A 106,886-nucleotide genomic window follows, 5' to 3' on the forward strand; every position below is an offset into this window, starting at 1 on the left:
GGTGGATCATCAGTTCAACACCACGGATGTGGCGGTTCTGGTGAAGAGCGAACTTATGGCCGACAAATATTACAGGCATTACGAGCGCCGCCTGCGCGACGCGCTCGACTGAGAGCGTGTTTCGGGGAGATGAGGCCCTTTTGGGCGGCGCATCGGGTGGTGGCGCTCCGCCCCGCATGGGCGTGCTGCGTCGGACCGCGCGTGGTTTGCGCCGGTTGCTCCGACCTTTGATGGCCGGAGGAGTGGCGGCATTCGCTTTTCCACCGCTGCATCTGGTGTTTCTGCTCCCCTTTGCGTTCGCTGTGCTCATGCGCGGCATCGACCGTGCGTCCGATTGGCGTCGTGCGGCGGCGCAAGGTTTCGCCTTCGGTTTCGGGCTGCATGCGGTCGGGCTGTACTGGCTGATTAACGCCATTCTGATTCGCGCGAGCGACTTCTGGTGGTTCGTGCCATTTCCCTCCCTCGGCTGTGCTTTCATTCTTGCGCCGTTTGCTGCCGTGCCCGCGGGTGTGTGTCGTCTGGCTCCCGCAGGCTGGCGGCGCGGCGTACTGTTCGCGGTTCTGTGGACCGTCTGCGATATGGGACGGCTGTTTCTTTTCAGCGGCTTCACATGGAATCCAATCGGCAGCGATTGGGCGTTCCACGGTTTGGCGGGAGATGTGATGATTCAGCCCGCCGCGTGGATCGGTGTGGACGGATTGACGCTGTTGACCGTACTTCTGGCCGTTCTGATGCCGCTTGGACGACGGTTCATCGTTGCTGGCGGGATGGTCCTGCTCGTATGGGCCGGGTTGGGGGCGTGGCGGTTTTACGCCTTGGCCGAGGCGGCGGCTCCTACGGCGTCTTCACCGGTTGTGGTGCTGGTGCAGGGGAATGTGCCGGAACAGGAGAAAATCACTCGCTCCGATGTTCGGGCTATTTTCGAGCGTTATCTCCGGTTGACGCGTGAAGGCGTGGCACAGGGGCTGAAAATGGCTGGGCAGCCACAGGGAGCGGCGCGGCCGGTGGTTTATGTCTGGCCCGAGACGGCGTTTCCGGGCGTGCTGGAAGAGGATGATGTTGCGCGGTCGATGATTGCACGGGCCGCTGAAGGGGCGACGGCGGGTGTTATCGGAACCCTGCGGGTCGGACCTGATGAGCACTGGCGCAATTCCATCGTGGCTCTCAATGAAGCGGGACGTGTGGAAGGCGTGTACGATAAGGCGCGTCTGGTACCGTTCGGTGAGTATCAGCCACGTTTTATTCCGCTGCAGGTTGTGCCGGGCGGTGGAATGACGCCGGGACCGGGACCGCTAAGTTGGCATCTTCCCGATCTTCCGCCTGTGGGTCCATTGGTTTGCTACGAGGTGATCTTCTCGGGGCATGTGGTGGATCGGCATGATCGTCCGCAGTGGTTGGTAAACGTCACTAACGACGCTTGGTATGGTAACAGCGCTGGGCCACGCCAGCATCTGGCTGCGGTGCGGCTGCGTGCTGTGGAAGAAGGGTTGCCTGTGGTGCGGGCTGCCAATACCGGCGTGTCGATTGTCTATGACGCACGCGGGCACGATATGGGGCGATTGGAGTGGGGTAAGGAAAGCGTGCTGGTGCGGGCGCTGCCGTCGGCGCTGCCGCCGACGGTGTTTGCATGGTGGAGATAATAGGTTCCAGGGTAATTATATACTTAACATTGGAACATATGTAACTTTTATTAGAGAATTTTCCATTTTCTTTTGGAATACATAATAAGAAAACAATTTTTCTGAATAATATCCTAATTCTCGAGGGTAAACATTAAGAGATTTTTGTAAGTTTTTCATTACTTCATGCCAAAAATGCATGTATTCATCAAATAAATCTTTTTTCATAATAAATGAACACCTATAATTTGTAGTTGTATGATTGAAATCAATCAACATTGGTTTATTGTGGAAATATGAGCATGACACAATGCAGTGTTCGAGTAAAGTATCATCACAAAACTCACTTTTTGTGCTTATATTTTGTGATCTGATGCAAATTATATCATAAGATGATACTTTTTCTTTTAGTGGTTCAATTATGTGGAAATTCTTTTCTTTTCGAATCTCTAGTGCGTTATTAAATGAAATTTTATCATGAAATATTTCTTGTTGTTGGTTCTTTTCAATCAGTTTTCGTAAAAATAGAAGGCGTGGATATTTATTCATAATAAATTTTAACGGGAAAGGATCTAAATATAGTATTCTTCTATAATGCTCAAATCCGATATAATCATAGTCAGACATAAGATTTTTCCATACGTAATAATGTGCTCTCATTTCGGAGTGTGTTTCTTGATTTGATATATTATCTTCACAATCTAAATCGCCAATAAAGGAATTTTCTTTGGATTTTTTTCCTATTATAAAATCAGAAAATACATCATTTGATATGTAATCTGTATTTTCGTCAAAAAAATGCGAAATTCGAAAAATTTTCATTTTCACTTTTTATCTCCATTTGGTTATTGTTGGTGTGAAGGTTTTTCTAAAGTATTTCTAAAATCAGTTTGTTATAATAAAGTTAATTTTATATATATAATTATTATTTTTTCATTGTCTTATATTTTGGATAATATGGATGTTTTTTATTCTTGGTGTGAGATTTTTTTGGCGCTATAATGAAAAGCCTTTTTATAATACACACATAGAGTATGTTAAATGAAAAATGTTTTTGTATGTATTCCATTCGCTGTTGGAGAGAATCATTTTCAGTATTTATTTGATGTGTTTAGTGGATTTTTCAATATAAAAAATATTTTTGTGGAGATTGTTGTTGTTGCAAAAGGTGTTGATGAAAAATTTAATTGTGAATTTAATAGGTGTTTTGGGAAATTTTGCAATGAAAGAATGAAAGTTACATTAAATTCAGTATCGGAGGAAAATTTTTCATGGTGCCATATCGAATTAATGAAAGAGAAGTTTTCTTATTCTGAAATATTATATACTCATTTTGTTTATATTGAGAGCGATATTTTCTTTAGTTCTGTTAATTTTGAATATTTTTTGGAATATCGGGCCTATCTTTCAAATTTTGGCTTGATTCCGGGTTTTTTGCGCATCGAGTTTAATAGACGCCAAAATGATGTTTTTGTATGTGATCAGGCTGGGCAGTTTGATCAAGCAGGTAAATTTTTTGTCCATGTGAATGGAATGGATTTTGTCGAAGTGGGGTCTTGTGCTGTTGGATTGTTTGTTCTCGATAGAGAGGGTTTTTCTGAATATATAAATACTCGATCTTCCGATGAGATTGAAAGTAATAATGTTGTGCAATGGGGTGTTGCACAAAGAGCTGGAATGGGTTTGATGTGGGAAAATATCCCGCCAGGTTTTCAGGCGCGGATGGTTGTTCCTTTGTGTGCAGATAAAAGTGGTCCTGATCCGATGTGTTGGGTGCGGCATGTATCGGATAGTTTTACAAACGATTACAATGATACTCCAAATTTCATACTTGGAAAAACTAGACTAGATCAAATGTTTAAAGAAAAATTTTATGGCGGAAAAAATATAATCTTATCATCGGCTAGAAGTTTTAACACAAAAAAACACAATGGAATAAAGTTTTTAACTGAAGTTTTTGAATGTTGTTGTTATGATAGAAGTAAACTTATTGCATTTGGTGATAAGTCTTTTTTAGATAACTTAAGTTTTTACAATTTTCCATTGGAGAATTCTCCTGCCGTAATGCAAAATGTGATTTTAGTAAAATTTGATGATATTTACGTGGTTGGAGGTATAATATACCCATTTTTAGATAAAGAAATAACTGTTTTATACGAAATATTTCGCCCAAATGACCGACCTGCGCTTCCTGTACCGGATGTGAATTTTTCTCGTGGTATAGAATACAATTATCAGAATGATAATGTGAATTTTATTTGTACATCAGCAGGATCAGCATCTAATTATGGGCACTGGCTTGTGGATGATCTTCCAAGATTCAAGGCTTTAGATGGATTTAAAGGTAAAAAAATAAATATTATACTGCAGTCTGGATCAGAATTATTGAATTATGTGAGGCAAGAGTCGATTTGTATGGCTTTTCCGGAGTATGAATTTGAGTTCATTTTCTATGATGGACGTTATCCAATACGATTAAAAGATGCTTATTATGTGACCCCGACGACATATCATCCGATTGTAAAATCATCCCCAGCATTAAAGTACCTTTCTTGTTTGGGGCAAAAAATGAGACGAAGTAATAGTTCTAAGCGTATTTTCCTTCTGCGTCGTCCACCCGAACGGCGGGCGCTTGTAAATTACAATGAAGTAATGGCATCTCTTTCGAAATATAATTTTGATCTCATAGATATTTCTGGATGGAGTGTTAAACGGCAAGCAGAGATTTTTTCTGGGGCTGAAATTGTTGCTGGTTGTATGGGGGCTGCAATGACTAATGTTGTCTTTTCTGCGCTGGGATTGGAGACTATTCTGTTCGCGCCAGAGGGTTGGGTGGAACCTTTTTATTGGGATTTAGCAATGGCACGAGGCGACTCGTATGTTGTTTTTTATGGAAAAACTTTAAATACTGACGTTGCGCCTAATGATAGTGATTACGAAATTGATATTTCTTCATTGGAGTTGTATTTAGAAAGACGATTTGGTTATCGTTAGAGTTTATTATATTTTGTAATTTGGTATTGCATACTTCAAAAAGAAAAAAGTTTCCCATTCTGATAAGTTTTCTCGAGTAACATTTATTTTTTCTTCATTAGTAATGTCATAGCATAAAAATTTTCTATCGAGATGAAGTCCAAATCCGGATTTTTTTGTATATGAAATGGAGAATATAGTTGCTTTTTGTGGATTTTTGGTGTGAAGGATAACCTCATTTTTTTTAAATATTAGGAAATGTTTTGAATGGTCAATTTTTACAGTAAGTGTCATTCCCTCTTCAAGTATTTGTAATTGTACCTCGGTCATATCTGGATAAATTCTTTTTCCGCGTAAGGTTTGATATTCAGGGGAATAGTATATTTTTTCCCCGTTGAAAGTGGAAATTTCCCATTCTAATTGTTGGGGGGGAGGTGGCTGCGTAGAACGAGTTTGTTCTTGTATACAAAACATTTCATAACGTAAAAAGGCGGCTTCTTCGTCCCCTCGCCATGCATGGCGATAGATTTCTTCTTTTGCTAATTTTTTGTAAATTGGCGAGTTGAAAGAAATGCCTTCATAATCAGGGCCTTTATCAAGACCGCGTACTTCTAAATTTGAATGAATCAAATAAGGAAGAAGTCTCTCTTCGCCTTCTTTTTCTTGTATCCCACCGTATCCAGCTCGAATGAAACGATTTGTATGATCAACATGCTCAAAACCATAACGCCGAAAACGTGTATCCATAAATCCGACATCGGCTAAAGCCCGCCGACTAAAAGCAGAGCATTGACCAGTTAAATATATTGAAATAAATGGATTATCTACAGTTCCTTCGCCTTGCAGGTATTCATTTGGCCAATGCAAAGGAGCTAAGTTTACGTGTCCATATTTCTGGACGGCGTCTATCCAGACTTTTTCCCATCCCATAGTAGTAGGTCGCGTATCATCTTCTAAAAGAATAATAATGTCACATTCGCGGTATTTTAATAGATAATATAGTACTCGATTTTTGTTCCAAGCAATTCCCCGATTAGAAACTGATAGATAATCAACATTGAACGTTTTTATTATGTCTAAAGTATCGTCACTAGAGCCATCATCAGAAACAAAAATATAACTCTCTGTTTCTGTAAATTTTTTTATCGCTTCAATAGTTTCTTTTAATATAGAAGATCTGTTGAATGTGGTTATGCCAATTCCAATTTTTAGGTCAGTCGCTTTCTGTGGAAAGTTCTTTGATAGATTTAGTGGCATTTTTATACTCATTTGGTGTGAATTTTATTATTATATCACATAACAAAATAATTTCTTCTGCGTTAATTATGGTAACAATTAACGTAGAAAAGCCGTGATGAGTTCTCTATAAATGAATAACTTGCAGGATTTTATCCCCGTAGCCCCAACTCACTCGTTAGGAAATCCCGGAACACCGCGACCCGCTTGGAACTCCGGAGTTCTTCCGGATATACGAAGAACGCCTCAACCTGAGGCGCTGGCACGTCCGCCAGAACCCGCACCAGCGTCGGATACTCCGTCACGGCATAACCCGGCACGGAACCGATCCCCAGACCGGAAGAAATGGCGTCAGCCATCGCCACCATGCTGTTGACTTCCAGACGGGCAGGACGACGCTGACCTTCCGGCATTCCGGCTTCCAGCAGCCAGTTCACATGCGGGACGGGAGGATGATAACCCCCGAAGGCAACGAGCTGATGCGTGGCCAGATCGTCCAGAGAGGCGGGTTGTCCGAACTGCTCCAGATAACGCGGGGACGCGTACACATGCAGGGGAAAATCTGCCAGGTGACGCTGGATCAGATCCGGTTGGCGGGGAGCGTGCATGCGCACGGCAACATCGGCCTCCCGCATCCCAAGATCGAGATCGTTGTCTTCAAGGATAAGGGAAATGGAGATGTCCGGGTTCTGCTCCATGAACTTGTGCAGACGCGGCATCAGCCAGCAGCTTCCGAAACCTGTCGTCGTGGTGACACGAAGACGACCGGCAGCCTTTTCCTTGCTCTCGGTCAGGAGTGTCTGGGTCATCTCGAGTTTGGAGAAGACCTCGCGCACCGTCTGATTGAGCGTCTCACCCTGCTCGGTCAGGATGAGGCCTCGGGCATGGCGATGGAAGAGTGGAACCTGAAGAACATCCTCCAGGGCAGAAATCTGACGTGAAACCGCAGACTGGCTCAGATTCAGCACGTCACCTGCGTGCGTGAAGGAACCGGCTTCGGCAACAGCGTGGAAGATTCTGAGTTTGTCCCAGTCCACACCACTCTCCCTTACATAACTTTGAGCATGCGCCATCCGGGCTGCGGCGCATCCAATGGGTTTTCGTGACGGAAATATGAGGTCAGGTCAAGTATTCTGCCTCATTCAGGCAACAATTCCGGCAAGGTGACGTTCCGCGTCGAGGGCCGCCATGCAGCCTGTGCCGGCTGCCGTCACAGCCTGTCGATAAATCTTGTCCTGAACGTCCCCTGCGGCAAAGACGCCGGGCACGGATGTGCGGGTGGTGCCGCGTTCAGTGACGATATAGCCCTCTGTGTCGAGCATGAGCTGGTCATGGAAAAGGCCGGTATTGGGGGAGTGCCCGATGGCGATGAACACCCCATCGACCGGCAATGTGCTCATCGTCTCGTTGAGTACATTGAGCAGTTTTACACCCGTGACGGTCGGCGGTGTGCCCGAAGCAAGAATGTCAGCCACGACCGAGTTCCACACGACCGAGACTTTGGGATTGGCCAGTAGCCGGTCCTGAAGGATCTTTTCGGCACGCAGGGAATCGCGACGGTGGATCAGGGTCACATGGTCGGCATGATGGGTCAGATAAAGAGCTTCTTCGACCGCTGTGTTGCCGCCACCCACGACCGCGACCCTCTTGCCCCGGAAGAAGAAGCCATCGCAGGTGGCGCAGGCCGACACGCCAGCCCCCTGAAGGGCTTTTTCATTGGGAAGGCCGAGCCATTTCGCCTGTGCGCCCGTGGCGATGATAACGCTGCGCGCCAGATAGACATCCCCACCATCGAGTGTCACGCGAAATGGCGAACCGTTACGAAAGTCCACCTTCGTGACAAGATCATGAACGATCCGGGTGCCGACATGCTCGGCCTGCGCAGCCATCTGCTCCATCAGCCACGGCCCCTGAATGGCGGTGGCGAAACCGGGATAATTTTCCACATCCGTGGTGATCATCAACTGGCCGCCCGGCTGCATGCCCGCCACCAGAACAGGCGCCAGATTGGCGCGCGCGGCGTAGATCGCGGCGGTGTAGCCAGCCGGGCCCGCGCCGATGATGAGAAGGTCGGTGGAGGTCGTCGTACTCATGGCGTCCTTCGCTCTGTCCGTGACGGTAATGCGAAATCCAAAGTGCTGCGGATATGAGCCTGCGGACGCTCAAGGGCAACCCGCGGCTTGTGTTTTCCGTTACGCAGGGGCTTTGGACAGGGGCTGGTACCTCCTGTATGCAGCGCGCAGAAGGGTGTGGAGAGACAAAGGCGTGACGGTAGCGGAACTCGATGCGGTGGATCGGCGGATCATTGCCGAGTTGCAGGTGGACGGCCGCATGACCAACGTGGAGCTTGCGCGGCGCGTCGGCATTTCAGCACCGCCCTGCCTGCGTCGTGTGCGCCGGCTGGAAGAACTGGGCGTTATCTCGGGCTATCACGCCGATGTGGATGCCGGTGCCTTGGGGTGGCCCATCTCGTTTTACGCCGTGATCGGTCTGGACAGCCAGAAAGAGGCGGTTCTCTCCCAGTTCGAGGCGCTGGTCGCGACATGGCCGGAAGCGCTCGAATGCCACATGATTCGCGGGGGTGACGATTTTCTCGTGCGATTGGCGGCACGGGACACGACGCATGAAAACCAGCTCACCCGCCGCCTGACAGAAGCGCCGCATGTCATGCGTGTGCAGACGCTTCAGACCATCCGAACCACGCTTTCGCGTCCTCTTGTGGCCGTGGCGGGAGGAGAAGGTGAAACATGAGTGTCGTTGCGTCTCGTCCGACTGTCCGGACGCCGGTGCAGGCTTCGGTCACGCGGATCGGAACGCCGGATATCACGGTGGTTGTTCCCTGTTACCGGGAGGCGGCAAATGTACGGCCGCTTGTGGAAGCGCTGACGCAGGCGCTCACCGGGCGGGACTGGGAAGTCGTTTTCGTCGATGACAACTCGCCCGATGGAACGATCGAAGTGGTGCGCCAGTTGGCGCAGACCAACTGGCGTGTGCGTGGCATTTCCCGCATCGGTCGGCGGGGCCTGTCCACGGCCGTGATCGAAGGCGCGCTGTCGTCCTCCGCTCCTTACATCGCGGTCATGGATGGCGATCTTCAGCATGACGAGTCCCGTCTGGGAACGATGATCGACAAGCTGGCGGCTGGAGAATGCGATATAGTAGTGGGCAGCCGCCACGTCGAAGGGGGCGATAACAGCGGACTTGCCAATGCGTGGCGGCACGCCCTTTCGGATGGCGGCATCCGTCTTGCGCAGATGATGATGCCGGTGAAGCTGAGCGATCCGATGAGCGGCTTTTTCGCACTGCGGCGGGATCTGTTCGTGAAAACCGCTCCGCGTCTTTCGGGTGCGGGCTTCAAGATCCTGATGGACCTGATTCTTTCCGCCCCGGGGCCTGTACGCGTCGAGGAGGTGCCGTGTGTGTTCCGGCCGCGCCTTGCGGGTGAGAGCAAGCTCGATTTTCTGGTGTTGCTCCAGTTCCTCGCCCTGATCCTCGACAAGCTGTTTCGTGGCTGGCTGCCCATCCGCTTCATCGCGTTTGCGCTGGTGGGCGCGGTTGGGGTGGTGGTGAACATTCTGGTCATGGAGGCGCTGCGACTGGGGGGAGTGGGTTTTGGAGGGGCGCAGTCGGTCGGCACGATTGTCGCCATGCTGACCAATTTCTGGCTCGATAACACCTTCACCTATCGGGATCGCCGGTTGAAAGGTGCCCGGATGTGGGGTGGGCTGATCGTGTTCCTTCTCGTGTGTTCCATCGGCGCGTGGGCCAATATCGGCGTGGCCACGCTCTTTCTCGGAACAGGGGAGGACTGGAGCAGCGCTAGCGCGGCGGGTGCGGTGATCGGCGTGGTGTGGAATTACGCCGTGTCGTCCACTCTGATCTGGCGCTCGAAATGAATGAAACACCTCGCGGATCGTGAATCGGCAGCAGTGGACACTGGCGCTCGCGCTTCTGGTCGCGGTCACGGCCCTGCGCGTCGTTGTAGCGGCCCTCCTGCCGATCACGCCCGATGAGGCTTATTACTGGACATGGTCGCGGGCGCTTCAGCCCGGTTATCTCGACCATCCCTTCATGGTGGCCGTATGGATCCGGTTGGGCACCTTCCTGCTGGGCGATGGCGCTCTGGGGATCCGGCTGACCGGTCCGTTTGCGGCGGGCGTAGGAACGCTTTTCGTCATGATGACGATGCGCGATCTGCTTGTTCTGCGTGATCGGTCGTCCTCTCCTTCATGTGCATCCACGTCTCCCTTTATCGCTGGCGTGCTGTTGAACGCGACATTGGCGGTGGGTCTGGGCGCGATCGTGATGACGCCCGACACTCCCCTTCTGTTCTTTCAGTCGATTTTCCTATGGGCGGTCGTCCGTTTGCTTGTGAGCGGTGACAACCGCTGGTGGCTGGTGCTTGGACTGATGGCGGGCGCTGGTTTCGACAGCAAATACACCATGATCCTGTCCGTTCTCGCACTGGGCGTGTGGGTGGGTTGGGACGTGCAGGCACGCGTCATGTTGCGCACGGTCTGGCCGTGGGCGGGCCTGATTCTGGCGGTGATCGGAGCGTCTCCCGTGATCGGGTGGAACGCAGCGCATGGATGGGCCAGTTTCATCAAACAGGGTGGGCGAACCGGGGACTGGAACCCGGCACGGGCGGCGCAATTTCTGGGAGAGTTGGTGAGCGGCCAGATCGGGTTGCTCACGCCGGGAATATTTCTGCTGGGCGGTCTGGCGCTATGGCATGCTGTGCGGGCGCGAGACCGTGTGGACCGGCTTCTGCTCTGCCTTATCGGCGTGCCCGCGCTGGTCTTTTTTCAGCACGCGGCGGGGGATCGGGTGCAGCCCAACTGGCCCGTCCTGCTGTATCCGGCCATTGTCCTTCTGGTGACATGGCAGGGTGCGCGGGGCTGGAAGGCGGCCTCGGCACTCGGGTTTCTGCTCAGTGGTCTGGTGCTGACGCAAGCGTTGACGGGTGCTTTGCCGTTGGGGCGGCATCTGGACGTCACGTTGCGGCAGGCTGGCGGTTGGTCTCAGTTGATGGATGAGGTGGCAGCCCGCTCACAGGGAGCGGCGTTTGTCGCATCCGACGATTACGGCCTGGCATCCGAACTGGCGTTGTGGTTGCCTGACCGGGTGGTGGGAGGTGTCGATCCCCGCTGGGCTTTTGCTGGACGTCCGGAACTGACATGCCAGACGGGATGGGGGGTGTTGGTACGGAATGCGCGGCGTTCGTTTCCGACGGATCATCCGTGGCAGAAGGAATCGCAGCCTCTCGGGGAGGTGGTGCGTGCCCGAAAAGGACGGGAGGCCGAACGCTATGCGCTGTTTCGGGTCCGCTGTCCTCTGTCGGCACAGGCCGAGTCGATTCTTTATCGGCTTCCCACCAGTCAGGGGCGGGACCGTCATTCTCGATGATGAGTCGTTCCCGGATGGCAAGGGATTAAGCGTGTTTTAAGCCCCTTCAACCAGCATGCACCGCAAGTTGGAGAGGTGTATGGCGCGCAACGGGGACAACAAACCGAAGATCGTCGTGATTCGACGCGGTGGCGGTGGTGGCGATGGCCACCACGGTGGCGCGTGGAAAATCGCGTACGCGGACTTCGTGACGGCCATGATGGCGTTCTTCCTCGTGATGTGGCTCATCAACGCCACGACCGAGCAGCGTCGGCGCGGCATCGCCAACTTCTTCAATCCCATGGCGTCAACATCTGCGCCCGCCAGCCAGACTATGTCCGATCCGGGACTGACCCCGCCTACAGCACAGGACGACACGCAGCAGGCGACCCACAAGACCGGCAATCTGGATATGTCGGAAAAGCCCGATAACGGCGCGGCCCATAAACCGGGTCCAACCCCACACGAAAGCAAGGGCGCCATTGCGAAGGCTGGTGGATTTGGGCCGGACGTTGCGGTCGTGGTGGGGCGCGATATTGCGGGAAGTGGTTCCGATACGCGTCAGCGGGGCATGTTGCGTACGCCCGATCCGTCTTTTCCCGACCGAAGTATCGGCCGCATTGTGTCGGTTCCACCCTCACTGGCGAAGATCGTGCCGATTGGAGGCAGCAAAACCGGCTCTACGACCGATGTGGGCGAGAGTGGACAGGTTGATGCGGCAGCTCAGGAACAAAAAGACCTGGAGCATGATGCGCAGCAGATTCATGCTGCCATGGACAAGGACCCGGCGGCCAGTCAGTTGGCGCCTCAGGTAAAAGTGGAACTGGTGCCGGAAGGTTTGCGGATCCAGTTGTCCGAAAGCGACCGCAAGCCGATGTTCGACACGGGTTCGGCGCAGCTGAATGCCAACGCTACGCATCTGATGCAATTGATCGCGCCCTACCTCACGGCAATGCCCCAGAACCTTTCAATCTATGGCTATACCGATGCGGCAACGTATCGGCGCAAAGGTGAGTCCAACTGGGGACTGTCGGCCGCACGGGCGGATTCGGCGCGGGAGATTCTCGAGCAGGCCGGTTTTCCGGAACAGAGGCTGCTGGAAGTGTCGGGGCGTGCGGATCGTCAACTGGCGGACCCGGCGGATCCTGCTTCGGCCGCCAATCGCCGCGTCGTGCTCCTGCTGCATCGCGAACATGATGTTCCGCTGCCGGACGCAGCCGCCACACCACAGAACAACGCACCCACTGCACCCGCAGGCGCGGTGCTGCCTGCCGGAGAGATATCCGGTCAGAAGATAAGGACAGACTGAATGTTGGTAATTGGCGGCCTGGTTTTTATGCTGCTTTGCGTGTTCGGCTCCTTTGCGGCCTCAGGCGGTGCCATCGTGCCGCTGGTCAAGTCGATGCCGTTCGAACTGCTCACCATCATGGGAGCGGGCATCGGCACGTTTGTCATGGCAAGCTCCATTGGGGATCTCAAACATGTGCCGGGTGCGCTGGGTAAGGCCGTCAAGGGACCGAAATTCGGACGGCAGGACTACCTTGAGCTTCTATGCCTGCTGTTTTCGTTCACGCGCCTTGCTCAGAGCCACGGTGTGATGGCGCTGGAGCAGCATATCGAGACCCCCATGGAAAGCACGATTTTCGGAAAATATCCGAAAATCCGCGACAACCAGCGGGTCCGGCGTCTGATTTGCGACTATCTGCGCATGATCAGCATGAATATGGACGATCCGTTTCAACTCGATGAGGTGATGTCGCGCGAACTTGCAAAAAATCTCAAGGAAGACTGCCACGTCGCGCACAGTCTGCAGACATTGGCGGATGCACTGCCGGCACTCGGAATCGTCGCCGCCGTGCTGGGCGTCATCAAGACCATGGGATCGATCAGCAAGCCGCCGGAAGTTCTTGGCGAGATGATCGCGGGCGCGCTGGTCGGCACGTTCCTGGGTGTTCTGCTGGCCTACGGTATTGTAGGCCCGCTTTCCTCCCGTATCCGCAGCGTTGTGGAAGAGGACGCGCACTATTATGACCTCATCCGTGCGGTCTTCGTCGCGTTCCTGCAGGGCAATGCGCCTCAGGTCAGTGTGGAGATCGGACGCAAGGATATTCCCGGCGAACTGATGCCGAGTTTCGAGGAGGTCGATACCGCACTCAACGAACTCGCCGTTGGCTAAGCCGCCAAGTGGAGTGCGGTTGAGATATGACAGGAGAAGTGAGCGGCAGCGAGGACCTGCGGCGTTACATCACGCCAGCGGGTCTGCGGGTCATGCGCGCGGAACTGTCGCAACTGGTCCGTGAGGAGCGGCCGTCTGTGGTGGAGGTTGTCTCATGGGCGGCGGGAAACGGAGATCGCTCTGAAAATGGCGATTACATCTACGGAAAAAAGCGCCTGCGCGAGATCGACCGGCGCATCCGGTTTCTGACCAAGCGTGTGGAAACGGCCATTTCCGTCGAGCCTGCCGAGCAGACGCGCCGCGACCGTGTGTTCTTTGGCGCGACCGTTACTTATGCGGACGAAAGCGATCGAGAGACGACGGTGACGATTGTGGGTGTGGACGAGGCTGTAACCGAGCGGGGCGAAATCAGTCTGGTGTCGCCGGTTGCCCGTGCTCTTCTTGGGCGCGGCGTGGGAGACGAAATCACGCTTCATACACCGCGTGGGCCTGAGTTGATCGAACTGCTTGCCATCTCCTATCCACTTCCAGCCTGACCTTCTCCTTTTGCTTGGGATGTGAATTGCCCTAAAGGAGTCGACAGCAGGAAAACGGAGCTTGTCATGACTTCAGGGCTTGATGTCGCGGTGCAGATGGATCCTCTGGAGGGGATCGACATCAATGGTGATTCGACCTTCGCCATGATGCTGGAAGCGCAGGCACGCGGACACCGCCTGTTTGTCTATGAAGTCAACAGCATGGCTCTTCTGGAAGGCGGTCATGGCACCTCCACGCAACTGACGGCGCGGGTGCGTCCAGTCCAGGTCCGGCGTGAAAAGGGCAATCACGCGACTTTCGGAGAGGCGGTGCGGAGCAACCTTGGCGACATGGACGTGATCCTGATGCGTCAGGATCCGCCCTTCGACATGGCCTACATTACCGCTACTCACCTTCTTGAGCATGTGCACGGCGTTGGGCCGGGACGTGCGTTAGTGGTGAACGATCCGCGTTCGGTGCGCGATGCCCCGGAAAAGCTGCTGGTCACCCATTATCCGGAACTGATGCCGCCGACTCTGGTGACATGGGACACAGATGAAATCCGCGCGTTCCGCCATCGCTGGAAAGACATCATCGTCAAGCCGCTCTTCGGGAATGGCGGCAGCGGCGTGTTCCGTATTCGTGAGGACGACCAGAACCTTAACGCTCTTCTGGAGATGCACTTTGCCCGCTCACGCGAGCCGTTGATGATCCAACGCTATGAAGCCGCCGTTCGGCAGGGGGACAAACGCATCATTCTGGCGGACGGTGTGCCCATCGGGGCGATCAATCGCGTGCCTGCGGAGGGCGAGGCGCGGTCGAACATGCATGTGGGCGGCGTGGCGACACCGGTGAAACTGACGCCGCGCGATCAGGAAATCTGTGAGGCCATCGGTCCGATGCTGCGTGATCGGGGGCTGATCTTCGTGGGAATCGATGTGATCGGGAACTGGTTGACGGAAATCAATGTGACGTCCCCCACGGGCCTTCAGGAACTCGCGCGTTTCGACGGCACCAATCCGGCGGCCACGTTGTGGGATTGCATCGAAGCGCGTCTGACGACCTGACGAATGGATCAGCCTGCGGGCGGCTCCTCGGCAGAGGGTTTGATGCAGCAGGTCTTTTCCTCTTTTTTGCGGTGAAATCTCTGTAAATCCAGCTTGTTATCCAGCCATTTGTAGAGTGGCTCTCTCCAATAGAAACCAAACATGGAGGCCCAGATCACGATGCAGAGAAGAATAAGGATTATCTGCACGGTGTGACTCCTCTCGTGCGTGGATGGCGGCATCGTCTTCGTGGCGTGATGCCGGAGTGCATTTCCTGAGTGTAGGAGAATGATCCGCGTGAAAGAAGAGCGAGACGGTGGAAGAGCGATGCAGGGTTGGTGGTTGTGCGCGGCTGTGGCAATGTGCGCGCCGAACTCTGAGCACGGCCGTCCTTTGCGGAATGCCCCGGTCTGTGTTTGCGGGTTTGAACTTGGGGCAAATGGGGCGTGATGAACGAAGTCTTGCAGAGGGTCCGCAGCGAGTCGGCGGAAGACGTGTCTCGTCAGGGAGAGGCGCACGGGCCGAAGGTTGCTCTGGACGCCGATGCCGTAAAGGCCGCGTACCGACGCTGGGCCGGTGTGTATGACACCGTCTTTGGCGGTATTTCCGCATTCGGGCGCAAGCGCGCCGTGGCAGCCGTCAATCGCCTGCCGGGCAGTCGTGTTCTGGAAGTGGGCGTGGGAACGGGGCTTGCGCTGCCGCATTACACTGCGGCCAAGCGGGTCACGGGAATCGATCTTTCGGGCGATATGCTGGCGCGCGCGCGTGAGCGCGTGCGTCGCGATCATCTGACGAATGTCGATGCGTTGCTGGAAATGGACGCTGAGGACACGCGCTTTGCGGATAATTCATTCGACATCGCGGTGGCCATGTTCGTGGCGTCTGTCGTGCCGCATCCGCGCCGCCTGCTGACCGAACTCAAGCGCGTTGTGAAACCCGACGGTTATATCCTGTTCGTCAATCATTTCCTGACGCCCCATGGTGTGCGCGGAGCGATTGAGCGTGGCATGGCGCGGGCGTCCCATTCTCTGGGATGGCACCCCGACTTTGCGATGGAAGCGCTTCTGCCTCCGGAAGATATCGCGCGGGCGCGTATCGAGCCTGTGCCCCCTGCCGGATTGTTCACCCTCGTCACGCTTCGGCAGGAAGACCTTTCTGCTGCGCAGGAAAAAGTCGCCTGATCCCCGCATTCCGGGTTTGCCTGCGCGTCACGGACAGGGCTGGCTTGTGGCGGCATGAGGGGATGACGCTTTCTGGTTGCATGAATTTTCGGTAGGGTGGGATGTTTTCCACCCACCTGCCGGAGGCGTGCCGCGCCCTGTCAGGTGGAAGACGTGTTCCCGACTTGATGAAAGATGCGCGTGACCATGGCTGTTTCGACGTCCTCCGCCGAGCGAACCTTCAGCCGTAACGGGGGTGTTCCTTCGCCCGTTGTGGCCGGGTATCTGCTGCTTGCTGCGGGGGTGAGCGGGCTGGCGGGTCTGTCGATGCTGTTGCAGCAGATCGGTCTTCTGCCCGATGATCTGGCGCAAGCGATTGCCCGGTTTCACCCTGCGGCCATGTTGCTGCTTGTCGGTGTGCCCGCTTTTCTCGGTGGTTTTGGGCGCCTGTTCCTGAGGCAGGATCTGATAGGGGCCTCATCCAGCGCGAATCGTCTCGTAAAACCGTTCGATGTCGTCGCATTAGGGTTGATCGCTCTTTCCTTACCCATTTTTCTTGCGGCGTCCGGGACTGTCGCGCCGCTCGGTGTGGTGGTCTGGTGTGCAGGTGCAGCACTTCTCGCGGCGACCACGCTGGGCGTTGTTCTGGATTCGCATGCGGGCCCGGGCGTGGTGGCGCCTCGTGGTGACGATCATCCCGTCGTTCTGGCGCCCTTTTCCATTTTTGTCTGGACGCAGCTTCTGGCCGCCTGCGGCCTGCTCTTCGTCGCACCGGTTCTGGCGGCGTCCGCCACGCGAGCACTCATCAACGGGGGGCAGGCCATCGTTTCGTTTGCACCGCCGTTGACGCTGATCGTGCTGGTGGCGGCCTTCGGTATGGCCGCACGTCTGTTCGAGGCACTTGCACCGACGACGGATCGTGCGCGCCATCTGGCGGTGGCGGTCTCCGCCATTGCTGGCTTGGGTGGTCCTGTGCTGTGGGCGCAAGCAAATCTTGCCCATGTCTCGCAGGCGGTCACTGTCACGGAGAGCAATGTTCTGGCCGCGATGGCCTCGATTGTGTTCACCTTTATCTGGGTGTCGGCTTTGTGGCGTCGGAAGGTGGCGCTGGGAGCGCAGTCCGGTGTGCCCGTGCTCTGGGCTTCCGGCTTTTTCGTGCTGCTTGCGGCAGGCTGGGCAGGGCAGGGCGTGCATATGGCCGTTCTGAACGGTGCGGCTTTCGTTCTGTTCGGCGCGCTGTATGGCTGGATCGATGCGCGGACTGAAGGCCGTTATCCGGCCCGTCTGGCGCAGATTCAGTTCGCTCTCATGTTCTTTGGCGTGGTGTTGGCGGGCGGTAATGACGTCATGAAAACGCTTGGTGGCGGTCTGATGGTGGCTTCGCTCATCATGTTGGCCGCCGTTCTTCTGGGAACGATGCGCAACGCTGTGTCGGCCCGGGTGACTTCCCAGGAGATCGGCCGGTGAGCGGCGCTGTTGCAGAGGGGCGTCCCGCACGGCCTCGTTTCGAGACGGCGCGCGTCGGCACAAAGGCGCATGACTGGGTGCAGCTTCTCAAGCCCCGTGTGATTTCGCTGGTGGTGTTCACAGGGGCGGCGGGTCTGTTCATGGCGCCGGGTCACATGAATCCGGTGATTGCGGCTGTCAGCATCCTGTGCATCTGTCTGGCATCAGGTGCGGCTGGTGCCATCAATATGTGGTACGACCGCGACATCGACATCGTCATGCAGCGCACCGCCACGCGCCCCATTCCGGGCGGACGTATTCCCGCGGATGGAACGCTGGCCTATGGGCTGGGTCTGTCGGTGTTCTCTGTGGCGCTGATGTGGCTGGCGACGAACGCTCTGGCGGCCGGTATTCTGGCGTTCTCGATCTTTTTCTATGCCGTGATCTACACGATGTGGCTCAAGCGCTCGACGCCGCAGAACATCGTGATCGGCGGTGCGGCCGGGGCATTCCCGCCCATGATCGGTTGGGCGGCAGCGACCGGCTCCATGAGCGTGATGCCCATCGTCATGTTCGCCATTGTCTTTCTGTGGACGCCCCCCCATTTCTGGTCGCTCTCGCTGTATGCCTGCAAGGATTATGGGCGCGCCGGTATTCCGATGTTGCCGGTGGTCAAGGGAGCGCGTCATACACGCTGGCAGATCCTGATTTACACGGTGCTGCTTCTGGCTGTGTCGCTCGTACCGTCTTTTCTGCGTCTGAGCGGACCTCTTTATACAGTGACGGCGCTGGCGCTCGGGCTTGGCTTCATTGCCTGCGCCGTGCGCGTACTGCGTGAAAAGCAGGATGCGGGCGGTGTCAGTCTGAACGGGGACAAGGCGGCGCGCGTGTCGTTCCGCTTTTCGCTGGCCTATCTGTTCCTGCTGTTTTGCGGCCTGCTCGCCGATCACGCCCTGATGGGATGGCTTTCATGACAACGACATCCATGGATCTGACCGCCGCTGAGCAGGCTGAACTGACACGTCGTCAGAAAGGTCGTCTTTTCGGCCTGATTGGTTTCGTGCTCGCCATGGTTGTGATCGTCTACGTTCTGGCGCTGATCCGTCTCTGACGGACCAGCGTAACAACCGGCAGGACTCAGCGCGTCCGTACGAGTTCGTATAATCCGATGGCCGCAGCGACGGAGACGTTGAGGCTCTCCATCGTGCCCGGCATGTAAAGTCCCGCGATCTCATCGCAGTTCTCGCGGGTGAGTCGGCGCAGACCATCGCCTTCTGAGCCGAGCACGAGCACGGTGCGGCGTCCCTGGAGGGATGCGCCATCCAGACGGTTACCACCGGCATCCAGACCGATCGTCCAGAAATCGCATTGACGAAGGGTCTCAAGGCAACGCGAGAGATTGACCACGCGCACCAGCGGCACAATCTCCAGTCCGCCCGAGGCGGCTTTGGCCAGCGCGGAGCCTTCTTCCGGCGCGTGGCGGTCCTGCACCACAACGCAGGCCGCTCCGAAGGCGGCGGCCGAGCGCAGGATGGCGCCGACATTGCGTGGGTCCGTCACCTGATCGAGCACCAGCACGGGGCCGGGGCGCTCAATGGCGTCTTCCAGCGCGATGCCCTCAAGCGGTTCGACAAGGGCCGCAACCCCCTGATGCACCGCATCCGCGCCCAGAAGGGCGGTAAAACGGCTCTTGTCGGCGCGTTCGATATGCGGTGGGAGCGGAACAGACAGACGCGCGACGAAATCGGCTTCCGCTTCGGGGGAAAGGAGGACGCGCTGGATCGTGCGGTGAGGGTTCTCTAGAGCGGCCTGTGTCGCGTGGATACCGGAGATCCAGTAGGGACCGCCCGACTTGCCGTGTCCGCGTCCATGGCGGCGTGCAGGCTTACGGGAGGAGGATGCCGCGTCGGGACGGGCGTGTGGGGGAGGTGTGCGCATGATCGGGTGCTATACGCTGGTCTGGGCGGCCCGTCATCACGTTCCGCAGCAGGGAAAACGTCAAAGCACATTGACAGACGCCCTGAAGCCCCTTAATCCGTCGCCCCAACGGAAGAGTGCCCGAGTGGCTAAAGGGGGCGGACTGTAAATCCGCTGGCGTACGCCTACGTTGGTTCGAATCCAACCTCTTCCACCATTTCCTCCGCAAAAATATATCGTATTCACTGTTCGCTGCGCGCATCCTTATGGATTTGCCGTCGCAATGTTTGCGTCTGGTTGGGCCGCCAGTGTCTGTGACTGACTTTAATCCCCTGTGCATTCCCATGCTGAGGCGTTCGATTATCCGCATAACGCATGGACCATTGCGGCCGTCATTTTGTTATGACGGGACGGAAATGGTCTCATGCTGTGTCGCTGGGGCGGCCTGTGGAGCCGCCCTCAAACCCCGCCGATTGGCGCTGAGCTTTTCGTCATCACTCAGAAATAGTGGCGCAGATAGACCTTGGGCACGCCCTCGGTGTTGAAGCACGAGAACACGAACACCGCGATCCAGAGCACGCAACTGGCAATGCAGAACACGCCTGACCATGAGGGAAGGACGGAGCGTTCGCTGGTCACGATCGGGCGGAAAATGGCGCGATGACCGAGACGCGCCGAGAGCAGGGCGAGTGCGATGGCTAGCAGTTTGGGCGTGAGATAGGCCCGGCTGCCCACGCGCACGGGGTCGTAGAAGAACAGCAGCACGCCGGTGGCCATCACGACTGCAAAGCTCCAATGCAGTGGACGCATCATGAAACGTGAGATGGATGTCAGTACATGGCGATCGAGATTCTGTGCCACCGCCAGCACGAATAGAAGCTCGATTCCGAAAAACGCTGCTGACGACAGGATGTGCAGCATTCGGATGATGTAGTGAACCGGCTGTAGCCAGAAATGGTACATCCGGCTGTCGAGTGCGGTGAGCAGCGGATAGGGGAGCCGCATGAAGGCCAACGGATGGGTGGAAGACATGATGACGCTGGGTGCTCCCCGAACTGTACGTTGACTTTGATAATTATTCTTAATAGCGATGCACATCAAGACGACCGGAGACCCGCTTATGCGCCTCAGCCATCTGTTGCCTTTCTGCCTGATCTTCCTGTCCTGCACGGCGAATGCGCAGACCGTGGTGCAACTCACGCTCAAGGACCATCACTTCACGCCTGATCATGTTGAAGTACCGGCGGGCGAGAGGTTTTTCATCGAACTTGAAAATCAGGATGACACGACTGACGAGTTCGAGAGCTACGACATGAAATTTGAGAAAATCATTGTGTCGGGCGGGAAAATTCGGGTCCACGCAGGTCCTCTTCATCCGGGCACCTACACCTTCTTCGACGACTATCACCCTGATCAGGCGCGCGGCACCGTAACGGCGGTGGGGAAATAAGTCATGCTCGGAAGTCTGATAATCGTTTTTCGTGAAGTGATGGAAGCCGGTCTGATTGTGGGGATCGTGCTGGCAGCCACGCGCGGCATTCCCGGACGCGGCTGGTGGGTGGCGGGCGGCATCGGCGCGGGCGTGGCGGGAGCGGCTCTGCTGGCCTGTTTTGCCGGTGCGCTCTCGCAGGCTTTTTCGGGCAACGGACAGGACATTTTCTCGGCGTTCGTTCTGTGTCTCGCGGTGGCCATGCTGTCGTGGCACATCATCTGGATGTCCCGGCACGGACGCGAGATGGCACAGAATGCGAAGAGCTTCGGTGCTGAGGTGTCTTCGGGCAGCAAATCCCTCTTCGCCATGGCGACGGTCGTGGCCGTGGCGGTACTGCGCGAGGGCATGGAAATCGTGCTGTTTCTCTATGGAATCGCGGTGTCGGCGCATGAGAGTGCGGCCAGCATGATTCTGGGCGGACTACTGGGTGTGGCCTGTGGTGCGGCCCTCTCATGGGCGTTGTATCGCGGGCTTGTCATTATCCCGCTCAAGCATCTGTTCAGTGTGACGAATACATTGGTGGCGTTGCTGGCGGCCGGGATGGCCAGTCAGGCCGCCGCCCTTCTTGCCAATGACGACCTGATCCCTGCTCTGGGTTTCGACCTATGGGATTCCTCGTGGCTGCTGTCGGACGGCAGCATGATCGGACGGGCGGCCAAGGCGCTGTTTGGCTACTCCGATCGCCCGATGGGGATTCAGGTTCTCGTGTGGGTGCTGACGCTGCTTGCCCTTCTCGTGGCCGAGCGCGTCGTACGTCGCCAGCTTCCCAAAGCCCCGATGCGGCGGCAATCCGTCGCAGGCTGAAGCGGTTCTTCTGTCTTCATTTTGAAAAGAGGTCGGTCATGAAAAAAGCTGTTCCCGTCCTGTCCGCGGCGGGGCTTGCCGCTGCGCTGCTCGCATCTCCAGCACTGGCCCGCGAATATCCAGTGGGCGGTCCGGTCCAGACCCACGATATGGAGATCGCCTCAAGCTATCTCGTGGGCATCGAGATGGCGCCCATGCCGGCGGACATGCCGATGGGTGACGATGTGATCCATCTGGAGACGGATGTGCATGCTACAGCCGACAACCAGTGGGGTTTCCCCGAGGGGGCGTGGGTTCCGTACCTCAAGATCGATTACACGCTGACCAAGAAGGGTTCGTCTTTCAAGGCGGCGGGCACCATGCGTTCCATGACCGCCAAGGACGGCCCGCACTACGCCAACAACGTGAAGATGGATGGCCCCGGCGATTACACCGTGGTGCTGACCTACAGTTCTCCCGAGGTGAATGGTTTCCTGCATCATGTTGACAAGGAGACGGGCACGCCGGGATTCTGGCAGCCGTTTACCGAGACCTTCACCTTCAAATATCCGCAGAAGTAACAGCGGAATCTTGGAAAACAGGACGGAAAGGGGAGAGCAGCGCTCTCCCTTTTTTATTGGAGATTCAGCGACCGGTCACAGCACGCGCCCGGTAGAGAAACCAGCTCAGAAGACAGTGGGCGTTGGTCGTGTGACGGGGCATGTCGTCCAATGGCACGACCAGAACGGCTGTGTGCTCGTGCTCGTTCGCCAGTCCTTCCTTGCGGCCCATCATCTGGTTCATTTCAGCTCGTGTGAGCGTGATGTCCACGGCGTAGAGCGTCATTTCTTCATTGCTGCCGCCGGGAGAAATGAGAACCGGTTCCTCGCGCAGCCGGTAAGGACGATGGCTTGTGCGGGTGAGGTCGATGCCCGTTTCTTCGTGCAATTCCTGCAACGCCGCCACATCCACCGTATCATTATCGACCATCCCGGCAGGAAGTGCCGCGACCATGCGGCCTGCCGGGAGGCGCGCCTCATTAACGAGTACGACGTGCTTTTCCGTTGGAGCATCTTCGATGGTGATGACGGGCATGATGGAAACGGTCGGGCCGCGCAGAATGGCGTAGCAGGGCATCTTCGCCCCGTCGTGCCGGGCGTCGGCTTCCACCACGATGAATCCCACCCGTGAGCCGAACATCAGCATGTCGCGCACGAGAACGGCGCGAAGCTCAAAGTCGGTGGATGTCTTTTCCAGCCACATGCGGAAATGACGGGCCTCCAGTGTGCGCTGATGAAGTACGGGTGGAACGGAGGTGGCGAACGTAATGGAGGGCGTGGTCATGAGATCGTTCCTGCAAATATTGTGGATTTTGCAATGAAAAATATCACCATAGCGCCGGAGGGCATGGGGAAGTGCGGGGTGTTCTGGCGGCTTTATCTTCCTGCTTGCGCCGGTCTTTTTTCGAAACGAAAGGCTGCTCGTTCGAAGAGATCGAGAAGAGGTTCAGCATGAACGTGCCTTCGCCAGTTGCGTTGCCACAGTAAGTAATGATGGTGCTTTGGGAAAACCCATGGAGAGATCTGCGTTGAGAGCGGACGGACATATCGCGCAGCAGTCACGGTAGTCCGAAACAGGCAGGAGCGATCGCATGGTGTGGAAACGGTGGGGCATGGTCGCGGGTGGCGCGATGGTTGTTGTGGTGCTGGCCGTGGTGATGACGGGAGACCGGCTGCTCTATGCGGAGGAAGCCACGCTGCATGTCGACGAAGGCGTCGGCCCGCATCCTATCCTGCCTGCGCCCAATCAGACCGTGTTGCCCACCATCAGCATCGCAACACCCATAGGGTGGAAGAACACCGAACGCCCGGTGGCGGCAAACGGCCTGAATGTACAGGCTTTCGCGCGGGGGCTGGATCATCCGCGCTGGCTCTATCGCCTGCCCAACGGCGACATTCTCGTGGCGGAAAGCACTTCACCCGACACAGATGTCAAATCGATCAAGAGCCGCATCGCAGGGGTGGTGATGGGAAAGGTCGGCGCGGGCGGTCCCAGCCCTGACCGCATCATTCTTCTGCGCGACACCAAGGGCACCGGCACGGCGGATGTGCGCGAGGTGTTTCTTGAGCATCTGCACTCGCCCTTTGGGATGGCGCTGGTGGGGGACACGCTCTACATCGCGAACGCGGATGCGATCGTGAGCGTGCCGTATCACGAAGGGGACACGCGCATTACCGGCACCCCGCGCAAGGTGGTGGACCTGCCTTCGGGCTATAATCATCACTGGACGAAGAACATCCTCGCCAGTCCCGATGGACACTCCCTGTTCGTGACAATCGGGTCCAACAGTAACGTGGCCGATAACGGGTTGGCGGCGGAAGAGGGGCGCGCGCGGATCGACCGGCTGGATCTCGCGACCGGGCAACTCTCCCCCTATGCGACCGGCCTGCGCAACCCCAACGGTCTGGCGTGGGAGCCACAGACAGGGGCGTTGTGGGTGGCCGTGAACGAGCGCGACGAGATCGGCAGCGATCTGGTGCCGGATTACATCACAGCGGTGAAGGAGGGGGCGTTCTATGGCTGGCCGTGGAGCTATTACGGTCAGCATGTGGACACTCGCGTGAAGCCGGAAAACCCTGACGCCGTCGCAAAAGCCCTTGTTCCGGATTATGCGCTTGGACCGCACACCGCGTCATTGGGCATCGCGTTTGGCATGGAGGCGACGGCCTTGCCGTCGGAATGGCGCGAGGGCCTGTTCGTGGCCCAGCATGGTTCGTGGAACCGCCGGCCCAAGAGCGGGTATCGCGTGGTGTTCGTGCCGTTTGTGAATGGCCGTCCCGAAGGGTTGCCGAAGGAAGTGCTGACCGGCTTTCTCACGCCGGACGAGACGCACACGCATGGTCGCCCCGTGGGGCTGACGGTGGACCGTAGCGGTGCGTTGCTGGTGGCCGATGACACGGGGGGCGTGATCTGGCGTGTGACGGGAACCACCTCTCCCACACTGTGAAAACAGTGGCAGTGCGGTGTCTGATCGACGCGGTTTCCAGAGCAGGCTAGAGCCTTGGGCATGACATCTGTATCGCCCGTACTCCTCTGGTTTCGTGAGGATTTCCGCCTGACCGACAATGCCGCTTTGTGGGCGGCAGCGCAGGAGGAGCGTCCTCTCCTGTGCATCTTTGTGCTGGAGGAGGCAGCGCTTCCCGGCGGAGCCGCGCGGTGGTGGCTCGATGGAGCGATTCGCGTGCTCGATTCCGCGCTACGAAAGCGGGGTGGCGCGCTTCATGTGCTGAGTGGTGCGGCGAGGGAGGTGATTCCTCACCTTGCGCGAGTGGCCGCCGTGCAGGCGGTGCACTGGAACCGTCGCTACGATCCGGTGGGGCGGGAGGTCGATACCGCCCTCAAGACGGCTCTGAAGGAAGAGGGAATCGTTGCCCGTAGTTTTGCGGGCGCGTTGCTGAACGAGCCATGGACCGTCCGAACGAAAGGCGGCGCGCCGTTTCAGGTGTTCACACCGTACTGGCGTGCTGTACGGGCCGCTGAACCGCCGCGTGTGCCGGTTGCTGAACCGCCCTCTCTTTCCTTTGTGGAGTTGCCGGAGGAGATGAAGCCTCATCTTGTCCCGCTTGACCGTCTGGGTCTGACGCCGACGTCGCCCGACTGGGCAGGTGGCCTGCGCGACGCGTGGATTCCCGGTGAAGAGGAAGCGCGCGCGCATCTGACAGCGTTCCTCGATACGGACGTGGAAGCGTATGCGGAAGAACGCGACCGCCCCGCACAGGACGCCACGTCTCGGCTTTCACCCTATCTGCGCTTCGGGCACATCACGCCCGCACAGATATGGCAGGCGGTCGAACGATCTGGAAAGGCAGCCGACAAGTTCCTTGCCGAACTGGGCTGGCGCGAGTTTGCGTGGTCGCTGCTGTTCGACCGCCCAGATCTGGCGATGCGCAATCTACGCCCGGAGTTCGACGCGCTGCCGTGGCGCACGGACAGCAAGGGGCTGGCGGCGTGGCAGCAGGGTCGCACAGGTTATCCGCTGGTGGACGCCGGGATGCGCGAATTGTGGCGCACCGGCTGGATGCACAACCGCGTGCGGATGGTGGTGGCGTCGTTTCTCGTGAAACATCTGCTGATCGACTGGCGAGAAGGGGAGCGTTGGTTCGCTGACACGCTGGTGGATCACGATCCGGCCAGCAATCCGGTGAACTGGCAGTGGAACGCGGGCACAGGCGTGGATGCGGCCCCTTTCTTCCGCATCATGAATCCCATCCTGCAATCCCGGAAATTCGACCCGGAGGGCGAGTATATCCGCCGCTGGGTGCCGGAACTGGCACGGGTGCCGGCCTCTCTGATCCATGCTCCGTGGGAAGCGGATGCTGACACATTGCGGGCCTATGGCGTTGTGCTTGGACGGGACTATCCGGGTCCGATTGTGGATCACAAGGGCGCACGGGCGCGCGCACTCGATGCATGGGGCGAATTCCGCAAGGGGATCGGCTGACCTCTTGCCGGGACAGACGGGGCGCGATACCGGCAGAACCGTCTGGTGTGTCGAGAGAAAGTGCCTCATGCGTCGTTTCCGTTTCTTTCCGCTTGCTGCGGCCCTTTCCGTTCTTGCGCCCTGTGCGGCTCACGCCGCGCCGCAGGTCGAGTTCCAGCGGCTGACATGGACGGAAATCCGCGATGCGCTTCACGCGGGTTACGACACGATCATCGTGCCGGTTGGCGGCACGGAGCAGAGCGGTCCCTATATTGCGGTGGGCAAGCACAACGTGCGGGCGCAGGCTCTGGGCGACCTGATCGCGCAGGAACTGGGTAATGCGCTCGTGGCCCCGGTGATTGCCTATGTGCCGGAGGGCAGCACGTCGCCGCGCACGTCCCACATGCGGTTCCCCGGCACCATTTCCATTCCGGCTTCCGTTTTTACAGGGTTGCTCAAAGGGGCGGCGGAGAGTTTCCGTGTGCAGGGGTTCCGGCTGGTGGTCTTTATCGGAGACCATGGCGGCTACCGGCGTGACATGTGCCGGACGGCCGCGGAGTTGGACAAAGCATGGGCGGCCAGTGGTGCCCATGCTGCCTGCAGCGACGGCTATTACACCGTGGTGGGTGGCGCTTACGCGCAGGCGCTGCGGGCGAAGGGTCTGGGTGCGGATATCGGCACCCATGCGGATCTGAGCGACACGTCCCTGATGCTGGCGGTCGATCCCTCGATGGTGCGCAGCACTGCTCTGAGGGCAGCCGTCAAACCGGGTGTGTCGGAGGGCGTGTATGGAGGCGATCCGCGCCCTGCAACGGCGGAACTGGGTCGGATCGGCATCGACATGCAGGTGAAGGCGGCGGTGGCCGACATCCGCGCACTTCAGGCGCGTGGGAGATAGGCGCTTCGGCTCAGACCTTGAACGGTTTGGAAGCGTCGAGGAACACCGCGTTCGCGTCCAGTTCGTGTGAGACGACGATCAGATAGGCAATGGCGCGGGTGAGTTCGATGCGGGTGGAGATGTTCTCCTCACGGGCCTCGATCTGGCGCAGGATGGCGGTGGCGCGGCGGGCGACGCCGGAGGCGCGGTCATACTGGCCGGTAAAGCGACTCATGCGGTTCATCGTGGCCTGAAGCGCCAGCCGGGCCTGAGCCGGGATCTGGTTGCGGGCCAGCACGTTGCGCAGGCGAATGATGTTCAGTCCGATGGTCATGGCCGCCAGTGTGCCCTGCAGATAGCCTTCGATGGTGGGGGATGGCGTGGGGCCAGCGTGACGGATGACGCGGGCGAACCGGTCGATGTTGCGACCGGTCCAGTCCTGCGCAAGCGGAATGGGGCGGGCGATGGCGAGCGCGCGCAGATCCTGCAGCATGGTCCGGCGCATGCGCCAGCGCTCGGCGGCGGCGTCGAACGGCAGCACGAGTTTGAAGATCGCCACGGCGAACGCCACGCCCATCACGACCGCGCCGGTGGAATTGAACCACTGGATTTCTTCCCAGCGCCCCTGATTCCATGTGTGGACGAAGTTGGGGAGCAGCAGCGTGTAGGCGGCGGCGTGAAGAGCGGTGGCGGAATTACGTGCGGCAAGGCCGCCTGCGATCATGGGCAGTGAGAGGGCCGCCACGAGAGTTTCGTATTCCGACAGGCGTGGAATGACGAGGAAGACGAGGAAGAACGAGACAAAGGCGGCCCAGAGCGCACCCTTGAGGAAGTTGGAGGTCGCCAGCACCGGATTCTCACGGGTGGCGAACAGGCCGCAGATCAGGGCGACAAAGGTGATGAAGCCCAGTCCGGTCGGCCAGGCCGTGACTTCCCAGATCAGCCCGGCGACGATGACGGCGATGCCCGCGCGGATGCCGTTATAGGCGGCTTCGCGCAGGTCACGGTGCGACTGGAGGCGGAAACGGAAATGGTCGCCGCGGATGACCTGATGGCTGGCCTCGAACTCCGAAATGGCGATTTCCAGTTCGCCCAGAAGCTCGTCGAGCGCATTGTGCAGGATGCGCTGATCGAGCAGCGGGGGAATACGGGGATCCTGCCCAGAACGATCGCCGATCGCGATTTCTTCTGTCAGCGCATCAACGATGCGCTGCCGGCATTCTGCACGCAAAAGGGCGAGGTCATGACGGAGCGTTTCCACATCCTCGTCACGGTCGAGGCGTGTGGGCACGCTTTCGAAAAAGGTCCGGGTGAGGATGGCCGTCTTCTGGAAGACCGGCTGCGCCTGATCAAGCGACTGGAGGCGCACGGCCATGCCCAGCCCGCGTGAGAGAAGGACCGATACGGCTGCCAGAGCCGCGCGTGCGTGATCGCCCTCATGCGCGTGCGGCCCCATTTCCACTTCGCTGAACTCGATCTGGTCGTTGATCGTGAGCAGGGGGCCGAACAAGGCGCGGGAACGCACAAGGGCGGCCTGATTGCCTTCGAGCAGTCCGGACAGCGCATCCGAGACGCTGACGAGCGCGCTGCGAAGCTTCTGGCGAATGTTACGTCGCGCCGTTTCAGCCAGATTATGGGCAAAAATCCCGGCCAGAAGCGCCTCGCAGGTGATGCCGAGCACGATGTAGGTCGCGCGCGACATCGCCACCATGAACACGTTGTCGGGATTGGGCACGGCGCCGAGCGCGATGATGGCGGTGGTGTAGCCCGCCAGAACGAGAGCGTAGGAGCGGAAATTATGGACAAGCGTGGCCAGCATGCAGCACAGGCCCAGCCATATCCCCAGTGCCGGAAAGAACAGCCACGACGCCTGTGGAAAGGCCGAGATGAGCGTGATCGACATGATCACGCCGATGGCCGTGCCCACCAGTCGCCATTTCGATTTTGACAGACTCTCGCCGCGCGAACCCTGCGCCACGATCCACACCGTCATGCCCGCCCATTGTGGATCGTCCAGTTCCATCCACATGGCGATGACCATGGCCATGAGGCAGGCGGCTGTAGTGCGTACGGCGAAGCCAAGCGCTGCCGGTGTGGGGGCATAAAGCCACCGAAAAGCGGTATTTCGTGATTCGCCCGGCCTGCTTATTGGCCGCAGATGGCTGAGGAACGAGAGGCGCTTGATCAGAAAAAGCGGAATTCCGGGAAGCGCTGGCACAAGGTCTGCCTGATCATGAGGGCATGGAACGGATGACTATGGATACCTCGGTTGAGCAACGTGTCTTGTGGTCAAGACCGCATGACTGCCATTTCCATACCGAAGCCCGACAGTTCCAAGTGCCAGCGTATCGCGTGTGCGGCCTGTCGCCAATCCCTTGCGGATGCGCTACGAACACGCTGGAACAGCCCGCATGACGGGTATGGGCTCAGGGAATGTGAGGGAGGACGGCAGTGGGACTTTTCACCGATATCGTGGACCGTGTGGGCAACGCGATGGGTATGGATCTGCACGCGAAGCTGAACGATCAGCTTCAGTCGTTGCTCCAGCCGGCCACCATTCAGGCTCTGGTGGCCAAGGCCGATGACGCCGGACTGGGCGACAAGGTGCGCTCCTGGGTCGGTAACGGCGAAAACCTGCCCATCACGCCCGATGAACTGCGTCAGGTGCTAGGCAATTCCGAAGTGCAGGCGCTGGTCGCAAAGACGGGCCTCCCCGCCGATTCGCTTCTGCCGGCTCTTGCGCACTTTCTTCCGAGCGCCGTCGATACCAAGACGCCTCAGGGCGAAGCCTGAGCGGAGCGCGGCATGACGGCGGGCGAGGGAATATCGAAGGTCGATCTGTGGATTCTCGATCGGGTCTTCCAGCCTCTCGCTGACCGTCTGCCCGAGCGCCTGCCCGCGTTCGAGTTGGGCATGAGTCTGCTGTTCGGCTCGCTCATGCTGTCAGCGGCCGCGACCGTGGCGATGGTCGTCTTCTTTCACATGGGCATGATGGACATCCTGTTCGACGGCCTCATCTGGTTCATGTGGGTGTCGTTCTATATCGGCGTGAACCGGCTGCGCGCGCTCATTCGGCCGGGATTCGTGAATCCCTTGCGGACCATGTTTCTCGGGCTGCGTCCGATCTCGCTGGTGTTTCTGGCCTATGTCGCGTGGCAGGGAACAGGTGTGCCGGGGCTGTATGCGTTGGCGCCGTGGTTCAACACGCTGGCCAATTTCACGTTCGTGCTCGGGGTCTATCTGGTCTCGTGCAACACCAATCCGCCCGAACGCAAGGCAACGGTCTGGCAAAAGGACTTCGCGGGCGCGCCGGACTGACGCGGCTCCGCTACAGCCTCAGACCGAGAGTTCCGCTTCCAGCAGCACGCGGGCTTCCTGCGCGTCGCGGGCGATCTGTTCCTTCAGCGCGTCCAGCCCGTCGAACTTGCGCTCGGGGCGGAGCAGGGCGTGCAGGGCGACCGAGAGGGTGGTGCCGTAGAGATCGCCCTCGAAATCGAACAGATTGACCTCCAGCCGACTTTCCTGCCCGTCATTGATGGTCGGGCGTCGTCCGATATTGGCGACCCCGAACCGGGCCCGCCCATCCGGCAGTCGGACGGTTACGGCATAAACACCGCGTGCGGGTTCAAGGTGCCGTCCAAGGGGGATATTGGCGGTGGGAAAACCCAGAAGCCGCCCGCGCTTGTCCCCATGATGCACCTCACCACGAATGGACCACGGCCGCCCGAGTTCCTGCGCGGCCCGTTCCGGATAGCCATCCTGCAGCAGGCGGCGGATGCGGGTGGAGGAATAGGGACCGTTAGCGTCGGTCAGGGCTGGAACCTGCGTAAAGCCCATGCCCAGTTCGGTGGCGCGTTCGGCCAGAAAATCCGTGTTGCCGCCGCGTCTGTGACCGAAGGCGAAATCGTGCCCGCAGGCGACGTGACGCAACCCGAGTGCATCATGCAAAACGTCGGAGACGAAGCGCTCGGCGGGCATCTGGGAGAAGGCTTCGTCGAAGCGGATCTGGAACACGTGTTTTACGCCCAACGCGGCCAGAGCGGCAAATCGCTCCTCACTCAGCGTCAGGCGGAAAGGTGGGTCCTGTGGACGAAACAGTTCACGCGGATGCGGCTCGAACGTGACGACGGCCAGCGGCTCGTCCGGTCGTGCCATGTGGAGTGTGTGGACCAGATGGGCATGGCCCAGATGGACCCCATCGAAATTGCCAAGTGCCGCAACCGCACCTCGCGCTTCCTCGGGGATGGCGCGCCAGTCGGTGTGAAGATGCGCCCTCATGTCCGGGCGGCCGGGTCCGGCAGATGAAAGAGTCGCGCCACGTCATCGAGAGAATGGGCGACGGGATGATGGTCTCCTGCGACGGTGCCGTCTTCGGGGCGTACCATCTGGCAGGTGCGCAGCCCGGCCTCGCGGGCGGCATCGAGTTCCGCCACCACGTCGGAGACGAACAGGACATCCGCAGCCTGCCATCCTTCATGGGTGAGGATGGCGCGATAGCTGGCGTTTTCCTTCTTGCCGCCCATCTCCAGATCGAGAAAGGCATCGAACAGGGGGGTGAGATCGCCATCGGTGGTGTGGCCGTAGATCAGCCTCTGCGCCGGGGCTGAGCCAGAGGAATAGACGGCCAGTGTCAGACCCGCGTTTTTCCATGTTCGCAGCGCGGCAGGAACGTCGGCAAACAGCGTCGCCACCAGTTCGCCGGAAGCATAACCTTCGGCCCAGGCGAGACCTTGCAGGGCCTTGAGTGGGGCCACCTTGGCGTCCGCGTCCATCCAAGCCGTCAGTTGCTCCATCGGGTCACGTCCGGGAGCGGCGGCGCGGGTTTCCTCAAGCGCCTGTGCGACGACCGGGTTGTCGGCCTGTGTGCGGATCAGGTCCGGCAGCGTGCGACGGGCGTAGGGGAACAGCACCTTGTGAACGAAGGCGACGGGCAGGGTGGTGCCCTCGATATCGAGAAGGACAACCGAAGGAGAAGAAGGTTGTGTGCTCATGCGACCGCGGCGGGAAAGCGGAGGGCGATGTCGTCGCCCGTATACTCCGCAATCCATCCGTCCTTGTGAGTGAAGATGCGCAGCGCCACGACATCGGGCATCTCGCCCGCGTCGAACCAGTGCGGCGTGCCGGTGGGCACGGAGATGAGATCGCCCTGTGTGCAGCCGATATCGTACACGCGACCGTCCACATGCAGCACGAAATGGCCGCTGCCATGCACGAAGAACCGCACCTCATCCTCAGAATGTATGTGCTCGGAGAGGAACTTCTCACGCAGCACTTCGCGGCCCGGTGTGTTCACATCGATGCGGATCACATCCGCTGACCCCGCCCCGGTTTCTCCCATCAGCCGGTCCAGCCATGGGGCGTAGCATGCCAGCACCGTTTCCGAATCCGCATCGCGCGGCGGTGGTTCCACATCGGTCCACCGCTCGAAGCGCACGTTGAGGGGGGCGAGTTCGGCGGCGATAACAGCGGGATCGTGTGTGTTGACGACGGGTTCGCCGGGCTTCGTGTCGTTGAAGATGAGAAGGCTGCTCATGATGCGCCTCCCTTGAGCTTGCATCGTTCCAGTTCGCAGGCGAGCAGGAACTCCAGCCCTTCCAGACGGGCAAGAGCCGTGTCCATGTCCGGTCCCCAGACATACACGCCATGGCCCCGGATGATGTAGCCCGCCTTCATGTCGGCCAGATGCGGCTCCACCTCACGCGCAAGACGGGCGATGTCCTGATCGTTGGCGAAGAGTGGCACGGGCAGCCGGGTGTCGTGTGTGGTCTGCCCCTCGAACACCTTCAGCACCTCGTAATCGGCGAGATGCAATGAGGATTCGCGCGTGAGCATCGACAGCACGGTGCTGGCGACCGAATGACCGTGCAGAACAGCGCCGAGGCCGGGAAACCGGCGATAGATCTGGCAATGCAGCAGCGTCTCGGCGCTTGGCCGATCGCCCTCATGCAGAGCGCGCCCTTCCACGTCCACCTCGATCACACCCTGCGGCGTGAGGAAGCCTTTGTGGCCGCCCGAGCGTGTGACGGCGAGCCGCCCATCCGCGAGACGAACGCTCAGATTGCCGGCTGTGGCCGGAACCCATCCGCGCTGGTCCATGCGCTGGCCGGCACGAATGATCTGCGCGACCGCTTCATTCCATGCGGCATCCTGAGGGCCGGTTCCGGCTGTCCGGTCGGCCGCTATGGCAACGGAGGCCATGTCACGGAGTCCTTACGACAACAGGGTATTTAGTGCGTGCTGCTGGAAACCGGCTTCGAGTCGCGCTGCTCGCTCGTGAAGCTGGCCGGTCCCGGCTGCGGTGCGCCGATACGGTCGTCGGGCTTCGTTGCGCCGTGTTCCATGGACTCGTCGTCCTCGAGATTTCTCTTGAAGGATTTGATGCCCTTGGCGAAATCGCCCATCAGCGTGCTGATCTTGCCGCTGCCGCCGAACACGATCAGCACAACGGCCAGAACGATCAGCCAGTGCCAGATACTGAAACTACCCATTGCCTCGACTCCTCGCGCTGTCCGTCGCGCGGTGCGGAACGCGGACGGGGGCGGCGGTCATTACGGATTGACTGTCAATGGCGGGCAAAACCGCCAGAGAGGCGGGATTCACGCGCCCTCTCATTGCATCATTACACGTCTGGCGCGCTGAAAGCCAATGACTCCCGATTCACGAAATCCATCCATTGGGCGGCAGGGGGAGAATGAAACCGTAGGTGGGATAGACGCTGCGCCCCATCGTGCCGGTGGGAGACCACCACACACGCACGCGCGTCCAGTCATTGCGCGGCGACACATCCACAATAGGTACGGCGTGATCCACCCGCCCGGGATTCCAGTTTGCCTGATCCACCAGAATGGCCCGGGCATTGCGGACCTCCCGCACGACGGACACATGCCCGTCGGGCAGGCGGGAGGTGGAGCGGAACACCAACACCGATCCGGGGCGTGGCTGGGGTGAGCGGGCGTAGCGTCCCTGCGCCTGCGCCCACCATGAGGCTGCGGACCCGCGCAGGGCGACGGCGGAATGTTCACGAGCCCATGGCGCGCATTGGAGGCTGCCGTGCCAGCTTCGTCCTGTCCCGCCGCCACCGCATGCCGTGAGAACAAGGAGGGAGAGCAGGCAGGCGAGGGAGGAGAAGCGTCCGGGCATGTGACTTCAGAGAGCTGTTTTCAGGGCAATGATGCGGTCTTCCGCTTCTTCCCGGTCCATGGAAAGGGCTGTTCGGACCGTGTCATGAGAGAAGCCGGCGCGGGCGAAGATTCCGGCGATGCGCGCCATATTTTCCGGGCGGGGCGCGTCGCTGGAAAAAGGGCCGACGCGGCGTTTGCGGGCAAGAACGAGGGCCGCGCCCAGTTCGGTTTCGCGCGCCTGCTCGTCATCGCCCAGAGTCGTGCTCACGGCCTGTTCGATCGACTCGGGCGCGAGGCCCTTGGTGGCGAGACGCGCCTGCACGGCCCTGCGGGACAGGCCGCTGCGCGCAAGACGCGCTGTGCGGGCTTTTGCGAAGGCCGCGTCATCGACGGCCCCGAGACGCACCATTTCGGCGGCAATCGTGGCGGCGAGAGGAAGGCGGTCCCGAACGGCGGCTTCCACTTCAGAAATGTCCTGCCCGTCATCCGCGGCGCGGCGGCCCCAGCGCGTAATCCGGCGTTCGAGCACCTGAGCAAGACCCCGCTCGGTGCTGGCAAAGCGCGCCACATGCGCGAGGGCGGCAGCGCGAAGGGATGCGGCATCGGGGGGCGGCCCGACAGGGCGGGGCGTGCGGGATGGGGGGCGGGACATGACGGCTGGCAGAGTAACATGAAACGGCGGTTTTGTGTCATGTCCCAGGGCCGTAGGGGAGGGGCGAACGCTTGACTCTGTGCAAATCCCGGCGTATGGGCCGCCCTCTTACGGAACGCGGGAGAGTCGTCCGTGCGCCTTCGGGCGTGGGGGCGGTTTCGTCAGAACCGCGGTCCGGGTGCAACATCAAGGAGTCCCGGATATGGCCAAAAAGATTGTTGGCTACATCAAGCTGCAGATTCCCGCGGGTAAGGCGAATCCGTCCCCGCCGGTCGGTCCCGCTCTCGGTCAGCGCGGCCTGAACATCATGGAATTCTGTAAGGCGTTCAACGCGAAGACGCAGGGTCTTGAACCCGGCATGCCGATCCCGGTGGTTATTACCGCCTATGCGGATCGCACGTTCAGCTTCATCACGAAGACGCCGCCGAACACCTACTTCCTGCTCAAGGCCGCCAAGATTTCCAAGGGCAGCCAGACGGTTGGCAAGGCTGCCGCTGTCGGCAAGGTGACGATGTCCCAGCTGCGCGAGATCGCCCAGCAGAAGACGCCGGACATGAACGCCAACGATATCGACGGCGCCGTGCGCATGCTGATCGGTTCCGCCCGCTCGATGGGCCTGCAGGTTGTGGAGGGCTGAGATCATGGCAAAGAACAAGCGTCTGACCGCTGCCCGCGCGGCTGTTGATGGTGTCAAGGCTTATGGTCTCGATGAGGCCATCAATCTTGTGAAGACCAATGCCAAGGCAAAGTTCGACGAGACCGTCGAGATTGCCCTGAACCTCGGCATCGATCCGCGTCATGCTGACCAGATGGTCCGTGGTCTGCTGTCCCTGCCCAACGGCACGGGCAAAACCCTGCGCGTTGGCGTGTTTGCCCGTGGTCCGAAGGCTGAGGAAGCCAAGGCTGCCGGTGCCGACGTGATCGGCGCGGAAGACCTGATGGAGAAGGTGCAGGCTGGCGAGATCGACTTCGATCGCTGCATTGCCACACCGGACATGATGGGTCTTGTCGGTCGTCTGGGTAAGGTGCTTGGTCCGCGTGGCCTGATGCCGAACCCCAAGCTCGGCACCGTGACGATGGACGTCAAGGGTGCGGTGCAGGCCGCGAAGTCCGGTCAGGTCGAATACCGCGCCGAGAAGGCCGGTATCATCCATGCCGGTATCGGCAAGGCCTCTTTCGGCGCCGACAAGCTGGCCGAGAACATCCGCGCGTTCGTTGACGCCGTGCAGAAGGCCCGTCCCACGGGAGCCAAGGGCACGTACCTCAAGAAGGTCGCCCTGTCCTCCACGATGGGTCCGGGTGTGCGTGTGGACGTGGCGGCCTTCGGCGGCTGAGAAACGATACCGGGCGGTTGAAAGGTCGCCCGGCTTCCAGGGGCTGTGCGCATGCGTGCGGCTCCGATCCTGTCCAAGACCGGGCGTGGCTTTTGCCTCAATGTCGGTTCCGGGTAACTGGAGCGGGCGCGACCGGGAGACGAGGGTGCTGGTTGTGCGGGTTCAGGCTCGTGGGCCATGCGTTCGTGACAAGGACAGGCGAACCGGATCATCGGCTTTTGTCGGTGGTCCTTGGGTAACCGGCTCATCCGCTTCGGTGGGTGGGTCATGATGGAGACGGGATGTGAACCGTACGGAGAAGCGCGAATTCGTCGCCTCCCTCGCGTCCGTGTTCGCCGAGACGTCCCTGGTTGTCGTCACCCGCAATGACGGGTTGACGGTTGCCGAGGTGACCGATCTGCGACGCAAGGTGCGTGCGGCGGGAGCGACATACAAAGTCGCGAAGAACCGGCTGGCCACTCTCGCCCTGCATGGCACCCAGTTCGACGGCATCGCGCCGCTGCTGAAGGGCCCGACTGCGCTTGCGTGGTCGGCTGACCCTGTTGCTGCGGCCAAGGTGGTCGTCGAGTTCGCCAAGACCAATGAAAAGCTGGTGCTGCTTGGTGGCTCCCTTGGTTCCCAGACGCTTGACGTCAACGGGGTCAAGGCGCTTGCCGAGCTGCCGTCGCTCGACGAACTCCGTGCGAAGCTGGTGGGGCTCATCTCCACCCCGGCTACGCGCATCGCGGGTGTTCTTCAGGCGCCGGCCGGCCAGCTGGCCCGGGTCTTTGGTGCTTATGCCAGCAAGGGCGAGGCGGACGCAGCCTGACACGTTCCTCGGTGCGGCGGAACGTCGTCCGGGGAGAGAAAATGCGCATGACCCGTGTGTTTCGGGTTGTGCAATCACAGCCGATATCTATATTGGGAAGACCATATCATGGCCGATCTGAACAAACTTGTTGACGAGCTGTCCGCTCTGACCGTCCTCGAGGCTGCCGAGCTGTCGAAGCTTCTCGAAGAGAAGTGGGGCGTTTCCGCTGCTGCTCCTGTGGCGGTTGCTGCGGCTCCGGGCGCTGCCGGTGGTGCGGCTCCGGCTGAAGAGAAGACCGAATTCGACGTGATCCTTGCCGCTGCTGGCGACAAGAAGATCAACGTGATTAAGGAAATCCGTGCGATCACGGGTCTGGGTCTGAAGGAAGCCAAGGATCTGGTCGAGGGTGCGCCCAAGACCGTCAAGGAAGGCGCCAGCAAGGACGAGGCCGAGAAGATCAAGAAGACTCTCGAAGACAACGGCGCAAAAGTCGAAATTAAATAAGTTTGCCGTTCTTTCCGGCGAGTTCCTCGGGCTTGCCGGTTTTCGATCTGGTTGTCAGGCGGAGGCTGTCTTTGGTCTCCGCCTGTTCGTCTGTGGTATATTTCCCTACAAGGAAGCTGCAGGCAGGTGCGGACAGATGGCGTGAGACGTCAGGATGTTCGTGGCGTGATGCATTCGGGCCGGACCGCCCGGCCACCTTTTCCCGGTGTGGGAGCTTGGGGTGGCCGGGTGGTCCGACGGCAGGGACGGGGCAGGATTAAAGATGAACGCAATCACCAAATCGTTCACGGGACGCAAGAGAATCCGCAAGAGTTTTGGACGGATTCCCGAGGTTGCGCCCATGCCCAACCTCATCGATGTGCAGAGAGCTTCTTATGAAGCGTTCCTGCAGGCCAACGTGGCGCCCGATGCGCGCACGCAGACGGGCCTTCAGGAAGTTTTCCGCTCCGTGTTCCCGATCAATGATTTCGCGGGGCGTGGGCGTCTTGAGTTCGTGCAGTACGAATTCGAGGATCCGAAATACGATGTGGAAGAGTGCATCCAGCGTGGCCTGACCTACGCGGCGCCGCTCAAGGTGATTCTGCGCCTCATCGTCTGGGACGTTGATGAGGACACGGGTTCACGCTCGATCCGCGACATCAAGGAGCAGCCCGTCTACATGGGTGACATGCCCCTGATGACGGATAATGGCACCTTCATCATCAATGGCACCGAGCGTGTCATCGTCAGTCAGATGCACCGCTCGCCGGGTGTGTTCTTCGATCATGACAAGGGCAAGACGCACTCTTCGGGCAAGTATCTCTTCTCGGCGCGCGTGATCCCCTATCGCGGTTCGTGGCTCGATTTCGAGTTCGACGCGAAGGATCTGATCTACGTCCGTATCGACCGCAAGCGTAAGCTGCCCGCCACCACGCTGCTCTACGCTCTTGAGGGTATGCACTCCGAGGCGGCCCGCAAACAGAAGGCGGAAGAGGGCGGTGACGTCGAGTCGATGGAAATTGGCGGCATGGATGCCGACGAAATCCTCGGCTATTTCTACAACACGGTCATCTTCACCAAGACCGCAAAGGGATGGGCGCGTCCCTTCAACCCGGATGATTTTCGTGGCCTGAAGCTGCTGTCCGATCTGGTGGATGCCGACAGTGGCGAAGTCGTGGCCCCGGCCGATACGAAGCTGACCGCTCGTCTCGTGCGCAAGATCGCCGAGAACACGAAGGAAGTGCTGGTCGGCGATATCGACCTTCTGGGTCGCTTCATTGCCCATGATATCGTCAACCCAAACACGGGTGAGATCTACGGCGAAGCCGGTGAGGAACTGACCGAAGCCCGTCTGGCTGAGCTTGAGGCTGCGGGTATCACCGAACTGCCGATGCTGGCTGTGGACCAGTCCAACGGCCCGTGGATCCGAAATACGCTGACAGTGGACAAGAACAGCAGCCGAGATGAGGCGCTGATCGACATCTACCGCGTCATGCGTCCGGGTGAGCCGCCGACAGCCGAGACGGCTGAGGCGATGTTCCGCAGCCTGTTCTTCGATCCCGATCGCTACGACCTCTCGGCCGTTGGTCGCGTGAAGATGAATATGCGTCTTGGCCTCGACTGCCCGGACACGGTTCGCGTCCTGCGCAAGGAAGACATCCTGCGCACGATGAAGGTCATGTGCGACCTCAAGGATGGTCGCGGCCAGATCGACGACATCGACAATCTCGGCAACCGTCGCGTTCGCTCCGTGGGCGAACTGATGGAGAACCAGTATCGCGTCGGCCTGCTTCGCATGGAGCGTGCCATTCGCGAACGTATGGGATCCGTCGATATCGACACGGTCATGCCGCATGACCTTATCAATGCGAAGCCTGCGGCTGCTGCCGTGCGTGAGTTCTTCGGTTCGTCCCAGCTTTCGCAGTTCATGGATCAGACGAATCCACTGTCGGAAGTCACGCATAAGCGTCGTCTTTCGGCGCTTGGCCCGGGCGGTCTGACACGTGAGCGCGCGGGCTTCGAAGTTCGTGACGTTCATCCGACGCATTATGGTCGTATCTGCCCGATTGAGACGCCAGAAGGCCCGAACATCGGTCTGATCAACTCACTGGCGACTTACGCCAAGGTGAACAAGTACGGCTTCATCGAGACGCCGTATCGCCTCGTGAAGGACGGCAAGTTCCAGGACGGTTGGAAATATCTCTCCGCCATGGAGGAAGAGCGTCTGGTCGTGGCGCAAGCCGATGCGAAGCAGAGCGCCGATGGCACTCTGACCGGCGAACTGGTGTCCGTGCGCCGTAACGGTGACTTCCGTCAGGTGCCTCCCACGGAAGTGACGGCGTGCGACGTTTCGCCCAAGCAGCTTGTGTCGGTCGCTGCGGCGCTCATTCCGTTCCTTGAGAACGATGACGCCAACCGCGCGCTCATGGGTTCGAACATGCAGCGTCAGGCTGTGCCGCTGGTGCGCTCGGATGCGCCGCTGGTGGGCACGGGCATGGAAGCGGCCGTGGCTCATGACTCGGGTGCGACCATTGTCGCGCGTCGTAACGGTGTCGTGGATCAGATCGACGGCGCGCGTATCGTGGTGCGCGCCACAGATGAGGGCGGTGCGACACAGGGTGTCGATACCTATCGTCTGCGCAAGTATTCCCGTTCCAACCAGTCCACCTGCATCAACCAGCGGCCTCTGGTGCGCGTGGGGGATCGCGTGGCGGCGGGTGACATTATTGCCGACGGTCCGTCCACGGAGTTGGGCGAACTGGCGCTGGGCCGTAATGTGCTCGTCGCGTTCATGCCGTGGAATGGTTACAACTTCGAGGATTCCATCCTCATTTCCGAGCGCATTGCGCGTGATGACGTCTTCACCTCGATCCATATCGAGGAGTTCGAGGTCATGGCCCGCGACACGAAGCTGGGTCAGGAAGAAATTACCCGCGACATTCCCAATGTCGGTGAGGAAGCTCTGCGCAACCTCGACGAAGCGGGCATTGTCTATGTGGGCGCCGAGGTGAATCCGGGCGATATTCTGATCGGTAAGGTCACGCCGAAGGGTGAAAGCCCGATGACGCCGGAAGAAAAACTTCTGCGCGCCATCTTCGGTGAGAAAGCGTCCGATGTGCGTGACACGTCGCTGCGTCTGCCGCCCGGCACGACTGGTACGATCGTTGACGTGCGCGTCTTCTCACGCCGTGGCGTGGACAAGGACGAGCGCGCCATGGCGATCGAGCGCGCCGAGATCGAGCGTCTGGCCAAGGATCGTGACGATGAACGTGCCATTCAGGAGCGTTCGTTCTACAACCGTCTGCGTGAGCGCCTGCTCGGTCAGACGGCTGGCACGGGCTTCAAGGGTCTCAAATCCGGCACGCCGATCACGGAAGAGGTGCTGACCGAGGTTCCGCGTGGCGCGTGGCGCAATATCACGGTGTCGTCCGACGCCGTGATGGCGGAACTGGAGACGCTGCGTCGTGAATTCGATGCCGCCGTGCAGAAGATTCAGGCCCGTTTCGACAGCAAGGTCGAGAAGCTCCAGCGCGGTGATGAACTGCCGCCGGGCGTGATGAAGATGGTCAAGGTCTTCGTTGCCGTGAAGCGCAAGCTTCAGCCGGGCGACAAGATGGCCGGTCGTCACGGTAACAAGGGTGTCGTCTCGCGGGTGGTGCCGGTGGAAGACATGCCGTTCCTTGAGGATGGCACATCGGTCGATCTGGTGCTGAACCCGCTGGGTGTGCCGTCACGTATGAACGTGGGGCAGATTCTCGAGACGCATCTGGGCTGGGCATGCGCCAATATCGGTCGTCGTATCGGCGGTCTGGTGGACGAGTATCAGCGCGATGGCGAGAAGAAGCAGGCGCTTCTGAATGAGTTGAAGGATGTGTACGGCGACAAGGTCTTCGAGGCCGACATTGCCAGCATGTCTCATGATGAACTCGTTGAATTGGCGAATAACCTGCGAAAGGGCGTGCCCATCGCAACGCCGGTGTTCGATGGTGCATCGATCCCCGATATCGAGAACATGCTTGAGAAGGCGGGTGTGGATCGCTCCGGTCAGTCGCAACTCATCGACGGACGCACCGGCGAGATGTTCGAGCGCAAGACGACGGTCGGCTACATCTACATGCTCAAGCTGCATCACCTTGTCGATGACAAGATCCATGCGCGGTCGATCGGTCCGTACTCGCTGGTCACACAGCAGCCGCTGGGTGGTAAGGCGCAGTTCGGTGGTCAGCGCTTCGGTGAGATGGAAGTCTGGGCGCTCGAGGCGTATGGCGCGGCTTACACGTTGCAGGAAATGCTGACGGTGAAGTCCGATGACGTGTCGGGCCGTACCAAGGTTTATGAATCCATCGTCCGCGAGCAGGACGATTTCGAAGCGGGTATTCCCGAAAGCTTCAACGTTCTGATCAAGGAACTGAAGTCGCTGGGTCTCAATGTCGATTTGGAAAACGGCAGTGAGTGAGAATCCCGTCTGTTTTGTCGGGGAAGGGCGCTTCCCCGACGCCGACCTGATGTCAATGAAACGGAGTGCCGGGCAGAATGACCGGCGCCGCGCGGAAAGCGGCCGCGTGATCCCCGTCCTGGAGGTTTTCGGCGCATGAATGAACTCATGAAAATCCTTGGCCAGACCGGTCAGGCGGCGACCTTCGACCAGATCAAGATCCAGCTTGCATCGAGCGAGCAGATCCGGTCGTGGTCGTTTGGCGAGATCAAGAAGCCCGAGACGATCAACTATCGTACGTTCAAGCCTGAGCGCGATGGTCTGTTCTGTGCCCGCATCTTTGGGCCGATCAAGGATTACGAGTGCCTGTGCGGCAAGTACAAGCGGATGAAGTTCCGTGGTATTGTCTGTGAGAAGTGCGGCGTCGAGGTGACGCTGGCGAAGGTGCGTCGCGAGCGGATGGGACACATCCAGCTTGCAAGCCCGGTCGCGCATATCTGGTTCCTCAAGTCGCTTCCCAGCCGCATCGGCCTGATGGTCGATATGACGTTGAAGGATCTGGAGAAGATCCTTTATTTCGAGAGCTATGTCGTTCTTGAGCCGGGCACGTCGCCGCTCAAGCAGTTCAGCCTGCTGACGGAAGATCAATATCTCGACGTGCTCGACGAACACGCGGAAGATGGCATCGAGATCGGCATTGGCGCCGAAGCCATCAAGAAGGTGCTGGAGCGCATCGACTGCGATGCCGAGAAGGTGGTTCTCCGTCAGGAACTGAAGGAGACGACGTCCGAGGCCAAGCGCAAGAAGCTCGTCAAGCGTCTGAAACTGATCGAGGCGTTTTCCGAGAGCGGCTGTAAGCCCGAGTGGATGATCCTCGACATCGTTCCGGTCATTCCGCCGGAACTGCGTCCGCTTGTGCCGCTCGATGGCGGCCGCTTTGCGACATCCGATCTGAACGACCTGTATCGTCGCGTCATCAATCGTAACAACCGTCTCAAGCGCCTCATGGAGCTTCGCGCGCCGGACATCATCGTCCGTAACGAGAAGCGCATGCTGCAGGAGGCGGTGGACGCCCTGTTCGACAACGGTCGTCGCGGTCGTGCGATCACGGGGGCGAACAAGCGTCCGCTGAAGTCGCTGTCCGACATGCTCAAGGGCAAGCAGGGTCGTTTCCGTCAGAACCTGCTCGGCAAGCGCGTGGACTACTCGGGCCGTTCGGTCATCGTGGTTGGTCCCGAGCTGAAGCTGCATCAGTGCGGCCTGCCGAAGAAGATGGCGTTGGAGCTGTTCAAGCCGTTCATCTACTCGAAGCTTGAGAAATACGGTCACGCCACCACCATCAAGGCCGCAAAGCGGATGGTGGAAAAGGAGCGTCCGGAAGTCTGGGATATCCTCGAAGAGGTGATCCGCGAGCACCCGGTCATGCTCAACCGCGCGCCGACGCTTCACCGTCTGGGCATTCAGGCGTTCGAGCCGATCCTTGTCGAGGGCAAGGCGATTCAGCTTCACCCGCTGGTCTGCACCGCTTTCAACGCGGACTTCGACGGTGACCAGATGGCCGTTCACGTGCCGCTGTCGCTCGAAGCGCAGCTTGAAGCGCGTGTGCTGATGATGTCCACCAACAACATCCTCAGCCCCGCCAACGGCAAGCCGATCATCGTGCCGTCGCAGGATATCGTTCTCGGGCTGTACTATCTCAGCCTTGAGACGCCCGAGTTCGGAGCCACTCCGGATCGCAACGAGTACGACGACAAGACCGGCGAGCTGACGAAGAAGGGTGCTCCGGCGTTCGGTTCGATCGATGAGGTCGAATACGCCATCGCCGCTGGTGGACTGAAGCTGCACGACAAGATCCGGATGCGTCTGGACACGATCGCAGCGGATGGTAAGGCCGCACGTGAGACATTCATCACGACGGCGGGCCGTGTGCTGATTGCACAAATTCTGCCCAAGAGCAGCGCCATTCCGTTCTCGCTGATCAACAAGCAGTTGACGAAGAAGAACGTGTCGGATGTGATCGACGCGGTCTATCGTCACTGCGGTCAGAAGGAAGCGGTGATCTTCTGTGACCGGATGATGGGGCTCGGTTTCCGTCATGCGGCCAAGGCCGGTATCTCCTTCGGCAAGGATGACATGATCATCCCCAAGGAGAAGAAGGAACTGGTTGAGCACACGACCACCGAGGTCAAGGAGTTCGAGCAGCAGTATCAGGATGGTCTGATCACGGCTGGCGAGCGCTACAACAAGGTGGTCGATGCTTGGTCGCGTTGCACGGACGAAGTGCAGGCCGCGATGACCAAGGAACTGTCGAAGGCCGAGATTGGCAAGCCGATCAACTCGGTTTGGATGATGAGCCATTCCGGTGCCCGTGGGTCGCCGGCGCAGATGAAGCAGCTTGCCGGTATGCGTGGTCTGATGGCCAAGCCGTCGGGTGAGATCATCGAGCAGCCCATCATCGCCAACTTCAAAGAAGGCCTGTCGGTTCTCGATTACTTTACCTCCACCCACGGCGCCCGTAAGGGTCTCGCGGACACCGCGCTGAAGACGGCCAACTCGGGTTATCTGACCCGTCGTCTGGTCGATGTGGCGCAGGACTGCATCATCGTGGAAGAGGATTGCGGAACCGAGCGTGGCCTGACGGTTCGTGCCGTCATGGATGGTGGCGAAGTCATCGCCGCTCTGTCCGAACGGATTCTTGGTCGTACGCTGGCAACGGACGTGCTGCACCCGGCAACGGGCGAACTGCTGTTCCCGCGCAATCAGCTGATTGAGGAAGCCGAGGCTGAAATTATTGAGAAGGCGGGCGTGGAGAGTGTTCTCATCCGCTCCGTGCTGACCTGTGACAGCCGCGTCGGTGTTTGTGGTCACTGCTATGGCCGTGACCTTGCTCGCGGCACGCCGGTGAATATCGGTGAGGCTGTGGGTGTTATCGCCGCGCAGTCCATTGGTGAGCCGGGCACACAGCTGACCATGCGTACCTTCCATATCGGTGGCGCGGCGCAGCGTGGCGCCGAGCAGTCGATGGTCGAGGCGTCACGTGACGGCAAGATCACCATCCGCAACCGCAATGTGGTCCAGAACAGCCAGAACGTTCCGATCGTGATGTCGCGTAACTGCGAAATCCTGCTGACGGACGAGAATGGCGTCGAGCGCGCGAAGTATCGTGTGCCTTACGGTGCGCGTCTGTTGGTTGAGGACGGTCAGGCTGTCGAGCGCAATCAGAAGATGGCCGAGTGGGATCCGTACACCCTGCCGATCATCACCGAGAAGGCGGGCACGGTCGAATATCTCGACCTCATCGACTCCATCACGCTTGTGGAGCGGATGGATGAGGTGACGGGTCTGACTTCCAAGGTGGTTGTTGACTACAAGCAGGCAGCCAAGGGTGTAGACCTACGTCCGCGTCTGCAGCTCAAAGACTCCAACGGGAACGTCATCAAGCTCGATAACGGCAATGACGCGCGTTACTTCCTCTCCCCGGATTCACTGCTGTCGGTCGAGAACGGTGCGCAGGTTCATGCCGGTGACGTGCTGGCGCGTATCCCGCGTGAAGGGTCCAAGACACGCGACATTACCGGTGGTCTGCCGCGTGTGGCGGAACTCTTCGAGGCACGGCGTCCGAAGGATCATGCGATCATCGCTGAGAACGACGGTCGCGTCGAATTCGGCAAGGATTACAAGTCGAAGCGCCGTGTCATCGTGAAGAACGACGAAACGGGCGAAGAGACCGAATATCTGGTGCCGAAGGGCAAGCACGTGTCCGTGCAGGAAGGTGATTTCGTCCAGAAGGGCGATCCGCTAGTGGACGGTCCGCGCGTGCCGCATGACATTCTGAAGGTCATGGGGGTTGAGGCGCTGTCCGATTACCTCGTGAACGAGATCCAGGATGTCTATCGACTGCAGGGCGTGAAGATCAACGACAAGCACATCGAGGTGATCGTTCGCCAGATGCTGCAGAAGGTCGAGATCCTCGAACCCGGTGACACGACCTACCTTGTGGGCGAGACAGTGGATCGGATCGAGTTCGAGACGGAGAACACCAAGCGTCTCAACGCTGGCGACCGTCCGGCTGTGGCCATGCCTGTGCTTCAGGGCATCACGAAGGCCTCTCTGCAGACACAGTCCTTCATCTCGGCCGCGTCCTTCCAGGAGACCACGCGTGTCCTCACCGAGGCGGCGACTGCTGGCAAGGTCGATACGCTCAACGGTCTCAAGGAGAATGTCATTGTGGGGCGTCTGATCCCGGCAGGAACGGGCAGTGTGATGAACAGACTGCGCGCTGTGGCCGCCCGTCAGGACCGTCAGCGTTTGGCGCGAAGCAGCGAACCGGCGGAGTAATCTTTCGGATCGCCAGAATAAAGAAGCCGGTCCTTCGGGATCGGCTTTTTTTATGGGTTTTCCGCGAATCCTCTGGTCATCGGGGCGATTGCGCGTTAAGAGCGGCTCAATTCGTTGCGTCGCGGCGCCGCAGAGTTCCAAGCGGGTGCCTGTCTGGAATACGTGACGTGGAAATCTCTGTGACGAATCGGCTGGGTCGCTTGACTCCGCCGCTTCTCGCTCGTAGCTTCCGCGCCCTCGGTTACCCCCATTCCGGACGGCCTTCAGCGGTCCCGAAAGCAGCAGGGTAAACATGCGGTTTCCCTCAAGGTGCCGGATGTAAAGATAGCCTCTCTGGGTGCATGTGCGTCCGGGGAGTGGTTTTGGATGACAGTCGGCAACCGAAGTGAGGGTTCGCCGGCCGAACTGTGTAAGGATCGGGAAAGGCGCATGCCGACCATCAACCAGCTGATCGCCAAGGGGCGCGAGCCTGCGGCCAAGCGCAACAAGGTGCCGGCCCTTCAGGGCTGCCCGCAGAAGCGCGGCGTTTGCACACGCGTGTATACGACCACTCCGAAGAAGCCGAACTCGGCGCTGCGTAAGGTCGCCAAGGTGCGTCTGACGAACGGCTACGAGGTGGTGAGCTACATTCCGGGTGAGGGACATAACCTCCAGGAACATAGCGTCGTCCTGATTCGCGGCGGTCGCGTCAAGGATCTTCCTGGTGTTCGCTATCACATCCTGCGCGGCGTGCTCGACACGCAGGGTATCGCGAAGCGTCGCCAGCGTCGTTCGCTCTATGGCGCGAAGCGTCCGAAGTAAGGGAAAACAGGCATGAGTCGCCGTCACCGCGCTGTAAAGCGCGAGATCCTTCCGGATCCGAAGTTTGGAGATATCGTCATCACGCGTTTCATGAACGCCCTGATGTACGATGGCAAGAAATCGACTGCCGAGGGCATTGTCTACGGTGCTCTCGATGCGCTGCAGCGTCGCGGTGGCGCGTCCGCGGCGGATCCTGTTGCGATGTTCCATGCGGCCCTCGACAACGTGAAGCCGGCGGTGGAAGTCCGTTCGCGGCGCGTTGGCGGTGCGACCTATCAGGTGCCCGTTGAGGTTCGTGCGGATCGTCGTCAGGCGCTGGCAATCCGCTGGCTCATCGACGCTTCCCGTAAGCGCGGCGAGAACACGATGCGTGATCGGCTGTCGAACGAACTGCTCGACGCGATGAACAATCGCGGCGCGGCGGTGAAGAAGCGCGAAGACACGCACCGGATGGCGGAAGCCAACAAGGCGTTCAGCCACTACCGCTGGTAAGCGACGCTGTTATGTAGATCGGCCCGCGCCGTTGCGTGCAGGCCGGACGAAAAGACCAACAACCGCATCCCGCATCAGTGCGGGTAACGGAGAGAGACGATGGCAAAGGCTAAATTTGAGCGGAACAAGCCGCACTGCAACATCGGCACCATCGGTCACGTTGACCATGGCAAGACGTCGCTGACCGCTGCGATCACCAAGACGCTGGCGAAGGCTGGCGGTGCGGAGTTCAAGGCGTACGACATGATCGACGCTGCGCCGGAAGAGCGCGCTCGTGGCATCACCATCTCGACGGCGCACGTCGAGTACGAGACGGCGAAGCGTCACTACGCTCACGTCGACTGCCCGGGTCATGCCGACTACGTGAAGAACATGATCACCGGTGCTGCCCAGATGGACGGTGCGATTCTGGTTGTGTCCGCTGCTGATGGCCCGATGCCCCAGACCCGTGAGCACATCCTGCTTGCCCGTCAGGTTGGTGTTCCGGCTCTGGTCGTATTCCTGAACAAGGTCGATCAGGTTGACGATCCGGAGCTGCTTGAGCTGGTTGAGATGGAAGTGCGTGAGCTTCTTTCTTCCTACCAGTTCCCTGGCGACGAGATCCCCATCATCAAGGGTTCGGCTCTCGTGACCCTCGAGGACGGTGATCCGGAAGTCGGCGAAAAGCGCGTCATGGATCTGATGGACGCGGTTGACAGCTACATCCCGCAGCCGGAGCGTCCGGTTGACCGTCCGTTCCTGATGCCGATCGAAGACGTGTTCTCGATCTCCGGTCGTGGCACGGTTGTGACGGGTCGCGTTGAGCGTGGCGTTGTCAACACGGGTGACGAAGTCGAAATCGTTGGTATCCGTCCGACGACGAAGACGACCGTGACCGGCGTTGAGATGTTCCGCAAGCTGCTTGATCGTGGTGAGGCGGGCGACAACATCGGCGCTCTGCTGCGTGGCACGAAGCGTGAAGATGTTGAGCGTGGTCAGGTTCTGGCCAAGCCGGGCTCCATCACGCCGCACAAGAAGTTCAAGGCTGAGGCTTACATCCTCACAAAGGAAGAGGGTGGCCGTCACACGCCGTTCTTCACGAACTATCGTCCGCAGTTCTACTTCCGCACGACGGATGTCACCGGTGTCGTTCACCTGCCGGAAGGCACGGAAATGGTCATGCCGGGCGATAACGTTGCCATGGATGTCGAGCTGATCGCTCCGATCGCCATGGACGAAGGTCTGCGCTTCGCTATTCGTGAAGGTGGCCGCACCGTCGGCGCCGGTGTCGTGGCGAAAATCACCGACTAATACGGGGCAGGTGCCCATCAGGGCCCTGAACTGGGTGGCCCCGGCTGGAGTGATCCAGCCGGGGTCTTACTTGGCGGCGGGACTTCCCGGGCAGACCCTGACCGGATCAGAAAGTTGGACTGAAACAGAACGATGGACAACCAGAACATCCGCATTCGCCTGAAGGCGTACGATCATCGCGTGCTCGACAACAGCACGAAGGAAATCGTCAACACGGCGAAGCGTACGGGTGCGCGGGTTCGGGGTCCTATCCCGCTGCCGACGCATATCGAACGGTTCACAGTGAACCGCTCACCCCACGTGGACAAGAAAAGCCGCGAGCAGTTCGAGATTCGGACTCATCGTCGGCTGCTCGACATTGTCGAGCCGACCCCGCAGACCGTGGACGCCCTCATGAAGCTCGACCTCGCCGCTGGCGTTGACGTCGAGATCAAACTCTAAGGTCCAGACGATGCGTACCGGATTGATCGCAAGAAAGCTGGGTATGACCCGGCTGTTCAAGGAAGATGGCACTCATGTGCCTGTCACTGTCCTGCATCTCGACGATGTGCAGGTGGTTGATGCCCGTTCCGAGGAGCGTGATGGCTATACGGCTGTCCAGCTCGGTCTTGGCAAGGCCAAGGTGAAGAACGTCACGAAGCCGAACCGCGGACATTTCGCCCGCGTGAAGGTTGAGCCGAAGAAGGTGTTGCGCGAATTCCGCGTGGCGGCCGATGCCGTGCTCGAGCCGGGCACCCGTATTCTCGCTTCTCACTTCATTGTGGGGCAGAAGGTGGATGTCACCGGCACGAGCAAGGGCAAGGGCTTTGCCGGCGCGATGAAGCGCTGGAACTTCTCCGGTCTCGAAGCCACGCACGGCGTGTCCATCTCTCACCGTTCTCATGGTTCTACCGGCAACCGTCAGGATCCCGGCAAGACCTTCAAGAACAAGAAGATGGCCGGTCACCTCGGTGACGAGCGCGTGACGACACTGAATCTGGAAGTGGCAGCGGTCGATCCGGAAAAGAACCTGATCATGATTCGTGGTTCCATCCCGGGTGCGAAGAACGGACTGGTTATGGTCCGTGACGCAGTCAAAAAGGCCCGTCATGCAGAGGCGCCGTATCCGGCAGCCGTCGCGACGGCGGAGGGTTGAGGACCATGGAACTCGATATCAAGACCCTCGATAACGGTAGTGCTGGTCAGACCACGCTTCCGGACGAGATTTTTGCGACGGAACCGCGTGCGGACATCATGGCGCGTGTGGTTCATTGGCAGCTTGCGAAGCGTCGTGCCGGCACCCACAAGGTGAAGGGTATGGCCGAAGTCTCTGGCACGACCAAGAAGCCCTATCGTCAGAAGGGTACGGGTTCGGCACGTCAGGGTTCGCTTCGCGCGCCGCAGTACCGCACCGGTGGTGTTGTGCATGGCCCGGTCGTTCGTGATCATGGCTATGACCTTCCCAAGAAGGTGCGTCGTCTGGGTCTCATTTCGGCTCTGTCGCAGAAGGCCAAGGAAGGCAAGCTGATCGTCCTCGATGCCGCCAATGGCGTGACGAAAACGGCCGAGCTGGCAACCAAGCTGAAGGCGCTGGGGTGGTCTTCCGCCCTGATCGTTGACGGTGTGGTGGATGAAGGGTTCGTTCGCGCGGCCCGCAACCTGCCCAAGATCGACGTGCTGCCGACGATCGGCGCAAACGTCTACGATATTCTGAACCACGACGTGCTCGCGATTACACGCGCTGGCGTCGAAGGACTGAAGGAGCGCCTGGCATGACGAATGTTCTTGCGATCCGCCGGAAGGCCGAGAAGCTTTCGCGTGAGGCGCTGTTCGACATCGTCCGCGCTCCGCTGATCACGGAAAAGGCGACGGCGCTGTCCGAGAAGAACCAGGTGGTCTTCAAAGTTGCGTCCACGGCTTCCAAGCCGGAGATCAAGGTGGCTGTCGAGACGCTGTTCGGCGTCAAGGTGGTTGGCGTCAACACGCTGGTCCAGAAGGGCAAGACGAAGCGCTTCAAGGGTCGTCCCGGCCAGCGCTCCGACATCAAGAAGGCGTTCGTGCAGTTGGCAGAAGGTCAGTCAATCGACCTGACCGCGAAGCTGGCCTGACGCGGGGTACTGATACATGGCACTGAAGCACTTTAATCCCGTCACGCCGAGCCTTCGTGGCACGGTGCTGGTGGACCGGTCTGACCTTTGGAAGGGCAAGCCGGTCAAGCAGCTCACCGAAGGCAAGAACAAGAGCGGTGGTCGCAACAATCACGGCCGGACGACGTCGCGTTTCCGTGGCGGTGGACACAAGCAGTCCTACCGTTACGTGGATTTCAAGCGTCGCAAGCTGGATGTTGTCGGCACGATCGAGCGTCTGGAATACGATCCTAACCGCACGGCCTTCATCGCTCTGGTGAAGTACGAAGACGGCGAGCTGGCGTACATCCTTGCTCCTCAGCGTCTCAAAGCGGGTGATCAGGTCATCGCGGGTCATCGCGTGGACATTAAGCCGGGGAACGCGATGCCGCTGGCGTCCATTCCTGTGGGCACGATCATCCATAATATCGAGCTCAAGCAGGGTGCGGGCGGTAAGCTGGCACGCTCTGCTGGCACTTACGCTCAGCTGGTGGGTAAGGATTCGGGTTATGCCCAGATCCGCCTGCAGTCCGGTGAACTGCGCGTCGTGCGTGGTGAATGCTTCGCCACCGTTGGCGCGGTGTCCAACCCGGACAATATGAACCAGCACATGGGTAAGGCGGGTCGCAGCCGCTGGCTGGGTCGCCGTCCGCATAACCGCGGTGTCGTGATGAACCCGGTCGATCACCCGCATGGTGGTGGTGAGGGTCGCACGTCGGGCGGTCGTCATCCGGTTACGCCATGGGGCAAGCCGACAAAGGGTTACAAGACCAGGGTCAACAAGCGTACGGACAGTCTGATTATCCGTCGCCGGAAGACCGGCAAGTAAGGGGCAAAAGAGATGGCACGTTCCGTCTGGAAAGGCCCGTTCGTGGACGGGTATCTGCTGAACAAGGCCGAAGCGTCACGCGCTTCGGGTCGCAACGAGGTGATCAAGATCTGGTCACGTCGTTCGACGATCCTTCCGCAGTTCGTTGGTCTCACGTTCGGTGTCTACAATGGGCAGAAGTTCCTGCCCGTTCAGGTCACTGAGAACATGGTTGGCCATAAATTCGGCGAGTTCTCACCCACCCGCACCTTCCACGGGCACGGTGCGGACAAGAAGTCGAAGCGAGGCTGAGATGAGCAAACCCAAGCATCCTCGCGTGCTGGCCGAGACTGAGGCGCAGGCGATCGCACGGAATATCCGTGTGAGCCCGCGCAAGCTCAACCTCGTTGCTGGCCTGATCCGCAACAAGCCGGCTTCGCAGGCTGTCGCAACGCTGACGTTCTCGAAGCGTCGCATTGCGCAGCAGGTGAAGAAGACGCTCGAAAGCGCGATCGCGAATGCCGAGAATAACCACCAGCTTGATGTCGATCAGCTGGTCGTCAAGACGGCTGACGTTGGCAAGGCGATCGTGATGCGCCGCTTCCACGCACGTGGACGTGGTCGTTCGGCTCGCGTCGAGAAGTTCTTCAGTCATCTGAAGATCGTCGTGGCCGAGCGCGCGCCCGAGCCCGAGGCGAAGACGGAAGAGAAGGCGGCCTGAGATGGGACATAAAGTCAATCCGATCGGGCTTCGGCTCGGTATCAACCGCACTTGGGACAGTCGCTGGTACGCCGATGCGGACTATTCCAAGCTGCTGCACGAAGACCTCAAGCTGCGTGCTTTCCTGCGCCGCAAGCTTGCCGGTGCTGGCGTTTCGCGTGTGGTCATCGAGCGCCCGGCGAAGAAGCCGCGCGTGACGATTTACGCAGCGCGTCCGGGTGTTGTGATCGGCAAGAAGGGTCAGGACATCGATGCGCTCCGTAAGGCGCTTGCAAAGATGGTCGGCACCGATGTGGCGCTGAATATCGTCGAAATCCGCAAGCCGGAAATCGATGCGACGCTGGTGGCTGAAAATATTGCGCAGCAGCTTGAGCGTCGTGTGGCGTTCCGTCGTGCGATGAAGCGTGCTGTGCAGTCGGCCATGCGTCTTGGCGCACAGGGAATCCGGATCAACTGTTCCGGTCGTCTCGGTGGTGCCGAAATCGCTCGTATCGAGTGGTATCGTGAAGGCCGGGTGCCGCTGCACACGCTTCGTGCCGACATTGATTATGGAACGGCCACTGCGAAGACGACCTACGGCACCTGTGGCGTGAAGGTCTGGATCTTCAAGGGTGAGATCCTGGCTCATGACCCGCTGGCCCAGGACCGTCGCGCCGCCGAGCAGGCGCCGCAGCGCTGAGGGATAGGAAACCATGCTTTCTCCGAAGCGGACAAAATTCCGCAAGGCCCATAAGGGCCGCATTCATGGTCTTGCAAAAAGCGGTACGCAGCTGAATTTCGGTGCGTATGGCCTCAAGGCTCTCCAGCCGGAGCGGATCACGGCTCGTCAGATCGAAGCATCGCGTCGTGCTATCACGCGCGCGATGAAGCGTGCTGGTCGCGTCTGGATTCGTATCTTTCCGGATCTTCCGGTCTCGACAAAGCCCGCCGAAGTGCGTATGGGCTCGGGCAAGGGATCTCCGGAGTACTGGGTGGCCCGTGTGAAACCGGGTCGTATCCTGTTCGAGATCGAGGGGGTTCCGCCAGAAGTCGCGCGTGAAGCGCTGGCTCTTGGCGCTGCGAAGCTTCCGATCAAGACGAAGTTCGTGACCCGAATCGGAGAGGCATAAGATGAGCAAGGCAACGAAGCCGGCTGATCTGCGTGCGAAATCCGTTGATGAGTTGCAGGCGCTTCTTCTTGATCTGAAGCGCGAGCAGTTCAATCTTCGGTTCCAGCAGGCGACCGGCCAGAATGAAGGTGCGAGCCGCGTGCGTGTGGTGCGTCGCGATATCGCTCGCATCAAGACGATCGTGGCCGAGACTGCGAAGAAGACTGCCGCGGCTGGTGCTGCGGCGAATTCCTGAGGGAGCCGCTAATAATGCCGAAGCGCATTCTCAGCGGGCGCGTGACGAGTGACAAGATGGACAAGACGGTTACCGTTCTTGTTGCGCGTCGCGTGATGCATCCGCTGTACAAGAAGTTCATTCGTCGCTCCAAGAAGTATGCGGCGCATGATGAACTCAACACTTGCAAGATTGGGGATACGGTACGCATCGAAGAATGCACGCCGATTTCCAAGCGCAAGACCTGGACCGTCATTTCGCGCAACGGGGATACCGTTGGCGACGCGGCGTCCGGGAACGCTGCGTAACAGGGGTATAAGGTAAATGATCCATCCCGAGACCAACCTCGAGGTCGCCGATAATTCCGGCGCACGTCAGGTGCAGTGCATCAAGGTGCTGGGCGGTTCCAAGCGGAAGTCCGCCTCGGTCGGCGACGTGATCGTCGTTTCCGTCAAGGAAGCGATTCCCCGTGGAAAGGTGAAGAAAGGTGACGTCCATCAGGCCGTCATCGTTCGGACGTCCTACCCGGTGCGTCGTGCCGACGGCAGCGCGATTCGTTTCGATCGCAATGCGGCTGTGCTGATCAACAAGCAGCAGGAGCCGATCGGTACGCGTATCTTTGGCCCGGTGGTCCGTGAGTTGCGTGCGCGCAAATTCATGAAGATCATCTCGCTGGCGCCGGAGGTGCTGTAATGGCTGCACGCATCAGGAAGGGTGACACCGTCGTTGTGACGACGGGTTCTTCCAAAGGGACGCAGGGCGAAGTGCTTGCGGTCCTGACGACCGAGAACAAGGCTGTTGTGCGTGGCGTGGCAATTGCCAAGCGCCACAAGCGTGCAACGCGTATGGGTGAGGAAGGTGGTATCATCGAGCGCGAAGCGCCGGTGCATCTGTCCAATCTGGCTCTTGTCGATCCGAAAAGTGGTAAGGCGACGAAGGTCGGCTTCCGTATTCTGGATGGTGGTCGCAAGGTTCGTGTCGCCAAGGCGACCGGCGAAGTGATCGAAGGCTGAGGGGGCGAGAGATGGCTACCGAAAATACGCACGCCGTCCCGCGTCTGCAGCAGCGGTACCGGGCCGAGTTGGCTGGCAAGCTGCGGGAGCAGTTTGGTTACACGAACGTCATGCAGATTCCGCGCCTTGAGAAGATTGTTCTCAATATGGGTGTGGGTGAGGCCGCTGGCGACCAGAAGAAACTGGACGCAGCGCTCAACGAGATGATGCTCATCGCTGGACAGCGTCCCGTGAAAACGATTGCGAAGAAGGCGATTGCCGGCTTCAAGATTCGTGAAGGTCTGCCGATCGGCTGCAAGGTCACGTTGCGGCGTGCTCGTATGTATGAATTCCTGGATCGTCTGGTCACGATCGCGATGCCGCGCATCCGCGATTTCCGTGGTCTTCCGGCGACGAAGGGATTTGACGGACGTGGCAACTTCGCCATGGGTCTCAAAGAGCAGATCATCTTTCCCGAGATCGAGTACGACAAGATCGACGAGATCCGCGGGATGGATATCATCTTCGTGACCAGTGCGAAGACGGATGCCGAGGCCAAGGCGCTGTTGAAAGCGTTCGATCTTCCCTTTATGGGTTGACGCCTCACGGCATGATCGTGTTCTGCGGAATTCGGTTTCGCAGAATTGCTTTCCCTGTGTGAGTCCGCTCGGGCAGGGATCAAGAAGGTTTTGGAAAACCGCTGGAATGGTCCGGCAGGTTCCGGAGGGTAAATCAGGCATGGCCAAGGTTTCCGCCGTCACTCGCAATGCCAAGCGCGCGCATATGGCGCAGCGCGACAAGGCGAAGCGACAGGCACTCAAGAATATCGTCATGGACCGCACGCTTCCCATGGAAGATCGTTTCGATGCGTCTCTGAAGCTTGCGGAGCTTCCGCGCAACGGCTCGCGTGTCCGCGTGCGTCTTCGCTGCAAGTTGACGGGGCGTTCGCGCGGTAATTACCGCAAGTTCGAACTCTGCCGTATAGCGCTTCGTGATCTGGCTTCGAACGGGCAGATTCCGGGCGTCGTTAAGGCAAGCTGGTAAGAGGCGGACGATGTCACTTTCTGATCCTTTGGGTGATATGCTCACCCGTATCCGCAACGCCCAGCGTGCCCGTCACGCAGCGTGTGTTGCGCCGGCTTCCAAGCTGCGGGCGAATGTGCTCGAGGCTCTGCGTCGTGAAGGTTATATCCGCGGTTTCTCTGTTGAAGAGGTTCGCGCTGGTATTTCCCAGATTCGCATTGAGCTGAAATATGCTGAAGGCGAGCCGGTGATTAAGGAAATCCACCGCGTATCCCGTCCGGGGCGTCGCGTGTATTCCAAGATCAAGGAACTGCCGCGGGTCTATGCCGGCCTTGGCGTTTCGATCCTGTCGACGCCGCGTGGCGTTCTGTCCGACGCAGAGGCTCGCGCCGCCAATGTTGGCGGCGAAGTTCTCTGTCGCGTATTCTGAGGAGGGGTATATGTCGCGCGTTGGCAAATATCCCGTCGAGATTCCGTCGGGTGTTACTGTCACCATCAACTCCGGTGTTCTGACTGCTAAAGGCAAGTTGGGGGAGCTTAAGATGCCTCTCTCACCGCTGGTCGAGACGAGCGTTGATGATGGCAAGGTCGTGGTTAAGCCGCTGGGTTCACTGGCGCAGGCTCGGATGATGTGGGGCACAACCCGCTCACTCGTGGCGTCGATGATCAAGGGCGTTTCTGACGGATATTCCAAGGGGCTGGAAATCACGGGCACAGGTTTTCGTGCTGCGGTGCAGGGTTCCAATCTGGTCATGAACCTCGGTTATTCGCATGATGTCGTGTATCCGATTCCTCAGGGAATCAAGATCACGACGCCGCGTCCGACGGCCGTGCTCGTTGAGGGTATCGACAAGCAGCGTGTTGGTCAGGTTGCGCTTGATATTCGTAATTTCCGCAAGCCGGAGCCTTACAAGGGCAAGGGTGTGCGTTACGAGACCGAGACCATTCGTCGCAAGGAAGGCAAGAAGAAGTAATGAGCACTCTTCAGGAATTGCGGGAGCGTCGGCGCAAGCGTCTTCGGTTCCAGCTCCGCCGCAAGGCCGGCGGGCGTCCGCGCCTGTCGGTGTTCCGTGCAGGCAAGAACATCTACGCTCAGGTGATCGACGACAGTGTCGGTCGTACTGTTGCGGCGGCGTCTTCTCTGGACAAGGACTTCAAGTCCGGCGGCACGACCGGTGGAAACCGGGATGCGGCAGCGGCGGTTGGCAAGCTTGTGGCCGAGCGTGCTGTTGCGGCAGGTGTGAAGCAGGTCGTGTTCGACCGTGGCGCCTATCTGTATCATGGGCGCGTCAAGGCGCTCGCGGAGGCTGCCCGCGAGGGCGGTCTCTCCTTCTAAGGGAGGTCACGTAAATGGCACGTGAACCGAGAGAAGGCGGTCGCGGTCGCGATCGCGACCAGCGCGCTGACCGCGATGGTGACGATCTGATCGACAAGCTGGTCACAATCAATCGCGTTGCGAAGGTTGTGAAGGGCGGACGTCGTTTTGCTTTTGCCGCTCTTGTAGTGGTTGGTGACCAGAAGGGTCGTGTCGGCTTCGGTGCTGGCAAGGCTCGCGAGGTTCCCGAAGCGATCCGTAAGGCAACGGAGAAGGCCAAGCGTGGCATGATCCGCGTTCCGATGAAGGAAGGCCGTACGCTGCATCACGACACTACCGGACACTTCGGTGCCGGTAAGGTCGTGCTGCGTTCAGCTGATGCCGGCACAGGTATCATCGCGGGTGGTCCAATGCGCGCGGTCTTCGAGAGCCTGGGCATTAACGACGTGGTGGCCAAGTCCCTGGGTACCCGGAACCCGCACAACATGGTCAAGGCGACATTCGACGCCTTGGAGCGTTGTGCCAGCCCGCGTGCGGTGGCGAACCGTCGTGGCAAGAAGGTTTCGGATATTCTCGGCAAGCGTGAGCAGGTTGCGGAGGGTGCTGATGTCTGAGGGCAAGACTGTTCGCGTCCAGCAGATCGCGTCGGGCAATGGTCGTAAGCCGGGTCAGCAGGCAACGCTGATCGGGCTGGGGCTTAACAAGATCGGTCGCATCCGTGATCTGCAGGACACGCCGTCCGTGCGGGGCATGCTGCGCAAGGTCGCCCACCTGATCAAGGTGGAGGATTGAGATGAATCTGAACGAACTGCGCGATAACGAGGGTTCCCGTTATCGCAAGAAGCGGCTTGGCCGTGGCATCGGTTCCGGTAAGGGCAAAACCTCCGGTCGCGGTGTGAAGGGGCAGAAAGCACGTGAAGGCGTTTCGCTGAACGGGTTTGAAGGTGGTCAGCTCCCGCTGTATCGCCGTATGCCCAAGCGCGGCTTCAAAAACATCTTCCGCAAGGTCTATGCGCCAATCAATCTTGGTGCGTTGGACAAGGCGATTGAGGATGGCAAGCTGGAAGCTGGCTCTGTCGTCACCGAAGAGGTTTTGCGCAAGGCGGGACTTATCGGTGCGGGCAAAGTGGATGGCGTGCGTCTGCTGGCGCAGGGCGAAATTTCCCGTCCGGTGAATGTTGAGGTGTCCGGCGCTTCGGCCGCTGCTGTTGCGGCGGTGGAAAAGGCCGGCGGCTCGGTCAAGACGCTGGTGGCTTCGAAGAAAGCGGCGAGCGCAGCCTCGTGAAAAGGGGTGTGGAGGGTTCGCAAGCGGGGCCTCCACACAACCTGGCATGTTTGGGTTTGCAGGCGTTGGTGTCTGCCTCGACAGCGCCCCGCTTCGCGGAGGCGCTGTTTTTTGTGAAAGGACGGGGTGATGGCCTCGGCGGCTGAACAACTCGCGGCCAATTTCAATCTTGGAGCTTTCGGCAAGGCGACCGAACTCAAGAAACGCATCTGGTTTACGCTTGGGGCGCTGATTGTCTATCGGCTGGGAACCTATATCCCTGTGCCGGGTATCGACGCGGCCGTGATGGGGCAGTTGCTGGCGCAACATCAGGGCGGCATTCTGGGCATGTTCGACATGTTCACGGGCGGCGCGCTTGGACGCATGACGGTGTTTGCCCTGAACATCATGCCGTACATCTCGGCGTCGATCATTATCCAGCTGATGTCGACGGCTCTTCCTTCCATGGAAGCTCTCAAGAAGGAGGGCGAGCAGGGACGCAAGAAGCTCAATCAGTACACCCGCTATCTGACAGTCCTGATCGCATTTTTTCAGGCCTACGGAATCGCCGTGGGGCTTGAACGGATGAGCACCTCCGGTGGATCGGCTGTGGTGGATCCGGGGCCATTTTTTGTGGTGTCATGCGTGTTCACGCTGGTGGGCGGCACGATGTTCCTGATGTGGTTGGGAGAGCAGATTACGTCCCGCGGGGTAGGGAACGGAATCTCACTCATCATTTTTGCGGGCATTGTCGCGAACCTGCCTCATGCGATGGCAACGCTGTTTCAGCTTGGATATACGGGTGCGCTGTCGCCGTTCTTCGTACTGGTTTTTCTGGTGCTGGCAGCGGCTACGATCATGTTCATCGTCTTCATGGAACAGGCCCAGCGCCGGGTGGTGATCCAGTATCCCAAACGGCAGATGGGGAATCGCGTGTTCGGCGGTGAAGCAACGCATATGCCGCTGAAAGTGAATACGGCTGGTGTCATTCCGCCGATTTTTGCTTCTTCAGTGCTTCTTATCCCAGTGACGATCTCGGGCTTCATGAACGCCAAGGGGATGCCCGGCTGGCTCTCGTTCCTCGGGCAGTCGCTTGGGCAGGGGCAACCGCTCTACATGGCGCTGTATGCGCTCATGATCGTGTTCTTCTCGTATTTCTATGCGGCTGTGACCTTCAATCCCGAAGAGACGGCGGACAACTTGCGCAAGCAGGGCGGCTTCATCCCCGGAATTCGTCCCGGTGGGGCCACTGCGGCGTATTTTGATCGGATCCTGACGCGACTTACTTCGATCGGTGCGTTGTACCTGGTGCTTGTCTGTCTGCTGCCGCAGATTCTGATCAGTCGTTACAATGTGCCGTTCTATTTTGGTGGAACGAGTCTGATCATCATTGTGTCGGTCACGATCGATACGGTGACCCAGATACAGTCTCATCTTGTCGCGCATCAGTATCAGGGTCTCATCCAGCGGAGCCGACGGAGCAGTCCCAATCGAAGGAGCATCCGTAAATGAACATCATTTTTCTGGGCCCTCCCGGAGCAGGCAAAGGGACGCAATCCAAGCGTCTGGAGGCCCGCTACGGCATCAGTCAGATTTCCACGGGCGACATGCTGCGTGCGGAAGTGAAGGCTGGCTCCGATATTGGACGCGAAGCCAAGACGCTGATGGATGCGGGCAAGCTGGTGCCGGATTCGATCATTGTCAGCATGCTTGAGAAGCGCATTCAGCAGCCTGATTGCGCCAAGGGGTTCATTCTGGATGGTTTCCCCCGGAATGTTGCGCAGGCTGAAGCTCTGGATGTGATGCTGAAGAGGCTGGGCCGACAGATCGATGTCGTTCTGATGCTTGAAGTGGACGAGAACGCTCTCGCTGACCGAATCGCGGGGCGTTTTTCCTGTGCGAAATGTGGCGCGAGCTACAATGACGTTTCCAAGCCGACAAAAGTGCCGGACACGTGTGATCTGTGCGGCTCTCATGAATTCGTGAGGCGTGCGGACGATAACCGTGAGACAGTGGCGTCGCGTCTGACGGCGTATCGCAAGGAAACGTTGCCGTTGCTCCCTTATTACGAAGATAAGGTGACGGTGGCGTTCATCGACGGGATGGCTCCTATCGATGAAGTGAGCAAACAGATCGACGACACGATGAGTGAGGTCGAGAAGATCACGCAAAAGTGATCGGTTTAGATTGACTCAGGAGCGCGCCTCGGTCTATTGCGCGCGCTCTGGACCCCGCTCGCCATGGATGTGGCGAAGGCTGGCGGCAACGATATAGAAATCAACGCTCGGGCGCAGCCGGGCGGATCAGGAGTGTGCAGCGTGGCGCGTATTGCCGGCGTTAATATCCCGACGAACAAACGGGTCGTGATCGGTCTCCAGTACATTTATGGAATCGGTCAGACCAAAGCTCAGCAGATCTGCAAGACGGTCGGCCTGCCCGACGCGAAGCGGGTGAACGAGCTGAGTGACGATGAGATCATGAAGCTTCGTGAGGTCATCGACAACAATTACCGGGTCGAGGGCGATCTCCGTCGTGAGACGGCGATGAACATCAAGCGTCTGATGGATCTGGGCTGCTACCGCGGTCTGCGTCATCGTCGCGGCCTGCCGGTGCATGGTCAGCGGACCCACACCAATGCCCGTACCCGCAAGGGTAAGGCTGTGGCCATCGCAGGCAAGAAGAAGGTAACGCGCTAAGCGTTCCGCCTCCGGGCAATCAGGGAAATCCATGGCGCTGTGCGGCGTAATCCGCGCGGTGCCCGGGCGGGCAACGGTCCGCCAGGCAGAGAAAGACAGGGCGTACAGATATGGCTAAGGCCGCTGCTCCGCGTATCCGCAAAAAAGAGCGCAAGAACATTATCTCGGGCGTGGCGCATGTGCTCTCCACGTTCAACAACACGATGATCACGATCTCCGATGCCCAGGGCAACGCGATCGCGTGGTCGTCTGCTGGTGCGCAGGGCTTCAAGGGGTCGCGCAAGTCCACGCCGTATGCCGCTCAGGTGGCGGCTGAGGATGCGGGCCGCAAGGCGCGTGAGCATGGCATGGAGACGCTGGACATCGAGGTCTCGGGTCCGGGTTCGGGGCGTGAGAGCGCGCTGCGTGCGCTTCAGGCTGTTGGGTTCCAGATTGCGTCTATTCGTGATCTGACGCCGGTTCCGCACAATGGCTGCCGCCCGCGCAAGCGTCGCCGCGTCTGATTGTCCTATGGGTGCGTATTTTGCGCATCCATAGCGGAATTTCCTGAAGACGTTGCCCCGGCCTTGCGTCGGGGTTTCTGCCGCCCTGTCGCGGTATCCCTATCTGAAAGGCCGAGACCTTGGTGCTCCAGAAAAACTGGCAATCCCTGATCAAGCCGGAGAAGCTGGAAGTCGAACCCGGCTCCGTACCGTCTCGCGTTGCGACCATCGTGGCGGAGCCGCTTGAGCGCGGCTTCGGCATGACACTCGGCAACGCCCTGCGCCGTGTCCTTCTGTCATCGCTTCAGGGCGCGGCCATCACCGCGATCCAGATTGACGGTGTGCTTCACGAGTTTTCGTCTGTTCCCGGTGTGCGCGAGGATGTCACCGACATCGTTCTGAACATCAAGCAGCTTGCTCTCAACATGCATGGTGAGGGTCCGAAGCGGATGATGCTCACCGCGACCGGTCCGGGTGAGGTCAAGGCAGGCCAAATCCAGACGGGTCACGGTATCGAGATCATGAATCCGGATCTTGTCATCTGCACGCTCGATGAGGGTGAGAAGCTTGGCATGGAATTTACGGTCAATGTCGGCAAGGGCTATGTCCCGGCGGCAGCGAACCGTCCGGAAGATGCGCCGATCGGGCTTATTCCCATTGATGCGATCTACTCTCCGGTGAAGCGCGTGTCCTATAAGGTTGAGCCGACCCGCGTGGGGCAGGTGACCGATTATGATCGTCTGCTGCTGACGGTCGAGACGAACGGCGCGGTGACGCCGGAAGATGCGGTGGCTCTCGCTGCGCGTATTCTTCAGGATCAGCTCCAGCTGTTCATCAACTTCGATGAGCCGCGCCCGGTTGTCACGACGGAGCCGCAGGATGATCTGCCGTTCAACCGTAACCTTCTGCGTAAGGTTGACGAGCTTGAGCTGTCGGTGCGTTCGGCAAACTGCCTGAAGAACGACAACATCATCTATATTGGTGATCTGGTTCAGAAGACGGAGCAGGAAATGCTTCGCACGCCGAACTTCGGCCGCAAGTCGCTGAACGAGATCAAGGAAGTCCTCACCACAATGGGGCTTTCCCTTGGTATGAACGTTCCGGCCTGGCCGCCGGAGAACATTGAGGATCTGGCGAAGCGGCTCGACGAGCCCTTCTGATCCGCGACAACAGGAGACTTCAACATGCGTCATGGTGTTGCCGGTCGGAAGCTCGGCGTTACCTCCACCCATCGCGCGGCCATGTTCCGCAACATGGCCGTTGCCCTGATCAAGCATGAGCAGATCACGACAACGCTGCCGAAGGCGAAGGAACTTCGTCCGGTCGTCGAGAAGCTGATTACGCTGGGCAAGCGTGGCGATCTGCATGCTCGCCGTCAGGCTTATGCTCAGCTGCGTGATGACACGATTGTCAGCAAGCTGTTTTCGACGGTGGCCGAGCGCTACAAGGGTCGCACGGGCGGTTATACCCGCGTCCTGAAGGCTGGCGTGCGTTACGGGGATGCGGCCGATATGGCTGTTATCGAACTGATCGATCGTGATGTCGAAGCAAAGGGCAAGGACAGTGGTCCGCGTCCGGTTGCTGAGACAGAGCACGATCTGGCAGCCTGATTCCTCCTACAGGAGCAGGATGCAGGGCCGACCCTTGGGGTCGGCCTTTTTTTATGGTGAATGCGAAGGTATTGGCATCATTTTCAGGCTTTATTGCAACGATATGAAGTTTGAATATGGATTTTACAAATCCATTCTGTAAGGATGTCGCGTCGAACAGCGAAAACAACGGTTTCATGCTGTGAATATAACGGGAAAGAGCGCGGTATGCGTTTTCAAGGCACTCTCAGGAAATTGTCGGTCCTAGTCGCGACATTTGTTGGCGTGCTGCTGACTGGCTGTCAGTTTGCCGCTGCCGCACCCATTCGTGTGGGATATATCCCGGTATTGGGTTCATCCGCTCTGTTCGTCCTCGATGGCAAGGGTTGGGGTAAAGACGCCGGGCTTGATTTGCAGCTCGTGCGGTTCACATCCGGTCCACAGGCGATTCAGGCGCTCGTTTCCGGACGTATCGACGCTTATGTAGCTGGCGTTCTGCCGCTTCTTCAGGTGCGTGCTCGTGGTGTCGATGTAAAGGTTCTGGCATCCGGTGCAATTGAGGAACTCTCTGTCGCGGCGCGTGGAAAGCTGGCCGAAGGGCTGGAGGCTGGCGATGCCGGAAACCAGTCGCCCACAGCCTTGGCGCAGAGGATTACGGATTTCACGACGACCACTGGGCATAAGCCAAGATTTGCCGCCCAGCCGCAGGGGTCCGTGCCGGATACGGTGCTGCGCTACTGGCTCAAGCAGCAGGAAAAGCTGGACCTGAAGACGGTCGATATTGTCGGTATCGATATCGACGCGGCCCAGCAGGCGTTTCTTGCGGGTGCGGTGGACGCGGCAGTGCTGCGTGAGCCCGCTCTGACGGTGATCCGCCGTCGTCTGCCGGACGCCCGTATTCTGGCGAACGGCCACGAGATGCTTCCCGATCAACCGGGTTCGGTGCTGGCTGTCGTGAACCCGAATGCGCCGGACCGTGCTGCGTGGAAAAACAAGCTGACGGCGTTGTTTGTGAAGAGCACCACCCTTCTGGCCGAGCATCCTGAGGAAGCCGCCCCCTATGTGACGAAGGCGCTCGGTGGTGGATTGCTGCGTGAGGATGTGATTGCACAGGCGCTCAAGGCATCGGCGCATGATTTCGTCGCAGATCCGGCCCGGATTGTTCCCGGTGTGAAGGCGCTTCAGGATTTCGAAGTGGCGGAAGGACTGCTGCGTTCCGCAACACCAGTGGAAGACCTGTTCGATCTGACGACATGGCATCAGGCCACGCCGTGATTCGCTGAACCGGGGACAGTTATGAAGGATTTGCGTTTGGGCGGACGGGAGCGGCTGCTTCTGGGGACCGTTGGGCTGATGCTGTTGTTTGCCGTCTGGCAGGCCGTTGTCAGATTGCAGCTTGTACCGCCCGGTCTCCTGCCTGCTCCATCCGAACTCTGGCCCGCGTGGATGTCCGAGATTTCAGGCGGGTTCTGGCAGCAATCCATTCTCGACAGTCTCTCGCATTATGTGCTCGGTCTGTTGATCGGCTCCATTCTAGGCAACGGGGCAGGGTTGATTTGTGGGTCCGTGCCGCTGGTTGACGCCGCCACCGGGGGCATTGTCCGTCTTCTGCGCCCCATTCCCGGTCTGGCATGGGTGCCGTTCGCCATTCTCTGGTTCGGTCTGAACAATGCGGGTGCGACCTTTGTGATCGCCATCTCGGTCTTCTGGATCAATTTCTATGCCGCCTACGGCGCCGTGAAATCGGTGGATCGCGAACTCTACGAAGTGGCGGCGGCCTTTGGGCATGGGAGTTTTCTGGCGCGTCTGCTTCATGTGACGTTACCGGCCGCGTCCCCGGGTCTTCTGGCAGGACTGCGCACCGGGTTGGGACAGGGCTGGATGTCGGTTGTGGCAGCCGAATTGTTCGGCGTGCCGGGAATTGGCGCGCGGATGATGCAGGCGTCGAGCCTGCTCGCGACGGATGTGGTCGTGGTCTACATGGTCACGATGGCGGGGCTGTATGCCCTGACGGATTTTCTGTTCGGTCTGGTGCGTGACCGGCTGCTGCGCTGGCAGGGGTGAGAGGCATGTCGCTGGTTCGTATCGAGGATACCGGTCTGTCGCATGACGGTGGCAAGAGCTTTGTGTTTCGTCATGTCGATCTGTCCATAGGGCGTGGTGAGTTCGTGGCCGTGCTGGGTCCATCCGGCGTGGGTAAGTCCACGCTGCTGCGGGTGGTCATGGGGCTGATCGCGCCCACCGAAGGGGTGGTGAAGCTGGATACATCGCCCCGGCAGGCTGGAACGCGCAGCACGGCGCTTGTGTTTCAGGATGCTCGGCTGATGCCGTGGCGGAGTGTGCGCCAGAACGTGGCATTCGGGTTGGAAGGTCTTGGTCTTTCGGCCTCCGAGCGACGTGAGCGGGCGGAGCAGGCCCTGCGTCTGGTGGGGTTGGCGGCCGAAGGAGGGCGTTGGCCCCGGCAGCTCTCGGGTGGTCAGAGGCAGCGTGTCGGTGTGGCGCGGGCGCTGGTGGTCAATCCTGATCTGCTGCTGATGGACGAGCCGTTTGGTGCGCTCGACGCGATTACCCGGACGTCGCTTCAGGAAGAGCTTCTGGGCATCTGGGAAAAGACCCGCAAAACGGTGATGTTCGTGACGCATGATATCGATGAGGCGATCCTTCTGGCGGACCGGATTGTCGTTCTTGCGGGCTCTCCGGCCTGTGTGCGTGGCGATCTGACTGTGGGGCCACGCCCGCGCGACCTTTCCTCTTCCTCCCGGCGCGTTCTGGCGGCTCGACTGCGCAGTCTGATTGCGGGTGAGGACGATCCGGGCAGTGAGGCATGGCTGCGTTCGGTCGATATCTGAGTACTGTTGACCCTTGGTCACTGTGCCCACACAGTGTGAGTCGTGTTTGAGCAATGACAGGGTGATGGAATGGTACAGGGTTCGGACGATACCGAGGATTTTACGCTGGAGAGCGGCATCGGACGTCTGCAGGACAACTCGCCCCAGCGCCGGGCCACAGCGGGCGAGCATGTGGAAGACACGCTCGATCTGGTGCGCGATATCGTGGTGGACATGCCGCTGGTTGCGGCTGGTACGGTTGCGGTCTGGGGATTGGTGTTGGGTGGCTGGCTGGCTCGCCGTCGTTAACACGCGGAGCGTGTTGCTTTTTCTGAGGTGATGAAAAGGTCGCTGTGCAACTCGTGCGCGCCCTAATTGTTAACGCCTCATTGAGGGCTCATCGCTCATGAGGAGAAGAAGACCGTGCTGAAGCTTGCCCTGTTTTTTCTGATTGTCTCGATTGTTGCCGGGCTTTTTGGCTTCGGCGGTATTTCCAGCGCGGCTGCTGGCATGGCGAAGATTCTGTTCTTCATTGCCCTGATTATCTGTGTGGTGCTGTTTGCGCTGGTGCTGATTGGCGTTGGTGCGGCGTCGAGGTGAGGTCGCACGGCTTCTGAGAAGATGTATTTGAAAGAGCGTCTGGGGATAAAGTTCTCCAGACGCTTTTTTGTTTGAAGGTTTTGGTGGCTCGCTATAGCGCAATATCTTGCAACATGGCGCCTTGTGAGCGGATGACGTGTGGTTCACGTATATCTTCAGGCTTGCAGGTGTCATTGGACCCGAAAAGACGGGTAATCTGATAGTTGCTGTTGGCTGAGAGGCGAACAGGGGACTGTCAGCTGCGTCCAGACAGCATATGCCTGTGGCTATCGTTATTGGTCGGCACAGCAAGCCCAAGCGCATGTTCAGTGATTATGTGGTATGAAACGCCATCGTAACGCTGTTGGATGATGCGGCGGTGGACTGGCGACTTCTGAGCGTGATGCTGTGTGTGTCCGCCCTCATCCTTGTGTTGGGGACAGTCGCTGTCGCTGGGATGCCGGGCCTTGGGCAGGGCTGGGATTTCGCCACACTCAGCGGTTTTTTCGCGCTGGCGACGATTATCCAGATGTTTGTATTGACGGGAAAACCGCTGCCATGGCCCCGCTATGACGGACGGTTCTTCATGCGGTTGCACGTTGGGTTGGGTGGATTGGTCATGTTGTTCATGATCTTGCACGTTGGAGGCGTGCTGCTGGCGGAACCATTGGTTTGGAAGGATATCTGGCCACCAGTTTCGCGAGCCATGCAGGCGGGTGTGCTTGCATGGCTCTCGCTGCTTTTTCTGTTGCTGATATCTGGCAAGCGCATACGTGGACGGATGTTCGGTACGATCGCATTGTTTCGATCATGGCACCAAGCGGCGGCTATTTTCCTGTTGTGCAGCGCAGGTTTACATGGATGGTGGAGCGGTTATCGCATTCACAACACTCACGTTTTAGTTGGATGGATTTTCATGATCTGTCTGGCAACGTTTTCTCCCGTGTTGCGAAAAGCAATTCATAGAAGCGAAGTCCAGCGACATGCGCTCCGAAGGGTGCGGGGCATGTCTTGGGCCGCTATCCCCGTGATAATCGGGGCTGGCGCGGGCAGCGTGGTGGCGCTGTGGTTGTGTGTGTTGTGGTTGAACGGATGAGGTACAGGCGCCGTCTCACATGGGGAGGTGTGATAGCAGCTAGCATTTTAGGGAGTGTCGGATGTTGGTGGATAGATAATTGGGCGCAAAAGAGGGCGTCCGATCGGCCATTGATGCCACTTAGTTTTGCGCATGTGGATCATGGCGCGTTCAATTGCGTAACGTGTCATCACGACCATAGGGAGCCAAGGCTAGCGTTAAACTCATCTTCGCATACGTGTCTTGCCTGTCATAAGCACACACAGTCTTTAGCGCCATTGATGGAAGCGCAGTTTCATGAACTGTGTGAAGGATGCCATCTGACGTTTCGTGAGCAACATCGTCCAAGCGGCCCTGTGCGGGCGTGTCATGTGTGTCACATGAAGGAAGAGCCTGCTCGTTTTTAAGGTGAAAATGTGTGAGATGCGGGGTTTTCTGTCTTCGTCAAAGCGGGCAGAAAGGCAGATATCTTCGGTTTTCTATCGATATTTTATGGTTTTTCCCATGGGGTATCATTTATGAAATATCCGACACTCTGCCTGTGGAATAAATTCAGATGACAACATCGGTGATCCAAACGGGATTTTTACCGGGAGCAGCACAACGTGTCCATGCTCGCGCAGGTGTGGGGGTGTGGCTGGTCGTCTTGTCAGCAATGTTCAACCTCATCATGTGTTTTATTAATACGCATGGTTGGTTGCGGGTGAATGCAACACAACTGGCTGTTATTGAACTTTTGATTATGATGGTCGGTATGCTGGCTGTACGGCGCGCGGTGAATGCGCGCGTGGTCATCATTACGGCATTGGTGATTGGCTACATGGTTGGGGCCAAACTGATTAATCCAGGTTTAAGTTTTAAATTTGTACATGATTTAGCTATTATTTGGATATTCTTTGAGTTGGGTAAAATGGGAGGGATGGAGCAAGCCCAGATTGCCTTACGTTACATGGTGTTTCTGATACTTGCATGTGCATTGGTTGAGTTTCTTTTTCCAGTACAATACGGGCAGCAGTTTAATATCTGGCAATACTATGTTCAAAAGGGTGGTTTAAGCGCAGACACAGTGAATTACTCTAATACCACCTCCTTTGTCTCAGGAAGCAGAAGTGGTTCCAATGCCCGGACGTATTTTCCTTCAATATTTGGAGGGCGACGAATCGCTTCCATTTTTTTGGAACCTGTGTCGATTGGAAATGTTGCGGGGATTATATTCTGTTGGTGCTTGGCAACATCGCGCAATTATAAAAATGAGCGAGAGATCGGTCTTTATTTGGCTGTCGCGGCATTTATTGTGTTGGGAGATTCGCGTTTTGCGACAATGTTCTGTTTGGTGGTGACGCTGGTGCGGTTTTCCCCGTTTCGTGAGTCTGCCATCATAACATTTTTGATGCCTTTTTTCGTTATGATTGCTTTGACGCTGATGGGATCATTGCATGAGATCCCCGGATGGTTGCCTAGAATTACTCATGATGATTTTTCTGGTCGTTTGTTGTTTTCTGGTCAGTTGCTTGATTACTGGGGTTTGTCGCACTGGTTTGCTCTTTCTCCCTCACCTGTTTATACTGCGGACACTGGATATGCTTATGTTTCAAATAGTGTTGGTTTGATATTTGCATCAGTCTTGTGGTTTTTGTTTTCATTTTCACGATCTCATTCAAACGCGCAGCGCCTCATGAGAACTTGTTTGGCGGTTTATTTTGTAACATCGCTGAGTATTGGTGCCGGTATCTTTACAATTAAGACAGCTTCTTTGCTGTGGTTCCTTTATGGAGCCACAGCTTCCGAAATGGAAAATAGGAGAGTGAAAAACTAGGCCCTGTTAGGGCTTGATCTAGTCTGCTGCGGCAGCGATGTGGAATGCCACGAGGAACGACGTTGCTGTTTTTTCGTATCTGGTTGCGACAGTGCGCCACTCCTTGAGGCGAACCCAGAGGTTCTCGACAAGATGTCGACACCGATAGGCCCATCTGGGGCAGGCCACCGGCGCATCGCGTCGTTTCGCGGAAATGGCGGGAAGGCTATCGAGCATATCTGGAGCCAGCGGCAGTTCATGAGCCTGTCCGGGAGCCAGCGCAAAACCGAAGGCTTTTCCATGTCCATCAGCGATCACGCAGACTTTCGTGCCATAGCCGCAGCGAGAGCGGCCAAGTGCTTCACGATGGTCTCGCTCTTCGAAAGGGGCCCCTTTTTTTGGGCTCCCGCCGTCTTGCACCGCGGGCGAACCGCCTCGATCAGAGGTTCCCAGATCGCCCACCTCTCATCTGTAAAAGTGCCTGTTCCGTCTCCTTCTTTCATCCCTACAATAGGGGAAGAATTTCAAGATCTAACAGGCCCTAACTTCAGATGTGCGGAATATTTTAGGGCAGTTCAGTATCATCAAGTGCCTCGCACTGCCGCCCCCAACTCCCGCAACTGCGCCAATACGTCCGGCAACGTTCGCTCTGTAGCCCGTCCCTCACCATCCAGCGTTTCAGCCAGCGTCGCCAGAAGGGCGGATGCCACCACCGCGCCATCCGCGATCCGCGAGGCCGAAGCGGCCTGCTGGGGCGTGCGGATGCCGAACCCGATGGCGATCGGCAGATCTGTCGCAGCACGCAGGCGCGGAAGGGCCGCGCGCAGATCCTCATCACTGGCCGAACGTGTGCCGGTGATGCCGGTGATGCTCACATAATAGACGAAGCCTGAGGCGTGATTCAGAACCAGCTTGAGGCGCGCATCGTCCGTTGTCGGCGCGATCAGGCGAATGATGTCCAGACCGGCGGCCCGCGCTGGAGCCTGCATCGGTCCGGCTTCCTCGGGTGGCATGTCCACGATGATAAGACCGTCGATCCCTGCGGCTGCGGCATCCACGCAGAAACGGTCGATACCGTAGGCCTCGATGGGGTTGAGATAGCCCATCAGAATGATCGGTGTGTCGGCATCCTGCTCACGAAAGCTGCGTACCATCTCAAACAGGCGCGGCATTGTCGCGCCCGCCTTCAGGCCGCGACGGGCGGCAAGCTGGATGATGGGGCCGTCGGCGGAGGGATCGGAGAACGGCATGCCGATCTCGATCAGATCCGCGCCGGCTTCCGGCATGGCTTTCAGAAGCGCGAGCGAGGTGTCGAAATCCGGGTCGCAGGCTTCGAGATAGGGAATGAGCGCGCCACGGCCTTCGGCTTTCAGCGCGGCGAAACGACGGGCAATGCGGCTCACAGTTTCACTCCCAGATGCTCGGCGACAGTGAAGATGTCCTTGTCTCCACGGCCAGAGATGTTGATGACCAGCAGCGTCTCGGGTGAGAGCGTGGGTGCGATTTTGACGGCATGGGCGATGGCGTGAGCGGATTCCAGCGCGGGGATGATGCCCTCGGTGCGGGTGCAGGTCTGGAACGCTTCCAGCGCCTCGTCATCCGTCACGCCGACATACTCGGCGCGCCCGATTTCGTGCAGCCATGAGTGCTCTGGGCCGACCCCCGGATAGTCCAGACCGGCGCTGATGGAATGCGCCTCGATGATCTGGCCGTTTTCGTCCTGAAGCAGATAGGTGCGGTTGCCGTGCAGCACGCCGCGTGAGCCGCGTTCGATGGAGGCGGCGGTCTTGCCGCTGTCCAGTCCGTGGCCCGCAGCTTCGACGCCGATCAGTTTCACGGATGGGTCATCGAGGAACGGATGGAAGATGCCCATGGCGTTCGAGCCGCCACCGATGGCCGCCACGATTACATCCGGCAGGCGGCCTTCGGCCTCGTGCATCTGCACCTTCACCTCATCACCGATCACACTCTGGAAATCACGGACCATGGCAGGATATGGGTGTGGACCAGCGACAGTGCCGACAAGGAAATAGGTGTTGTGTATGTTGGCCACCCAGTCACGCATGGCCTCGTTCATGGCGTCCTTGAGCGTGCCAGCGCCCGCCGTGACCGGCACAACCTCTGCGCCAAGAAGTTTCATGCGGAAGACGTTGGGAGCCTGACGCGCCACATCGGTCGCGCCCATGTAGATGACGCACTGCATGCCGAACAGCGCGCAGACAGTGGCGGTGGCGACACCGTGCTGGCCTGCACCTGTTTCGGCCACGATGCGCGTGCGGCCCATGCGATGGGCGAGCAGGATCTGCCCCATCACGTTGTTGAGCTTGTGGGAACCAGTGTGGTTCAGCTCTTCGCGCTTCATGTAGATCTTGGCGCCACCGCACTCCGCAGTCAGGCGCTGGGCGAACCAGAGCGGGGAAGGGCGGCCCACATAATCCTTGAGATAGTAGGCCAGTTCCTTGTGGAAAGCAGGATCGGCCTTGGCGGTTTTGTAGGCCGCGTCCAGTTCAAGGAGTAGCGGCATCAGCGTCTCGGCCACGAAGCGACCGCCGAGGCCATCTCCGAAATGCCCGGACGCATCCGGTCCGGATCGGAGGCTGTTCACTCTTGCGCCATCGGTCATAGCTGCCATCCCCGCCTGCGTGTTGAGCCCGCCGGATGCGGCGGATGTATCAGGTCTGGCGGTATAACAATGCTTATCAAGGGCGTCCATGCGGGGAAGGCGCCGGTTGACCCGCATCATTGCCCCTTGGGCGTGCGGGCGATAGCGTGCCGTCAGTTCGAGAAGCTGGCGGGAGCGTGCTGGCAAGAGAATAAGGATGGGTGTGTGCCGGGACGGTGGCTGTCAGTGTGGGGTGGAAGCGCGAAGGGCGCGAAAGTAGAGCGTAATCTGACTGAACGTCTGCCGACGCCCTCTCCAAAGGTGATGGCGTGGAGCTTTAATGCGGCTGTCCTCACGGCGTCTCTTCAGGCGGCCTTCGTGGTGCGGGCGGTTTTGCGGCGGCACCGGCAACCTGCCTCGCGTGTGGCGTGGGTCGCGATCATCGCAGCGCTGCCGATCGGCGGTATTCTGGCCTATATCTTTCTCGGGGAGACCAAGCTGAACCCCATCCGCGTCCAGCGGATCCGCCGTGCAATGCGCACATTGCCCATTCCGGGCAAAACGGCGGAAGCGCTGATCGACGCGGAGAAAAAGTTTGGGCTGCCACCGCGACTGGCTCCCCTGTTTCGGGTGGGGCAGTCCATCAGCGGCTACCCGCCGATGGGCGGCAATCGTGGACAATTGATGGAGGATTCGAACAAGGCCATCGACGCGATGGTGGCCGATATCGACGCGGCCTGCGATCACGTTCATGTTAGTTTCTATATCTGGCTGGCTGACCATAACGGCCTGAAGGTGGCGCAGGCGTTGATGCGGGCGGCAAAACGCGGTGTGAACTGCCGGGTGATGGCCGATGATCTCGGGTCGCGGCGGTTGATCCACAGCGCGCACTGGTTGGAAATGGAACGCGCGGGTGTACGACTGGTGCGTGCTCTGCCGCTGGGGAATCCGCTGCTGCGGCCGTTCCGTGGGCGGTTCGACATGCGCAATCACCGCAAGATCGTGGTGATCGACAATCATGTGACCTATTGCGGTAGCCAGAACTGCTCGGACCCTGAGTTCCGGGTGAAGAAGAAATATGCGCCGTGGGTGGACATGGTGGCGCGGTTCGAGGGGCCGGTCGTGCTTCAGAACCAGCATCTTTTCGCCACGGACTGGATTGCTCACACCAATGAGGACCTGACAGCGTTGCTGGCGTCCGCCACGGTGCAGGAGACGGGGGGCTTTGTCGCACAGGTGATCGGCACGAGCGCGGCCGTGCGCTACGCCGCGATGCCGGAAACATTTGTGTCGCTGATGAATGCGGCAGCCGAAGAACTGACCATCACCACGCCGTATTACGTGCCCGATGAGCCGATCCAGATGGCGCTCTGCGCGGCGGCGCGGCGCGGTGTGCGGACAACGTTGACGCTGCCGATGCGCAACGATTCGTGGATCGTGGCGGGGGCCAGTCGCAGCTATTACCGCGACCTTCTCGATGCGGGTGTGGAGGTTCGGGAATATCCATTCGGCTTGCTGCACACCAAGGCGCTGACGGTGGACGGACAGATGACATTGATCGGCTCGGCCAATCTGGACCGGCGCAGCTTCGATCTGAATTTCGAGAACAATATCCTGCTTGTGGATGAAGCGTTTACGCAGTCGGTACGGGCGCGACAGCAACTCTATATGGAGGCGTCGCGCCAGATCACGCTGGGAGAGGTCGTCCACTGGCCCAAGACGCGCGTGCTCTGGCACAACGTGTTGGCCATGGTCGGCCCTGTGCTGTGAAAGACCCAGCCATCTTCTGGCAAGGCTTGAAACCCTGATGGTGTGGGCCAATATTTTCAGGGCTACATCCCGTGCCAGTCGGTCGGGGTCAGGAATATTTCAGGAGTGAGATGGTCATGAGCGCAAAGGAAACCCTTCGCAAGCTGACACCCGAAGACGTGCAGGAACTGGCGGCGCATATCGAGAAGTCGGTGCGCAAGCACGGTGAAGAACTGCACGAAAAGCTGCGCGAGCATCTGGCGGAAGCCAAGGGTGAAGTGACGGTCCACGAAAAAGTGGTTCCCACGAAGTGCAAGGTTGTTGGATTTCTGATTCTCGCGGCTGCGTCCGCCGTCAGCTATTTCCTTGGCCGCAAGGCCGCCTGAGGCAGACCGCAAGGATATTCGATTATGAGTACACTCGTCGTTGTCGGCTTCGACAGCATTGATGGCGCTAAGAGCGCGCTGGGCGAATGCCGCGAGCTTGAGAAGGAATATCTGCTGGATCTGGAGGACGCGGTTGTCGTCCGGCGGACGCAGGACGGCAAGGTGCATCTCGACCAGAGCATCAATCTGGAAAAGGTGGGCGCCTCATGGGGACTGCTCTCGGGCGGTTTTTGGGGCGCGTTGGTGGGGCTTTTGTTCCTCAACCCTCTAGCCGGATTCATTGTCGGGTCGCTGGCCGGTGCGGGAATTGGCGCGCTGGACGGCAAGTTCAGCGACTATGGCATTGATGACGGGTTCATCAAGCAGCTTGGCGACACCCTGACGCCGAACACGTCGGCGCTGTTCATCCTGATCCGCAAGGCGGAGCCGGAAAAGGTGATCGCGCATCTGTCCGAACTGAAGGGACATGCGAAGATTCTCCAGACTTCGCTGTCGCCGGAAGCCGAAGACAAGCTGCGCAAGGCACTGGGTCAGGCCGCGCAGGCCTGATACGTCTGCACGCTGGACACAGCCGGTCGCCCGCGGCCACACTTGGAAAGCCCCGTCTTGTGCGGGGCTTTTTCCTTGTCGGGAGTGAGGGTTTCCATGCGTCTTCTTATTTCTCTTTTTCTGCCGTGGCTGACGTTCTTCACCATTGGACGACCGATTGCCGGTTTCGTTTGTCTTTTTCTTCAGATCACTGTGCTTGGCTGGATTCCTGCCACGATCTGGGCCGTATATGCGCTCAGTCAGTACAAAACGGATGAGAAACTGAGGCGCGCCGGTCTGACCTGAGCCTCAGGCTAAGAAAGGGAGAGAGGTGTGAGAAACAGGCAGGGTGGAGCGATTATCGGTCGACGGCTGTTCGGGCTTTCGATGCTGGGCACGGGCCTGACGGGTATTGTGCGCTCGGCGTTCGCAACAGACCCGGCGACACCTCCTCCTGCCCCCATTCCCAAGGCCGCTCTTCCCAAAAGTTCGCCCGAGAAAGCCGCACGTCGTGCCGATGGGCAGCGGGTGCTGTGCTATGTCGGCGGTTACACCAAGCATGGTCCAGCCGACACGAACGCGCAGGGCATCACACTGTTCGAGATGAACACGCAGACGGGCGTGCTCACGCAACTGGGCAAGCCCACTCCCACGGATAACCCGTCTTTTCTCGCCTTGTCGCCCGATGGACGTTTTCTCTACTGCGTGAATGAAGTGAACGATTTCGGCGGCCAGCAGAGCGGGAGCACCACGGCGTTTTCCATCGATTCGCATACGGGTGTGCTCACGCAACTGAACGCCGTCGCCACCGGGGGAGCGGATCCCGCGCATCTGAGCGTATATCCGTCGGGGCGTTATCTTCTGGTGGCCAACTACACTGGAGGCAGTGCGGCCGTCATCCGTATCCAGCCCGATGGCAGTCTGGGCGAACTGGCCGATCTTGTTCACAACACGGGACCGAAGCGGCCGGAGCGCGCGCAGGATAATCCCCCCGGAAATTATGCCGTCAGCGATCATTCCGGCTCGCACGTGCATATGATTCAGGCGGATAGGACGGGTAATTTCATTGTCGCGTGCGACGCCGGGCTGGACCGCGTCTATGTCTGGAAGCTTGATGAGGACGAGGGCCTTCTTGTCCCGGCCGAGACGCCGTTTTTCGATATGGAGCCGGGTTCTGCACCCCGTCATTTCTGTTTCAGTCTGGACGGAAAGGTTATCTACATTCTGGGCGAACAGGATTCGCGCGTGGTGGTGGCTGATTACGATCCCGAGACCGGCAACATATCCATGCGGCAGACCGTGGCGACGGTCACGGCCCGTTTCCGGGGCAGCACGCTGGCCGCTGAGATCATGCTGCATCCCGATGGGAAGTTTCTCTACGTGACCAATCGTCTGGGCGATTCCGTCGCCTGCTTCAAGGTGATGAAGGACGGGTCTCTGGAACTATTCGATGAGGTCTGGGAGCGGGGAGATTATGGGCGGGCGCTGGCCTTCGATCCCACGCGGCAGTTCATGTTCATTGCCAATCAGCGTAGCGATTCGATCACGTCATGGAAGGTGAATCGGGAAACAGGCGCTCTGGAGTTTACGTGGAACTTCACACCCATTGGCACACCGAGCGCGTTTGCGTTTCTGACGCTGGAGGGGTGAGAGCGGGTGGCGGCTGTTCTCCGTCTTGAAAAGTGACAGTTGTCCGCTGCAATCACGGTGGTTGTTCTAACTGTATTTTTTGCCAGAACGTCAGGTATGGGTGCGTCGATTATTTTCAGCGGAATGTTTTCGGCAAAAGACACTGTTGCCGAAGAGTCTGGCGCTTGCACGTAAAGCCCGCATGTTGACGGGGCGCGTTGGTCATTTGAGGCAGCGGAGGTTGTCGTGCAGGGCCACGATCAACTGATCTTTCCTGCTTTTGAACGGGCTGTTTTAGGAGCCGGTAGGCAAAGGTCGAAGAGAAATTTTATGTCTGAATACGGCGGATTCGAAAGTTCGATGCATGGGGATCGGAATGAAAACCCGTCGTATTCAGATGCAAGAAGTCCATCAGGGGTCCTGATGGACGTTTGAAATGGTCTCTAAGACAATATGTGTCGGTGATATCAGGAATGTTCTGTAATTGTTGACACGCTCTTGTCGTTTTTGCTGATGCAGAGGGGTGGAAAGCTGGAATAGGCCATCATGTCTTTATAATGGTGGGACATGATGTTATCCAAAGCCAAATTGGTAATCACGCGGTTGAGGCCGAGCTGAAAATAACTGCATTCGCGAATTGGAATACAGGTGTTCATGAGTGTCTGGGCCCCCTTCGGCGAAATGGAATAGCCACAGATTCCAAACGTCTGGAAAAGTCGAAACGGACGACTGGACATATCCATTTCAATGAAATGTTCCGCGTTTTCTTTCAAACTGGTTTCATTGAAATTGATCACGCATGGAGAAATGCCGGGGATAAGGTCAATAGTAAGTGTGGTATCGTAATTGTTGCCCCACAAGATGATGTCCCAATCTGAGGGCAAAGACTGAAGAACCCGTTCGGATTCAGCGATGAAATTACGGCATGTAATGGCGTCATCTTCGAAAATCGTGGTGCTTGTTGCGTGTTCGGCCACGGCATTCCACAGGAGAAGATGAGATAGGGCGCTTCCAAGAGCGCCGCGAGTGTAATGGGGCGTGCCTTCCAGAATGCCTTGTGCCTTTAATTCGTCCATATTCAACATTTTGCCGTCAATGGCACTAAAGCGTTGAAGGTGAGGAATATGAGCATTATTGCGAAGGAATTCTTCACGGCGGCCCGTGTCACAATCCCTGTTGATATAAATGTATTTCATAAACAACTCTTCGTAATCGGTGAGTGATGTTACGAAAATAGATGCGTGTTGGTTAAGATGATGTGTCGACAGCCTGACGATAGTCGCTCTGGGTAATGATGTGTGCGATACGGCTTTCTCGACTCTGCACGCTATGCGTTCTCTAAACACGAGGGTTGGAAAGCGACATACCGTAGCGGGAATGTCCCGCGATCACACAGGGGCCGTAAGCGTATTAGCGGAACTTAGTCTGTCCGAATGCGCCCGATCGTGGCCGTCGTTGAATGGCCGTCTTGAAGATCGGCCAGAAATAGACGTCCGCCTGCGGCGATCACATCGGTCGCTCCCACCACGTCTTCCGGCGCATAATCCGCGCCCTTTATCAGAACATCGGGCAGGAGCGCGCGGATCGTTTCCAATGGCGTGTCCTCGGCAAAAGACACCAGCGCATCGACATGCCGGATGGCCGTCATGACGGTTGCGCGTGACGCCAGCGTGTTGACGGGGCGTGTCGGGCCTTTGAGGCGTCGGATGCTGTCGTCGTCGTTCAGCGCCACGATCAGCCGGTCACATTCCGCGCGCGCTGCGGCCAGCAGACTGACATGGCCGGGATGTAGGATATCGAAGCAGCCATTGGTGAAGCCAACTTTAAGCCCTTGTGATTTCCAGGCTTCGACCTGCCGGAGCGCGGCATCGCGGGTGAGCAAATGGGGGGAGACTACTGGTGCGTCCTCGGCGGCCAGTTCACGCATCACCTCGTGAATGTCGGCGGTCGCCGTGCCCAGCTTGGCCACGACAACGCCCGCAGCGGCGTTGGCGACACGCATGGCTTCAGGCCACGGCATGCCTGACGCCACGCCAAGGGCCATGGTGGCGATCACCGTGTCGCCTGCGCCGGATACATCGAACACTTCCCGCGCCCGCGCGGGGATGGCGACGGCCTCTCCACTGGCGGGAATGAGCATCATGCCTTTTTCCGAACGGGTGGCGAGGATCACGTCCGCTTCGGCTTCTTTCATCACCTTCCGAGCTGCGCCCTCGACCTCCGCATCGGTGCTGACGGGCAGGGCGGCCGCGGTGGCCAGTTCGCGGGCATTGGGGGTGATGCAGGTTGCCCCCCGGTAGTGCCGGAAATGCGACGTTTTGGGATCGACAAAAATGGGAATACCCCGCAGGCGCGCTTCCCCGATCAGGTGATGGACGACCATGGCGTCACACACGCCCTTGCCGTAGTCAGAAAGGATCACGACATTGGCTTCGTCCAGTCGTGCGTCGATAGCGCGGCAGAGAAGCTCCGCCTCCTCGGGCTGGAGCTTGAGTCGGCTCTCTTCGTCGGCGCGGACCACCTGCTGATGGGAGGCGATGTAGCGCGTCTTGCAGATGGTCGGGCGGCGGCGGCTTGTCACCAGCATGTCGGTCACACCCACACGCTGACGCAGTGTTTCGCGCAAGGTGAGGGCCGCGTCGTCGTCTCCCACAAGACCGATCAGGATGGCGCGCGCACCGAGGGAGAGAATGTTGCTCGCGACGTTTCCCGCCCCACCGGGCATTTCCCGCCGGTCGCGCAGGAGCAGTACCGGAACGGGGGCTTCGGGCGAAATGCGCTCCATTTCGCCGTAGAGGAATCGGTCCAGCATGACGTCACCGACGCACAGGACCGTGAGAGTCGAGAAATCCATTCCCCGATTAGGCATCGAAACCGGTTACGAAATCGGCAAGACCGGTTTGGCGCACGGTACGCAGGCGCGCGGCGGTGAGCACGGCGCGCGCTTCCTGAATGGCGCGGTCAAGGTCCGAGTTGACGATCACATGGTCGAATTCATGCCAGTGGGAAATCTCGGCGCGGGCGGCATCCATGCGGCGTGCGATCTCTTCGGGCGCATCGGAGGCGCGGCTGTTCAGACGACGCGCCAGTTCGGGCAGGGAAGGGGGCAGCACGAACAGGCTCACTACATCCGCAGGCAGCGCCTCGCGGAACTGGCGATGCCCCTGCCAGTCGATATCGAACACCATGTCATGGCCGGAGGCGAGAGCCTCTTCCACAGGGGCGCGGGGCGTGCCGTAACCGCGTCCGAACACGGTGGCCCATTCGAGCAGTTCGCCGCGCTCGGCCATTTCGCGGAACTGGTCCATGGTGCGGAAATGATAGTGCACGCCTTCGGTCTCGCCCGGACGAGGGGCGCGGGTGGTGATGGAGACGGAATGCTTCAGCCGGGGTTCGGCGGCGCGAAGGGCGTTGGCGATGGTGGATTTTCCAGCCCCCGAGGGCGCGGAAATGATGAAACACACGCCGCGGCGTGCGATGGACGGGGGAGTGGTCGCGGCTGTGCGGGTCATGGCGGTGCGGTCGGTCTCCCTGCCGGGTCTGCTGGATGTGCTGTTTCGTCCAAGGCTGGACGGTTCATCGGTTGCGACGTTCTAGCAGGCAGGCTTTGATAGGGCGACCATGAAAGCCAATACTCTCCTTATCACCGGCGCCGCCTCCGGCCTCGGTCGGGCTCTTGCCCTTCGCCACGCCCGTCCCGGCGTGACTCTCACTCTCATAGATTGCAATGCCACTGGCCTTGAGGACACCGCAGCACTCGCGGTCGAGGCCGGGGCAAAGGCCGTCACGCATGTTCTGGACGTGAGCGAGGCGGCCCCTATGGAGGCCGCCGTGCGCGGGGCGGGGCCGCTCGATCTGGTGATAGCCTGCGCGGGCATTACGGGCGGCACGCATCGGCGCGGTTCGGAGGTAGCGGCGACGGAATCCGCCTTTCAGGTCCGGCGGATGGTGGCGGTGAATCTCGATGGCGTGCTCAACACCGTCCTTCCGGCCATTGACGTCATGCGGGCGCAGACTCCGGATGCAAAGGGTGTGCGCGGACGAATCGCGGCCATTGCCTCCGTTGCGGGTGTGGTGTCCTTTCCCGGCACGCCTTCCTATTGCGCGACCAAGGCAGCGGTGGACCGCTTCATGGTGGCGACCGGCGGCAACCTGAAACAGGAAGGCGTGCTGCTGTCGTCTGTGGTGTGCAGCTTCATCGACACGCCCATGGTGGCGGGCAACACGTTTCACATGCCGGGGCTGACGCGCACGGAAAAGGCTGTGGACCGGATTGTGACCGGGCTTGCGCGCAACGAGCGTCGCATCGTCTTTCCCCGCTGGATCGTGGCGGGATCGCGTTTCATGGATCTGCTGCCGCCCTCGTTGGCGGAACTGTATTACCTGCGCCAGTCGGCCGGTCAGGCCGGGACCATGCCGGAAGTCACTCCGTGACGACTGGCCGTCATGGCCTGATGGAGGACCTCTCGGCGGCCTCCGTGTGCGAGCCGGTCCCGGCCGCGCGCAAGACGATGAAGATGGACCGGGTGTTCTGGAGCCATTTCGCGCCCAATCTCGGTCCGGGCGGCTGGGTGACGGGCGCGCTGCTCGTCAGTCTCGGTCTTGATTTCCGTACCGGTGTTCTGGCGATTCTGATCGGCAATCTGGTGGGCGCTCTGCCTGTCGCGCTGGCGGCGGCCATCGGGCCGTTCACAGGGCTGACGCAGATGGAGGCGTCCCGCATGGCGCTGGGCACGCTGGGCGTGCGGCCACCGGCCTTTCTCAACTGGATCTATTGCGTGGGTTGGGACGCGGTGAACAATGTGCCGGCCGCCGCCGCTCTGGTGGCGTTTCTGGCGCTCATGGGAGCGCCGCTTCCGTTCTGGGCGGCGCTTGGAGTTCTTGTTTCCATTCAGATGGTGGCGTCGATCTATGGGCACCATGTCGTGCAGGCGCTCCAGAAATATCTCGGCGCTCTGCTGCTGGTGGTTTTTGCGCTGATCGGTGTGACGTTTGCCCTGCGTGGAGGGAGCGTCATTCACGCCGCCCATCCAGTGGGTGTGTCAACCTTTCTGCTCGCAGTGGGGATTCTTGTAAGCTTCAACCTGTCTTGGGCCACCTATTCCTCGGACTACACGCGCTATCTTCCGGCGCGCTCGGACCCGAAAGCGGTGGTGTTTCTGGCGCTGGCCGGATTGTTGCTGTCCGCCGTGCCGTTTCAGATTCTTGGATTGCTTACGGCGTCGAGCATTGCCGAGCCGTCCCCCATGGCGGTGATCGCCAGTCTCCAGCACGCGATGGGCGCGCTCGGACCGCTGGCGCTGGCGGCGATCGCGCTGTCCTCCATCACCGGCAACTCTTTCAACGACAACACGGCGAGCTACAGTCTGATTTCAGCGGGCATTCATGTTCCGCGCGTGGCGGCGGCGATTCTCACGGCCACGTTGGGCTATGTCCTTGCGGTCGTCGGGGCGGGGCGGTATGCCGCGCTGTACACGGACTATCTTCTCGTGACGATGTACTGGATCGCGCCGTGGTGTGGGATTGTGCTGGCCGATTGGTATCTCACGGGCGGCCATTCGGCGGTGCGTGCGGATGAAGGCCATGTGCTGCGCCCGCCCGTCGGGTGGACACGCGGGGCCACGATCTTCGTGGTGACGTCCGTGCTGACGGTTGTGCTGTTCTCCACGAGTTCACTCTACACCGGGCCGGTCGCGCGGTGGCTGGGCGGCGCGGATGTTGGTTATTACGTTGGCTTTGTCGTGGCGGCGCTGTGGTATGCTGCAGGTCGCCGGTAAAACCATGTTGCTGACAGAAACTGTTCCCAGTGTGCTGACTTCCGCCTCTCTGGCGACACGACTGTCCTTTTTCACAAGCGGTTTTGCCTTTGCCTGCTGGGCGCCTCTCGTGCCGTTTGCCCGGGCGCGACTGGGTGTGGACACCGGGGCAATGGGGCTGTTGCTGCTGTGTCTGGGACTGGGATCGGTTCTGGCCATGCTGCTGGCAGGGTGGCTGTGCGCCCGACATGGCGCGCGTCCCGTCATCGTGGTGGGCGGTCTGTCTCTGATGCTCATTCTTCCGTTTCTGGCCGTTGCCTCGACACCGCTGACACTGGGGGCATCTCTGCTTCTGTTTGGCGGAGCGCTGGGCAGCATGGATGTGGCCATGAACATTCATGGGGTGGAGGTCGAGCGTGGTCTGAACCGACCCTTGATGTCGGGATTTCATGCCCAGTTCAGTCTGGGGGGCTGCATCGGGGCCGGGTTGATGACCTTTCTGCTGTCGCTGTGGCCTCATCCTTTCGTGGGCACGCTCCTTTGTGCGGGCGTCATCCTGACCGCGATGGGGATGACCGCTCCGCGCCTGCTGCGGGCCGCAGCGGGGGAAGTGGGAGCCGCGTTCGCATGGCCGCGCGGGATCGTTCTTCTTCTTGCGGGTCTTGCGGGTCTCCTTTTTCTCGTGGAAGGCGCGGTGCTCGACTGGGGAGCGTTGCTGATCACGAGTTCCGGACTCGTTCCGGTTGCGCGCGGCGGTCTGGCGTACATGCTTTTCGCTGTCGCCATGACGGTGGGGCGTCTGGGTGGAGACGCGTTGACAACTCGCATCGGGGACGTGGCGGTGCTTGCAGGGGGTGGCCTGTTGTCGGTGGCAGGTTTTGTCGTGCTCCTTACGGTGTCGGTTCCTGCAGTGGCACTGGCGGGCTTCGGTCTGATCGGCCTTGGCGCGTCCAATATCGTGCCGCTGCTCTACCGTCAGGCCGGTCTTCAAGCCGTGATGCCGACCGGGGCCGCCGTCACCGCTCTCACGCTGGTGGGGTATGCTGGTATTCTGCTCGGACCCGCAGTGATCGGGTTCGTGGCCCAGTTCGTCGGATTGCGGACGGCCTTCTGGGGTTTGGGGGCTTTGATGGGGCTGCTTCCTTTCTGTGCCCGCTTTGCGACGGCACGGAAGCGCGTCACCTGATCCGAGAGGTGCGGCACTTTCACAACAGCGTGAAGATAAAGTGTTTCGCCCCCTGAAGCGGAGCACAGCAGTGGGCTATGGTGGTGGGTCTTATGAAGACCGCTGCATCCGCTCCCTTCCGTCATGTTGTCCGTCTGCTTCTGTCTTTCAGAAGCAGCGTGATGCCGTCCGCCCTCACGCACTGGCTGGGCGTGCGTGCCATTCCGCTGGCATCTGAGCAGATTGCGATACGGGAGGGGCTGCGGGCGGGCGTGGCGGTCGGAGCGGTGATGGTTGTGGCCATGTGGTTGCACGCGCCGCTGATGGCCTGGTCCGCCTTTGCCGCGTTCTGGACCTGTCTGGTCGATCCGGGTGGACTTCTGGCGGCACGATTGCGGGCGATGTTGACCTTCGGTGCAGCGGGCACCGTCATCACGGGGCTTGTGGCCATGCTGGCCGGGTGGGGACTCTGGCCCTCGCTCGTGGGGCTGGGAGCGATCAGCTTTCTGTGCGGGCTTGCGCGTGTGCGGGGGGCTGTGGCCACACAGATCAGCGTTCTTGCCGCTATCGTGGGCGTGGTGGCGGTGTGTTATCCGCAAACACCCATGGGCGCGCTGGATCTTTCCGGTCTGTTCGTTCTGGGGACTGTGTGGGCGACCGTGGTGTGCGTGCTGGCGTGGCCGGTCGATCCTTATGCCCCGCAACGACAGGCCTGTGCGGCCATCTTCCGCGAGCAGGCGCGGATGCTGGAACGGCTTTTGCACATAGGCAGTGAGGAAATCGGGACGCCGACCGCGATCAGCGCGTGGCGACGCGACATCCGCCTGCGTATCGAGCAGACACGCGGGCGGGTGGAAGCGCTGGGGATTGGTCCCGCTCCCACGACCAGCCGCACGTGGGCCACTCTTCTGCCCGCTGTGGAGGCGAGCGACCGCATTTTCGTGGCCGCGATGGCGTTCGAACACGCCGCTTTCACCTGCGCGCCTTCGCCCGTGGCGGCCCGCACGATCCGTCTGATGGTCGCGACCCTGCAACGGGTGGCGCGCGAATTGCAACGTGTCGAACCGCGTGCGGAAAGCCTTGATCAGTCCATCAGATTTCTTCGCACGGCTGGAGAGCGGGATACGGATCTGTTCACCCGTGGAGCCCATCTGTGCGCAGACGCACTGACGGACCTGCAGACAGCATGGCGCAAGGCGGATGTCTCGCCGGTCCGTGGTTCTTCTGTCGGCGCTCCTTCTGTTGTAACGTCATGGACACATCCGGTTTTTCTTCGACACGCCGCGCGTCTTTCGCTTGGGGTCATGGTGGCCTATCTGCTCGCGCTGTGGCTGGCGCTGCCATACGCCTACTGGGCCATGATGGCGGTCGTGGTGGTGACACAGCCCTCGCGTGACACGACGCTTCTTCGCACTATCGAGCGTGTGGCCGGCAGCATTGCCGGTGGTGTCCTGGCGGCGCTGATGGGTGTGCTGTTGCCGATCTGGGCCATTCTTGCGCTTGTTTTTCCGTTGGCGGCCCTGACGATCGCTCTGCGCAGTGTGAACTACACGTTGTGCGTGATGTTCATGACCCAGCTTTTCGTGCTGGTGACCGATCTCGTCAGCCCGGCACATGGATGGGATGTGGGGCTGGCGCGTGCGCTCAACAACATCATGGGCAGCTTTGTCGGGCTTGGAGCCTGTTTGCTGCTGTGGCCGGCACGGTCTGCCGCGCCGCTTGCGGTGCAGGTGATGGAGGCCTGCCGGGCCAATCTGCATTATGCCGTGTTGGCAAGCGATGTTCGGAAAGTGGGGTGGCCCGAGATCGAGCGGGCGCGGAGAGAGGCGGGAGTGTTTTCTACACGCGCGGAAATCCTGTGCCAGCAGGGCAGAATGGAGGGGTTGCGCCGTTCGGAGCAGCTTGTGCTCTGCGCTGATGTTTTGTTCCAGATTCGGCAACTGGCCGGGGCGGCCACTATCTGGTGGATGGAACACACGGAACCGCCGACGGAGGCGGCCCGTACACGCGCGATAAACTGTGCCGTTCTGGAAAAGGACGTTGCAGAATCGGAGCAGAATGAAAACCTCTCAATGGAAAGGTTGCGCGCCCTGCATGGGCAATTGGAGAGCCTTATGCTGGGCGCGCAATGACAGAGAGGGTGGAAAGAATAAGGCGCAGATGTGAGGAAAGCCGATACGGTGTCGTGCATCGAGATTACGTGTTCGATACGTTTTTATCGGTTTGTGGAAAATCATGATCTCTGCATGACGTTTCATTTTGTTGCTGGGGCGTCAGGATAATCCAGCCCCCTGTGTTTCCAGAAGCAACCGATACAATTCATGGCCGCAGCACATATAGAGTTCGTTGCGCTTCACTCCGCCGAATGTCAGGTTGGAGCAGCCATAGGGCAGGCGGATATGTCCGATCAGCTCGCCTGCCGGATTGAAGCAGAACACGCCTGCCAGTCCGAATGGGCCGGATGCTCCGCACCAGAGGTTGCCGAAGACATCCGCCCGCATTCCGTCTGGCATCATCTGGTGGTTTTCGAATTTCATGTCAGTGAAGACACGTCCGTTGCGCGGGCGTCCGTCCACCATGTCGAAAGCGTGGATCATGGGTGAACCTTTTGTGCCGGTCTGGCCGGGGTCGGGCATGGTCGAGATCACGTAAAGGGTTTTCAGATCCGGGGAGAAACACAGACCGTTCGGGCTTGGTACCTGATCCTGCGTCAGAACCGCTTCGATTTTTCCGCTGTCTCCATCGACACGAAAGACATGGTCGTCCTGTCGCGTGTGACCGGCGAACTGCACGGGCAGTTCGGAGCCGATCTGCCAGCGCAGCTTGCCATCGCGGTTGGCGCGTCCCCCCGGTGCATCGGGGTGTCCTTCGATCAGCGTGTCGCCATAGGCCGGATCGGTAAACCAGATGCTGCCGTCTTGCGGAAGCACGATCACATCGTTGGGGGAGTTGAGTGGTTTTCCTTCGAAAGCGTCTGCGACGACGTGACAGCTTCCATCGTGTTCCCATCGTATGACACGACGCATGTCGTGCTCGCAGGTGATGATGCGGCCTTGTGTGTCCAGTGTATTGCCGTTGCTGTGATAGCTTTCGGCGCGATAGAGCGACAGACTGCCCTCTTCCCCCATGCGTGCGGCGGGGATGAAGCGATACTGCTCACTGCGGATCGTGTCGCTGAGCAGCAGAAGCCGTGCTTCGCTCAACCATGTCGGTCCTTCCAGCCAGCCGCCACCGGTCAGCACCCGTTCGAGGCTGGTACCGGAGAAAACCAGATCCTTGAAGGAAGGATCAAGCGCGATGACGTCCGGATCTGGTAGATAGCCGGTGGGCGCGTGGTTGCCCCATTGGCGGGCCGGATGGGTGGTGACGTCCGGTGGAGCCGAGACGGCCGCTCGTGCTTGGGTGCACAGGAGTGCGCCAAGGGTGCCTCCCAGAAATGCGCGCCGGCCTGATGTCGGTGTCATCCTCATCCTCCCTGATACATGATCCGTAACATGAAATAACGCCGATTGGCCGTGTGTGACACGTGGCATCTCGTTTTTCTTATGAAGGAAGCGGATGCTTGATCTTGTTCTGATATGGCAACATGATCGGGCGTGATGAGGATGTCTGCGCGGGTGGCGGGTAGTCCGGCTTTTCAGGATAGGTGCATGACGGGGACAACGGCCGAAGGCCGGATTTACGATGTTGCGATCATCGGCGCAGGCGTGGTGGGCTGTGCTGTCTTTCGGGCCTGCGTGCTCGCGGGCGCGCAGACGGTGTTGCTGGAGAAGGGCGGAGACCTGCTGGAAGGCGCCAGCAAAGCCAACAGCGCCATTTTGCACACGGGTTTTGACGCGACCCCCGACACATTGGAGGCGGCCTGCGTACAGCAGGGCTATGCCCTGTATCGCGAGATCTGCGAGAGCATGAACCTGTCCGTCCTGAAGACGGGCGCCATGGTCGTGGCGTGGACGGACGAGGATCTCGCACGCTTTCCGGCCATCGTGGACAAGGCGTCCCGCAACGGTGTGCCGGTCCGGGTGCTGGACGCACAGCAGGCGCGGCAGCGTGAACCGGCGCTTTCGGAGGACGTGCGCGGCGCGGTGCTGGTGGAGGGGGAGGATCTCATCGACCCTTGGACGGCGCCCATGGCCTATGCCCATCAGGCGATCGCCAACGGTGGGATGTTGATGCGCAAGGCCCGTGTGGAAGGTGGCGCGCGGCAGGGGGATGTGTGGCGGCTGGATGTGGCGGGAAAGCCGGCCGTTTCCGCCCGTGTCGTTATTAACTGCGCCGGTAATTACGGGGATCTGGTCGAAGCGATTGCGCGGCCCTCTCCATTCACGATCACGCCGCGCAAGGGGCAGTTCGTGGTCTTCGACAAGACCGCTTACGAGTTGTTCCGCACCATCATCCTGCCAGTGCCGACGGCTCTTACCAAAGGTGTGGTGGTGACGCGCACCGTCTTTGGCAATGTGCTCGTGGGGCCGACCGCCGAGCCGCAGGACGCACGGGAGTTTCCCACGGTCGATCATGACCATCTGACGAAGCTGCGTGAAGCGGCATTTCGCATCATCCCCGCTCTGATCGAGCACGATGTGACGACCACCTATGCCGGTCTGCGGCCCGCCACACAGTTCAGCGATTATCAGATCGAAGCGCTGGATGGGCTGGGATGGATCACGGTGGGAGGCATCCGCTCCACGGGTCTGACGGGGGCGTTGGGCATTGCCGAGCATGTGGTGGGGCTGTATCGCGCGCATTTCGCCGATCCCACGCCGCTGGCGGATGTCGTGGTGCCGCATATGCCCAATCTGGTGGAGGATCTGCCGCGTCCATGGATGCAGGAGGGACGCGGGCCGATTGCCTGCCATTGCGAGCGGGTGACGGAGCGCGAGATCGAAACGGCGCTGACAGATGCGGTGTTGCCCGTAGGCACGCTTGGGGGGCTGCGGCGTCGGACGCGGTGCATGATGGGGCGCTGTCAGGGATTTTATTGCACACGGCGCGTCATGGAACTGGCGCAGACGCATCTGCCGGGGCTTGTGAGTCCGATCGGGGAGGGCCGCCACGATGCATGATGTGCTGATCGTCGGCGCCGGTCCGGCGGGGGTGAATGCCGCGCGCGTGTTGCGCAAAGCGGGTGTGCGCAACATTGCGGTGCTGGAGCGCACGCGCGAGGTGGGTGGCCTGCCGCGGTATTGCGGGCATACCGGCTTCGGGATGATGGATTTCGGGCGCGTGTGGCGCGGTCCGCGCTACGCACGCGCTCTGGCGGCCTCCGTGGCGGATGTGCCGGTTCTGACCGACACCACCGTAACGGCCATTGAGCCGGGGGGCGTGGTGCATGTCGCCACCGAGCGCGGGCTGGAGACATGGCGGGCGCGGACGGTCCTGCTTGCGACCGGCACCCGTGAGACGCCGCGTGGACCGCGTCTCGTATCGGGCACGCGGCCGTGGGGCGTGACCACGACGGGCGCGTTTCAGGAAATGGTGATGAAGGGACTGCGTCCGTTCGAGCGTCCTGTGATCGTGGGCACCGAACTGGTGGCATTTTCCGCCTTGATGACGGCGCGTCATGGTGGCGTGCGACCTGTGGCGATGATTGAGGAAAACGCCCGTATCACGGCCCAGCGACCGGCGGATGTTCTGGCGCGGCTGGTCTATGGCACGGCTGTTCATCTGGAAACGCGGCTGGTGTCCATCCTCGGCGGCGAGAAGGTCGAGGGCGTGGAGATCGAACATGCAGGTGTGCGCCGTGTGCTGCCCTGCGATGGCGTGGTGTTTACCGGTCGGTTCGTGCCGGACGCGATTCTGGCACGTCTCTCGGGCATTACGCTGGACAATGGAACGCATGGACCCTTGGTGGATTCGACTTTCCGCACGCTGGACCCGCGGGTGTTTGCGGCGGGAAACGTGCTGCGCGCGGTGGAACATTCCGGCATGGCGGCCCGGGAGGGACAGCGTGCGGCCCGAATGATGCTGCGCGCGCTCTCGGGCCGTCTGCCGGATGTGCGTAAGGCCGTGCCGGTCGAGCGTGGAGAGGGAGTGGCGAGTGTGTTGCCCCAGCGTCTGTACCCGGCGCCAAAGGGGAATGTGACGCTGCATGCCCGTGTGGCGCAGGCGCGAAAGGGGATGCTGCGTCTGGTCGATGAGCGTGGGCGCGTGCTGGCGGAGCGGCGCGTGCATGCCTTGCCGGAGCGGCGGTTGGAACTGCCTCTGCCCGCTTCCCTACTGGAAGGTGTGGCGGCTCTTCGGGTGGAGGTGGTCTGATGAAAACCTGTCTCGCCATCGATCAGGGTACGACCGGCACCAAGGCATATCGCATCGGTGCCGACGGTCGCATGGAACTGGTGGGGCGGCGTACGCATCGCCAGATATTGCCAGCGCCCGGCTGGGTGGAGCACGACGCGGAGGAGATCCTTCGCCACATCGAGGAACTCATCGCTGACGCCGGACCTGTGAACGCCGTGACGCTGGCCAATCAGGGGGAGACGGTGGTGGCGTGGGACGCGCGGACGGGCACGCCCATCGGTCCGGCCATCGTGTGGCAGGACACGCGCACGCGCGACGTGGTGACACGGATGAAAGACGAGGGGCTGGAGCCGGAGGTCATGGCGCGCTCCGGTCTGCCCTTGGACTGTTACTTTTCCGCGTCCCGCCTGCGCTGGTATCTCGATCATGTTCCGCAGGCCCGCGATCTGCACGCGCAGGGATGGCTGCGTCTGGGAACGAGCGACGCCTTCTTTCTCGACCGGCTGTGCGGCGTGTTCGCCACCGACATCACGACCGCCTCGCGCACGTCGCTGATGAACCTGCGCACGGGGGAATGGGATGAAACATTGTGTCGTCTCTTCGGCGTTCCCGTGGACTGTCTGCCCGCCATTCGGCCCACGGTGGGGGATTTCGGACAGCTTCGTGCCTCCGGCGTGCCGGTGCGGGTCAGCGTCGTGGATCAGCAGGCGGCGCTGTATGGCCACGGATTGCAAAAGCCCGGCGATGTGAAGATCACCTTCGGCACGGGGGCGTTCGCGCTGGCATTGGCGGGCACGGAGGCGTGTCTGGAGGCAGGCGCTGGAATCCTTCCCACGGTGGCGTGGCAGTTTGCCGGACAACCGGCGATTTACGCGCTGGAAGGCGGAGTGTTGACGGCGGGAGCGGCGGTCAACTGGGTGGAGGGGCTTGGTCCCGCGTTCTCCTGTGCCGATCCTGCTTTGCTGGCTGCGTCATCGGCTGCGGAGAAGGGTGTGTTTTTCCTGCCGGCCTTGCAGGGGTTGGGATGTCCGTGGTGGGAGCGGGAAGCGCGCGGCAGTTGGGCGGGACTGGGGCTGGATACGCGACCGCAGGATATGGCGCGCGCCGTTTTGGAGGGGATCGCGTTTCGTTCGGTTCAGCTTGTCCAAGCCTTTGTGAGTGCCACTGGGCAGGCGGCGTCACGGGTGTCGGTGGACGGCGGACTGGCGAACAATGCGTGGTTCACCCAGTTTCTTGCGAATTGTCTGGGCATGCCGGTGCATGTGCCGGAGCAGGTGGACGTCACGGCGGCGGGGCTCGGTCGATTCTGGCGGGAGAGCGAAGGACTCATGCAGGCCGACACGGGAGATGCTGGGTGGAGCGTGGTTTCCCCTCGTCCGGTGGGCAAAGAAGCCCGCTGGCAAGGGCGATTCGATCATCTCACACGACAGGCTGTGGAGTGGGCTGCAAAAAGCTGATTGCAACGTTGCGGTTTCGACATGATAATGACGTCCATCAGGGTCATCATGCCCCGACGTCGGCGCATGCAGCCGGGACATGAACAGTAGGGGATCTCTCGATGGAGACCAAAAACCATAACGACGAGGACGCCGGCGTCCTCGCCTCCATGGGTTATGCCCAGGAACTTTCGCGAAGCATGAAGGGCTTCTCGAACTTTGCCATTTCCTTCTCCATCATCTGCATTCTGGCGGGTGGCATCACCTCGTTCCAGCTCGGCTTTTCGTCTCTGGGCGGATTCGGCGTGGCGGTCGGCTGGATCGTGGGAACGATCTTCGCAGCCATCGTGGCCTGTTCCATGGGACAGATCGCCTCCGCCTATCCCACGGCGGGCGGTCTGTATCACTGGTCGTCCATTCTTGGTGGACGCGGCTGGGGCTGGGCCACGGCGTGGGTGAACCTGCTGGGACTGGTCTTCGTACTCGCCTCGGTGAATGTGGGCGCCTACACGCTGTTCGTGCAGCTCATTCTGGGCAAGATCTTCGGGATGGACGTATCCGGCTGGGGCTATGGCCATCAGTTGATCGGTGTGGCGATCATCGCGGCCTCGCAGGCGCTGTTCAATCATGTGGGCATCAAGATCACCAAGGTTCTGACGGACTTTTCCGGTTATCTGATCCTGTTTGCCGCCATTCTGCTGACGATCATGATGCTGTACTGCGCCCCCGGATTTCATTGGGAGCGGCTGGTCACCATCGTGAACAACACGGGCGCGCCCGGTGGCGATGTGTTCCCGCATTCCGACAGTCTGATCTATGCTTTCTGCCTGTCCCTGATTCTGCCGGCCTATACCATCACCGGTTTCGATGCCTCCGCGCATGTGGCGGAAGAGACCATCGATGCCCGCAATGTCGTGCCGCGCGGCATGATCAACGCCGTGCTGATCTCCGGTATTTTCGGCTTCATCATGGTGTGTTCTTTCGTGCTTGCCATGCCGGACCCGAAGGCCGCCGCCGCACAAGGTGGAGACGTGTTTTTCAACCTGCTGGGTGAACTCCCTGTGCCGAGCTGGCTGCGCAGTTGCATGTATGTGATGATCGTTGTGGCCAACTATCTGTGCGCGCTGGCAGGCATGACCTCCACCTCGCGCATGGTGTTCGCTTTCGGACGTGACGGCGGACTGCCCGGCTCCAAGCTGTGGCGCTATGTCAGCCCCACCTACCGCACGCCGGTTCCGGCCATCTGGCTGGTGGCGTTCCTGTCCTGTGCCGTGACGCTTTACTCCTCCGCCTTCGCGGCGCTGGCGGCAGGCTGCGCCATTTTCCTCTATGTCTCCTACGCCATGCCGATCGGTGCGGGGATTCTGGCCGAGCGCAAACGGGACGTGATGACGGGACCGTTCCGTCTGGGTGCGCTGTCCACGCCGTTTGCGGTCATCACCGTTCTGGGTTCGCTCGGATTGGTGTGGATTGGCGTGCAGCCGCCCAACGACATTCTCATCAGCTACGTGGTGGGAATTGTCGTGGTGCTGCTGGCGGGCTGGTTCCTTGTCGAGAAGAAGCGCTTCAAGGGGCCGCCGTTGGGCGGTATGGCGCCGATTGCGACCGACAAGATGATTGATGAGGAGATTGCGCAGGAGACCGCTGCGGGGGCTTGAGAGCCTGAACCAAGTGGTGCTTCAAGCGCCCTGCCGTTCTTGTGGACGGCAGGGCGTTCTTTTTTCAGGTGCGTAAATGCTGCAGAGTGCTGCGGACGAGGGTAAACCACGCATCGGAGATTTGATCGGCTTGTGCATAATCCGCAAAGCGATCGATATGTCCGATGAGATAGCCATTCGCCTGCGTTATGGTTCCAACCTGCGCAGGCTGATCGGTGGTCCGCACCACAAGGAGTGATGCAGGGCCGAGAGCGCGTAAGGCGGTTAGAATGCCTTCTTCCTGCTGTACAGTAAGCCCCGCATTTGTCTTGTAGACACAAATAGTTCTCGGATCGGCGATGCGCTTCAGAAACTTCCCAACAAGATAATGGATTTTCTCGAGTTCTTCTCGATGGAGGCGTTCTCTTTCCACCCCGTCATGCACCCATTGCTTGTCTCGCGATTTCATGTGCGTGTGAAAGCCGATGCCGTACGCCGTGTCGGTCAGCATGTTATCCCAAGCGGGCGTGAGGTTTTCAAAGCGATACAGGGATTGAAAACGGTCTTTCAGGGCAGCAATCAAGGCGTGCGGCGGCGTTGAGGCCCAACGCAGAAGACCGCCATCCTCATTGCCGAGATGTCGTTTTACAAATCCGAATTCGCAGTTGTCGCCGATATTCTCGAAGCGGCCGATCTCGTGTTCAAGGGGCATGGTCGATCCAGTAATTCCATTTCATGTCACGATTGGGCCCAGCCACAGTCCATGATCGTGAAGCGAAAGGGTTTTACCCGCTTTGCTTTGCAACGGCGACTGCAAACGCCGGTGAAAGCGGCAACAGTGGCGTCAGTGTCGCCTGCCACGCGTGATAAAGATCGGCCTTGCCGGCATAGACGCGCGCGGAAGAGCGGTTGGCCGCGTCCAGTTCCTGTATCCATCCACCTCGGCGACGGTCGATCATATGCAGATCGATGAAATCCCAGATCCGGCGATACCATGTCTCGTAACGTGTGTGGCCGGTGCGTTTGAGCAGGGCTGCGGCCGCGGTAAGGGCTTCAGCCTGACACCAGTGCGGTTTGTTCTCCACAATGGGCGCGAGTGTATCGTCCACGGTGTAGAGCAGACCACCGGTTCCGTTGCGTGACCACCCGGCATGGATACCGGCCTCGAACAGGCCGATGGCATCCTCAAGCAGCCAGTTGGGGGCATGGCCCTCGGTGCGCAGAAGAGCGGCTTCGAGTTTGAGCAGAAGATGCGCCCATTCCACGAAATGTCCCGGTGTCAGGCCGCAGGGACGCAGTTCATCCGTGGGGCGGTCCCGGTTGAAGTCGGGCAGGTAGGTCCACTCGCAGTCGAAATGCTCGCGGACAGCATAGGCGTTCGCACGGGCAAGCTGGTGAATGAAGCGTTCCGCAATGCGAAGTGCCCGGTTGCGCCATTCGGGCGCGTCAAGCGCATCCGCGACCGCCATGCAGGTTTCAACCGCGTGCATGTTGGAATTCGCGCCACGATAGTTCTCTTCATCGGTCCAGTCGGCAGCGAAGCTTTCACGAAAAACACCTTCGTCCTCGCTCCAGAAACGGCCCTCCCATATGGCGAGAGCCTCCGTCAGCAGGTCCGCAGCACCCCGGATATTGGCGACTGTGGCGGATGAGGCCGCCAGCACGACGAATGTGTGGAGATAGTTCTGTTTGCGTGGGCTTGTGTCCGAAGAAGAGGGTTTTGCTTCAAACCAGCCGCCATGCCGCGCATCGTGAAAGCCTTCCCGCAGGGCCGTTACGCCATGTTCAGCCAGTGGCAGACATCCCGGCAACCCACGCATGGAAGCAATGGCGTAAACATGGGTGTGACGAGCCGTCAGCGTGGCGTCAGGTTGCGCACCTTCCGACAGGTCTCCGTCATCGTCAAGCGGTCCGAAGCCGAGTTTCATGCGCGAGGGCTTGGCGAAGTCCAGCAGTCGCAGCCCCTGATGATCGAGCCAGCGGTAATGGGTTGTGCTGCGCAACCAGCTTGCGGTCGGCACCATCAGGGAGGGCAGCGGTTCGGTCATGTGGCTCATGCTTTCCGTTTGGGAAGAACATGAGGGAAACGGAAGCTTTTCCCGAAGGTTGCTTCGCCCTTCTTTTCGTGAAGAAGGGGTTAGACTGTCTTCGCAAGCGCGTCGAAGCGTTGAAGGTTGCGGATGAGCGCGGGCATTTCGCGCAGGGGGATCATGTTCGGTCCGTCGCTGGGCGCGCGATCCGGTTCCTCATGTGTCTCAATGAAGACGGCCGCCACGCCAATGGACACCGCCGCACGAGCGAGAATGGGCGCGAACTCGCGCTGTCCGCCCGATGACGTGCCGTGCCCGCCCGGCTGCTGCACGGAATGGGTGGCGTCATAAACCACCGGATAGCCGGTGCTGCCCATGATCGGCAGGGCGCGCATGTCGTTGACGAGCGTGTTGTAGCCAAAGCTGGTGCCGCGCTCGCACAGCATGATGCGGTCGTTGCCGGTGGAGGCAATCTTGGCCGCAACGTGCTGCATGTCCCATGGGGCGAGGAACTGCCCCTTTTTCACATTGATGACGGCTCCTGTTTTTCCTGCCGCCAAGAGAAGGTCGGTCTGGCGGCACAGGAACGCTGGAATCTGGAGCACATCCACGGCTTGTGCGGCGGCGGCGCACTGGTCCGGGGCATGGACGTCCGTCAACACGGGCACACAAAGTTGCTCGCGGATATCGGAGAGGATCTGAAGACCCTTATCCATGCCGATGCCGCGCTGCGAGCCGATGCTGCTGCGGTTCGCCTTGTCATAGGAGCTTTTGTAGATCAGCCCGATCCCGGCCTCTCCACAGATTTCGGCCAGAGCCGAGGCCGTGTCCATCGCGTGAGCGGCGGATTCGATCTGGCACGGACCGGCAATCAGGACGAGGGGCAGGGCGTTGCCGATCTCCAGATCGCCCAGCAGGACCGTGTGGGGCGGTTCATTCGCCATGTTCGGCAGCTCTTTTTACTGCAGCGCCGATGAAGCCGGCGAACAGCGGATGCGGCGCGAAGGGGCGCGAGATCAGCTCGGGATGATACTGCACGGCCACGAACCATGGATGGTCGGGATATTCCACGATCTCGGGCAGGATGCTGTCGGGCGACATGCCGGAGAACTTCAGGCCCGCCGCCTCGATCTTTTCACGGTAATGCACGTTCACTTCATAGCGGTGGCGGTGCCGCTCGCGGATGGTCGTGGTGCCATAAATCTCGGCGGCGCGGGAGCCTTCCGCCAGCTTGGCGGGGTAACCGCCCAGACGCATGGTGCCGCCCAGTTCGCCGCCTTCACGGCGGCGCAGCATCTCGTTGCCGCGTGCCCATTCCGTCATCAGGCCGATCAGCGGTTCGTTGGTGGGACCGAATTCGGTGGAGGAGGCGTCAGGAAGACCGGCCAGATTGCGGGCGCATTCGATGACGGCCATCTGCATGCCGAAACAGATTCCAAGGAACGGAATGCCGTTTTCGCGGGCATAGCGCACGGCTTCGATCTTGCCGCCCGAACCGCGCTCACCGAAGCCGCCGGGCACGAGAATGCCGTCCACGTTCTTGAGGCGCTCCAGAGAAGCGGGATTCTTCTCAAAGGCCTCGGCCTCCACCCATTCCAGCTTTACGCGCACATGGTTGGCGATGCCGCCGTGCAGCAATGCCTCGATCAGCGATTTGTAGCTGTCGAGCATGGCTGTGTACTTGCCGACCACGGCGATGCGCACTTCGCTGTCGGGCTCCCGGATGCCGCGCACGATGGCCTTCCACGCGGAGAGATCCGGCTCCTTGTCGTGAGGCAGTTCGAAATAGTGCAGAACTTCCGTGTCCATGCCTTCCGCATGATAGGACAGCGGGCATTCATAGATCGTGTCCACGTCACGCGCGGCAATGACCGCCTGCGGGCGCACGTTGCAGAAATTGGCGATCTTGCGTCGCTCGTTTTCCGGGATCGGACGGTCGCAACGGCACAGCAGGATCTGCGGCTGGAGGCCGACGTTCTGGAGTTCCTTGACGGAATGCTGCGTGGGCTTGGTTTTCAGCTCTCCCGCAGAGGGAATCCACGGCAGCAGCGTGAGATGCACCACCATGGTGTTCTCAAAGCCGAGATCGTTGCGGAGCTGGCGGATGGATTCGAGGAAGGGCAGGCTTTCGATATCGCCCACCGTGCCGCCGATTTCCACGAGGCAGAAATCCAGCCCCTCGGTGTCGGCCACCACGCGTTCCTTGATGGCGTCGGTGATGTGCGGAATGACCTGCACGGTCCCGCCCAGATAGTCGCCACGACGTTCGCGGGCGAGAACCTCGGAATAGACGCGCCCTGTGGTGGTGTTGTCCGCGCGCGTGGCGTTGACGCCGGTGAAGCGTTCGTAATGGCCGAGGTCGAGATCGGTCTCGGCACCGTCGTCGGTGACGAAGACTTCACCGTGCTGATACGGGCTCATCGTGCCCGGATCGACGTTGAGATACGGGTCGAGCTTGCGCAGCCTGACCTTGTATCCACGCGCTTGAAGGAGGGCAGCAAGAGCCGCAGATGCGATTCCCTTGCCAAGTGAGGACACCACGCCACCGGTGATGAAAACGAACCGCGTCATGGAAGGGCTACCTACACCGAGGGTAAGGGGAGAGGGAAGGGCAAAATCCCGCGAGAGGAATTTTCACCGGCTGAGTCAGGAGCGCTATGAAAAACCCCGGCGCGAAGGCCGGGGTTGGAGGAGTGTTCAGGGCTGCGATGCTGGCGCGGGAGCGGCAGGTGGAGCCGCGGGCGCCGGTGTTGTCGCGACCGGAGGAGGTGCCGCCAGAATGTCGTGGTTGGCGCCGCTCACAGCGCCCTTGTTGAGCATGGCCAGAGCCAGAGACAGCAGCATGAACGCGGTCGCGAGCACGGCCGTGGTGCGGGTGAGGAGATTGGCCGTGCCACGCCCGGACATGAACGCGCCCATGCCCTGCGACGAGCCGATTCCGAGGCCACCGCCTTCGCTGCGCTGGATCAGCACGACTCCGATCAGGGCCATGGTCACGAGAAGATGGAGGATCAGCAGGACGGTGGTCATGGACTATCCGGTCAAAGGTCGATCAGACCCGCATCCGAACCCGGAAGGGCTCAGGCGGCGGGAACGGCGTGAATGATGGAGAGGAACGCATCCGGCTTGAGGCTTGCGCCACCGACCAGAGCGCCAGCCACATTCTCGATATCGAGAATGGAAGCGGCGTTGTTCGCATCCACGGAGCCACCATACAGGATGCGCAGCGATTTGCCAGCGTCCCCGAACTGGCGCTCCAGTTCGGCGCGGATGAAAGCCACCGTGGTGCGGATGTCCTCGGCGGTCGCGGCAAGGCCGGTGCCGATGGCCCAGACCGGCTCATAGGCCACAACACCCGTGAAGCCGTCGGGCAGGGAGCCCTTGATCTGCCAGCCCAGCGTGTCTTCGGTCTCGCCGCTCTGGCGCTGGTCTTCCGTCTCACCGATGCACACGATGGGCGTGAGGCCAGCTTTCGTTGCAGCGAGCACCTTCTCGCGCACCGTCTCGTCCACTTCGTTGTAGTCGCGGCGCCGCTCGGAATGACCGAGGATGACGTGCGTGGCTCCAACATCGGCCAGCATGGCAGCCGAGATGTCGCCCGTATGCGCGCCCTTGTCGTCCTTGTGGCAATCCTGCGCGCCGAGAGCGATGGGTGTGCCTTTGAGAGACGGAGCCAGCAGCGCAAGCTGCGTGAAGGGCGGGCAGACCACCACTTCCACGCCGGGCGCGGGGCTGGTGGTCAGGCCCGCGAGAAGCTGCTTCACGCGGTCTGCGGAATCGGCGGTCAGACCGTTCATCTTCCAGTTGCCGACGATGATGGGCTTGCTCATGGCGTCCGTCTCTCCCCTCGTGATGCGGCCTCATGACCGGGACCGGTCAGGGCGCGGTCCCCGAATGTCGGAAACACCGCTACTCCATGCAGGCGAGCGGGCGCAAGCACCGCAACGCGCGCCTTCTGGTCAAGCGGGTGCATCGGGAATATGGTGCCGCGCCCGGAACATGGCCCTGCGCGCGTGCTCCGGCTGTCCTTTTTTCTGCTCGCGGACCCGTGCCTGCATGATCTCCTTCCTGCGTCATTTCGTCGTCGATTCCTGGGTGGGACGCATCCTTGCTTTCGTCATCTTCCTCGCATTCGTGGGGTGGGGCGTGGGCGACGTCATCACCAACATGGCCGATGACCCTGCGACCGTGGCGACGGTGGGCGCGCAAAAGGTCAGCACCCGCGACTTCGCGGCCGCTCTCCAGCGCGAGATGCCGGCCATGGCGCAGCAGATGGGCGCGCCGGATGTGGCCCATATTCCCGCCATCCTGCGTCAGCAGATGGGCCGCGAGGTGCTTCAGCGGCTGATCGGGCAGGCCGAAGTGCTGGAGGCCGCCAAGACCTACGGCATCGACGTGTCGGATGAGGCCGTGCGCGACGAGGTGTTCTCCATGTCTTACTTCAAGGGCAAGGATGGCAACTTCGACCGCCAGAAGCTCAACGCCATCCTGTCGGCCAACGGTATGACCGAGAAACGCTTCCTCGGGTTGGTGCATGACGACATCGCCGGACGCGCCATTCTCGAGCCGCTCGCCATGGGTGTGCACACGCCTGATTTCGTGGTCCGGCGTACCTATGCGCACGAGACCGAAACCCGTGTGATCGATCTGCTGCGTGTGCCGTTTGCCGAACAGGCCGATCCGGGCACACCTGATGACGCCACGCTGCGGCGCTATTACGCCAATCATCCGTGGCTGTTCCAAAGCCCGGAATACCGTCATGCCCGCATCGTGGTGCTTTCGCCCGACACGGTGGCGAAGATGGTGCCCGCGAGCGATGAGGAACTGCACCGGCTCTATGACAGCCAGCGCGAGCGTTTTCATCAGCCGGAACTGCGGAGCGTGGAAGTTGTGACCGCGTCCGATGAGATGGCGGCCAATGCCATTGCCACATTGTGGAAGGGCGGCGCGGACTGGAAGCAGGTGCAGGTTGCGGCCAAGGATGCGGCGGCCGTGGCGTTCGATGACGCCCGTCCCAGTTCTTTCCCGTCCGATGCGCTGCGCAAGGCCGTGTTCGACGCCGCGCCCGATGTCGTGTCCGGTCCGGTGAAGACGGAAATGGGTGTGGCCGTTTTCCGGGTGACGAAGGTGACGCCGCCGCGTGAAATCAGCTTCGAGGCGGCACAACCGACCCTGCGTGACGAAATCACGCAGGTGCGGGGACCGTCCATGGTCAGCGCCAACGTGCCCAAGTTGCAGGACGCGCTGGCGGGCGCGGGGCTGGAGTCCATTCCCACCGACCTTGGTGCTGCTGCCGCGGCAGGCTTCCTCGACGCACAAGGAATGACAAAGGAAGGCGAGCCTGCCCCGTTGCCAGCCACGGGTGAGTTGCGCGACGCCATCGTCAAGCGCGTGTTCGCTCAGGACAAGGGCGCGCCCCCTCAGTTGATGGAAGCGAAAGGGCCGGGTCCGAAGGGCCAGCCGCCCGTATCTCTCGGCTGGTATGCCGTATCGGTGGACGAGATCACGCCTGCGCAGCCGATGTCGTTCGAGACGGCGCATGGGAAAGTGCTGGCGGCGTGGCAGAACGAGATGCGCCATCAGGCGGCGAACCAGCACGCGACACAGTTCTATGTCGCCGCGCAAAACAAAGGTGGGCTGGCGGCTGTCGTGCCTGAGGGCGCGCCCCTGCAGAAAGGTCTGATGGTTTCGCGGGCGCGTCCGCTCGACGCGCTGCCGCGCGATCTGGGCGCGGTGGTGATGCACATGCCGGTCGGGCGGAGCGTGATGGGTGAGGATGACAAGGGATTCGTGGTGCTCACCGTGACCGCCATCGAGCATCCGGACCCAAAGTCGGACAGTCTTGGCATGGCCCGGGTGCGTGACGGTCTGTCGGAGTCCATGGCCTCCGATGTGACGTCCGCCTACATCCATGGGCTGGGCAAGCGCTTCAAGGTGAAGATCCTGCCCGGTGGTGTGAAGGCCGCCATGCAGGACGCTGGCTATGGAGACGATTCATGATGCGGCTCGATACGCTCGATTCTCCATCGCGTGCGGATTGCGCAGCACTCTGGGAACGAGGTGAAGGGGCGGTTGTCTTCGCCGTGGAGGCGGCCGATCTGCTGACGCCGGTTGCGGCTTATATGCGGCTGGCGGCGATGGAAGGCCGGGACGGACGCGACACACTTCTGCTGGAATCGGTGGAAGGCGGCGCGAGCCGGGGACGTTATTCCGTCATTGCGCTGTGTCCCGATCTCGTGTGGCGCTGTCATGACGGCAAGGCTTCGATCAACCGCCATGCCGCCACGCAGGAAGATGCGTTCGAACCGGTGACGGAGACGCCGCTGGAGAGTCTGCGCAGCCTGATCCGCACAAGCCGACTGGCGCTTCCCGATGGTCTTCCTCCCATGACCGCAGGTGTGTTCGGCTATCTGGGCTATGACATGGTGCGGCAGATGGAGCGTCTGCCAGACGCGCCGGCGGACGATCTGGGTCTGCCGGAATCCATTCTCATGCGGCCCGGCCTGTTCGCCATCTTCGATACGGTGACGGATGAGCTGATCCTTGCCGCCCCCCTCCGCCCCCGTGCGGATCAGACGGCGAACGCAGCGTTCGATGCGGCACAGGCGCTCATCGCGCGGGCGCGGGCCTGTCTTGCAGCTCCTCTGCATGTCGCTCCGGAGCCGCATGTCGGCGCGCTGGCCGCGCCACATTCCACTTACACCGAAGCGGAGTTCGAGGATGTGGTGCGCCGCATTCAGGACTACATCGCGGCGGGGGATGCCTTTCAGGTGGTGCCGAGCCAGCGGTTCTCCACGCCGTTCGGCCTTTCATCCCTCGCACTTTACCGCTCCCTGCGTCGGATCAATCCGGCGCCCTTCCTGTTTCATCTGAACTTCGGTGGATTTTCGCTCGTAGGATCGTCGCCCGAGATTCTCGTGCGTCTGCGCGAAGGGATGATGACGGTGCGCCCGTTGGCCGGAACGCGCCCTCGGGGTGCGGATGCGGAAGAAGATCGGCGACTGGAAGAGGAACTTCTGGCCGACGAGAAAGAGCGGGCCGAGCATCTGATGCTCATCGACCTTGGCCGCAACGATGTCGGGCGCGTGTGCGTGACGGGTTCGGTGAAGGTGACGGAGCGTTTTGTCATCGAGCGGTTCAGTCACGTGATGCACATTTCTTCCAATGTGGAAGGCGTGCTTAAGCCCGAGTTGGAGACACTGGACGCTTTGGTGGCGGCCTTTCCTGCTGGCACCCTGACGGGGGCGCCCAAGATCCGCGCGATGGAGATCATCGACGAGGTGGAACGTACCCGTCGCGCCACCTATGCCGGGTGCATCGGCTATTTTGGCGCGGGCGGAGACATGGACACCTGCATCGGGCTGCGCATGGCCGTGGTGAAGGATGGCATGATGCATGTGCAGGCGGGCTGTGGTGTGGTGTCGGACAGTGTGCCCGCGCTGGAATGTGCCGAAACACGGCACAAGGCACGCGCGCTGTTTCGGGCGGCGGAAGATGCCGTGCAGCGGGCAGCACGCACCGCCGAGGGCTGAATTGAAGGGCTAAGGAGAAGCAGCGATGCTATCGAAAAGCGATCTTCGTTTGTGGAAAGACGCGGCGAAGAGCCTGTTTTATGGCATTGCCTCCAAGGAGCGTACCGCGCCTTCCTTCATGGGCTGGACAGACACTCTCGCGACGGGAACGCAGACGCGAAGTGAAAGCGCCATTCCGCGTATCGTGTGGATGTATTGGGACGGCGACACGAAGCCGCCGCTGGTCGAGGCGACGATTGCGCGTGTGCGGGCACTCAACCCCGATCACGATGTCCGGCTGCTCGATAATCGTAGTGTGCGTGAGCATATCGAGGCGCCCTTTCTGGAGCGTTCCGATCTTGCCGCAGCCCTCAAGAGCGATCTGATCCGTCTGGAACTGCTGGCGCAGTATGGCGGCATCTGGGTCGATGCAACCTGCATCTTTCATGAGAGTCTGCAATGGGTGCATGACGCCAGTTGCAGCGATTCCGCCGATCTGGTGGCCTATTACCGGGCGCAGGACACACAGGATCGGCGGTTTCCCATCATCGAGAGCTGGTTTCTTGCCTGTCCGCCGCAGACGACGTTGGTTCAGGTGTGGCGCGATGAATTGCGTAAGGTGCTGACGCTGGGACGCGATGCGTATTTCCGCTCGCTTGTGGCGCGGCCGGATTATGACACGATCCGTCAGGGGATCGAGCGTCCGGAGTATCTGCTGGTCTATCTGGCCGAGCAGATTGCGCTCAGGGAGGCCGAGGCCTCCGCTCTGTTCCTGCGCAAGGCGGAAGATGGCCCTTTTCTTTACCAGATGGCCGTGCGCTGGGACCGTGAACGTATCGCCACACTCCTGTGCCGGCTGGATGCGCCAGTCACGCCGCCGCCCGTCATCAAGCTGACGCACAGCAACCGTTATCTCTTGCCGTTGCTGATCCGTCTGCGTCTCGTGCGCGGCTCCAGCGTTCTGGGACGGTTTCTGGAATCGCTGGCGCGATAATTCGTAACAAACAGGGATATGGCGGTGGTTCCCTGATTTTAGCGTCTGTCATAAAACCGTCACTGTGGATTTGCCCGGGCTGGTGCCTAGAAGAGCGCCGGTTTTCATTGCTGGGTGGTTAATCCATGTCAGACACTACAGCGGACAGCGCACCCATCGGGCGTCCGGACATGCGCGGCGGCGTTCAGGCTGTTCTTCTTTGGCGTCATCATGGCGGCGCTTGCGTTCGTGGGCTACAGCGTTATTTCCGATGTCCGCGCCGCGGGCGGTCAGGATGTAGCGATTGGTGCATTCGTTCTTCTCGGACTGGCGTTGCTGATCGCGCTGGGCTTCGAGTTCGTCAACGGCTTTCATGACACGGCCAATGCCGTGGCGACGGTCATCTACACCAACAGCCTGCCGCCGCTTGTCGCTGTCGTGTGGTCCGGCATGTGGAATCTGGCTGGCGTGCTCATCTCTTCCGGAGCGGTGGCGTACAGCATCGTCACGCTGCTGCCGGTGGAACTGATTCTTCAGGTGGGAAGCGGCGCGGGACACGCGATGATCTTCGCGCTGCTTCTGGCGGCCATCATCTGGAATCTTGCTACCTGGGCGTTGGGTATTCCCAATTCATCGTCGCATGCGCTGGTCGGTTCGATCATGGGCGTGGGGTTGGCCAACCAGCTTCTCGCGCCGCACGGCGTGGCGACGCAGGGCGTGGACTGGACTCAGGTGACGAAGGTGTTCGAATCCCTGCTGTTCAGCCCGATCTGCGGCTTTGCACTTTCAGCCGCGCTGCTGGTGCTGATGAAGCTCTTCATCCGTAATCGCAAGCTCTACGAAGCGCCCAAAGGCGATCAGCCGCCGCCGTGGTGGATTCGTGGTCTGCTGATCACCACCTGCACCGGTGTATCGTTCTTCCATGGCGGCAACGACGGCCAGAAGGGCATGGGTCTGATCATGCTCATCCTCATCGGCGCGGCGCCGACGGCGTATGCGCTGAACCGCGCCATGCCCGAAGACATGACGCCGGGCTTTGTGCAGGCCGCCGATCAGGCCACGTCGATCTTTCAGTCCCATGCGGGATCACACGGGACGGCCCCGGATCTGGTCACGGCACGGCAGATCGTTGGCGATGCCCTGCGCACACGCAGTGTGACAGGTCCGGAAGTCTATAGTGCTTTGGCCGTAATTTCCGATGCCGTGTCGCGTGACGTGAAGGATTACGGCTCCATCCATTCCGTGCCGTCCGCTGTCGTGCCCAACGTGCGTACCGACATGTATCTGGCCTCCGATGCCATCCGTACCATGAAGTCGGATCCTTCCTTCTCCGCGCAGGATGTGGCCGGTTTGAAGACTTTCATGAAGGATCTCAATGAGGGTACCCGCTTCATCCCGATCTGGGTGAAGGTTGCGGTCGCCGTGGCGCTGGGTCTGGGCACGATGGTGGGTTGGAAGCGCATCGTCATCACCGTGGGCGAGAAGATCGGCAAGACGCATCTGACCTACGCTCAAGGGGCTGCGGCCGAGATCGTCGCCATGGGCACGATCGGTCTGGCGGAAGGCTATGGCATGCCGGTTTCCACCACTCACATCCTTTCAGGCGGTGTGGCAGGAACGATGGCGGCCAATGGTTCCGGGCTGCAATGGTCCACCCTGCGCACCATGGGGCTGGCATGGGTCATTACGCTGCCGGCTGCCATGATGATCAGCGGCGTGCTCTACGTTCTGCTGCGTCAGGTGTTCTGACACTCTCTTTCATAATCTTCTCTGATGACAGCATCATCGGAGAAGAGAGCGTAAAGGCGTGACGGCTGTCATTGGGCATCCGTCACGCTTTTTTGTGCCATCATCATGGTTTCATGTCGGTTTTGTGAAACATGCCGACAAAAGCGCTTTGTCTCGTGACGATGTCCTGAACATTCTGGCAGAAAGTGGGGGGCGCATGGCCCCTGTGACCGTTTCGCAGAACGGTGCACGGGGTGCCGTGCGCCTTGCGTGTTTCCCGGCGTCGTCGTGATGCCGGGCGGATCGGGAGAGCGCCGTGAACGACCAGTCGTTGCAAAGCCGTGCGGAAATGGACCGTCAGAGTGTGCGCGAGGAAATCCTCGACGATATCGACGAGGAGTTTGAACTCGAACTCGACGATCGTCGTCTTGAAGGAGAAAACGCGGGAGAGGCTTCGTTCCGACGCACCTATTTCCGTGAACTTCTTCGTCTTCAGGGCGAACTTGTGAAGTTGCAGGACTGGGTACAGGACACCGGCGAGAAGGTTGTCATCCTGTTCGAGGGACGCGACGCGGCGGGTAAGGGCGGCGTCATCAAACGCATCACCCAACGCCTCAATCCACGCACCTGTCGGGTGGCGGCGCTCCCCGCCCCAAGCGAGCGCGAGCGCACGCAGTGGTATTTCCAGCGCTATGTCAGCCATCTTCCGGCAGCGGGCGAGATCGTGCTGTTTGATCGAAGCTGGTACAACCGTGCCGGCGTCGAGCGCGTGATGGGTTTCTGCACGGACGACCAGTACGAAGAGTTTTTCCGCTCCGTGCCCGAATTTGAGCGCATGTTGGTACGCAGCGGCATCCGCCTTGTGAAATACTGGTTCTCCATCACGGATGATGAGCAGGAGCGGCGTTTCCGCGCCCGTATCGAGGATCCGCTGAAGCAGTGGAAACTCAGCCCGATGGATCTCCAGAGCCGTATTCGCTGGGAAGACTACACCAAGGCCAAGGAAGTCATGCTGGAGCGTTCCAGCATCCCCGAAGCGCCGTGGTGGGTCGTGCAGGCTGTGGACAAGAAAAAGGCGCGTCTGAACTGCATCGCGCATCTTCTCTTGCAAATGCCGTATCAGGCGGTGGAGAAGCCATTGGTGGAACTGCCGCCGCGTGTCTATCACCCGGAATATGAGCGCCAGCCGACGCCGCAGGATATGATCGTTCCTGAAATCTGGTAAAAACAAGGCTCTCCAACAATGTGTATCGGAGAGCCTTTCTTTTTCATCGGAAAGTAGAACCGCTTCCCAACTGTTCGTGGGAAGCGGTTTTCTTATTTCCTCAGAAATTGATGGAGGAATGGAGTCCGAAGATGGCCTCGTCGCGGACGCGGCGGAGGTGCGAGGAACCGTAATCCTGCACGCCGCCGCCGGGACGCCAGACGTATTGGAAGTCCGGCTGGATGACCCACCAGGGCATGACCTGCGCCTGCTAGGTCAGCTCGATATGGTTCTCGTTACGCTGGACGATGGAGCCGGAGTTGCGGTCATAGCGGCGCTGACCATAGGTGGGGCGGCCGATGCCCCAGCCCAGACCCAGCGTGTCGTTGTCGCGTCCCTTGAACGGCGCCTTGAGGTTGACGCCAGCATCGACCGCGAAACTGATCAGATTGCGGTCGCCGCCATTGCCCGTGACACGGGCGAATACGCCCAGAGATTGCGGTGAATCGGGCGAAGGCCGCCAGACCATCTGATCGATGATTCCGTAAACCATCCAGTTGCCACGCTTCCATTTCGGAATGCCTGTGGTGTCGGAGGAACTTCCCAGAGGCTGGCCCATGTTGTTGCGCAGATAGCTGGGGAAGCGTGCGGTGTCGTAATAGCCGCCGAGCTTGTAGACGCCGGGCAGTCCTTCGGTCTTGTGGCCGTGCCCGTCATCGGAGCCACCGATGGAGGTGGCGTATTGCAGTTCGGTGATGAGCAGCGCACCGGTGCCCATGTTGAAGTTGGCGCCGTTCTCGTTGTTCGTATTCTGGTTGGTGGGATCGGCCGAGTTGCCGCCGTTCTGGATGCCGAACGAGTTGTTCTTGTTGCCCGGC

Annotated in this window: 112 protein-coding genes, 1 tRNA gene and 2 pseudogenes (1 of these 115 cut by a window edge); 85 read left to right on the forward strand and 30 right to left on the reverse strand. The window is 59.8% G+C overall.

Annotated elements, in window-relative coordinates; translation table 11 throughout:
* Together GOB87_RS03205 and lnt are read left to right on the forward strand one after the other, a co-directional pair.
* Window positions 1-112: the end of a GNAT family N-acetyltransferase gene (locus GOB87_RS03205; RefSeq protein ID WP_166313111.1), read on the forward strand. Its footprint begins 737 nt before the window's first position; only the last 112 of its 849 coding nucleotides appear in the window; its start codon lies beyond the left edge, outside the window; the stop codon is at window positions 110-112.
* Between the two features lie 64 nt (window positions 113-176).
* On the forward strand, window positions 177-1,640 hold the full coding sequence (lnt, locus tag GOB87_RS03210) for an apolipoprotein N-acyltransferase (protein ID WP_166313208.1): 1,464 nt from the start codon (window positions 177-179) through the stop codon (window positions 1,638-1,640).
* Window positions 1,641-1,655: 15 nt separating this feature from the next.
* Here the strand turns inward: lnt and GOB87_RS03215 are convergent, their stop codons facing one another.
* Window positions 1,656-2,441 carry a DUF4422 domain-containing protein gene (locus GOB87_RS03215; protein WP_242006139.1) on the reverse strand — a complete coding sequence of 262 codons (786 nt, stop codon included), beginning with the start codon at window positions 2,439-2,441 and terminating at the stop codon, window positions 1,656-1,658.
* A gap of 219 nt (window positions 2,442-2,660) precedes the next feature.
* On the opposite strand from GOB87_RS03215, the gene GOB87_RS03220 reads away from it, so the two are divergent.
* Window positions 2,661-4,613 carry a glycosyltransferase family 61 protein gene (locus tag GOB87_RS03220; RefSeq protein ID WP_166313113.1) on the forward strand — a complete coding sequence of 651 codons (1,953 nt, stop codon included), beginning with the start codon at window positions 2,661-2,663 and terminating at the stop codon, window positions 4,611-4,613.
* Between the two features lie 6 nt (window positions 4,614-4,619).
* On the opposite strand, the gene GOB87_RS03225 is transcribed toward GOB87_RS03220, so the two are convergent.
* The 3 genes from GOB87_RS03225 to trxB form a co-directional block, all read right to left on the reverse strand.
* Window positions 4,620-5,849: a glycosyltransferase family 2 protein gene (locus GOB87_RS03225; RefSeq protein WP_166313114.1), complete on the reverse strand. Its 1,230-nt coding sequence runs from the start codon at window positions 5,847-5,849 to the stop codon at window positions 4,620-4,622.
* 131 nt (window positions 5,850-5,980) lie between these two features.
* Window positions 5,981-6,865, reverse strand: coding sequence for a LysR family transcriptional regulator (locus tag GOB87_RS03230; protein WP_166313115.1), 885 nt, complete (start codon window positions 6,863-6,865; stop codon window positions 5,981-5,983).
* Between the two features lie 105 nt (window positions 6,866-6,970).
* Window positions 6,971-7,921 (reverse strand): thioredoxin-disulfide reductase, encoded by a 951-nt coding sequence (trxB, locus tag GOB87_RS03235; protein WP_166313116.1) that lies wholly within the window; start codon window positions 7,919-7,921, stop codon window positions 6,971-6,973.
* Between the two features lie 172 nt (window positions 7,922-8,093).
* Between trxB and GOB87_RS03240 the strand changes: the two genes are divergently transcribed.
* The 7 genes from GOB87_RS03240 (at window position 8,094) to gshB (ending at window position 14,972) form a co-directional block, all read left to right on the forward strand.
* A complete protein-coding gene (locus GOB87_RS03240; RefSeq protein ID WP_264806554.1) occupies window positions 8,094-8,579 on the forward strand; it encodes an Lrp/AsnC family transcriptional regulator in 486 nt (161 codons plus the stop codon).
* The gene (locus tag GOB87_RS03245) at window positions 8,576-9,724 is read left to right on the forward strand and encodes a glycosyltransferase (RefSeq protein ID WP_166313117.1); all 1,149 of its coding nucleotides are present in this window, start codon (window positions 8,576-8,578) and stop codon (window positions 9,722-9,724) included. The genes GOB87_RS03240 and GOB87_RS03245 overlap by 4 nt, the downstream gene beginning before the upstream one ends.
* 19 nt (window positions 9,725-9,743) lie before the next feature.
* Window positions 9,744-11,234, forward strand: a complete 1,491-nt coding sequence (locus GOB87_RS03250; RefSeq protein WP_166313118.1) for a glycosyltransferase family 39 protein — start codon at window positions 9,744-9,746, stop codon at window positions 11,232-11,234.
* 79 nt (window positions 11,235-11,313) lie between these two features.
* Entirely contained in the window at window positions 11,314-12,522 is a 1,209-nt protein-coding gene (locus GOB87_RS03255) for a flagellar motor protein MotB (protein ID WP_166313119.1), read from the forward strand.
* Complete coding sequence (gene motA, locus GOB87_RS03260; RefSeq protein WP_166313120.1) at window positions 12,523-13,389, forward strand: flagellar motor stator protein MotA; 867 nt, start codon at window positions 12,523-12,525, stop codon at window positions 13,387-13,389.
* Between the two features lie 26 nt (window positions 13,390-13,415).
* A complete protein-coding gene (gene greB / locus GOB87_RS03265; RefSeq protein ID WP_166313121.1) occupies window positions 13,416-13,925 on the forward strand; it encodes a transcription elongation factor GreB in 510 nt (169 codons plus the stop codon).
* Window positions 13,926-13,991: 66 nt separating this feature from the next.
* The gene (gene gshB / locus GOB87_RS03270; RefSeq protein ID WP_166313122.1) at window positions 13,992-14,972 is read left to right on the forward strand and encodes a glutathione synthase; all 981 of its coding nucleotides are present in this window, start codon (window positions 13,992-13,994) and stop codon (window positions 14,970-14,972) included.
* Between the two features lie 8 nt (window positions 14,973-14,980).
* Here gshB and GOB87_RS03275 read toward each other — a convergent pair whose 3' ends face one another.
* Window positions 14,981-15,160, reverse strand: coding sequence for a hypothetical protein (locus tag GOB87_RS03275; RefSeq protein ID WP_166313123.1), 180 nt, complete (start codon window positions 15,158-15,160; stop codon window positions 14,981-14,983).
* 240 nt (window positions 15,161-15,400) lie between these two features.
* On the opposite strand from GOB87_RS03275, the gene GOB87_RS03280 reads away from it, so the two are divergent.
* The 4 genes from GOB87_RS03280 (at window position 15,401) to GOB87_RS03295 (ending at window position 18,668) form a co-directional block, all read left to right on the forward strand.
* Window positions 15,401-16,132, forward strand: coding sequence for a class I SAM-dependent methyltransferase (locus GOB87_RS03280; protein WP_166313210.1), 732 nt, complete (start codon window positions 15,401-15,403; stop codon window positions 16,130-16,132).
* A 186-nt stretch (window positions 16,133-16,318) separates the two neighbouring features.
* A complete protein-coding gene (locus GOB87_RS03285; RefSeq protein ID WP_166313124.1) occupies window positions 16,319-17,578 on the forward strand; it encodes a hypothetical protein in 1,260 nt (419 codons plus the stop codon).
* Window positions 17,575-18,531, forward strand: a complete 957-nt coding sequence (locus GOB87_RS03290) for a heme o synthase (protein WP_166313125.1) — start codon at window positions 17,575-17,577, stop codon at window positions 18,529-18,531. The genes GOB87_RS03285 and GOB87_RS03290 overlap by 4 nt, the downstream gene beginning before the upstream one ends.
* Complete coding sequence (locus GOB87_RS03295) at window positions 18,528-18,668, forward strand: hypothetical protein (protein ID WP_166313061.1); 141 nt, start codon at window positions 18,528-18,530, stop codon at window positions 18,666-18,668. The genes GOB87_RS03290 and GOB87_RS03295 overlap by 4 nt, the downstream gene beginning before the upstream one ends.
* A 26-nt stretch (window positions 18,669-18,694) precedes the next feature.
* On the opposite strand, the gene rlmB is transcribed toward GOB87_RS03295, so the two are convergent.
* Window positions 18,695-19,495 carry a 23S rRNA (guanosine(2251)-2'-O)-methyltransferase RlmB gene (rlmB, locus tag GOB87_RS03300; RefSeq protein ID WP_166313126.1) on the reverse strand — a complete coding sequence of 267 codons (801 nt, stop codon included), beginning with the start codon at window positions 19,493-19,495 and terminating at the stop codon, window positions 18,695-18,697.
* Window positions 19,496-19,605: 110 nt separating this feature from the next.
* Here rlmB and GOB87_RS03305 point away from each other — a divergent pair.
* Window positions 19,606-19,691 (forward strand) — tRNA-Tyr (locus GOB87_RS03305).
* A 281-nt stretch (window positions 19,692-19,972) separates the two neighbouring features.
* On the opposite strand, the gene GOB87_RS03310 is transcribed toward GOB87_RS03305, so the two are convergent.
* Window positions 19,973-20,506: a hypothetical protein gene (locus tag GOB87_RS03310; RefSeq protein ID WP_166313127.1), complete on the reverse strand. Its 534-nt coding sequence runs from the start codon at window positions 20,504-20,506 to the stop codon at window positions 19,973-19,975.
* Window positions 20,507-20,594: 88 nt separating this feature from the next.
* Between GOB87_RS03310 and GOB87_RS03315 the strand changes: the two genes are divergently transcribed.
* The 3 genes from GOB87_RS03315 to GOB87_RS03325 are packed head-to-tail and all read left to right on the forward strand — an operon-like array spanning window position 20,595 to window position 22,330.
* Window positions 20,595-20,924 (forward strand): cupredoxin domain-containing protein, encoded by a 330-nt coding sequence (locus GOB87_RS03315; RefSeq protein WP_166313128.1) that lies wholly within the window; start codon window positions 20,595-20,597, stop codon window positions 20,922-20,924.
* Between the two features lie 3 nt (window positions 20,925-20,927).
* Window positions 20,928-21,770, forward strand: coding sequence for an FTR1 family iron permease (locus GOB87_RS03320; protein WP_166313129.1), 843 nt, complete (start codon window positions 20,928-20,930; stop codon window positions 21,768-21,770).
* Window positions 21,771-21,808: 38 nt separating this feature from the next.
* The gene (locus tag GOB87_RS03325; protein WP_166313130.1) at window positions 21,809-22,330 is read left to right on the forward strand and encodes an iron transporter; all 522 of its coding nucleotides are present in this window, start codon (window positions 21,809-21,811) and stop codon (window positions 22,328-22,330) included.
* A 64-nt stretch (window positions 22,331-22,394) separates the two neighbouring features.
* Here GOB87_RS03325 and GOB87_RS03330 read toward each other — a convergent pair whose 3' ends face one another.
* On the reverse strand, window positions 22,395-23,093 hold the full coding sequence (locus tag GOB87_RS03330; protein WP_166313131.1) for an NUDIX domain-containing protein: 699 nt from the start codon (window positions 23,091-23,093) through the stop codon (window positions 22,395-22,397).
* A gap of 307 nt (window positions 23,094-23,400) precedes the next feature.
* Here GOB87_RS03330 and GOB87_RS03335 point away from each other — a divergent pair, with 307 nt between their 5' ends.
* From GOB87_RS03335 to GOB87_RS03345, 3 genes are all read left to right on the forward strand, one after another.
* Window positions 23,401-24,756, forward strand: coding sequence for a PQQ-dependent sugar dehydrogenase (locus tag GOB87_RS03335; protein WP_373320762.1), 1,356 nt, complete (start codon window positions 23,401-23,403; stop codon window positions 24,754-24,756).
* Window positions 24,757-24,816: 60 nt separating this feature from the next.
* Window positions 24,817-26,250: a cryptochrome/photolyase family protein gene (locus tag GOB87_RS03340; RefSeq protein ID WP_166313132.1), complete on the forward strand. Its 1,434-nt coding sequence runs from the start codon at window positions 24,817-24,819 to the stop codon at window positions 26,248-26,250.
* Between the two features lie 67 nt (window positions 26,251-26,317).
* Entirely contained in the window at window positions 26,318-27,127 is an 810-nt protein-coding gene (locus GOB87_RS03345; RefSeq protein ID WP_166313133.1) for a creatininase family protein, read from the forward strand.
* Window positions 27,128-27,137: 10 nt separating this feature from the next.
* On the opposite strand, the gene GOB87_RS03350 is transcribed toward GOB87_RS03345, so the two are convergent.
* The gene (locus GOB87_RS03350) at window positions 27,138-29,306 is read right to left on the reverse strand and encodes an FUSC family protein (protein WP_373320764.1); all 2,169 of its coding nucleotides are present in this window, start codon (window positions 29,304-29,306) and stop codon (window positions 27,138-27,140) included.
* A 293-nt stretch (window positions 29,307-29,599) separates the two neighbouring features.
* On the opposite strand from GOB87_RS03350, the gene GOB87_RS03355 reads away from it, so the two are divergent.
* Together GOB87_RS03355 and GOB87_RS03360 are read left to right on the forward strand one after the other, a co-directional pair.
* Window positions 29,600-29,899, forward strand: coding sequence for a YidB family protein (locus GOB87_RS03355; RefSeq protein ID WP_166313212.1), 300 nt, complete (start codon window positions 29,600-29,602; stop codon window positions 29,897-29,899).
* Window positions 29,900-29,911: 12 nt separating this feature from the next.
* Entirely contained in the window at window positions 29,912-30,424 is a 513-nt protein-coding gene (locus tag GOB87_RS03360) for a hypothetical protein (protein WP_166313135.1), read from the forward strand.
* A gap of 18 nt (window positions 30,425-30,442) precedes the next feature.
* Here GOB87_RS03360 and GOB87_RS03365 read toward each other — a convergent pair whose 3' ends face one another.
* The 7 genes from GOB87_RS03365 to GOB87_RS03395 all read right to left on the reverse strand — a co-directional run bounded on the left by GOB87_RS03365 (window position 30,443) and on the right by GOB87_RS03395 (window position 34,879).
* On the reverse strand, window positions 30,443-31,384 hold the full coding sequence (locus GOB87_RS03365; protein ID WP_166313136.1) for a bifunctional riboflavin kinase/FAD synthetase: 942 nt from the start codon (window positions 31,382-31,384) through the stop codon (window positions 30,443-30,445).
* Window positions 31,381-32,097, reverse strand: a complete 717-nt coding sequence (gene mtnC / locus GOB87_RS03370) for an acireductone synthase (RefSeq protein ID WP_166313137.1) — start codon at window positions 32,095-32,097, stop codon at window positions 31,381-31,383. The genes GOB87_RS03365 and mtnC overlap by 4 nt, the downstream gene beginning before the upstream one ends.
* Window positions 32,094-32,639: a 1,2-dihydroxy-3-keto-5-methylthiopentene dioxygenase gene (locus GOB87_RS03375; RefSeq protein ID WP_166313138.1), complete on the reverse strand. Its 546-nt coding sequence runs from the start codon at window positions 32,637-32,639 to the stop codon at window positions 32,094-32,096. Before GOB87_RS03375 ends, mtnC begins: the two co-directional genes overlap by 4 nt.
* The gene (locus GOB87_RS03380; RefSeq protein WP_166313139.1) at window positions 32,636-33,304 is read right to left on the reverse strand and encodes a methylthioribulose 1-phosphate dehydratase; all 669 of its coding nucleotides are present in this window, start codon (window positions 33,302-33,304) and stop codon (window positions 32,636-32,638) included. Before GOB87_RS03380 ends, GOB87_RS03375 begins: the two co-directional genes overlap by 4 nt.
* A 29-nt stretch (window positions 33,305-33,333) precedes the next feature.
* Window positions 33,334-33,594: a twin-arginine translocase TatA/TatE family subunit gene (locus GOB87_RS03385; RefSeq protein WP_166313140.1), complete on the reverse strand. Its 261-nt coding sequence runs from the start codon at window positions 33,592-33,594 to the stop codon at window positions 33,334-33,336.
* A 169-nt stretch (window positions 33,595-33,763) separates the two neighbouring features.
* Window positions 33,764-34,246 (reverse strand): CHAP domain-containing protein, encoded by a 483-nt coding sequence (locus GOB87_RS03390; RefSeq protein ID WP_166313141.1) that lies wholly within the window; start codon window positions 34,244-34,246, stop codon window positions 33,764-33,766.
* Window positions 34,247-34,252: 6 nt separating this feature from the next.
* Window positions 34,253-34,879: a regulatory protein RecX gene (locus GOB87_RS03395; protein WP_166313142.1), complete on the reverse strand. Its 627-nt coding sequence runs from the start codon at window positions 34,877-34,879 to the stop codon at window positions 34,253-34,255.
* A gap of 202 nt (window positions 34,880-35,081) precedes the next feature.
* Between GOB87_RS03395 and rplK the strand changes: the two genes are divergently transcribed.
* From rplK to GOB87_RS03610, 44 genes are all read left to right on the forward strand, one after another.
* Window positions 35,082-35,516: a 50S ribosomal protein L11 gene (gene rplK / locus GOB87_RS03400; protein ID WP_166313143.1), complete on the forward strand. Its 435-nt coding sequence runs from the start codon at window positions 35,082-35,084 to the stop codon at window positions 35,514-35,516.
* A gap of 4 nt (window positions 35,517-35,520) precedes the next feature.
* Window positions 35,521-36,213: a 50S ribosomal protein L1 gene (rplA, locus tag GOB87_RS03405; protein ID WP_166313144.1), complete on the forward strand. Its 693-nt coding sequence runs from the start codon at window positions 35,521-35,523 to the stop codon at window positions 36,211-36,213.
* Window positions 36,214-36,496: 283 nt separating this feature from the next.
* The gene (gene rplJ / locus GOB87_RS03410) at window positions 36,497-37,021 is read left to right on the forward strand and encodes a 50S ribosomal protein L10 (protein WP_166313145.1); all 525 of its coding nucleotides are present in this window, start codon (window positions 36,497-36,499) and stop codon (window positions 37,019-37,021) included.
* A 108-nt stretch (window positions 37,022-37,129) separates the two neighbouring features.
* Window positions 37,130-37,507, forward strand: a complete 378-nt coding sequence (gene rplL, locus GOB87_RS03415; RefSeq protein ID WP_166313146.1) for a 50S ribosomal protein L7/L12 — start codon at window positions 37,130-37,132, stop codon at window positions 37,505-37,507.
* 262 nt (window positions 37,508-37,769) lie between these two features.
* Window positions 37,770-41,942: a DNA-directed RNA polymerase subunit beta gene (rpoB, locus tag GOB87_RS03420; RefSeq protein ID WP_166313147.1), complete on the forward strand. Its 4,173-nt coding sequence runs from the start codon at window positions 37,770-37,772 to the stop codon at window positions 41,940-41,942.
* A 135-nt stretch (window positions 41,943-42,077) separates the two neighbouring features.
* Window positions 42,078-46,259: a DNA-directed RNA polymerase subunit beta' gene (gene rpoC, locus GOB87_RS03425; RefSeq protein ID WP_166313148.1), complete on the forward strand. Its 4,182-nt coding sequence runs from the start codon at window positions 42,078-42,080 to the stop codon at window positions 46,257-46,259.
* 429 nt (window positions 46,260-46,688) lie between these two features.
* Window positions 46,689-47,060: a 30S ribosomal protein S12 gene (gene rpsL, locus GOB87_RS03430; protein ID WP_003621118.1), complete on the forward strand. Its 372-nt coding sequence runs from the start codon at window positions 46,689-46,691 to the stop codon at window positions 47,058-47,060.
* Window positions 47,061-47,072: 12 nt separating this feature from the next.
* The gene (gene rpsG, locus GOB87_RS03435) at window positions 47,073-47,552 is read left to right on the forward strand and encodes a 30S ribosomal protein S7 (RefSeq protein WP_166313149.1); all 480 of its coding nucleotides are present in this window, start codon (window positions 47,073-47,075) and stop codon (window positions 47,550-47,552) included.
* A gap of 99 nt (window positions 47,553-47,651) precedes the next feature.
* Window positions 47,652-48,842 carry an elongation factor Tu gene (tuf, locus tag GOB87_RS03440; RefSeq protein WP_166313150.1) on the forward strand — a complete coding sequence of 397 codons (1,191 nt, stop codon included), beginning with the start codon at window positions 47,652-47,654 and terminating at the stop codon, window positions 48,840-48,842.
* Between the two features lie 132 nt (window positions 48,843-48,974).
* On the forward strand, window positions 48,975-49,283 hold the full coding sequence (gene rpsJ, locus GOB87_RS03445) for a 30S ribosomal protein S10 (RefSeq protein WP_007282720.1): 309 nt from the start codon (window positions 48,975-48,977) through the stop codon (window positions 49,281-49,283).
* 10 nt (window positions 49,284-49,293) lie between these two features.
* Window positions 49,294-49,977, forward strand: coding sequence for a 50S ribosomal protein L3 (gene rplC / locus GOB87_RS03450; protein ID WP_166313151.1), 684 nt, complete (start codon window positions 49,294-49,296; stop codon window positions 49,975-49,977).
* 5 nt (window positions 49,978-49,982) lie between these two features.
* Window positions 49,983-50,597 carry a 50S ribosomal protein L4 gene (gene rplD, locus GOB87_RS03455; RefSeq protein WP_166313152.1) on the forward strand — a complete coding sequence of 205 codons (615 nt, stop codon included), beginning with the start codon at window positions 49,983-49,985 and terminating at the stop codon, window positions 50,595-50,597.
* Window positions 50,594-50,929, forward strand: coding sequence for a 50S ribosomal protein L23 (locus GOB87_RS03460; protein ID WP_166313153.1), 336 nt, complete (start codon window positions 50,594-50,596; stop codon window positions 50,927-50,929). Before rplD ends, GOB87_RS03460 begins: the two co-directional genes overlap by 4 nt.
* A gap of 16 nt (window positions 50,930-50,945) precedes the next feature.
* On the forward strand, window positions 50,946-51,776 hold the full coding sequence (gene rplB, locus GOB87_RS03465) for a 50S ribosomal protein L2 (RefSeq protein ID WP_166313154.1): 831 nt from the start codon (window positions 50,946-50,948) through the stop codon (window positions 51,774-51,776).
* A 12-nt stretch (window positions 51,777-51,788) separates the two neighbouring features.
* Window positions 51,789-52,067, forward strand: coding sequence for a 30S ribosomal protein S19 (rpsS, locus tag GOB87_RS03470; protein WP_025860199.1), 279 nt, complete (start codon window positions 51,789-51,791; stop codon window positions 52,065-52,067).
* A gap of 1 nt (window position 52,068) precedes the next feature.
* Window positions 52,069-52,476, forward strand: coding sequence for a 50S ribosomal protein L22 (gene rplV / locus GOB87_RS03475; RefSeq protein ID WP_166313155.1), 408 nt, complete (start codon window positions 52,069-52,071; stop codon window positions 52,474-52,476).
* Window position 52,477: 1 nt separating this feature from the next.
* On the forward strand, window positions 52,478-53,155 hold the full coding sequence (gene rpsC / locus GOB87_RS03480) for a 30S ribosomal protein S3 (protein ID WP_166313156.1): 678 nt from the start codon (window positions 52,478-52,480) through the stop codon (window positions 53,153-53,155).
* A gap of 13 nt (window positions 53,156-53,168) precedes the next feature.
* Window positions 53,169-53,585, forward strand: a complete 417-nt coding sequence (rplP, locus tag GOB87_RS03485; protein WP_166313157.1) for a 50S ribosomal protein L16 — start codon at window positions 53,169-53,171, stop codon at window positions 53,583-53,585.
* Window position 53,586: 1 nt separating this feature from the next.
* Window positions 53,587-53,820 (forward strand): 50S ribosomal protein L29, encoded by a 234-nt coding sequence (rpmC, locus tag GOB87_RS03490; protein ID WP_166313158.1) that lies wholly within the window; start codon window positions 53,587-53,589, stop codon window positions 53,818-53,820.
* Window positions 53,821-53,834: 14 nt separating this feature from the next.
* Window positions 53,835-54,107 carry a 30S ribosomal protein S17 gene (gene rpsQ, locus GOB87_RS03495; RefSeq protein WP_166313159.1) on the forward strand — a complete coding sequence of 91 codons (273 nt, stop codon included), beginning with the start codon at window positions 53,835-53,837 and terminating at the stop codon, window positions 54,105-54,107.
* Between the two features lie 16 nt (window positions 54,108-54,123).
* Window positions 54,124-54,492 (forward strand): 50S ribosomal protein L14, encoded by a 369-nt coding sequence (rplN, locus tag GOB87_RS03500; protein ID WP_010666045.1) that lies wholly within the window; start codon window positions 54,124-54,126, stop codon window positions 54,490-54,492.
* Entirely contained in the window at window positions 54,492-54,812 is a 321-nt protein-coding gene (gene rplX / locus GOB87_RS03505) for a 50S ribosomal protein L24 (RefSeq protein ID WP_166313160.1), read from the forward strand. The genes rplN and rplX overlap by 1 nt, the downstream gene beginning before the upstream one ends.
* 11 nt (window positions 54,813-54,823) lie before the next feature.
* Window positions 54,824-55,390: a 50S ribosomal protein L5 gene (gene rplE, locus GOB87_RS03510; RefSeq protein WP_166313161.1), complete on the forward strand. Its 567-nt coding sequence runs from the start codon at window positions 54,824-54,826 to the stop codon at window positions 55,388-55,390.
* A 139-nt stretch (window positions 55,391-55,529) separates the two neighbouring features.
* The gene (rpsN, locus tag GOB87_RS03515) at window positions 55,530-55,835 is read left to right on the forward strand and encodes a 30S ribosomal protein S14 (protein ID WP_166313162.1); all 306 of its coding nucleotides are present in this window, start codon (window positions 55,530-55,532) and stop codon (window positions 55,833-55,835) included.
* Between the two features lie 10 nt (window positions 55,836-55,845).
* Window positions 55,846-56,244 carry a 30S ribosomal protein S8 gene (rpsH, locus tag GOB87_RS03520; protein WP_166313163.1) on the forward strand — a complete coding sequence of 133 codons (399 nt, stop codon included), beginning with the start codon at window positions 55,846-55,848 and terminating at the stop codon, window positions 56,242-56,244.
* Window positions 56,245-56,254: 10 nt separating this feature from the next.
* Window positions 56,255-56,788, forward strand: a complete 534-nt coding sequence (gene rplF / locus GOB87_RS03525) for a 50S ribosomal protein L6 (RefSeq protein WP_166313164.1) — start codon at window positions 56,255-56,257, stop codon at window positions 56,786-56,788.
* Window positions 56,788-57,150 carry a 50S ribosomal protein L18 gene (gene rplR / locus GOB87_RS03530; protein WP_166313165.1) on the forward strand — a complete coding sequence of 121 codons (363 nt, stop codon included), beginning with the start codon at window positions 56,788-56,790 and terminating at the stop codon, window positions 57,148-57,150. The genes rplF and rplR overlap by 1 nt, the downstream gene beginning before the upstream one ends.
* Before the next feature lie 14 nt (window positions 57,151-57,164).
* On the forward strand, window positions 57,165-57,743 hold the full coding sequence (rpsE, locus tag GOB87_RS03535; protein ID WP_166313166.1) for a 30S ribosomal protein S5: 579 nt from the start codon (window positions 57,165-57,167) through the stop codon (window positions 57,741-57,743).
* On the forward strand, window positions 57,736-57,921 hold the full coding sequence (gene rpmD / locus GOB87_RS03540) for a 50S ribosomal protein L30 (protein ID WP_166313167.1): 186 nt from the start codon (window positions 57,736-57,738) through the stop codon (window positions 57,919-57,921). The genes rpsE and rpmD overlap by 8 nt, the downstream gene beginning before the upstream one ends.
* A gap of 1 nt (window position 57,922) precedes the next feature.
* Window positions 57,923-58,414 carry a 50S ribosomal protein L15 gene (gene rplO, locus GOB87_RS03545; RefSeq protein WP_166313168.1) on the forward strand — a complete coding sequence of 164 codons (492 nt, stop codon included), beginning with the start codon at window positions 57,923-57,925 and terminating at the stop codon, window positions 58,412-58,414.
* 129 nt (window positions 58,415-58,543) lie between these two features.
* Complete coding sequence (gene secY, locus GOB87_RS03550) at window positions 58,544-59,905, forward strand: preprotein translocase subunit SecY (protein ID WP_166313169.1); 1,362 nt, start codon at window positions 58,544-58,546, stop codon at window positions 59,903-59,905.
* Entirely contained in the window at window positions 59,902-60,570 is a 669-nt protein-coding gene (locus tag GOB87_RS03555) for an adenylate kinase (RefSeq protein ID WP_166313170.1), read from the forward strand. The genes secY and GOB87_RS03555 overlap by 4 nt, the downstream gene beginning before the upstream one ends.
* Window positions 60,571-60,711: 141 nt before the next feature.
* Window positions 60,712-61,089, forward strand: a complete 378-nt coding sequence (gene rpsM / locus GOB87_RS03560; RefSeq protein ID WP_166313213.1) for a 30S ribosomal protein S13 — start codon at window positions 60,712-60,714, stop codon at window positions 61,087-61,089.
* Between the two features lie 110 nt (window positions 61,090-61,199).
* Window positions 61,200-61,592: a 30S ribosomal protein S11 gene (gene rpsK, locus GOB87_RS03565; RefSeq protein ID WP_010666031.1), complete on the forward strand. Its 393-nt coding sequence runs from the start codon at window positions 61,200-61,202 to the stop codon at window positions 61,590-61,592.
* 119 nt (window positions 61,593-61,711) lie between these two features.
* Window positions 61,712-62,731: a DNA-directed RNA polymerase subunit alpha gene (locus GOB87_RS03570; protein ID WP_166313171.1), complete on the forward strand. Its 1,020-nt coding sequence runs from the start codon at window positions 61,712-61,714 to the stop codon at window positions 62,729-62,731.
* Between the two features lie 24 nt (window positions 62,732-62,755).
* Window positions 62,756-63,181 (forward strand): 50S ribosomal protein L17, encoded by a 426-nt coding sequence (rplQ, locus tag GOB87_RS03575; protein WP_166313172.1) that lies wholly within the window; start codon window positions 62,756-62,758, stop codon window positions 63,179-63,181.
* A gap of 207 nt (window positions 63,182-63,388) precedes the next feature.
* Window positions 63,389-64,435, forward strand: coding sequence for an ABC transporter substrate-binding protein (locus GOB87_RS03580; RefSeq protein ID WP_166313173.1), 1,047 nt, complete (start codon window positions 63,389-63,391; stop codon window positions 64,433-64,435).
* Between the two features lie 21 nt (window positions 64,436-64,456).
* Window positions 64,457-65,224 carry an ABC transporter permease gene (locus tag GOB87_RS03585; RefSeq protein ID WP_166313174.1) on the forward strand — a complete coding sequence of 256 codons (768 nt, stop codon included), beginning with the start codon at window positions 64,457-64,459 and terminating at the stop codon, window positions 65,222-65,224.
* A gap of 5 nt (window positions 65,225-65,229) precedes the next feature.
* Complete coding sequence (locus GOB87_RS03590; protein WP_166313175.1) at window positions 65,230-66,009, forward strand: ABC transporter ATP-binding protein; 780 nt, start codon at window positions 65,230-65,232, stop codon at window positions 66,007-66,009.
* Between the two features lie 69 nt (window positions 66,010-66,078).
* Window positions 66,079-66,297: a hypothetical protein gene (locus GOB87_RS03595; protein WP_166313176.1), complete on the forward strand. Its 219-nt coding sequence runs from the start codon at window positions 66,079-66,081 to the stop codon at window positions 66,295-66,297.
* Between the two features lie 114 nt (window positions 66,298-66,411).
* Window positions 66,412-66,588, forward strand: coding sequence for a DUF1328 domain-containing protein (locus GOB87_RS03600; protein WP_166313177.1), 177 nt, complete (start codon window positions 66,412-66,414; stop codon window positions 66,586-66,588).
* 343 nt (window positions 66,589-66,931) lie between these two features.
* Window positions 66,932-67,663, forward strand: coding sequence for a hypothetical protein (locus GOB87_RS03605; protein ID WP_166313178.1), 732 nt, complete (start codon window positions 66,932-66,934; stop codon window positions 67,661-67,663).
* Window positions 67,664-67,776: 113 nt separating this feature from the next.
* Complete coding sequence (locus tag GOB87_RS17095; protein ID WP_373320765.1) at window positions 67,777-68,049, forward strand: cytochrome c3 family protein; 273 nt, start codon at window positions 67,777-67,779, stop codon at window positions 68,047-68,049.
* 149 nt (window positions 68,050-68,198) lie between these two features.
* Entirely contained in the window at window positions 68,199-69,458 is a 1,260-nt protein-coding gene (locus tag GOB87_RS03610; RefSeq protein ID WP_166313179.1) for a polysaccharide polymerase, read from the forward strand.
* 18 nt (window positions 69,459-69,476) lie between these two features.
* Here the strand turns inward: GOB87_RS03610 and GOB87_RS16595 are convergent.
* The 3 genes and pseudogenes from GOB87_RS16595 to trpB form a co-directional block, all read right to left on the reverse strand.
* Window positions 69,477-69,845 (reverse strand): annotated as a pseudogene (locus GOB87_RS16595) (IS5-like element ISMex42 family transposase); the annotation flags it as partial.
* A gap of 176 nt (window positions 69,846-70,021) precedes the next feature.
* The gene (gene trpA / locus GOB87_RS03620; RefSeq protein ID WP_166313180.1) at window positions 70,022-70,840 is read right to left on the reverse strand and encodes a tryptophan synthase subunit alpha; all 819 of its coding nucleotides are present in this window, start codon (window positions 70,838-70,840) and stop codon (window positions 70,022-70,024) included.
* Window positions 70,837-72,060 carry a tryptophan synthase subunit beta gene (gene trpB, locus GOB87_RS03625; RefSeq protein ID WP_166313214.1) on the reverse strand — a complete coding sequence of 408 codons (1,224 nt, stop codon included), beginning with the start codon at window positions 72,058-72,060 and terminating at the stop codon, window positions 70,837-70,839. Before trpB ends, trpA begins: the two co-directional genes overlap by 4 nt.
* A gap of 69 nt (window positions 72,061-72,129) precedes the next feature.
* Between trpB and cls the strand changes: the two genes are divergently transcribed.
* The 5 genes from cls (at window position 72,130) to GOB87_RS03650 (ending at window position 76,352) form a co-directional block, all read left to right on the forward strand.
* On the forward strand, window positions 72,130-73,809 hold the full coding sequence (cls, locus tag GOB87_RS03630) for a cardiolipin synthase (protein WP_242006129.1): 1,680 nt from the start codon (window positions 72,130-72,132) through the stop codon (window positions 73,807-73,809).
* A 116-nt stretch (window positions 73,810-73,925) separates the two neighbouring features.
* Window positions 73,926-74,174, forward strand: a complete 249-nt coding sequence (locus GOB87_RS03635; RefSeq protein ID WP_166313181.1) for a hypothetical protein — start codon at window positions 73,926-73,928, stop codon at window positions 74,172-74,174.
* Window positions 74,175-74,198: 24 nt separating this feature from the next.
* Window positions 74,199-74,723 carry a DUF1269 domain-containing protein gene (locus GOB87_RS03640; RefSeq protein WP_166313182.1) on the forward strand — a complete coding sequence of 175 codons (525 nt, stop codon included), beginning with the start codon at window positions 74,199-74,201 and terminating at the stop codon, window positions 74,721-74,723.
* 96 nt (window positions 74,724-74,819) lie between these two features.
* Window positions 74,820-75,008: a YqaE/Pmp3 family membrane protein gene (locus GOB87_RS03645; protein WP_166313183.1), complete on the forward strand. Its 189-nt coding sequence runs from the start codon at window positions 74,820-74,822 to the stop codon at window positions 75,006-75,008.
* Between the two features lie 81 nt (window positions 75,009-75,089).
* Window positions 75,090-76,352, forward strand: a complete 1,263-nt coding sequence (locus tag GOB87_RS03650; RefSeq protein WP_166313216.1) for a lactonase family protein — start codon at window positions 75,090-75,092, stop codon at window positions 76,350-76,352.
* A gap of 446 nt (window positions 76,353-76,798) precedes the next feature.
* On the opposite strand, the gene GOB87_RS03655 is transcribed toward GOB87_RS03650, so the two are convergent.
* The 3 genes from GOB87_RS03655 to gmk form a co-directional block, all read right to left on the reverse strand.
* Window positions 76,799-77,527: a glycosyltransferase family 25 protein gene (locus tag GOB87_RS03655; protein ID WP_166313184.1), complete on the reverse strand. Its 729-nt coding sequence runs from the start codon at window positions 77,525-77,527 to the stop codon at window positions 76,799-76,801.
* A gap of 224 nt (window positions 77,528-77,751) precedes the next feature.
* Complete coding sequence (gene rfaE1 / locus GOB87_RS03660) at window positions 77,752-79,185, reverse strand: D-glycero-beta-D-manno-heptose-7-phosphate kinase (protein ID WP_166313217.1); 1,434 nt, start codon at window positions 79,183-79,185, stop codon at window positions 77,752-77,754.
* A gap of 7 nt (window positions 79,186-79,192) precedes the next feature.
* The gene (gene gmk, locus GOB87_RS03665; protein ID WP_166313185.1) at window positions 79,193-79,843 is read right to left on the reverse strand and encodes a guanylate kinase; all 651 of its coding nucleotides are present in this window, start codon (window positions 79,841-79,843) and stop codon (window positions 79,193-79,195) included.
* Window positions 79,844-79,952: 109 nt separating this feature from the next.
* Here gmk and GOB87_RS03670 point away from each other — a divergent pair, with 109 nt between their 5' ends.
* From GOB87_RS03670 to GOB87_RS03685, 4 genes are all read left to right on the forward strand, one after another.
* Window positions 79,953-80,765: an SDR family NAD(P)-dependent oxidoreductase gene (locus GOB87_RS03670; protein ID WP_166313186.1), complete on the forward strand. Its 813-nt coding sequence runs from the start codon at window positions 79,953-79,955 to the stop codon at window positions 80,763-80,765.
* 20 nt (window positions 80,766-80,785) lie between these two features.
* On the forward strand, window positions 80,786-82,108 hold the full coding sequence (locus GOB87_RS03675; protein WP_166313218.1) for a purine-cytosine permease family protein: 1,323 nt from the start codon (window positions 80,786-80,788) through the stop codon (window positions 82,106-82,108).
* Complete coding sequence (locus GOB87_RS03680) at window positions 82,089-83,273, forward strand: MFS transporter (protein ID WP_242006130.1); 1,185 nt, start codon at window positions 82,089-82,091, stop codon at window positions 83,271-83,273. Before GOB87_RS03675 ends, GOB87_RS03680 begins: the two co-directional genes overlap by 20 nt.
* Before the next feature lie 92 nt (window positions 83,274-83,365).
* On the forward strand, window positions 83,366-85,384 hold the full coding sequence (locus GOB87_RS03685; RefSeq protein ID WP_166313187.1) for an FUSC family protein: 2,019 nt from the start codon (window positions 83,366-83,368) through the stop codon (window positions 85,382-85,384).
* A gap of 141 nt (window positions 85,385-85,525) precedes the next feature.
* On the opposite strand, the gene GOB87_RS03690 is transcribed toward GOB87_RS03685, so the two are convergent.
* Window positions 85,526-86,716, reverse strand: coding sequence for an SMP-30/gluconolactonase/LRE family protein (locus tag GOB87_RS03690; RefSeq protein WP_166313188.1), 1,191 nt, complete (start codon window positions 86,714-86,716; stop codon window positions 85,526-85,528).
* A gap of 186 nt (window positions 86,717-86,902) precedes the next feature.
* Between GOB87_RS03690 and GOB87_RS03695 the strand changes: the two genes are divergently transcribed.
* From GOB87_RS03695 to GOB87_RS03710, 4 genes are all read left to right on the forward strand, one after another.
* Window positions 86,903-88,315, forward strand: a complete 1,413-nt coding sequence (locus GOB87_RS03695; RefSeq protein WP_166313189.1) for an NAD(P)/FAD-dependent oxidoreductase — start codon at window positions 86,903-86,905, stop codon at window positions 88,313-88,315.
* Window positions 88,308-89,507, forward strand: coding sequence for an NAD(P)/FAD-dependent oxidoreductase (locus GOB87_RS03700; protein WP_166313190.1), 1,200 nt, complete (start codon window positions 88,308-88,310; stop codon window positions 89,505-89,507). Before GOB87_RS03695 ends, GOB87_RS03700 begins: the two co-directional genes overlap by 8 nt.
* Complete coding sequence (locus tag GOB87_RS03705; RefSeq protein WP_166313191.1) at window positions 89,507-90,946, forward strand: FGGY family carbohydrate kinase; 1,440 nt, start codon at window positions 89,507-89,509, stop codon at window positions 90,944-90,946. The genes GOB87_RS03700 and GOB87_RS03705 overlap by 1 nt, the downstream gene beginning before the upstream one ends.
* A 101-nt stretch (window positions 90,947-91,047) precedes the next feature.
* A complete protein-coding gene (locus tag GOB87_RS03710) occupies window positions 91,048-92,583 on the forward strand; it encodes an amino acid permease (RefSeq protein WP_166313192.1) in 1,536 nt (511 codons plus the stop codon).
* Between the two features lie 64 nt (window positions 92,584-92,647).
* Here the strand turns inward: GOB87_RS03710 and GOB87_RS03715 are convergent, their stop codons facing one another.
* From GOB87_RS03715 to tpiA, 6 genes are all read right to left on the reverse strand, one after another.
* Window positions 92,648-93,274 (reverse strand): hypothetical protein, encoded by a 627-nt coding sequence (locus tag GOB87_RS03715; protein WP_166313193.1) that lies wholly within the window; start codon window positions 93,272-93,274, stop codon window positions 92,648-92,650.
* A gap of 73 nt (window positions 93,275-93,347) precedes the next feature.
* Window positions 93,348-94,610 (reverse strand): AGE family epimerase/isomerase, encoded by a 1,263-nt coding sequence (locus tag GOB87_RS03720; RefSeq protein ID WP_166313194.1) that lies wholly within the window; start codon window positions 94,608-94,610, stop codon window positions 93,348-93,350.
* A gap of 89 nt (window positions 94,611-94,699) precedes the next feature.
* Window positions 94,700-95,536: a 3-deoxy-8-phosphooctulonate synthase gene (kdsA, locus tag GOB87_RS03725; protein WP_166313195.1), complete on the reverse strand. Its 837-nt coding sequence runs from the start codon at window positions 95,534-95,536 to the stop codon at window positions 94,700-94,702.
* A complete protein-coding gene (locus GOB87_RS03730) occupies window positions 95,526-97,163 on the reverse strand; it encodes a CTP synthase (RefSeq protein ID WP_166313196.1) in 1,638 nt (545 codons plus the stop codon). The genes kdsA and GOB87_RS03730 overlap by 11 nt, the downstream gene beginning before the upstream one ends.
* 126 nt (window positions 97,164-97,289) lie before the next feature.
* Window positions 97,290-97,622, reverse strand: a complete 333-nt coding sequence (gene secG, locus GOB87_RS03735; protein WP_166313197.1) for a preprotein translocase subunit SecG — start codon at window positions 97,620-97,622, stop codon at window positions 97,290-97,292.
* A 50-nt stretch (window positions 97,623-97,672) separates the two neighbouring features.
* Window positions 97,673-98,422: a triose-phosphate isomerase gene (tpiA, locus tag GOB87_RS03740; protein WP_166313198.1), complete on the reverse strand. Its 750-nt coding sequence runs from the start codon at window positions 98,420-98,422 to the stop codon at window positions 97,673-97,675.
* Window positions 98,423-98,648: 226 nt separating this feature from the next.
* Here tpiA and GOB87_RS03745 point away from each other — a divergent pair, with 226 nt between their 5' ends.
* The 5 genes from GOB87_RS03745 to ppk2 all read left to right on the forward strand — a co-directional run bounded on the left by GOB87_RS03745 (window position 98,649) and on the right by ppk2 (window position 106,029).
* Window positions 98,649-100,592 (forward strand): peptidylprolyl isomerase, encoded by a 1,944-nt coding sequence (locus GOB87_RS03745; RefSeq protein ID WP_166313199.1) that lies wholly within the window; start codon window positions 98,649-98,651, stop codon window positions 100,590-100,592.
* Window positions 100,592-102,124, forward strand: a complete 1,533-nt coding sequence (trpE, locus tag GOB87_RS03750) for an anthranilate synthase component I (protein ID WP_166313220.1) — start codon at window positions 100,592-100,594, stop codon at window positions 102,122-102,124. Before GOB87_RS03745 ends, trpE begins: the two co-directional genes overlap by 1 nt.
* 25 nt (window positions 102,125-102,149) lie before the next feature.
* Window positions 102,150-103,097, forward strand: a complete 948-nt coding sequence (locus GOB87_RS03755; protein WP_166313200.1) for a glycosyltransferase family 32 protein — start codon at window positions 102,150-102,152, stop codon at window positions 103,095-103,097.
* Between the two features lie 210 nt (window positions 103,098-103,307).
* Complete coding sequence (locus GOB87_RS03760) at window positions 103,308-104,825, forward strand: inorganic phosphate transporter (protein WP_166313201.1); 1,518 nt, start codon at window positions 103,308-103,310, stop codon at window positions 104,823-104,825.
* A gap of 328 nt (window positions 104,826-105,153) precedes the next feature.
* Window positions 105,154-106,029 (forward strand): polyphosphate kinase 2, encoded by an 876-nt coding sequence (ppk2, locus tag GOB87_RS03765; protein ID WP_166313221.1) that lies wholly within the window; start codon window positions 105,154-105,156, stop codon window positions 106,027-106,029.
* A gap of 100 nt (window positions 106,030-106,129) precedes the next feature.
* Here the strand turns inward: ppk2 and GOB87_RS03770 are convergent.
* Window positions 106,130-106,886, reverse strand: a pseudogene (locus GOB87_RS03770) (carbohydrate porin); the annotation flags it as partial.

The sequence above is a fragment of the Acetobacter estunensis genome (assembly GCF_011516945.1).
GTDB classification, from domain to species: domain Bacteria; phylum Pseudomonadota; class Alphaproteobacteria; order Acetobacterales; family Acetobacteraceae; genus Acetobacter; species Acetobacter estunensis.

Excerpts from the sequence above, each read along its gene's own strand:
- secY (WP_166313169.1), top strand. The coding sequence starts at position 58,544 with ATGGCCTCGGCGGCTGAACAACTCGCGGCCAATTTCAATCTTGGAGCT.
- GOB87_RS17095 (WP_373320765.1), top strand. The coding sequence starts at position 67,777 with ATGCCACTTAGTTTTGCGCATGTGGATCATGGCGCGTTCAATTGCGTA.
- rplF (WP_166313164.1), top strand. The coding sequence starts at position 56,255 with ATGTCGCGCGTTGGCAAATATCCCGTCGAGATTCCGTCGGGTGTTACT.
- tuf (WP_166313150.1), top strand. The coding sequence starts at position 47,652 with ATGGCAAAGGCTAAATTTGAGCGGAACAAGCCGCACTGCAACATCGGC.
- trpE (WP_166313220.1), top strand. The coding sequence starts at position 100,592 with ATGCGGCTCGATACGCTCGATTCTCCATCGCGTGCGGATTGCGCAGCA.
- GOB87_RS03700 (WP_166313190.1), top strand. The coding sequence starts at position 88,308 with ATGCATGATGTGCTGATCGTCGGCGCCGGTCCGGCGGGGGTGAATGCC.
- GOB87_RS03340 (WP_166313132.1), top strand. The coding sequence starts at position 24,817 with ATGACATCTGTATCGCCCGTACTCCTCTGGTTTCGTGAGGATTTCCGC.
- rlmB (WP_166313126.1), bottom strand. The coding sequence starts at position 19,495 with ATGCGCACACCTCCCCCACACGCCCGTCCCGACGCGGCATCCTCCTCC.
- GOB87_RS03685 (WP_166313187.1), top strand. The coding sequence starts at position 83,366 with ATGAAGACCGCTGCATCCGCTCCCTTCCGTCATGTTGTCCGTCTGCTT.
- GOB87_RS03675 (WP_166313218.1), top strand. The coding sequence starts at position 80,786 with ATGGAGGACCTCTCGGCGGCCTCCGTGTGCGAGCCGGTCCCGGCCGCG.
- rpmD (WP_166313167.1), top strand. The coding sequence starts at position 57,736 with ATGTCTGAGGGCAAGACTGTTCGCGTCCAGCAGATCGCGTCGGGCAAT.
- rpoC (WP_166313148.1), top strand. The coding sequence starts at position 42,078 with ATGAATGAACTCATGAAAATCCTTGGCCAGACCGGTCAGGCGGCGACC.
- rpsG (WP_166313149.1), top strand. The coding sequence starts at position 47,073 with ATGAGTCGCCGTCACCGCGCTGTAAAGCGCGAGATCCTTCCGGATCCG.
- rpmC (WP_166313158.1), top strand. The coding sequence starts at position 53,587 with ATGAGCAAGGCAACGAAGCCGGCTGATCTGCGTGCGAAATCCGTTGAT.
- tpiA (WP_166313198.1), bottom strand. The coding sequence starts at position 98,422 with ATGAGCAAGCCCATCATCGTCGGCAACTGGAAGATGAACGGTCTGACC.
- GOB87_RS03720 (WP_166313194.1), bottom strand. The coding sequence starts at position 94,610 with ATGACCGAACCGCTGCCCTCCCTGATGGTGCCGACCGCAAGCTGGTTG.
- GOB87_RS03730 (WP_166313196.1), bottom strand. The coding sequence starts at position 97,163 with ATGACGCGGTTCGTTTTCATCACCGGTGGCGTGGTGTCCTCACTTGGC.
- rplA (WP_166313144.1), top strand. The coding sequence starts at position 35,521 with ATGGCAAAGAACAAGCGTCTGACCGCTGCCCGCGCGGCTGTTGATGGT.
- rpsQ (WP_166313159.1), top strand. The coding sequence starts at position 53,835 with ATGCCGAAGCGCATTCTCAGCGGGCGCGTGACGAGTGACAAGATGGAC.
- GOB87_RS03640 (WP_166313182.1), top strand. The coding sequence starts at position 74,199 with ATGAGTACACTCGTCGTTGTCGGCTTCGACAGCATTGATGGCGCTAAG.
- GOB87_RS03610 (WP_166313179.1), top strand. The coding sequence starts at position 68,199 with ATGACAACATCGGTGATCCAAACGGGATTTTTACCGGGAGCAGCACAA.
- rpsH (WP_166313163.1), top strand. The coding sequence starts at position 55,846 with ATGTCACTTTCTGATCCTTTGGGTGATATGCTCACCCGTATCCGCAAC.
- rplB (WP_166313154.1), top strand. The coding sequence starts at position 50,946 with ATGGCACTGAAGCACTTTAATCCCGTCACGCCGAGCCTTCGTGGCACG.
- GOB87_RS03360 (WP_166313135.1), top strand. The coding sequence starts at position 29,912 with ATGACGGCGGGCGAGGGAATATCGAAGGTCGATCTGTGGATTCTCGAT.
- GOB87_RS03635 (WP_166313181.1), top strand. The coding sequence starts at position 73,926 with ATGAGCGCAAAGGAAACCCTTCGCAAGCTGACACCCGAAGACGTGCAG.
- rfaE1 (WP_166313217.1), bottom strand. The coding sequence starts at position 79,185 with ATGGATTTCTCGACTCTCACGGTCCTGTGCGTCGGTGACGTCATGCTG.
- rpsS (WP_025860199.1), top strand. The coding sequence starts at position 51,789 with ATGGCACGTTCCGTCTGGAAAGGCCCGTTCGTGGACGGGTATCTGCTG.
- GOB87_RS03390 (WP_166313141.1), bottom strand. The coding sequence starts at position 34,246 with ATGCCCGGACGCTTCTCCTCCCTCGCCTGCCTGCTCTCCCTCCTTGTT.
- kdsA (WP_166313195.1), bottom strand. The coding sequence starts at position 95,536 with ATGGCGAATGAACCGCCCCACACGGTCCTGCTGGGCGATCTGGAGATC.
- trpB (WP_166313214.1), bottom strand. The coding sequence starts at position 72,060 with ATGACCGATGGCGCAAGAGTGAACAGCCTCCGATCCGGACCGGATGCG.
- GOB87_RS03715 (WP_166313193.1), bottom strand. The coding sequence starts at position 93,274 with ATGCCCCTTGAACACGAGATCGGCCGCTTCGAGAATATCGGCGACAAC.
- rpsN (WP_166313162.1), top strand. The coding sequence starts at position 55,530 with ATGGCCAAGGTTTCCGCCGTCACTCGCAATGCCAAGCGCGCGCATATG.
- GOB87_RS03225 (WP_166313114.1), bottom strand. The coding sequence starts at position 5,849 with ATGCCACTAAATCTATCAAAGAACTTTCCACAGAAAGCGACTGACCTA.
- GOB87_RS03655 (WP_166313184.1), bottom strand. The coding sequence starts at position 77,527 with ATGAAATACATTTATATCAACAGGGATTGTGACACGGGCCGCCGTGAA.
- GOB87_RS03335 (WP_373320762.1), top strand. The coding sequence starts at position 23,401 with ATGGTGTGGAAACGGTGGGGCATGGTCGCGGGTGGCGCGATGGTTGTT.
- GOB87_RS03595 (WP_166313176.1), top strand. The coding sequence starts at position 66,079 with ATGGTACAGGGTTCGGACGATACCGAGGATTTTACGCTGGAGAGCGGC.
- GOB87_RS03285 (WP_166313124.1), top strand. The coding sequence starts at position 16,319 with ATGGCTGTTTCGACGTCCTCCGCCGAGCGAACCTTCAGCCGTAACGGG.
- rplN (WP_010666045.1), top strand. The coding sequence starts at position 54,124 with ATGATCCATCCCGAGACCAACCTCGAGGTCGCCGATAATTCCGGCGCA.
- GOB87_RS03310 (WP_166313127.1), bottom strand. The coding sequence starts at position 20,506 with ATGTCTTCCACCCATCCGTTGGCCTTCATGCGGCTCCCCTATCCGCTG.
- GOB87_RS03215 (WP_242006139.1), bottom strand. The coding sequence starts at position 2,441 with ATGAAAATTTTTCGAATTTCGCATTTTTTTGACGAAAATACAGATTAC.
- rpsK (WP_010666031.1), top strand. The coding sequence starts at position 61,200 with ATGGCTAAGGCCGCTGCTCCGCGTATCCGCAAAAAAGAGCGCAAGAAC.
- GOB87_RS03325 (WP_166313130.1), top strand. The coding sequence starts at position 21,809 with ATGAAAAAAGCTGTTCCCGTCCTGTCCGCGGCGGGGCTTGCCGCTGCG.
- rplC (WP_166313151.1), top strand. The coding sequence starts at position 49,294 with ATGCGTACCGGATTGATCGCAAGAAAGCTGGGTATGACCCGGCTGTTC.
- rplK (WP_166313143.1), top strand. The coding sequence starts at position 35,082 with ATGGCCAAAAAGATTGTTGGCTACATCAAGCTGCAGATTCCCGCGGGT.
- GOB87_RS03645 (WP_166313183.1), top strand. The coding sequence starts at position 74,820 with ATGCGTCTTCTTATTTCTCTTTTTCTGCCGTGGCTGACGTTCTTCACC.
- GOB87_RS03245 (WP_166313117.1), top strand. The coding sequence starts at position 8,576 with ATGAGTGTCGTTGCGTCTCGTCCGACTGTCCGGACGCCGGTGCAGGCT.
- gshB (WP_166313122.1), top strand. The coding sequence starts at position 13,992 with ATGACTTCAGGGCTTGATGTCGCGGTGCAGATGGATCCTCTGGAGGGG.
- GOB87_RS03280 (WP_166313210.1), top strand. The coding sequence starts at position 15,401 with ATGAACGAAGTCTTGCAGAGGGTCCGCAGCGAGTCGGCGGAAGACGTG.
- secG (WP_166313197.1), bottom strand. The coding sequence starts at position 97,622 with ATGACCACCGTCCTGCTGATCCTCCATCTTCTCGTGACCATGGCCCTG.
- rplV (WP_166313155.1), top strand. The coding sequence starts at position 52,069 with ATGAGCAAACCCAAGCATCCTCGCGTGCTGGCCGAGACTGAGGCGCAG.
- GOB87_RS03745 (WP_166313199.1), top strand. The coding sequence starts at position 98,649 with ATGATCTCCTTCCTGCGTCATTTCGTCGTCGATTCCTGGGTGGGACGC.
- rplE (WP_166313161.1), top strand. The coding sequence starts at position 54,824 with ATGGCTACCGAAAATACGCACGCCGTCCCGCGTCTGCAGCAGCGGTAC.
- ppk2 (WP_166313221.1), top strand. The coding sequence starts at position 105,154 with ATGGACCGTCAGAGTGTGCGCGAGGAAATCCTCGACGATATCGACGAG.
- GOB87_RS03365 (WP_166313136.1), bottom strand. The coding sequence starts at position 31,384 with ATGAGGGCGCATCTTCACACCGACTGGCGCGCCATCCCCGAGGAAGCG.
- GOB87_RS03555 (WP_166313170.1), top strand. The coding sequence starts at position 59,902 with ATGAACATCATTTTTCTGGGCCCTCCCGGAGCAGGCAAAGGGACGCAA.
- motA (WP_166313120.1), top strand. The coding sequence starts at position 12,523 with ATGTTGGTAATTGGCGGCCTGGTTTTTATGCTGCTTTGCGTGTTCGGC.
- lnt (WP_166313208.1), top strand. The coding sequence starts at position 177 with ATGGGCGTGCTGCGTCGGACCGCGCGTGGTTTGCGCCGGTTGCTCCGA.
- GOB87_RS03330 (WP_166313131.1), bottom strand. The coding sequence starts at position 23,093 with ATGACCACGCCCTCCATTACGTTCGCCACCTCCGTTCCACCCGTACTT.
- mtnC (WP_166313137.1), bottom strand. The coding sequence starts at position 32,097 with ATGAGCACACAACCTTCTTCTCCTTCGGTTGTCCTTCTCGATATCGAG.
- rplP (WP_166313157.1), top strand. The coding sequence starts at position 53,169 with ATGCTTTCTCCGAAGCGGACAAAATTCCGCAAGGCCCATAAGGGCCGC.
- rpsJ (WP_007282720.1), top strand. The coding sequence starts at position 48,975 with ATGGACAACCAGAACATCCGCATTCGCCTGAAGGCGTACGATCATCGC.
- rplQ (WP_166313172.1), top strand. The coding sequence starts at position 62,756 with ATGCGTCATGGTGTTGCCGGTCGGAAGCTCGGCGTTACCTCCACCCAT.
- GOB87_RS03670 (WP_166313186.1), top strand. The coding sequence starts at position 79,953 with ATGAAAGCCAATACTCTCCTTATCACCGGCGCCGCCTCCGGCCTCGGT.
- GOB87_RS03585 (WP_166313174.1), top strand. The coding sequence starts at position 64,457 with ATGAAGGATTTGCGTTTGGGCGGACGGGAGCGGCTGCTTCTGGGGACC.
- GOB87_RS03690 (WP_166313188.1), bottom strand. The coding sequence starts at position 86,716 with ATGACACCGACATCAGGCCGGCGCGCATTTCTGGGAGGCACCCTTGGC.
- GOB87_RS03590 (WP_166313175.1), top strand. The coding sequence starts at position 65,230 with ATGTCGCTGGTTCGTATCGAGGATACCGGTCTGTCGCATGACGGTGGC.
- GOB87_RS03705 (WP_166313191.1), top strand. The coding sequence starts at position 89,507 with ATGAAAACCTGTCTCGCCATCGATCAGGGTACGACCGGCACCAAGGCA.
- GOB87_RS03375 (WP_166313138.1), bottom strand. The coding sequence starts at position 32,639 with ATGAGCAGCCTTCTCATCTTCAACGACACGAAGCCCGGCGAACCCGTC.
- GOB87_RS03580 (WP_166313173.1), top strand. The coding sequence starts at position 63,389 with ATGCGTTTTCAAGGCACTCTCAGGAAATTGTCGGTCCTAGTCGCGACA.
- GOB87_RS03395 (WP_166313142.1), bottom strand. The coding sequence starts at position 34,879 with ATGTCCCGCCCCCCATCCCGCACGCCCCGCCCTGTCGGGCCGCCCCCC.
- GOB87_RS03255 (WP_166313119.1), top strand. The coding sequence starts at position 11,314 with ATGGCGCGCAACGGGGACAACAAACCGAAGATCGTCGTGATTCGACGC.
- GOB87_RS03355 (WP_166313212.1), top strand. The coding sequence starts at position 29,600 with ATGGGTATGGATCTGCACGCGAAGCTGAACGATCAGCTTCAGTCGTTG.
- GOB87_RS03315 (WP_166313128.1), top strand. The coding sequence starts at position 20,595 with ATGCGCCTCAGCCATCTGTTGCCTTTCTGCCTGATCTTCCTGTCCTGC.
- rplO (WP_166313168.1), top strand. The coding sequence starts at position 57,923 with ATGAATCTGAACGAACTGCGCGATAACGAGGGTTCCCGTTATCGCAAG.
- GOB87_RS03385 (WP_166313140.1), bottom strand. The coding sequence starts at position 33,594 with ATGGGTAGTTTCAGTATCTGGCACTGGCTGATCGTTCTGGCCGTTGTG.
- rpsL (WP_003621118.1), top strand. The coding sequence starts at position 46,689 with ATGCCGACCATCAACCAGCTGATCGCCAAGGGGCGCGAGCCTGCGGCC.
- cls (WP_242006129.1), top strand. The coding sequence starts at position 72,130 with ATGCTTATCAAGGGCGTCCATGCGGGGAAGGCGCCGGTTGACCCGCAT.
- GOB87_RS03320 (WP_166313129.1), top strand. The coding sequence starts at position 20,928 with ATGCTCGGAAGTCTGATAATCGTTTTTCGTGAAGTGATGGAAGCCGGT.
- GOB87_RS03650 (WP_166313216.1), top strand. The coding sequence starts at position 75,090 with ATGCTGGGCACGGGCCTGACGGGTATTGTGCGCTCGGCGTTCGCAACA.
- GOB87_RS03755 (WP_166313200.1), top strand. The coding sequence starts at position 102,150 with ATGCTATCGAAAAGCGATCTTCGTTTGTGGAAAGACGCGGCGAAGAGC.
- GOB87_RS03710 (WP_166313192.1), top strand. The coding sequence starts at position 91,048 with ATGGAGACCAAAAACCATAACGACGAGGACGCCGGCGTCCTCGCCTCC.
- gmk (WP_166313185.1), bottom strand. The coding sequence starts at position 79,843 with ATGACCCGCACAGCCGCGACCACTCCCCCGTCCATCGCACGCCGCGGC.
- trxB (WP_166313116.1), bottom strand. The coding sequence starts at position 7,921 with ATGAGTACGACGACCTCCACCGACCTTCTCATCATCGGCGCGGGCCCG.
- rplD (WP_166313152.1), top strand. The coding sequence starts at position 49,983 with ATGGAACTCGATATCAAGACCCTCGATAACGGTAGTGCTGGTCAGACC.
- rpoB (WP_166313147.1), top strand. The coding sequence starts at position 37,770 with ATGAACGCAATCACCAAATCGTTCACGGGACGCAAGAGAATCCGCAAG.
- GOB87_RS03680 (WP_242006130.1), top strand. The coding sequence starts at position 82,089 with ATGCTGCAGGTCGCCGGTAAAACCATGTTGCTGACAGAAACTGTTCCC.
- greB (WP_166313121.1), top strand. The coding sequence starts at position 13,416 with ATGACAGGAGAAGTGAGCGGCAGCGAGGACCTGCGGCGTTACATCACG.
- rpsC (WP_166313156.1), top strand. The coding sequence starts at position 52,478 with ATGGGACATAAAGTCAATCCGATCGGGCTTCGGCTCGGTATCAACCGC.
- GOB87_RS03345 (WP_166313133.1), top strand. The coding sequence starts at position 26,318 with ATGCGTCGTTTCCGTTTCTTTCCGCTTGCTGCGGCCCTTTCCGTTCTT.
- rplL (WP_166313146.1), top strand. The coding sequence starts at position 37,130 with ATGGCCGATCTGAACAAACTTGTTGACGAGCTGTCCGCTCTGACCGTC.
- GOB87_RS03380 (WP_166313139.1), bottom strand. The coding sequence starts at position 33,304 with ATGGCCTCCGTTGCCATAGCGGCCGACCGGACAGCCGGAACCGGCCCT.
- GOB87_RS03760 (WP_166313201.1), top strand. The coding sequence starts at position 103,308 with ATGGCGGCGCTTGCGTTCGTGGGCTACAGCGTTATTTCCGATGTCCGC.
- rplR (WP_166313165.1), top strand. The coding sequence starts at position 56,788 with ATGAGCACTCTTCAGGAATTGCGGGAGCGTCGGCGCAAGCGTCTTCGG.
- GOB87_RS03695 (WP_166313189.1), top strand. The coding sequence starts at position 86,903 with ATGACGGGGACAACGGCCGAAGGCCGGATTTACGATGTTGCGATCATC.
- rplX (WP_166313160.1), top strand. The coding sequence starts at position 54,492 with ATGGCTGCACGCATCAGGAAGGGTGACACCGTCGTTGTGACGACGGGT.
- rpsE (WP_166313166.1), top strand. The coding sequence starts at position 57,165 with ATGGCACGTGAACCGAGAGAAGGCGGTCGCGGTCGCGATCGCGACCAG.
- GOB87_RS03295 (WP_166313061.1), top strand. The coding sequence starts at position 18,528 with ATGACAACGACATCCATGGATCTGACCGCCGCTGAGCAGGCTGAACTG.
- GOB87_RS03460 (WP_166313153.1), top strand. The coding sequence starts at position 50,594 with ATGACGAATGTTCTTGCGATCCGCCGGAAGGCCGAGAAGCTTTCGCGT.
- GOB87_RS03220 (WP_166313113.1), top strand. The coding sequence starts at position 2,661 with ATGAAAAATGTTTTTGTATGTATTCCATTCGCTGTTGGAGAGAATCAT.